The sequence below is a fragment of the Streptomyces sp. NPDC026538 genome (assembly GCF_055567535.1).
The window spans coordinates 624,749-736,254 of record NZ_JBVHQG010000004.1; the positions used below are offsets into that span (position 1 = coordinate 624,749).

Below are 111,506 nucleotides of genomic sequence, written 5' to 3' on the forward strand. Positions count from 1 at the left end.
GACGGAGGGGACCCGGGCGTCCGCGCTGTCGACCAGGCTGGTGGTGACGCTGACGATGTGTCCGCCGCCCTGGGCGAGCAGCTGCGGCAGGGCCCGCTGGGTGAGGTGGAAGAAACCGTCCATGTTGATGCCGGTCACGGCGGCGTAGTCGGCGGCCGTGTAGTCGGTGAAGGGCTTCGCGACGAAGATGCCGGCGTTGTTGACCACGGTGTCGATACGGCCGAACCGCTCGACGGCGGCGGCGACGACCCGCTCGGCGATCGCCGGGTCGGCGATGTCGCCCTGCACGGTCAGTACGTCGGCGTCGTCGGCGGGGGCGATGGTGCGCGAGGTGGCGACGACGGCGTGACCGAGCTTGCGGTAGCCCTCGACGAGGGCGGCGCCGATGCCCTGCGAGGAGCCGGTGACGATCGCGACCTTCTGGTTCTGCGTGCTCATGGTGACCTTCTTCGTAGTGGCTGACCGGTTACTAGCCGACCGGTCGACTATTTGGAAGGTAGTTCGGGCCCGTGGGGGGCGCCAGGATCGGTTTCCTCCCGTGTGGGAGGCGCAGCCTCCCAGCGCGGCTCAGCCGGGGAGCGCGTACGGATCGTCGGCGGGCAGCCAGGCGTCCGCGGCGTGGACACCGAGGTCACCGACGCCGTCGCACAGGGCGTCGACGGCCGCCAGCACCCCGCCGCGGTCCTCGCTCTCCCGCCAGACCAGCGACCAGGTCCAGTACACCTTCGGCGCGACGATCTCCCGGCGGACCAGGTCGGGCGGGAGCGGGACGGTCTGGCCCTTGGGCGAGTTGAGGACCGGGCGGGTGCAGCGGCGGACGTGGTCGAAGAAGGCGGGGCCGGTGACGGCACCGTCCGAGATGCGCACGGCACGGGCACCGACGGCCCGGGTCAGCTCCTCGGCGTACACGTTCCAGGAGGCCCACGAGGTGACGTCGTCGTCGATGAGGACGTCGGTGTCCCGGGCCGGCAGATCACCCGTGTCGGTACCCTTCGCGACCGCGTACAGCCGGTCGGCGCCGAGCAGCCGGGCCCGCAGCCCGAGCCGTTCGAGGTCCTCGGCGCGCACCCAGCACACGGCGAGGTCCAGACTGCCGTCGGCGACCCGGGCGGCCTGGGTGTGCGAGGGGGCGACCCAGGCGTCCACATGGACCCGGGCCACCGAGGCCGTCCGTGACATCAGGTCCGGGGGAAGCCAGTTGACGTAACCGAGCCGTACCGACTGCGAACCCGAAAGGCGGCCGGCCCGGCGCTGGAGGTCGTCGGCCCGCTCCAGCAGGGCCCGGGTGTGCGGCAGCAGGTCGGCGCCGGCCGCGGTGAGCGAGACCGAACGGCGGTCCCGGTCGAACAGCCGGACGCCCAGGTCCCGTTCGAGCGCCTTGATCTGCTGCGAGAGCGAGGGGCCCGCGATGAGCAGTCGTTCGGCGGCCCGGCCGAAGTTCAGCTCCTCGGCGACCGCGACGAAGTACCGCAGCTGACGCAGTTCCACGCGCGCCATGCTACGCGCGCTGGTAGGCCCCGCCTCCCAGCAGCGAGGCAGCCGGTCGTGGCACCGGCGCCGATGACGGGAGCACGATGAACCTCACCGAGAGCCGAAGGAGCACGTCGTGCGAGAGTTCCTGGTCGAGATCACCACCACCGTCCCCGAGGGCACGGGTCAGGAGGAGGTCGACCGGCGACGGGCCGCGGAGGCCGTCCGGGCGGCGGAACTGGCCGCGACCGGCCATCTGGCCCGGCTGTGGCGCCCCGTGGGCGAGTTGCGCAGCATCGGCGTCTGGCGCGCCGGCGACGAGGAGGAACTCCACGAGAAGGTGCTCGGCACGCTGCCGCTGCGCCCGTGGATGACGCTCACCGTCACCCCGCTGGAGTCCCACCCCAACGATCCGGGCCGGGTCGACGGCACCCGATGACCACCGCGTCCGCCTGGACCCACGTCGCCAGGGCCGGCGCCGCGCTCGCCGCGGGCATGGGCGTCGGCCGCTTCGTCTACACCCCGATCCTGCCCCTGATGCACGCACAGGCGGGCCTGTCCGCCGGTGCCGGGGCGAACCTGGCCACCGCCAACTACGTCGGCTATCTCGTGGGCGCCCTCGCCGGCACCCTGGTACCCGCGCTGGTCCGGTCGCGCGCCGTGCTGCGCGGCTCCCTCCTCCTGCTGACCGCCACGCTCGCCGCGATGCCCCTCACCCGCAGCACGGCGGTGTGGGAGGTGCTGCGGCTGCCGGCCGGGGCAGCGAGCGCCCTGGTCTTCGTCATCGCCACCGCTTCCCTGCTGCACCATCTGCGGGACCACCCGGCGCACCTGCCCGGCTGGGCCTTCGGCGGCGTGGGGGCCGGCATCGCGCTCTCCGGCCTGCTGGTGCTGGCCCTGCGGTCGGTCGCCGACTGGCGGGCCGCCTGGTGGGCCGCCGCCGCGCTCGCCGGGGTGCTGGCCGCGGCCTCGTGGAATCTGCGGCCCGAGGACGCGCCGCCCGTCCCGGTGTCCGGCAGCCGGACGACGGCCCGGACCCACCGCTGGTTCGGCGCCCTGTTCGTCAGCTACTTCCTGGAGGGCGTCGGCTACATCGTCGCCGGTACCTTCCTGGTCGCGGCGATCGGCCAGGGCTCCCCCGGCTGGGTCGGCAGCGGTGCGTGGGTGTTGGTGGGGCTGGCCGCCGTACCGTCCTCGGCGCTCTGGGCCCGGCTGGGACGCCGGTGGTCCCGACCCGGTCTGCTGCTCACCGCGCTCACCGTCCAGGCGGCCGGCATCGCCCTGCCCGCCGTCACGGGGAGCACGGCCGCCGCCCTCGGATCGGCGGTGCTGTTCGGCGCCACGTTCCTGGGCGTCAGCACCCTGGCGCTGGCCACCGGGGCACATCTGCGTTTCCCGCGCTCCGTCGCGCTGCTGACCGCCGGATACTCCGTCGGCCAGATCCTGGGCCCCCTGGTCGTCGCCCCGCTGCTGCACCACGGCTACCACCAGGCTCTGCTGCTGGCCGCCCTGGTGGTCCTCACCGCGGCCGCGGCCGCCGCCGCGCTGCGGATCGGCTTCCCGCACCACATGGGCGCGGACCACACAGCGCCGGTACGAGGGCGACGGCCGGCCGAGGCCACACACACCTGAGCCGCCGCCATGCCCCCACTGCCGCGCCGCTGCGGGGCCGCTGCGCCGCTGCGGGGCCCCTACCAGGCCTCCGTCCGGCTCCGGCGAGGCCACTGCAACCTCCGACCGCAACGCCTCCGTCGGGCTCCTGCGAGGCCTCAGCCAGGGACCGTGGCTCCTGCGAGCCCTTGCGAGGCCACTCCCGGAACTCCGTCAGGCCTCTGTCACGCCGAGCAGGGCCCGGCAGTTCTGCCACAGGGGGCTCAGCCGGTGGGTGTTGTTGTACAGCTTGGCGAACATCACCTGGCCCTCCAGCTGGGCCACCACCGCCCGCGCCGCCTCCCGGGTGTCGGCCACACCGACCTCGCCTCGCTCGCGGGCCTCGGCGATGACGGACTCCACCATGCCGACCTGCGCGTCGAAGATCTCCTGGAGACGCCCCCGGACCACCTCGGTCTGGTTGCTCAGCTCCAGGGTGAGGTTCCCGAACAGGCAGCCCGCCACCGTGCCACAGCCCTGCTGGACGGCGCGCTGACCGGCCTCCGTCTCCTCGAAAAGCCGCCGCAACCGCCGGAGCGGCTCCGCCTCACCGGTCAGGGCACGCGTCCACTCGCGTTTCTGGGCCGCCCAGTGCTCGTCGACGACGGCGAGCGCGAGGGCCTCCTTGGACTCGAAGAAGTAGTAGAAACTGCCCTTCGGCACCTCGGCCGCCTTGCAGATCTCGGCCACCCCGAGCGCCGAGTAGCCGCGCCCCTCGATCAGCGAGCGGGCGGCGTCGAGGATCTTTCGCTTGGCGTCACTCGTGCGTCCCATACCACCAGCGTACGAAAGTACTAGACCGGTCGGCTAGTGCGTGGACCGTTCCCGTCGTCACAGCAGCGGGAGCCCGTCCGCCTCGCGTCGCTCGATGCGGGCCACCAGCTCCGCCGCCGACGACTTGATGGTCTCCAGACCGGGCCGGCCCCAGGGCCGTGGCTCCACGTCGACCACGCACACCGTGCCGAGCACCGTCCCCGTGCCGTCGATGAGCGGGGCGCCCAGATAGGAGCGGATGCCGAACTCGTCCACGACCGGGTTGCCCGCGAACCGCGGGTAGTCGCAGACGTCCTCCAGGACCAGCGCCTTGCGCCGGACCACCACGTGCGGGCAGAACCCATGGTCGCGTGCCAGCTCACGGCCCAGCACCGGCGTCGTGCCGTCGGGCTTCACCACCGGCGGGGGCACGGCCGGCAGGTGCAGCCCCGCGAAGAACTGCCGGTTCTCGCCGATGAAGTTGACCATGGCGTACGGCGTCCCGGTGACCTCGGCGAGCCGGTCCGCGTAGGCGTCCAGCTCCGGGTCGGGGTGCTCGCCGAGGCCCAGTTGGCCGAGGCGCAGGGTACGTACCGGCGCCTCCTTGTCCTCCGGCGTGAGCAGCAGCCGACCGGCCGGGCGCGGCGGGTCATACCTCATGGACGGGCTCCGTCGCTGTGGACGAGGGTCATATATGGGCTCCGTGAGGGGTGTAGGGGAATCACATGTGGGCGCCATGGCTCGGCGCGGAGACCGGAGCGTGGGCGATGAGATGGCGGACGAGGGTGAGCAGGGTCTGGACGCCGGAGCTGGAGATACGGGCGTCGCAGCGGACGACCGGGACCTCCGGGTCGAGGTCGATGGCGGCACGCACTTCCTCGGGGTCGTAGCGGTAGGAGCCGTCGAACTCGTTGATGGCGACGATGAAGCCGAGACCGCGCTCCTCGAAGAAGTCGACGGCCGCGAAGCAGTCCTCGAGGCGGCGGGTGTCGGCGAGGATGACCGCGCCGAGCGCGCCCTCGGACAGCTCGTCCCACATGAACCAGAACCGCTCCTGCCCGGGCGTGCCGAACAGGTACAGCACATGTTCGGGGTCCAGGGTGATGCGGCCGAAGTCCATGGCCACGGTCGTCTCGACCTTGTTCTCGATGCCGTCGAGATTGTCGGTCGCGGCACTCACCGTGGTGAGGAGTTCCTCCGTGGACAGCGGCGCGATCTCGCTGACCGCGCCCACGAAGGTGGTCTTGCCGGCCCCGAACCCACCGGCCACCAGGATCTTCAGCGCGGTGGGGAAGGGGTCACAGCTGTCGTCGTAGTCCATCGAGCACTGCCTCCAGAAGAGACCGGTCAGTGGGGTTGTGGTGGAAGACGGGGGGCTTGGCGGTCAGCGCCCCGCAGTCGACGAGGTCGGAGAGCAGCACCTTGGTGACCACGGCGGGCAGTTTGAGGTGCGCGGCGATCTCGGCGACCGAGACGGGTGCGCGGCACAGGTCGAGGGCCTGTGCGTGCTCGGGGCCGAGGTAGCCGAGGGGGGTGGCCCCGGTGGCCATCACCTGCGACATCAGGTCGAAGGCGATGCTGGGCTCGGTGCGGCCGTTGCTGACCGTGAACGGGCGCACCAGGCGTCCGGCCGCGTCGTCCAGCCAAGGCCCGTCGCCGGCTGCCGCCACCCTCAAGGCCTCATCGCCGTGGGTTCGACAGCGTGCTGCCGGGGCGCGGTGACGAGGTACGGGCGGACGCTCTTGACCAGCATCGCCATCTCGTAGCCGAGGACGGCGGCATCGGCCTCGCGGCCGGCCAGTACGGCGAGGCAGGTGCCCGAGCCGGCGGTGGTGACGAACAGCAGCGTCGAGTCGAGTTCGACGACGACCTGTCGGACGTCCCCGCCGTCGCCGAAGCGGACGCCCGCGCTGCGGCCGAGCGAGTACAGGCCGGAGGCGAGCGCGGCCATGTGGTCGGCGCTGTCGGGGTCGAGTCCGTGGACGGACTTCACCAGCCCGTCGCAGGACAGCAGCACCGCGCTGGTGGTGTGGGGTACGCGCTGGACGAGGCCGCTCATCAGCCAGTCGAGGTCGGATACCTGGGCGGTCGGCGCATCGCTCGCCATGGTGGATCGACTCCTTGGGGTACGAAGGTCTACGGGAGCGGTGGGGGTAGGGGTGGGGGTGGAGACGGTGCTGGTCATCCGGCCGGTGCGCTCCCGTCGGGCCGGGCATGGAATTCGGAGGTGCGCACCGGGCGCAGGGCCGGGGAGTGCGACTGGGCTCGGGACACGGACGGAGGGTCGGTGGGGTCCCCTTGTGCCCGACTCGTGTGGGCCGCGGACGTGTAGTCCGGGGCCATGTGGTCTGGGGATGTGTGGGCCGGGCCCAGGTGGTTCGAGGCCGTATGCGCCGGGCCCAGGTGGTTCGAGGTCACGTGGGCTGGACCCGTGTGGTCGGAGCCCTGGTGGTCCGAGACCATTCGGTCCGGGCCCAAGTGGTCCACCGCCATGGGGTTCGACGCCACGGGATCCGACGCCCTGCGGTCCACGGCCGACCGGTCCGGGGCTGTGTAGTCGGGAGCCATGTACCCGGCCTCCCCGTGTGCCGACTCCCGGTGTGCCGACTCGGTATGGGCGGCCCCCATAGGTGTGGCCTCCATGTGCGTGACATCCATGTGCGTGCCGTCCGCATGTGTGGCGTGGGAGGCGCTGCTCGCCACGCCTCCGGCACCGTCGCCGGACGTCGTCACACCGGATCCGTTGTCGACGCCCCTGTCGGCGACGCCCATGTCAGTGACGCCCATACCGTTCAGCCCCGTATAGAAGGTCTCTCCCTGGGGCCCGCCCAGGGGCTCGGCGGTGGCCGGCGGTTCCGTCTGGGTGGCCTCCAGATGCTGCTGGGCCTCCGCGAGGCCGATGCCTCGTTGGAAGGCGGCCATCAGACCGGGGTCGTGTCCGGCCGGCGCCTCGTTGTCCTGGCGGGGTGCGGGGCCGCCGCGGAGCTGGGGGACGATGTGCTCCTGGGCGCGGCGGCGCGGCAGTTGGGGCTTGCCCATGGTGCCGCGCACGGCGCCGACGCGCGGGACGGGCGGCGCGCCGGCGTGCTCGGCGACCGCGGGCCGGTCCTCGGGGCGGATGCCCGGCAGCGCCTCGGCGGGGTTGGGCCGGGTCTCCTGGGTGCCGCGTACCGGCAGCGGTGCGGGTGGGCCCTCGGGCTGCGCGTGCCGACGCCGCCCGCCGGCCGTGGCCGGCCCCTGCTGCGGCGCGGGCCGTCGGTCCGGCGGCGCGCCGCCCGGGGCGGCCGGCCGGCCCCCGGGTCCGGCATTCGGTCCGGCGGTGCCGCCATGGACGCCCTCCGGTGTCCCGGTGACGTCGGACGGCCGCGTACCCCTGGCTCCCGGCGCACCTCCCCCGGCCCCCGCGTCGCGCGGCTGCGGTACCGCCCCGGGGGCGCCCGGTGCCGTACCCAGCAGGCCCTGCGGGACGACGAGGACGGCCTGGACACCGCCGTAGATGTTGGTCTGGAGGCGGACGTTGATGCCGTGGCGGCGGGCCAGCTGGGAGACGACGAAGAGGCCGATGCGGCCGTCGGCCAGCAGGCTGGCGACGTTGACCTGGTCGGGGTCGGCGAGCAGGGCGTTCATCTTGGACTGTTCGCCGACCGGCATGCCGAGTCCGCGGTCCTCGACCTCGACCGCGAGGCCGGAGGTGACGAGGTTGGCGCGGAGCAGCACCTGGGTGTGCGGGGCGGAGAACACCGTGGCGTTCTCGACGAGTTCGGCGAGGAGGTGGATGACGTCGGCGACGGCGTGCCCGCGCAGTTCGCCGTCGATCGGCGGGACGAGTTTGACCCGGGAATACTGCTCGACCTCGGCGATGGCGGAGCGCAGCACCTCGGTCATGGAGACGGGGTTGCTCCACTGCCGTCGGGAGACGGCGCCGCCGAGCACGGCGAGGTTCTCGGCGTGCCGTCGGATCCGGGTGGCCAGGTGGTCGACGTGGAAGAGGCCCTTGAGGAGGTCCGGGTCCTCGATCTCGTTCTCGAGTTCGTCGAGGATCGAGATCTCCCGGTGCACGAGGGACTGAAGCCGCCGCGCCAGGTTGACGAAGACCTCCAGTTTCTGTTCGCTGCCGGCCTGGCTGGAGAGCTGGGCCGCCTGTACGACGGCGGTGACGGCGCCGTCGTGCGCGCGGGACAGGTCGGCGGCGAGCAGCTCGAAGTCGTCGGCGTCCTCGGGTGGTCCACCGCGCGACTTGCGCGGGGGCGGGGTCTCGCCGCGGCGCAGCGCGTCGACGAGGGCCAGCAGGTCGGCCTCGCCGCGGGCGGCGTTGCGGCGCAGCATGCCGACGCGGTCGCCGACCGAGCGGGCGGCGCGGCCCGCGGCCACGACGGCGATCACGATGCCCGCGGCCGTCACCGAGACCGCTCCGGTCAGCACGGCCAGCAGGGTGAGGCTGGGCCGGGCCCCGGTGGAGCGGATGGTGAACAGGACGGCCGCGCAGCCGCTGAGCGCCACCGCGACCGGTGGCAGCACGGCAAGACGCATCAGCTGAGGCCGTATGTGGGTCTCGGGCAGCGCGGGAACGGGTCGGGCGACCGGACGTCCGTGCCGACCGCCCTCACGGCGGTCGGCGCGGGCGGCCGGTGCACGGAGGTGAGACATCTGCGTCCTCGTACTGGTCCGTCGGGCCTGAATTGCTCGCGCGGGCCGCGCGAGTTGGGCATGCGCCATCGCGGTGCCGGCCGAGGGGACCGCAAAAGAATTCGGCCCCGTGTCGCCCGACGGACACTCACAGTAGTCGCCAACGCATCATGTGCGGCGGGCAGTTGACAAAGTCCCCCGGAGATGGTCCTGCTCTGGTATGAGCCGTCGCACGAAAGACCGATAACCCCTCTCGGCGCCCCGTCCCGCAACCGCCAACGACCGATCCGACCTGCTCAAAAACGGTCAGACACAGAAGGCGAGGAGCGGAGCGACCGGCACACCACGCCCCTCGCCGGCCGTCGGTCCGCACCCCCTCGGCAGGCCCGGTGGAGCGACCGGCAGGGCGCCGCACCCTCGCCATCACCCCCCAGAACATCACCCACGGTGACCTCTCTCCCCTCGTCCGTCGTGCGCCCGCTCCCGCGGAGGGCCGTCGTGCCGGTCGGCATCCGTCACCGCGTCGGCCACGGCCCGCGTCCGGTCCGGGCGGCTCAGGACGTCCGCGCTGTCGACGAACTGGTCCACCGCGCCGACCGTCGGCAGCTCCCGTATGCCAGGGGACTTGATACGGGCGACGAGGGCCCGGGTGAAGCGGTCGGCGCGCAGCACCCGGAAGGGCCGGGAGTGGTACGGGCGGGTGGCCGGGTCGACCCGGTCGGTGAGCTCCAGCTCGTTGTGCAGATGGGCGACGATCTCGTACGCGTGCACCAGGTGCCGCTCCCGGGCGTGCCAGTCCGTGGCGGCGACGGCGGCGGTCAGCACGGGGGTGAGCCGAGGGGCCGCGGGGGTCCGGGCGAAGGCGCTGCCGAGCCACTTGCCGTAGGGCGGGTAGCGCCGGTCCATCAGCAGGCAGAGCCGCATGAGGTCGCGGACCAGACGGGCGGCCTCGACGGCGGAGCCGAGTTCGTCGCCGACCTCGCCGCAGCGTCCGACGAAGGCCTCCTCCTGGGCGATGCGCTGCCACTGGCAGGCGAGGACATGGAGCCAGAGGTCATGGGGATACCAGCCCAGGGCGGCCCGGGCCGGGGAGAGAGTGTGGAGTCCGTCGTGGAACACGGCGCCGGCGGTGGCCTCGGCGAGGAGCTGGGTGGGAGTGGCGAGCCAGTCCGCCGGGGTGACACCGGAGGCCGGGTCGAAGCCGAGGGCGGCACGGAACCAGGAGGAGACACCGGTCACTTCGACCCGGTGGTGCACCCGGCCGTCGGTGGCCCGCATGACCCGGATGTCGCGGTCCCCCGTGGCGGCGAAGTGGGTGGGCCAGCCGTGAAAGGTCTTGGGAAGGTGTTCGGCGAGCACATGTCTGATCCGCCCGCCATGGCGGGACACATCGTGGGGGTGCAGGAAGAGCTGGAGGCGCGGGCCCCACTCGTGGTCGGCGGAGCGTTCGGTGTCGTACCCGAGCACTTCGGAGCCCGGGCCGACCCGTGCCGCCGAGTGCGGAACGCCGGGGGCGGCCTCTTCCAGCAGCGAGCGCACGGCCTCCGTGTAGAAGCGCCGGGACAGCTCAAGTCCCGGTAAAAAAGCGGGGGTTGGCATATGTGCATGACTCATGCCCATGCCCCTGCCCAAGTTGTGCAGGGGCATGCACGCCGCTTTCACGTCACCGCCACACCGGCGGCGCCCTCACTTCACAAGATCGTCCGCGTCCGGCGCCACCGCTTCGCCGGCCAGGTCGAGGTCTCGCCGCCCGGCCTCGCTCCGCGGCGGGACGGCGCTGCGCCACGGCCCGGTGACCGGCGCCGACACCGAGCGCCACCACGGTTCGGCGGGGACCCTCACGGACGGCTCGAAGGGCTCGCCCGGACGCGGCAGCGCCACCGCCTGGGCCGCCACGTCGCCGGCGTCCTTCGTCCACTCCCCCGGCTCGGCCCAGGCGTGCGGGGCGAGGTTGAAGGTGCCCCAGTGGATCGGCAGCAGCACCCCGTGCGGGCCGCCGCCCTGCAGGTCGAGGTGGGCCCGCATGCCCTCCTCGGGCGTCATGTGTATGTCGGGCCAGAACTCGCTGTACGCACCGATCTGGATCATCGTCACGTCGAAGGGCCCGTGGTCGGCGCCGATGTCCTTGAAGCCGTCGAAGTAGCCGGTGTCACCACTGTGGTAGATCCGGTGCCGCTCGCCCGCGACGACCCAGGACGCCCAGAGGGTGTGCTGGGTGTTGCGCAGCCCACGGCCGCAGAAGTGGCGGGCCGGGGTGGCCGTCAGGGTGAGCCCGCCGACCTTGGTCTCCTCGTGCCAGTCCAGCTCGCGCAGCCGGTCGGGGGCGACGCCCCAGTGTTCGAGGTGGGCGCCGACCCCGAGCGGCACCGCGAAGAGGGTGTCCGTGCCGGCCAGCGCCTTGATGGTGGGCAGGTCGAGGTGGTCGTAGTGGTCGTGCGAGATGACCACCACGTCGACCGGGCCGAGTGCGGCCAGCGGCAGCGGCGCCGGGTGCAGCCGCTTGGGCCCGGCGAACGGGAACGGGGAGCAGCGCTCGCCCCAGACGGGGTCGAACAGGACGCGGTGCCCGTCGATCTCCGCGAGCACGCTGGAGTGCCCCATCCACGTCACCCGCAGCCCGCTCGCGGCGGGCTGGGCGAGGTCGGCGACGGTGGTGGCGTGCACCGGTACGGTGCCCCGGGGAGCGCGGCGGGCGCGCTGCTCCTTCTCGAAGTAGGTCTTCGCGAAGTCCAGCATCGAGCCCGAGGGGCGCATCCGGGTGGTACCGCCGGGGTTCTGGAAGACACCGTCCTTGAAGTGCGGTGAGCCCTGGATGCGGGCCATGCGCTCGCCGCTGGGGTCCACGCCGAAGGCAGCGGGCCGCAGCTCGCGGAGCCCGGAGCTCAGGGAACGCAAACGGGTCACGGTACCTCCAGTGGTGTGGCCGGGGTCCTCCATTATGGTCGGCCCCTCGGGTGGTCCGCGTTGACACCCTGCGGCCCAGCTCCGGATACTGACCCACTGTTCAGTAGCACCCTCTTTCACGAACCTCTCGGGAGCCACTATGGCCGCTCCACTGATGTCTCTCGTCTGGACCGACCACGTCACCGGCCGGCAGGGCTTCCTGGTCGTCGACCGGCTGGTGCGCGGCGTGGCCAGCGGCGGTCTGCGGATGCGGCCGGGCTGCACCCTGGAGGAGGTCACCGGGCTGGCGCGCGGCATGACGATGAAGGAGGCCCTGCACTACAACCCCGAGGGCCGCTACATTCCCCTGGGCGGCGCCAAGGGCGGCATCGACTGCGATCCGCAGGACCCGGGGGCGTACCCCCTGCTGGTCCGCTACCTGAGCGCCATGCGGCCGTACGTCGAGAGCTTCTGGACCACCGGCGAGGACCTCGGGCTGACCCAGGACCTGGTGGACCGGGCGGCCGCCGAGGCGGGGCTGGTCTCCTCGATCCAGGCCGTGTTTCCGCTGCTGGACGACGAGGCGGCGGCCCGGCGGCGGCTGGCGGACGCCTTTGCCATCGAGGTGGACGGGATCGGCCTCGACGAACTGGTCGGTGGCTGCGGGGTCGCCGAGTCGGCGCTGACGGCCCTGGACCGGGCCGGGGTGCCGTACCCCGGGACCCGGGTCGCGGTGCAGGGGCTGGGCACGATGGGCGGGGCCACGGCGCGTTTCCTGGCCCGCGCGGGGCTCACGGTGGTGGCCGTCGCCGACGTCAAGGGCACGATCGCCAACCCGGCGGGGTTGGACGTCGAGGCGCTGCTGCGCGCGCGGGACGCGTACGGCACCGTCGACCGCGTGGTGCTGCGCCCGGGCGATCTCGAACTGCCGGGCGACGCCTGGCTGTCCGCCGACGCGGAGGTGCTGGTGCCGGCGGCGGTGTCGTACGCCGTCGACGCTGCCAACGAGCACCTGGTCACCGCCCGCTGGATCGTGGAGGCGGCCAACATGCCCGTGCTGCCCGAGGCGGAGGAGCGGCTCGCGGCGCGCGGGGTGACCGTGCTGCCGGACGTGGTGGTCAACTCGGGTACCAACGCCTGGTGGTGGTGGACCCTGTTCGGCGACATCGGCCCGGACACGGACGAGGCGTTCGCCCACACCCGCCGCTCGATGCGGGCCCTGGTGGAGCTGATGCTGGATCGCGCGGAGTCCGACGGCACGACCCCGCGTGCCGCGGCTCACGCCCTGGTGAGCGACCGGCTGCCGGTGATCGCGGAACGGTTCGGCTGGTACCGGTGAGGGGGCGGGTGCTCAACGGCGCCCGAGCGGCAGAGCGAGGAGCAGCGCGAAGAGCGCGGTGAGGGTGGTGCCCTGCCAGCCGAAGGCGTCGAGCAGCGGGGCGGCGACGGCCGTGCCGAGGGCTCCGACGGTGAAGTACACCACCAGGTACACACTGCTGAGGCTGCCGGAACGGGCGGGGTCGAGGGCGATGACGCGGCTCTGGTTGGCGGCCTGGGCGGCGAAGCAGCCGGCGTCGAAGAGGGCGAGTCCGAGTGCGGTGACGAACGGGCTGTTCAGACCGGTGGCCAGTATGGCGGTTCCGGCCGCGGCGGCCGGCAGGGCGGCGCTGATCATGGCGCGTGGGCCGTACCGGTCGGTGAGGCGCCCGGTGAGCGGGAGCGCCGCGAAGCCGAGGAGTCCGGCCAGGCTGTACAGGCCGATGGCGGTGGGGCCGAGGGAGTGCGGCGGCTGGGCCAGGGCCAGGGTGAGGGCGATCCAGACGAGGTTGAAGGCGAAGTACCAGAGCGCTCCGGCGGCCACCGCGCGACGCAGCCGCGGGTGGTGCGGGAGCAGGGCCGGCAGTGCCGCGAGGGTGGCGCGGTAACCGGTGGGGGCGTGCGGCCGTCGCCGGGGCAGGCGGGTGGCGGCGGCGAGCGCGCCGAACAGGGCGAGGGCCGCGAAGACCAGGAGCATCCGCCGCCAGCCGAGCAGATCGGTGAGGGCGCCTCCCGCCAGCCGGCTGACCAGGATGCCGGCCGACATGCCCGCGGCCACGAGGGCGACGCCGGATCCGGCGCGGCCGGGCCGGGCGTGCCGGCCGGCGATGGTTCCGGCCTGGGCCGCCACGCTCGCGGCGGCGCCGACGAACAGGTACGCGGTCAGGAGCACGGCGGGACCGGGTGCGGCGGCGGCCAGGGCGAGGGCGGCGGCCAGGGCGGTGAGCTGTGCGGTGACCAGGCGGTTGGGGGCCAGGCGATCGGTGAGCGGGAGCAGCAGGGCGAAGCCGGTCATGCAGCCGGTGAGCGCGGCGGTCGGCACCAGGCCGATCGTGGCGAGCGGCACGTCCAGGTCGGCGGCGACCGCGGTGAGCGCGGGCTGGACGGCGTAGTTGTTCGCGATCGCCGTGCCGGCTATGGCGGCCAGCAGGAAGGTGCCCCCTCGGGAGAGGGGCGGGTTCACGGCTGTGTGTCGCGGGTGAGGACGACGGCGTAGCGGCACTCGGCGTCGCCGGTGTTGGCGAAGACGCGCTCGGCCGGCGGGCCGAGTTCGACGGTGTCGCCGGCGTCGAGTTCATGGACCGTGTCGCCGTCGTGGAAGGTCAGTCGGCCGTCGAGGACCCAGACGAGTTGTCGTACGAAGGCGAAGGCGGCCGCCGGATAGGGCACCCGGGCCCCGGCGGGCAGGCGGATCTCGGCGATCTCCGCCGGGAACCGCGGTCCGGTGATCTGGCGGCGCCGGTAGCCGGTGCCGGGGTCGCGCCACTCGGCCGCGGCGGCGCCGCGCCGCACTCCCGCGGTGTCGGCCGTGGTGTCCTGCGCGCCTTCGGCGAGGGCCAGCAGGGAGGCGACGCTCAGCTGGAACGCCGCGGACAGCTTGCCGAGGACGACGGCGGTGGGGCTGCTCTCGCCGCGTTCGATCCGGCTGATCATCGCCGGGGAGACACCGGAGGCGTCCGCGAGCTGCGCCAGGGTCCAGCGGCGGCGCTCCCGCTCGGTGCGGACACGGGCGGCGATCCCCGCCACCAGGGAGTCCGTCGGCGGATCTACTATGTTGGACATGAATCCAATATACGAGAGAGATGGGGAGGTGCGGATCCGCCCGGCCCGCCCCGCTGACGCGGAGGCCGTCCGCGCGATCCGCAACCACGCGGTCGAGCATTCGACGGCGCTGTGGACCGAGACCACGCAGGCCCCCGCCGAGGGTGCGGCCTGGCTGGCCGCCCATCTGGCGCGCGGCTCGGCGTTCGTGGCCGAAGTGGCGGGCGAGGTGGCCGGCTTCGCGGTGTACGGCCCGTGGCGCGAGCTGGACGGCTACCGGCACACGGTGGAGGACTCCGTCTACGTACGGGAGGACCGGCACGGGCTCGGCATCGGCTCGGCACTGCTGGGCGCGCTCATCGCCGCGGCGCGGGAGGCCGGCCACCACGTCATGATCGCCGGCATCGAGGCGGAGAACACCGCGTCGGTCCGGCTGCACCGGCGGTTCGGCTTCGAGCATGCCGGCACGGTCCGGGAGGTGGGCGTCAAGTTCGGCCGCCGGCTGGACCTCACGCTCATGCGGCTGCCGCTGGACCGGGACGGCAACACGCGCGGGGGTGCGACCGATTAGGGTGACCGCGTGGCGAGAGTGCGGTTGAGCGTGGCCGAGCGGCGGGAGGAACTGCTGCGGGCCGCCATCGAGCAGATCGAGGCGCGGGGTGTGGCGGCGGTACGGATCGCCGATGTCGCCTCGTCCCTCGGCGTGAGCAACGCGCTGGTGCTGTACCACTTCTCGACGAAGGAGAAGCTGGTCGCCGCTGCCTTCGCCTACGCCGCCGAGGACGACCTGGCGCATCTGCGCAAGCTGCTGGGCCGCCGCACGTCGGCGTCGCGCCGGCTGCGGACGGCGGTGCGCTGGTACGCCCCGACCGGGCAGGCCAAGGGCTGGCGGCTGTGGATCGAGGGCTGGGCGGTGGCGTTGCGCGAACCCGCCCTGCGAGAGGTCACCAAGGAGCTGGACCAGCAGTGGAAGGCGGCGCTCGCCGAGGTCATCGCCGAAGGGGTGGCCGCCGGTGAGTTCCGGTGCCCCGACCCCACGGCCTCGGCACTGCGGCTGACCGCCCTCCTCGACGGGCTCGCCGTCCAGCTCACCTCGTACCCGGGCGCCCTGTCGCGCTCCCGGGCGCAGGAGTGGGTCGACGAGGCGCTGGCGCGCGAACTGGGGCTGCCCGAGGAACAGTGAGGGGCGGCCCGCAAGGATGCCGCCCCTCACCCGCCCCCATGGCCTCAGGCCACGGAAGCGATCCGCATCCTGATGTCGTCCGGGGAGAGCGTCCCCTTGGCCGTCACGTGGTCGCCCGACGACTCGCCGCGCAGCCGCCGTCCGATCCACGGCACCAGGTACTCACGGGCCCAGTGCACGTCGTCGCGGCGGACCTCCAGGGTGCCGCGGGGCGGCAACGGCGGCCACGGCTGGTCCGGGTCGGCCGGCACCTCGACGCCGAGCGCCTGACCGGCCCGCAGCGCCACCCGCGTGTGCCCTTCGGGAGACAGGTGCAACCGGTCGCCGTCCCAGGCCCGCCGGTCCTGCACGGTCTTCAGGGACCACAGGTCGAGAACCGGGCAGCCGTACCGGTCGGCGACGGCCCGGACATGGCCGTTGTAGGTGGCGATCTTGCCGCGCAGATGCTTGAGGACGGGCACGCCCCGGGTGTCGAACCCGGTGGTCACCAGAACCGTGCCGACGGCCTCGGTCAGTTGGGCCACGGCCCGCTCGAACCGCTCGGCCACCTCGTCGGGGTCGGTGCCGGGGCGGATGATGTCGTTGCCGCCGGCGGAGAAGGAGACCAGGTCCGGGGCGAGTTCCAGGGCCTGCGGCACCTGGTCCGCCACGATCTGGTCGAGCAGTTTCCCGCGCACCGCGAGGTTGGTGTACTCGAAGTCGCCCTCGGGCCGCCGGTCCGACAGCAGTACCGCGAACCGGTCCGCCCAGCCGACGAACGCCCCGTCGGGGCCTGGGTCGCCCACGCCCTCGGTGAAGCTGTCCCCCACCGCCACGTACGACCCGATCACTGATGCATTGTCACTCTTCGAATCGTCTGCCACGTCGGACCATGATTCACCTTCGACTGTGACCTACGCGACCGTAATAAGGGGTTGACGAACGGTGACATAAGACACGCCTAAATACTCGACCAAGCCAGGAATAAGCCTCCGAACAGCGGCGTTGAAGCGTCGATCGCCCGAAGGCCGGACCCGGGGATCGGGGGTCCGGCCTTCGCAGTGCGTGTCAGATCGGTGGGGGTTCCGGGTCAGCCGACGGCGAGGCCCTTGGAGCGGAGGTAGCCGACCGGGTCGATGTCGGAGCCGTAGTCGGGGGTGGTCCGGATCTCGAAGTGGAGGTGCGGGCCGGTGACGTTGCCGGTGGCACCGGAGAGGCCGACCTGCTGGCCCGCGGTCACGGTCTGGCCGACCGAGACGGAGAGCGCGGACAGGTGGCCGTACTGCGCGTAGTAGCCGTCGGCGAGCCTGATGACGACCTGGTTGCCGTAGGCGCCGCCCCAGCCGGCCGTGACGACCGTGCCCGCGCCGACCGCCTTGACCGGGGTACCGGTCGGGACGACGAAGTCGACGCCGGTGTGGTAGCCGCTGGACCACATGCTGCCGGCCACGTGGTAGCCGGTGCCGACGGTGCCACCGGTCACCGGGAGGGCGAAACCGGAGGCGGTCGTCGTCGACGCGTCCGCGGACGAGGCCGCGTTCGAGGCCGCGTTCGAGGACGCGTTCGAGGACGACGACGAGGAGGGGGCGGAGGACTGCGCGTGGGACCGCGTCTGCGACGGGGAGGAGTCCGGGCTCGGGGTGTGCGTCGTCGCGGCGTGGCGGCCGCCGAGCGTGAGCCGGAGACCGGGGTGGATCAGCGAGGGGTTGTCGCCGACCGCCTGCCGGTTGTCGGCGTAGAGCCGGTGCCAGCCGCCGTCGAGGTGGTGATCCCGGGCGATCTTCGAAAGGTAGTCGCCGGGCACCACCGTGTAGACGCGGCGCGTGGAATTCGCGGTGCCGGAATCCTGGACGACGGTCTTCTCGACGGTCGGAAGCGACTGCGTGGTCTTTTCGGAAACGGGCTGCGAGGTGGCCGCGTGGGCGCCGGTGGCCCCCATGAGCGGCAGGGCCAGCGCGGCGCCACCGGTTCCGGCGACTGCCATCGAGCGGGTGAAACGCTGGGACTTGGGGCGGCGGTGCTTACCCTTCGCGGGCATGACGCATTCCTCTCCGGCGCCTGCGAGGTGAGCTGTCGGGTTCGGGCTGGAGCTGCCCGGCCACGCGGGAAGACGTGGCTACACCCCTAGCCGTCCCGGGAACCGGAACAGGCGGTATACCTGGTGGGTCCCCCGCTCCTGCCGGGCACGGGTGAGTGTGTGTGGGGACTCCGGGCGGCGGCAGGATTAGGCGTTCCGTCCGGATGCGTGGCGAACGTAAGCGAGTAGGACGCACGTAAACAAGCACCAAGTTCCGTCTGTCCGAGTTTCGCTTGATCCGTTACGGGAATTCCCGGTCACCCTCCGTGAATTCCGACCTTACGCGCTTTTCCAATTCTCCTGAAAGGCAGGGGAATTACGTGAACATGACGCGCGACGGACGGTCACGAATATGACGCTCCTCACGCACGTCACGCCACGTCCCCTTATTCCAGACCGAGTTGTAATGAAGGCACCAATTCGGACAGAAGGCTCAGATGCGACGCAGCCGGATAACCGTCGCATCCAGGTCACCGCGCAACTCCGTACGCAGCCCGTGGTGCAGCAGGACGGCACCGCGATGCACTTCGCCCGTTTCGCGGCATTCGTACGACGCGGCCGGGTCGAGCCCCCGCAGCCGCAGCGCCGGGATCGGCTCGCCGTAGCTCTGCGCCTGGAGCCAGGCGAGGACCACGGTCTCGTCGCCGAGCGTGTACTGCACCGCGCTGAGTCCGCCGGTCGGCGGCCGCAGCCGGAACTGGTCGCCGCGCTGCACCAGGGGCCGGATGTCCTTGTAGAGCTCCACCCAGCGGCCGGCCTCGGCCAGCTCGTCCTCGGTCCACCGCGAGAGGTCGCCGCCGACGCCGAGCGCCCCGGCCATGGAGCTGACGAAGCGGAACCGCAGGCTGCTGACCCGACCGTTGAGCTGGTGGTTCGGGCTGTCGGTGACCCAGGCGGACATCACCCGGGCCGGGTGGATCTGGCTGAAGCCGTGCTGGATGGCGAGCCGGTCCAGCGGGTCGGTGTTGTCGGAGGTCCACACCTCGTCGGTGCGGCTCATGATGCCGAGGTCGATCCGGCCGCCACCGCCGGAGCAGGACTCGATGGCGACGTTCGGGTGGGCCGCCCGGATCCGGTCGAGCAGGGCGTACAGCCCGCGCACGTGGTCGACCCACAGACGCTGCGGGTAGGGCTCACCGGGCCAGCCCGCGTCGGTGAAGCAGCGGTTGAAGTCCCACTTGACGTAGTCGATCGGGGCGCTGGACAGCAGGGTGTCGAGCTGCCGCCAGAGGTACTCCTGGACGTCCGCGCGGGCGAGGTTGAGGACGAGCTGATTGCGCAGTTCCGTCCGCTTTCTTCCCTGCTGGTACTGCACCCAGTCGGGGTGCGCGCGGTACAGGTCGCTGTCCGCGTTGACCATCTCGGGCTCGACCCAGATGCCGAACTGCATGCCCAGGGCGTGTACGTAGTCGGCGAGGGGCCCCAGGCCCTTGGGGAAGCGGTCCGGGTTGGGCGTCCAGTCGCCGAGGCCCGCGCGGTCGCTGGTGCGCTTGCCGAACCAGCCGTCGTCGACCACGAACAGCTCGACACCGATCGCGGCGGCCCGGCGGGCGAGGGTGGCCTGCTGCTCCTCGGAGATGTCGAAGGTGGTGGCCTCCCAGGAGTTGAACAGCACCGGCCGGTCCCGGTCGGCGTCCGGGATGACGTACGCCCGCTGGTAGGCGTGCCAGGCCCGGCTGGCCCCGCCGAAGCCGCCGTCGGTCCACAGGCCCGCGAAGACCGGGCTGGTGTACGACTCGCCCTCGGCCAGCATCAGCAGGCCCGAGTCGTCGTAGCCGGCGCCGCCGGTGATCTGCACGCGCGCGTCCGGGAGTTGGGCGACGGCGATCCGCCAGGAGCCGGACCAGCCGAGGGCGCAGCCCCAGACCTCGCCGCGCTCCTCGGTGGCGTCGGTGTCGAGGGCGACCCAGGGCAGGTGCTGGTGGCTGGTGTGGCCGCGGCGGCTGCCGATGACCTTCTCGCCGTAGGTGAGGGGCGCGCGGGTCAGGCGGGACTCGGCGGCCCAGCGGCCGTGCAGCTGGGAGAGGCGCCAGCCCTCGCGGTCGGGGAGCGTCCAGGCGGCCGGGTCGGCGCGCAGCAGCTCCAAAGACACGTCCCCCTGGTTGTCGACGGTCACCCAGCGCTCGACGACGTCGCCGCGCATCCGGTAGTGCAGGGTGATGAGGATCCCGTCGTCCCGGAAGCGCAGACGCAGCTCCTCGTCGGCCGCGTCGCCCTCCGTCTCGTACGCCTCGAAGGTCCACTCGGTGCCGCGGCGCTCCTCGGTGCGCACGGAGAGCGCGGGGCGGACGAAACGGGGACCGCCCTCGACGGGGTACTCCTCACGGCCGTCCAGCGGGGACTCGAACGGCCAGTAGCCGGGTAGCGCCCGGGTGCTGAGCTCCTCGGCGTCGGCGAGCCCGATCTTCGGGCCCCAGTGCAGGTGGAGCAGTTCGTCGCCCTCCGTGAGGTGCAGCGCGTAGCTGCTGCCTGGGCCCGACAGGAGCCAGGTACGACCGTTTTCGGCGATGTCCACCACGAGAAACCTCACACAGGTGCCAACAGATCCGCTCAAGCACCAACATCATCAAGGGCACGGGCCGTCGGAGGCAACGCCTGTGGACAACTCATTGCCCGTGGAAACCGATGTCGTATGGTCGATCCAGTGCCCGTCGACGAGCAGCGCCGACGGGTCCGACCGGGAGGAGCCCCCGTGACGCAGCAGGTCCCGTCGACCGAGCCCGAGCTGGCCGGTGTGCGCAACTTCCGTGACGTGGGCGGCCTGCCGACCGTGGACGGGCGCCGGGTCCGGCACGGTGTGCTGTTCCGCAGCGGGCATCTGGCGCACGCGACGGAGCAGGACGCGGAGTTCCTCACCTCCCTCGGCCTGCACACGATCTTCGACTTCCGCAACGCGGCCGACCAGAAGCTGGAGGGCCCGGACGTCGAGCTGCCCGGCGTTCGGAACGTGAACCTGCCGCTGACCGACCCGGCACACGGCGCCGAGTTCTGGACGATGGTCCGCGAGGGCGACATCGAGCAGCTCCGCGGCCTCCTGGGCGACGGCAAGGCGGCGAACCGGATGGTCAGCTCGTACCGCACGATCGTCAGGGACCGCACCGAGGAGCACTCGCGCGTCCTGCACGGGCTCGCCGAGGACAGCGTCCCGGCGCTGATGCACTGCGCGGCCGGCAAGGACCGGGCGGGCGTCTCCATAGCCGTGACGCTCCTGGCGGTGGGCGTGGAGCGGGACGCGATCCTCGCCGACTACCTGGAGTCCAACGCCAAGCACCGCCGCTACAGGGTGCGGCGCAGCGGCGGCGGGGACAGCGCGTACAGCCCCGAGGTGATGGAACTGCTGAGCCCGCTCTTCGAGGCCCGCGCGGAATATCTGACGGCTGCCTTCGAGAGCATCGAGAAGACGTGGGGTGACGTCGACACGTACCTGGAGCAGGGCCTGAAGCTCACCCCGGAGACCCGCGAGCGGCTGCGCGGGCGCCTGCTCGACTGAAGCCGGCCCAGGACGGGAGTGCTCAGCCCTTGCCGCCGACGGCGAACAGCAGGTAGAGGAACGCGGCGAAGACGTGCCCGACAGCGATGTAGATGATCAGCCGGACCCACAGGGCCCGGGGGAACTTCTCCTCCATGTTGCTCATGGCAGCTCTCCGGTGATCGGCCCCAGGCACAACGCGGCCAGGGGACTCTGCAGCAGGGTGTGGACGAACAGCAGCTCGACGCCGTCGTGGTCCTCGGCGGCGAGCCGGTGCGGGGTGAGCGAGTCGAAGTGGGCACTGTCACCGGGCGCGAGGACATGGGTGGTGTCACCGAGGCGCAGCCGGAGCCGCCCGTGCAGGACGTACAGCCACTCCTCGCCGGGATGCACCCGCACGATGTCGCCCTGGGAGCCGTACGGCACCCGGACGCGCAGCGCCTGCATGCCGCGGCCGGACGCCCCGGCCTGCCAGTACGTCCAGCCGCCCGCCCGCGTCGGCTCCATGTCCGCGGTCCGTACGATCGCGTCCTTGTCGGCGACCGTCTCGCCGAGCAGCTCGGAAACCGTCGTATCGTAGACACGAGCGAGGGTGAGCAGCATCGGCAGCGAGGGCTGCCGCTGCCCGGTCTCCAGCCGGGAGAGGTGGGCCGGCGACAGCCCGGCATCCCGGGCCGCGGCCTCCAGGGTGAGGCCGGCGCGGCGGCGCAGGGAGCGCAGTTGCGGGGCGACGGCGGGCAGGTCGTCGCCGGGACCGGCGGGAGGCGCCGGGTCTGAGGCGTTCATGTCTCCATTGAGCCCGGCTATTGCCTCAGCGGCAAATTTCTTGCCTCAGAGACAAAAAGGCGGAGGCCCCCCGCAGGAGGCCCCCGCCGGATGTCAGCGGTTGGCCACAGCCTGCTTGATGAGGGTCTTGCTGAAGTCCCACATCAGGCCGCCGCCGCTGTGCGCGTCGTCCATCACGTCCGTGAAGGCGGCCACGAAGCGGTCCACGTCCGTCTCGTCGACGATCAGCGGCGGGATGAGCTTGATGACCTCCAGATGGTCGCCGGAGACCTGGGTGAGGATCCGGTGCCGCTGCAGCAGCGGTACGACGACCATCTGCGCGAACAGGCCCTTGCGGGCGGCCTGGAGCATGGTCCAGCGGCTGCGGAGCTTGAGCGAGCTGGGCCTGCCGAACTCGATGCCGATCATCAGACCCCGGCCACGTACGTCGGCGAGCAGCTCGTACTTGTCGATCAGCTCGGTGAGCCGTGACCTGAGCTGCTCCCCCACGACCCGCGCGCCCGCGACGACCTGGTCGTTCTCCATGACGGAGAGGACGGCGAGTCCGGCCGCCATCGCCTGGGCGTTGGCGCCGAAGCTCGCCGAGTGGACCAGGACCCGGTCCATGGACGAGTAGACCTTCTTGAAGATCCAGTCCTTGCCGAGGGTCGCCCCCACCGGGACATAACCGCCGGACAGCGCCTTGGCCACGCACACCAGGTCCGGCTCGACACCGTCCTCGTGCTGGTAGGCATAGAAGTCGCCGGTACGGCCGAGGCCGGTCTGCACCTCGTCGGCGATCAGCAGCGCCTTGTGCTTGTGCAGCAGCTCCTGGGCGCCGCGCAGGTAGCCGGGCGGCGCCTCGTGCACGCCCTTGCCCTGGATCGGCTCGACGATCAGGGCGGCGACGTCGCCCTTCTTCAGCTCGCGTGCCAGGGCGTCGAGATCGCCGAGAGGTACGGCGGTGTCGGGCAGCAGCGGCGCGAAGCCGTCCCGGAAGCCGTCCTCGCCGTTGACCGACAGCGAGCCGGTGGTCAGGCCGTGGAAGGCGTGGTCGCAGTAGAGGACGCGGGGTCTGCCGGTGGCGAAGCGGGCGAACTTCAGCGCCGTCTCTACCGCCTCGGTGCCGCTGTTGCCGAAGAACACCCGGTCCAGGTGCGGGCTGTGGGCAAGGAGCCGCTCGGCGAGCAGCCCGGGCAGCGGCTGGCAGTCGAAGCGGGTGAGGTCGGCCAGCTGCGCGTCCAGGACGTCGTGCAGGGCCTTGCGGACGACGGGGTGGTGGCGGCCCAGGCCCATCACCCCGAACCCGGCGAGCATGTCCAGGTAGTCGTTGCCGTCCTCGTCCCAGAAATGGGCGCCCTCGGCCCGCTCGTAGACCTTGTCGAAGCCGATGGTGTGCAGCATGCGCGGCAACTGATGGTTCAGGTACCTGCTGTGCAGCTCGTACCGCTCACCGCCACGCTCGGCGAGCAGCGCACCGAGGTCGAACTCCTTGCTCATTCTTTCTCCTCGTAAGCGCCATCCATGACAGCGCCCTCGGCTGAGGCGCCCCGTAGGGGCGCGGGGAACTGCGCGACCAGCCCGGACGGCGCCGCACCCGCCACACGACCCCCTGCGGCACCCCCGTAGGAGCTCTCGGCCCCCCGCCCCGCAAGGCTCGCTCCGATCCGCCCCGCGATCTCCACCGGCGTCAGCCCGATGTCGGCCAGCACCTCCCCCCGCTTCGCATGCGCCAGGAACTGCTCCGGGATCCCGAACCGCCGTACCGGCACGTCCACTTCCGCGTCACCGAGCGCGAGCGCGACCGCCGCGCCGACGCCGGCCGCCCGGCTGTTGTCCTCGACGACGGCCACCAGCTCGTGCTGGGCCGCCAGGACCGGCAGCGCGGGGTCCACGGGCTTGACCCAACGGGGGTCCACGACCGTGCAGCCGATACCCCGGGCGGCCAGCAGCTCCGCGGCCTGGAGGCAGACCGGCGCCATCACACCGACCGCGACCAGCAGCACCTGGGCGTCCGTACCACGGTGCAGCACGTCCAGTCCGCCGATCCGGTCGACCGCGGGGATCTCCGGACCCACCGACTCCTTCGGGAACCGCACCAGCGTGGGCGCGTCGTCCACGGCGACCGCCTCCCGCAGCTGGAGGCGCAGCTGCTCGGCGTCGCGCGGGGCGGCGATCCGCAGGCCCGGGACCACCTGGAGCACGGACATGTCCCACATCCCGTTGTGGGAGGCACCGTCGACCCCTGTGACACCTGCCCGGTCCAGGACGAACGTCACCCCGCAGCGGTGCAGCGCCACGTCCATCAGCAACTGGTCGAAGGCACGGTTCAGGAACGTGGCGTAGACGGCGACGACAGGGTGCAGCCCGCCGGTCGCGAGACCCGCCGCCGAGACCGCCGCGTGCTGCTCGGCGATGCCCACGTCCCAGACCCGGTCGGGGAAACGCGCCGCGAACTTGCCGAGGCCGACCGGGTGCAGCATGGCCGCGGTGATCGCCACGACGTCGTCGCGCTCCTCGCCGATGCGCACGATCTCGTCGCCGAACACCGACGTCCAGGACGGCCCGTTGGACGGCGCGAGCGGCTCGCAGGTGAGCGGGTCCATCACGCCGACGGTGTGGAAGTGGTCCTCCTCGTGGGCGAGGGCGGGTTCGTACCCGCGCCCCTTCTCCGTGAGGCAGTGCACCAGCACCGGCCCGTGGAAGCGCTTCGCGCGTCTGAGCGCAGACTCGACCGCCCTGATGTCGTGGCCGTCGATCGGGCCGACATACTTGAGGCCCAGGTCCTCGAACATGCCCTGCGGGGCGAAGGCGTCCTTGAAGCCCTTCTTGGCACCGTGCAGGGACTCGTAGACGGTGTGGCCGACGACCGGGGTGCGCAGGAGTACGTCCTTGCCCCAGGCCAGCATCTTCTCGTAGCCGTCGGTCGTGCGCAGGGCGGCGAGATGGTTGGCGAGGCCGCCGATGGTGGGCGCGTACGACCGCTCGTTGTCGTTGACGACGATGATCAGCGGCCGGTCCTTGGCGGCCGCGATGTTGTTGAGCGCCTCCCAGGCCATCCCGCCGGTCAGCGCGCCGTCGCCGATCACCGCGACGACATGGCCCTTCTCCCCCTGCACCTGGCGGGCCTTGGCCAGGCCGTCGGCCCAGCCGAGCGCGGTGGAGGCGTGGCTGTTCTCGATGATGTCGTGCTCGGACTCCTCGCGCGAAGGGTACCCGGACAGGCCGCCCTTGCCGCGCAGCTTGGAGAAGTCCTGACGGCCGGTCAGCAGCTTGTGCACATAACTCTGGTGACCGGTGTCCCAGAGGATGCGGTCGGCCGGGGACTCGAAGACCCGGTGCAGTGCGACGGTCAGTTCCACGACGCCCAGGTTGGGGCCGAGGTGACCGCCGGTCCTGGCGACCGCGTGCACCAGGAACTCACGTATTTCTTCGGACAGTTCACCAAGCTCCGCCTCGGACAGCGCCTTCAGGTCGCGTGGTCCCCGGATGGTCTCCAGAATCGTCACGCTCGGCCCCCTCTCGGTCCGTGCTGTTCAGCTCACGGTGACGGCGGGTGTTCCGGACCCGGCGCCGTCCTGCTCCATCTGTTCGGCGATCTTCATCGCTTCCTCGATGAGGGTCTCCACGATCTTCGACTCGGGCACGGTCTTGATGACCTCGCCCTTGACGAAGATCTGGCCCTTGCCGTTGCCGGAGGCGACGCCCAGGTCGGCCTCCCGTGCCTCGCCCGGGCCGTTGACCACGCATCCCATGACGGCGACGCGCAAGGGAACTTCCATCCCCTCCAGCCCCGCCGTCACCTCGTCCGCCAGCTTGTAGACGTCGACCTGGGCGCGCCCGCAGGACGGGCAGGAGACGATCTCCAGGCGCCGCTGCTTGAGGTTCAGGGACTCCAGGATCTGGATGCCGACCTTGACCTCCTCGGCCGGCGGGGCGGACAGCGACACCCGGATGGTGTCGCCGATGCCCTGGGAGAGCAGCGCGCCGAAGGCGACCGCCGACTTGATCGTGCCCTGGAAGGCCGGCCCGGCCTCCGTGACGCCGAGGTGCAGCGGGTAGTCGCACTGGGCGGCCAGCTGCCGGTAGGCCTCGATCATCACGACCGGGTCGTTGTGCTTGACGGAGATCTTGATGTCCCGGAAGTCGTGCTCCTCGAAGAGCGAGGCCTCCCAGAGAGCGCTCTCGACAAGCGCTTCCGGGGTCGCCTTGCCGTACTTCTCGAGGAGCCGGCGGTCCAGCGAGCCGGCGTTGACCCCGATCCGGATCGGCGTGCCGTGATCCTTCGCGGCCCGCGCGATCTCCCGCACCTGGTCGTCGAACTTCTTGATGTTGCCGGGATTGACGCGGACGGCCGCGCAGCCGGCCTCGATCGCCGCGAACACGTACTTGGGCTGGAAGTGGATGTCCGCGATCACCGGGATCTGGGACTTCCTCGCGATGGTCGCCAGGGCGTCCGCGTCGTCCTGCGTGGGGCAGGCGACGCGGACGATCTGGCAGCCGGACGCGGTCAGCTCGGCGATCTGCTGGAGGGTGGCGCCGATGTCCGACGTACGGGTCGTGGTCATCGACTGCACCGACACCGGGGCACCGCCCCCGACGGCCACCGGTCCGACGTTGATCTGCCGCGACACACGCCGCTCGGCGACCGGCCGGGCCGGGACCTCGGGGAGGCCCAGGGAGATGGCGGTCATGCGGTCACTCCCGGTTTCCGGTGACCGTCTCGCGCATGGCGCGCAGCGACTCCTTCAGGGACCCCATGGTGGCGAGGACGGCGGTGGGCTCGTAGCCGCAGTGCGCCATGCAGTTGGCGCAGCGCGGGTCCTTGCCGCGGCCGTACTTGTCCCAGTCGGTCTCCTCGATGAGCTCGCGGTACGTCGGCACGTACCCGTCGCTCATCAGGTAGCAGGGGCGCTGCCAGCCGAAGAGCGAGTAGTTCGGGATCGCCCAGGCCGTGCACGGGAAGTCGACCTTGCCCTCCAGGAAGTCCAGGAAGAGCGGGGAGTGGTTGAGTCGCCACTTGCGCCGGTTGCCGCCCGCGAAGGCCTTCTTGAACAGCTCGCGGGTCTGTGCCACGCCGAGGAAGTGCTCCTGGTCGGGGGCCTTCTCGTAGGCGTAGGCGGGCGAGATCATCATCTCGTCGACCTTGAGGTCGTCGTTGAGGAAGTTGAGCACCTCGATGATGGTCTGCGGGGTGTCGGTGTTGAAGAAGGTCGAGTTGGTGGTCACCCGGAAGCCGCGCCGCTTGGCCTCCTTCATGGCCGCCACCGCCTCGTCGAACACGCCCTCCTTCGCCACGGATTCGTCGTGCCGCTCGCGCAGCCCGTCGATGTGCACCGCGAAGGCGAAGTAGGGAGAGGGGGTGAACTTGTCCATCTTCTTGCGCAGCAGCATGGCGTTGGTGCAGAGGAAGACGTACTTCTTCTTCGCCACCAACTGCCGCACGATCTCGTCGATCTGCGGGTGCATCAGGGGCTCGCCGCCTGCGATGGACACCATCGGCGCACCGGACTCCAACACCGCCCCGACGGCCTGGGCGACCGGCATGCGCTGCTTGAGCACGCCTGCCGGGTGCTGGATCTTGCCGCAGCCCTCGCACTTCAGGTTGCATGCGAAGAGGGGTTCCAGCTCCACGATCAGTGGGAACTTGTCCCGCTTGCGGAGCTTCTGTTCAGCCAAGTAAGTCGCGACCTTGATGGACTGGCGCAGCGGCATGGCCATCTGGCTCACCTCCGGGGGAGCAACAAAGAACGGTGCCATTCGAAGAAAGCAGGAAGAACGGATCGAAGAACGCGGAAAGCCGATATTCCACCGCGCACCGTGCCGATCCGGACGAGTTCATGTTCAGGAGCGTCCACGACCACCCTGACGGCCGCAACCGGGCGTTCGCCCGCGCGCACGGCGCTCAGGAGCGTGGCCGCCGACTCCATGTCGACCGCGATCGCGCCGGTCGCGAGCAGATCGGACCGTTCGTGACCGCGGACGACGTGATCGGAGCCGGTGACGGGGCCGGTGTGGACAGTGCGGCCGGGTACGGTCCGCACGAGTTCTTTCACGAGGAGTTCGGTGCCGACGCAGGGGACACTGCCGCGCGGGTCCCGGGTCTCCTCGGCGACGACCAGGTCCCCGGGGTGCATCCCGGGGGCCAGTCCCGCGCAGAAGCCGGTGGCCAGCACGGCGGCACCGGCGAGCGCCGGGTCGGTCAGGACCCGGGTGACGGACCGTTCCGCCGCCCTGGGGCCCATGCCGGTGCGCAGCACGGTGACCGGCCCGCCCGCGCCGCCACGTTCGCCGGCGCGCAGGGCCAAGTGCTCGATGCCGAGCGCGCAGGCGATCAGCAGCGGAGCCGGAGCGGGCGTGGTACTCATTCAGCTCCTCTCGGCCTCGGGCATGGGCTCGCCGTGGAGGTACCGGCCGAGCGCGGTGAGCGGGAAGACCTGCCGGTAGAGGTGGTAGTTGATGGAGAAGTCCCAGGGGAACCCGGTGCCGGTGAAGTAGGGCTCGTCCCAGGAGCCGTCCTCCTGCTGGGTCTCGGCGAGCCACCGCACGCCCCGCTCGACGGCCTTGGAGTCCTTCTCCCCGGCGGCGAGCAGCGCCATCAGCGCCCACGCCGTCTGGGAGGCGGTGGAGGCGCCGCGCCCGCTCCATTCGCCGGCGTACTTGTAGGAGCGCAGGTCCTCGCCCCAGCCGCCGTCCTCGTTCTGGACCTGCTCCAGCCAGGTCACCGCGCGTCTGATCGCCGGATGCGAGGCGGGCAGCCCGGCCGCGGTCAGCGCGGGCACCACGGAGCCGGTGCCGTACACGTAGTTGACACCCCAGCGCCCGAACCACGAGCCGTCCGGCTCCTGTTCGGCCAGCAGCCACTCGATGCCGCGCCGGGTGCGCGGGTCGTGGGCCATGCCCTCGAAGGCGAGCATCTCCACGACGTGCGCGGTGACGTCGGCCGAGGGCGGGTCGATGACCTCGCCGAAGTCGCAGAACGGCAGCCGGTTGGGGAACGGGCTGGTGTTGTCGACGTCGAAGGCGCCCCAGGCGCCGTTCTTCGACTGCATACCGAGGTTCCAGCGCACCCCGCGGCCGATGGCCTTCTCCATCCGCTCCGGGTCGTGGTGCTTGACCCGGCGCAGCGCGAGGACGACCTCGGCGGTGTCGTCGATGTCGGGGTAGTTGTCGTTGTGGAACTCGAACGCCCAGCCGCCCGGCGGGAGCTGGGGGCGCTTCACGGCCCAGTCGCCGGGCCGCACGATCTGCTCGCCGAGCATCCAGTCGGCGGCCTTGACCAGTTGCGGATGGTCGGCGGGCAGGCCCGCGTCGGCGAGGGCGATGGCGGCCAGACAGGTGTCCCAGACCGGGGACTGGCAGGCCTCGATCATCCGGGCGCCGTCCTCGCGCCACACGGCGTAACGATCCAGCGACTCCAGGCCGGCGCGCATCACGGGGTGTTCGAGGTCGTAGCCGAGCAGGTGCAGGGCGATCACCGAGTACACGGCCGGCGGCTGGATGCCGCCCCAGGCGCCGTCGTTCTCCTGGCGTTCGACGATCCAGCGGCCGGCCGAGTTCAGGGCGGAGCCGCGCAGCCGGCGCAGCGCGACCTTGCGGTAGCCGCGGACAACCTTGTCGAGCCGCTGGAAGACGCCCTCCCAACTGGCCACCGGGGCAAGGGGCTGCGGCGGGTTGGGGGTGGCCGGGTCGGTGTGGAGCTCGTCCAGCGGGAAGGGTGCGGGGCGTACCGGGCGTTTGGCGGAGACGACGGTGAGCGGCACGATGGTCTGCCGGGCCCACTGGCCGAAGTTGTAGATGCTGAGCGGGAACCACTTGGGGAAGTACAGGAGCTCCGGCGGGAGTTCGGGCAGGTCCTCCCACTTCCACCAGCCGAACAGGGCCAGCCAGATCCGGGTGAAGACCCGGGCGGCGGCGATCCCGCCGCGCTCGCGGATCCAGGCCGACGCCTTCGCCATGTGGGGCGCGTCGGGAGCGTCCCCGGCCAGCCGCAGGGCGACGTACGCCTCGATGGTGGTGGAGAGTTCGCCCGGGCCGCCGTAGAAGGTGGCCCAGGTGCCGTCCTCGCGCTGCTCGCCGCGGATGAAGAGCGCGGCGCCGGCCGTCGTGGACTCGTCCCGGATACCGAGGAACTGACGGAGCAGCAGGTCCTCGGCGTCCATGGTGACGTTGGTCTCCAGGTCACCTTTCCACCAGCCCTGCGCGTCCTGCCGGGCGAGCAGATGGTCGGTGGCACGCCTCGCGGCGCGTTCGGCGGCTTCTTGTACCCCGGCCGCCGCGGGGGTGGTGAGGTCGGTGCTGGCCGAGGCAGCGCGGGGCGGCAGGGTGGCCCCGGTGCTTCCGTCGGTCGTCGCTGTCATGGCTTCCCCTTCGTGCAGTCGTGCGAAATCGTTCTGCTGTGGGTCCGCCGTCGGCCGGTGCTGGTTGCGCGCTCGCACCGGCCGGCGACTACGCGAGGGCTATTCGACCGATAATGATCATCTCTTTCGTACGACGACGAAGTCCGCGAGCGCCGTGAACTGCGCCCGGACCAGGTCGGGCATGTCGACGGCGTGCAGGGCCTCGATGGCGATGGTGTGCTGACGACGCGCCTCTTCGGCGGTCCACTCACGGCCGCCGGCTTCCTCGATGAGGGCGGCGCGGGCGGCGAACTCCTCCTCGGAGAAGTTCTCGAAGTCACTGCTCTTGGCGTCGGCGGCGAGGATCTCGCCGAGCCGCTCGGAGGCGGGGCCGCCCGCCGCGAGCGCGGCGACCACCGGCAGGGACTTCTTGCGCTGGCGCAGGTCGCTCCAGGTCTGCTTACCGGTGGAGTCCGGGTCGCCCCAGATGCCGAGGAGGTCGTCGACGGCCTGGAAGGCGAGGCCGAGGTGGTAGCCGTACTTCTCCAGGGTGTCGGCGGTGCGGTCGTCGGCGCCGCCGAGCACCGCGCCGATGGAGCTGGAGGCGGCGAGCAGCGCGCCGGTCTTGTTGCCCTCCATCTCCAGGCACTCCTCGACGCTGACCCGGTCGCGGTGCTCGTAGGAGATGTCCTGTGCCTGGCCGTCGATCAGGGCGCGGGTGGCGGTGGTGAGCCGGCGGGTGGCGCGGCCGGCCTCGACGGTGCCGAGTTCCAGCAGCACCTCGTTGGCGAGGGCGAACAGGGCGTCGCCGACCAGGATGGCCTGGGCGGGGCCGTGCACCTTCCAGACGGTGTCACGGTGGCGGCGCTGTTCGTCGCCGTCCATCAGGTCGTCGTGCAGCAGCGAGAAGTTGTGGACGAGTTCGACGGCGACGGCACCGGGGATGCCGATCTCGGGGGCGGCGCCGGTGACCTCGGCGGAGAGCACGGCGAGCGCGGGCCGTACGGCCTTGCCGCCGTCGCCGTCGGCGGGGTTGCCCTCGGCGTCGATCCAGCCGAAGTGGTAGGCGGCCACGGTGTCCATGGGAGGTGCCAGGCGGTCGACGGCCGCCTTCAGTACCGGGTTGGCAAGGGTCCGGCCGCGCTCCAGGAGCGCGGTCACGTCCACCGCGTCGGCAGCCGTCTCGGCCGGGGGCACAGTGGGCACAGTTTCTCCTCTTGTTGCGGTACCGGGGGTGCGGGGGCCTGCCGCCTGCTGATCGAGCATCACGCTGCCTCCTCGAACTCGAAGAGGCGACGGGGGCGGGGCCGGCCCAGGGTGCGCAGCACGGCGTCGGCCGCGTTCACACCGCTGCGGACCGCACTCTCCATGGTCGCGGGCCACCCTGTGGCGGTCCACGCTCCGGCCAGATAGAGGCCGGGTGCCTTGGTGCGGGCGCCGGGCCGCAGCCGCCCGACGCCGGGGGTGGGGGCGAAGGTCGCGGTGCGCTCCCGGGTCACGAAGAAGTCCTTGACCGCGGCGCCGCGCGCGCCGGGCAACAGCCGTTCCAGCTCGGGCAGATAGCGCTCGCGCAGGACGGCCACCGGTGTGTCGATCTCGTCCTGGGCGGCCGACTGGGACAGTGCGAGGTACTGGCCCTCGCGCAGTCCGGAGGCGTGGGTGCGGTCGAACACCCACTGGACCGGGGTGCCCAGGGCCGCGAAGAACGGCTTGGTGAGGACCGTGCGGTCGTAGACCACATGGACGTTGAGGATCGGCGCGGTGCCGATCTCCAGCAGGTTCTCCGGGGCGTCGAGGGCACCCTCGGGCAGCAGGTCGTACGCCTCGCGCTGGGCCACGGCGAGCACCACGGTGTCGGCGGTGAGCGTCTCGCCGGGAACCTGAACGCTCCACGTCCCGTTCTCGTTAGTGGAGACGGAGGTGACGCGTGTACGGACCTCGGTGCGCACGCCCGCGGAGTCGAGCGCCTTGCGGGCCAGTCGGTCGTGCAGTTCGCCCAGCGGCACATGGGCCCAGCCGATGTCGGCCGCGCCCGGGTCGGACAGCAGACCGGTCTTGAACACCATCGCGGCGAGCGCCAGGGAGGCGTCCTGGGCCACCGCGTTGAGGGTGGCGACCCCCACCAGGTCCCACAGTGCCTCGATGGCCCGCGCAGACTGGCCTCGGGCAGCCAGCCAGCTGCCGAAGTCCTGTGCGTCGAGCGAGGGATCGCCGAGATCGAGTGCTCGGAGGGCGAGAGCGGCCTGGCCCACTCTGGCGCGCTCGGCGAGCGAGAGATGCGGGTAGGCGGCGAGGCTGCGTCCCAGATGCAGGGGTACCGGCAAGGGATCCCGGCGGAGTCTGCCGAGCCGGCGCCCCTCGGGTTTGGCGAGGTCGAGCACGGGCACGTCGAGCCGGTCCTGGAGCGGTGCCAGCGCCGCGCCCTCGATGCGGTCGAGGAACCAGCGGTAGGCGGTGCAGCAACGCAGGTACACATGCTGGCCGTTGTCGACGGTCAGGTCGCCGCGCTGGAAGGAGAAGGCGAGCCCGCCGAGGCGCGGCCTGCCCTCGAGCAGCGTCACGTGCACCCCGGCGTCGGCGAGTGCCAGCGCGGTCGTGACGCCGGCCAGCCCGCCGCCGATCACGACGGCGGTGCGCCCGGACGGGATGTCGTCGTGCGTCCGTTCGGATCGCGTGCCGTCGGTCATCGTGCAGCCTCCCCTGCCCGCCCGCCGTGCCGGTGGAACGGGGCAGGGCGGGCCGTCGCAGTCAGGGACGCCACGCCGCACCGGAGGGTTGCCTGCCGTTTTTCTCCGGTGGCGTCAGCCTGGCCCACGTTGTCCATCAGGCGCGCCTCCTGACGGTCCGGCGGGAGGTGTGGCGCCGGGTGTCGAGTCCGGACAGGCCGCGCACGGCGACGTACGCCTTCTCGCGTCCGGGCAGCGAGACCCGGCCGCGCAGCACCGCCTCCGGTTCCCGTTCGATGCGGTCGAGCAGCCGGCGGTAGATGCCGGCCATGGCGGCGACACAGGCGCCGCTGCGCCGGTCGAGCATGGGCAGCAGCCGGTAGCCCTCGGCGAACAGGGCACGGGCGCGCCGCACTTCGAAGTGCACCAGCCCCGCGAAGTCCGAGCCCTCCGGCGGGGTCGGCCCGTGGAACCCGGCGGCACAGCCGAACTTGGCGAGGTCGTCGACGGGCAGATAGGTACGGCCGTTCCCGGCGTCCTCGCGGATGTCCCGGAGGATGTTGGTGAGCTGGAGCGCGAGCCCGAGCGTGTCGGCATACTCCGGCGCGCGCTCGGCCCCGCGCGCCCCCGGGTCGGTGCCGAACACACCGAGCGAGAGCCGACCGATCGCGCCGGCCACACAGCGGCAGTAGACCTTGAGGTCGTCCCAGGTCTCGTAGGCCTCGCCGCGAACGTCCATCAGCACGCCGTCGATCAGCTCGTCCAGGCCGCCCAGCGGGATCGGGAAGGCCTGGGCGGCGTGTGCGAGGGCGACCGCGACCGGGTCAGTGTCGTCCTCGTCGACCGCGCCGTCCTGGACCCGGGCGAGCAGCGCCCGGGTGTCCTCCAGACGGGCCGCCTTCACGTCGTCGGCCAGCACGCCGTCGCCGATGTCGTCGACGCGCCGGGAGAAGGCGTAGAGCGCCGACATGGCGCGCCGCTTGGGCGCAGGCAGCAGCCTGATGCCGTAGGCGAAGTTCCGTGCCTGCTGTCCGGTGACGGTCTCGCAGTAGCTGTAGGCGGCGAGTACCGGTGCGGACACACGTGTGGGAGAGTCCACGGTCCGGATCACCCCTCTCCTCGCAGAGTCACGCCCACCTCACGCAGCAACCGGCCCTTGCCGGGCTTGGGCGGGCCGGGAAGTACGTCGTATTCGGCGGCGGCGATCGCTGCGATCGCCGCCCTTCCCCCCGCCACGAACCCCGCGAGCAGCAGCTTCAACCTGCCGTGGACGCTACCCACCAGGGGGGCGCCTTCATTCAGGAGATCGCGGGCGCGTTGTGCTTCGTATGCAACCAGTGCACGCACCGATGCGCCCGCGGTTTTCCTCGCGAGATCCGCCTCCTGGACATGAAAGCGCTTCATGTCCGCGGCGGGCAGATAAATCCGGTCGCGGCCGAGGTCCTCGGCCACGTCCTGGAGGTGTTCGACGATCTGGAGTGCGGTACAGATCGCGTCCGAGAGGCGGATCCGCTCGGGGGTCGAGGTACCGGTGACGGCGAGGACCAGGCGGCCGACGGGGTTGGCGGACAGCTCGCAGTAGGCGAGCAGGTCGTCGTAGGTCTCGTACCGCTTGACGAGCTGGTCCTGGCGGTTGGCGGCGATCAGCCCGAGGAACGGCTCGGGGGCAAGGTCGCGGCGGCCCACCGTGAGCTGGAGGCGGCGCAGCAGAGGGTGGTGCGGGGTGCCGTCGAAGACACGGCCCAGGTCGGCCTCGAAGGCGTCCAGGAGGACCAGGCGGTTTTCGGCCTCCTCCGGGGAGACTCCGAGCAGCCGGGCGTCGGCGCCGCCGGGGGCCAGGTCGCCGTCCCCGATGTCGTCGACGAGGCGGGCGAAGCCGTACACCGCCATCAGGTCGTCACGCCAGACCCTCGGCAGGAAGAACGGGGCCACCGGGAAGTTCTCGTCCGCGGCCTTGTCCAGAGTGCCGCGCTCGGCGTCTCCGGTGCGCGCCGGGGTGGTCGCCGTCACCGTTCGCTGCCCGGGGCCGGGACGGCGTGGCCTGCGTTGAGCTGGGGAGTTTCCGTAGCCATTGCCGTCACATCTCCCGTTCTACACTGCCGACCCAATACACACTATTTCGGACACGCCGCCCAGCAATCCGCAGGGCGGCCCGGCCGAGGGTGTCGCGCATTATCGCCCCACTTGCCGCTTTCCGGGACCGGTACAGCTTACGTTGTACAACGCATCGAGGTTCGTCGGGGTGTCCCGCAGATCACAACAACACACCGATTGGCGTCAAGATTCCTAAGGCGGCGCGGAGTTGACGTTTCCTTTGCAGACGCCGGGCCCCGCCGGAAAGGTTCCGGCGGGGCCCGGGGACTGCTGGGCTACTTGCCCGTGAACTTCTCGTACTCCTTGAGCACCTCTTCGGTCGGGCCGTCCATCCGCAGCTCACCGCGCTCCAGCCACAGAACCCGGTCGCAGGTGTCCCGGATCGACTTGTTGTTGTGACTGACGAGAAACACGGTGCCCGCGTGCTCGCGAAGTTCGCGGATCCGGTCCTCGGAGCGCTTGCGGAAGGCCGCGTCACCGGTGGCCAGCGCCTCGTCGATCATGAGGACGTCGTGGTCCTTGGCGGCGGCGATGGAGAACCGCAGCCGGGCCGCCATGCCGGAGGAGTAGGTCCGCATCGGCAGGGTGATGAAGTCGCCCTTCTCGTTGATGCCGGAGAAGTCGACGATCTCCTGGTAGCGCTCCCTGATCTGCTCACGGGACATGCCCATGGCGAGCCCGCCGAGGATGACGTTCCGCTCGCCGGTGAGGTCGTTCATCAGGGCCGCGTTGACGCCGAGCAGCGAGGGCTGCCCGTTGGTGTAGACCCGGCCCTTCTCGGCGGGCAGCAGACCGGCGATGGCGCGCAGCAGGGTGGACTTGCCGGAGCCGTTGGAGCCGATCAGGCCGATCGCCTCGCCCCGGTAGGCGACGAAGGACACCCCGCGCACCGCGTGCACCTTGCGGACGCCGCGGGCCGTGTCGTCGGAGCCGCGCTTGACGATGCGGCTCAGGGCGGCCGTCGCGCTGCCCTTGCCGGACTTGGCGCCGTTGACGCGGTAGACGATGTGTACGTCCTCCGCGATGACGGTGGGGATCCGCTCCCCCTGGTTCTGATCCGTGTCGTTCAGCTCAGCCACGGCCGTACCGCTCCTCCGCCTTCCAGAAGTACACGAACCCGCCGGCGAAGACGACCAGTGCCCAGGACAGGGCGACGGCCCAGACGTGCGGCGGGAGGTTCGAGGCGCCATAGCCGTCGATGAGGGCGAAGCGCATCAGGTCCATGTAGACGGTGGCGGGGTTCACCTGGAGGAGCGTGCGCGCCCACTCCGGCCGGCCCTCCATCATCTTGGTGATCGAGAACATCACACCGGACATGTACATCCAGGTACGCAGGACGAACGGCAGCAGCTGGGCCAGGTCCGGCGTCTTGGCGCCCAGCCGGGCCACGATCATGGCCAGGCCGGTGTTGAAGAGGAACAGCAGGGCCAGGATCGGGACGACCAGCACCCAGGACAGGCCCGGGCGGCTGCCGAACCCGACCACCACGGCGACCATGACGATCATCGAGAACAGCAGCTGCTGGAGCTGCTGGAGCGCGAAGGAGATCGGCAGCGAGGCGCGCGGGAAGTGCAGCGCTCGCACCAGGCCGAGGTTGCCGGAGATCGCCCGGACGCCCGTCATGATCGAACTCTGCGTGAACGTGAACGTGAAGACGCCGGTGACCAGGAACGGGATGTAGATGTCCTGGGACATCCCGCGGCTGGCGTGCAGGATGACGCCGAAGATGAAGTAGTACACGGCCGCGTTCAGCAGCGGCGTGGCCACCTGCCAGAGCTGGCCGAGCTTGGCCTGGCTGTACTGGGCGGTGAGCTTCGCCTGCGAGAAGGCGAGGACGAAGTGCCGGCGTCCCCAGAGCTGGCGTACGTACTCGACGAGCGAGGGACGTGCGCCGCTCACCGTGAGCCCGTACTTGGCGGCCAGCTGCGCCGCCGTGAGGCCCTCGTCGGGCGACGGCACCGCGCTCACCGCGATTCCGACGTCATGCGTTGTCTCACTCAAGGGTGGAAGCCTTCGTCCTCAGATTCGTCTTACGTTCGTCTTACGGAATTGTGCTACTGGAGGTGACACGTATCCGCCATGGGACACGTTGCCGGGATGTCCGCGCGCCGGGCACGCGGACACGCACCTTCGAGCTTCTCAGATCACCGGGGGTCGGCCCAGTCGCGTGAGCTTCCACACGGTCCGCCACCGCATGGGCCGACGGGGTCCGCACGGGGTGGTCCAGCCCTCCCGGAAGCCCGCGAACCAGGCGTGCAGGGCCGGGCGCGAGGGGCGGCGCACCAGGGTCAGCAGCATCCACACCCCGAGGTAGACGGGGACCAGGGGGGCGGGCAGGTTGCGGCGCGCCAGCCACACCCGGTTGCGGGCGACCATCCGGTGGTAGACCGCGTGCCGGGAGGGGGCGGTCGTGGGGTGGTACAGCACCATGTCGGAGCGGTAGTCGATCATCCAGCCGGCGTCCAGGGCCCGCCAGGCCAGGTCGGTCTCCTCATGGGCGTAGAAGAACTCGTCCGGCAGGCCGCCGACCTCGGCGAGGACCTGGGTGCGGACGGCGTTGGCGCCGCCGAGGAAGGTGGTGACGCGGGAGGAGCGCATCGGGTCGGAGGCGCGGAGCCTCGGCACGTGCCGGCGCTGGGTCTGCCCGGTGTCCGGGTCGGCGATCCGGAAGCTGACGATGCCGAGCCTCGGGTCGGCGGCGAAGGCCTGGCGGCACAGCTCGGCGGTGTCGTGTTCCGGGAGCAGTCCGTCGTCGTCCAGGAAAAGCAGTATGTCGACATCGCGACCGCTGGGGCCGAAGGCTTCTATGCCGACGTTGCGGCCGCCGGGGATCCCGAGGTTCTCGGGCAGCTCCATGGTGCGGACGCCGTCCGGGACCTCCGGGACGGGCGAGCCGTTGCCGACGACGACCACCTCGACCCGCTCGCCGTCCTGCTTGGCGACCGAGTCGAGCAGGGCGCGCAGTTCGTCGGGGCGGTTGCCCATGGTGATGACGACCGCGCCGACCTTCAGCCCGGCGCTCACCGCAGCCTGCTCGACGCGAGGACCGAGACCAGGTGCAGCAGGGTCTGCAGCAGCGCGATACCGGCGAGCACGGCGGTGCCCAGGCGGGTGAAGAAGAGGTCGCCGCGGACGTGGTCCACGATCGCGAGGACCAGGATCAGCAGCGAGGCCTCGATGCCGAGGATCAGCCGGTGGAACCGGAGCAGGGCGGCGGCCCGGCGGGCCAGCGCCATACCGGAGGACCGCATCTCGGCGGCGGTCTCCTTGACCACGGGCAGCCCGGCCTGGTGGCGGGCGACGCCGACCAGGTCGGTCTCGGCCTTGATCAGGATGGCGCCGAGCGCGGCCAGCGTGCCGAGGAAGGCCCACAGCCAGTCGATGCGGCCGCTGCCGAACAGGTCGGCGGCGCGCAGCCCGAGGCCGACCAGGACGGCGGCGTCGGTGAGGTAGGCACCGACCCGGTCCAGGTAGACCCCGCCCAGCGAGTACTGCTGCTTCCAGCGCGCGACCTCGCCGTCGACGCAGTCCAGCAGCAGGTACATCTGGACGCAGACGACGCCGAGCACGGCGCCCGTGATCCCCGGCACCAGCAGGGCCGGGGCCGCGAGCACACCGAAGACGGTCATCAGGTACGTGAGCTGGTTGGGCGTGACCCTGGTGTTCACCAGGTAGCGGTCCACCCGCAGGGACACCTCACGCATGTAGAGGCGCCCCATCCAGTGCTCACCGCTGCGCCGGTCCTTGACCCCAGCGGGGTGCACGACCGGACGGAGTTCAGCTACCGATGGCCTTGACATAGTCGACGTAGAAGTCCTTGATCTGGTGGGTCTTGAGGTCGAGGTGTTCGAGGATGGTGTAGCGGCCGGGCCGGGTCTCCGGGGCGAACTCGACGACCCGGACGAACTCGTCCACGGTGAAGCCGATCTCCTCCGGCAGCACCGGCAGTCCGTGCCGGCGCAGCACACCGGCCATGTACACGGACTCCTCGTGGGCTCCGCGCAGGTACATCGCGAAGGCCGCACCGAGCCCGCACTGCTCGCCATGGCTGGCGGCACGCCTCGGGAACAGCAGGTCGAAGGCGTGGTTGATCTCGTGGCAGGCGCCGGAGGACGGGCGGGAGTCGCCCGACACCGACATGGCGATGCCGCTGAGCACCAGCGCCTCGGCGAGGACCTGGAGGAAGTCGTTCTCGCCGATGCCGCCGGGGTGGCGCAGCACCGCCTGGCCGGACTGGCGGGCCATGGCGGCCGCCAGACCGTCGATCTTCTCGCCGTTGACGCGGTGGGACAGCTCCCAGTCCGCGATCGCCGAGATGTTGGAGACGGCGTCCCCGATGCCGGAGCGCACGAAGCGTGCCGGGGCCTCGCGGATGACATCGAGGTCGATGACGACCGCGATCGGGTTCGGCACGCCGTAGGAGCCGCGGCCCGCGTCGTTGTCGAGGGTCGCGACCGGTGAGCAGAGACCGTCGTGCGCGAGGTTCGTCGGCACGGCGACCAGCGGCAGGCCCACCCGGGCCGCCGCGAACTTCGCACAGTCGATGATCTTCCCGCCGCCTAGTCCGACGACCGCGTCGTAGCGGCCGGCCTTGATCTCGCCGGCCAGCCGGATCGCGTCGTCGAGGGTGCCGCCGCCGACCTCGTACCAGGTGGCTCCGGGCAGGCTCGGCGAGACGCGCTCGCGCAGCTTGGTGCCGGAGCCGCCGCTGACGGCGATGGCGAGCCGGCCGGAGTGCGAGATGCGCTCGTCGGCGAGCACGCCGGCCAGGTCGTCGAGGGCACCCGGGCGGATGTCGACGACGACCGGTGAGGGAATCAGCCTGGTCAGTACTGGCACGCGATCTCCCGTCCCTTGGCGAGATCGTCGTGGTTGTCGATCTCGACCCACCGGACGTCGCCGATGGGCGCCACGTCGATACGGAAGCCGCGGTTGACCAGCTCCTGGTAGCCGTGCTCGTAGAACTGCTGCGGGTCGCTCTCCCAGACCGTCTTCAGCGCGTCGGCGAGCTCGGGGGCCGCGTCGCCCTCGATGAGGGTGACGCCGATGTACTCGCCGCTGGCCTCGGCGGGGTCCATCAGCTTGGTGATCTTCGTCATGCCGTGGCCGGCGTCGACGACGACCTTCATCTCCTCGTCCGCGAGGGACTTCACGGTGTCCAGGGCGAGGATGATCCGCTTGCCGTCGCCGCGGGCGGCGAGCAGCGTCTTCTCGACGGAGACCGGGTGCACGGTGTCGCCGTTGGCGAGGATCACGCCGTCCTTGAGGGCGTCACGGCCGCACCACAGGGAGTAGGCGTTGTTCCACTCCTCGGCCTTGTCGTTGTCGATGAGGGTGAGCTTGAGGCCGTACTTCGCCTCCAGGGCCGCCTGGCGCTCGTACACGGCCTCCTTGCGGTAGCCGACGATGATCGCGACCTCGGTCAGGCCGATCTCGGCGAAGTTGCCGAGGGTCAGGTCGAGCACCGTGATCGAGTCCTCTATCCCGGCAGGCCCCACCGGCACCAGCGCCTTGGGCAGGCTGTCGGTGTAGGGGCGAAGACGCCGTCCGGCGCCGGCCGCCAGCACGAGGCCGATCATGCGGGTTCTCCTTCATCGTGTACGGCGGGCGCCCCTGCGGACGCCCAGAAGCGGATGCTCTCGACGAGCACCAGCCCGGCCACGGCCACGGCCAGGACCGTGAGCGCGACCTTGAACTGCGTGGCGGTGAGCACCGCGGCCACGACGGTGACCAGCAGTGTGCGCCCCTCCTGTCCCCCGATGGCGCGGACCAGCCAGGCCGGCGGCGCCCCGGCGTTGCCGCGGATGCGGTACACCGTGTCGTAGTGATGGTAGGCGACGGCGGCCACCAGGCCGAAAGCCGCGGGAAGGGTTCCGTTCACCCCGGATTTGCCTGCGAGGACGAGAACGGTGCCGTACTCGGCGGCCCGGAACAGGGGCGGGACCAGCCAGTCGAGGGCGCCCTTGAGCGGGCGGGCGAGGGCCTGGCCGGAGGCCAGCGCGTAGACGACGGCGCCGGCGACCGGCGCCCAGGTCACGCCTGAGAAGAGGGACACGGTGAGAACCGCCACTCCGGCGAGTGCCACCAGGAGCGGGGAGCCGAGCGGGGCGGGCAGCGCGCGGGACACGAATCCGGCGAGCGGGCCGTTGTCGGCCAGGTCGGCCAGCGCCTTCGCCGCCCGGTCGGTCCTCGTGGCCTTGCGGGTCAGCGAGCGCAGCACCCGCCCAGCCGTGGTGTACGTCGCCGCGAGGGCGCAGCCGACCAGCAGCACGTAGAAGGTGATCCGCGGGGTCGTCGCCGCGGTCAGGACGGCTATCAGGGCCCATCGTTCGCCGATGGGCAGGACTATCATCCGGCGCACCCAGACCGTCCAGCCGACGCTGTCGAGCCGGTCGGAGAGGGCCGCGGTGGGGCTGGTGTTGGCGGTGGCGTCGTGGTTCGCCTCGTTGAAGGAGAAGTCGACCACGTGCCGGCAGGTCTGCAGGATCATCGCGCCGAGGGCGAGGGCCCATACGTCGTCGCCGCCCCGGGCCGCGCCGAGCGCGAGGCCGGCGTAGTAGGCGTACTCCTTGGCCCGGTCGAAGGTGGCGTCCAGCCAGGCGCCGAGTGTGGAGTACTGCAGGGAGTAGCGGGCGAGCTGGCCGTCGGTGCAGTCCAGGACGAAGGAAGCGATCAGCAGCACACCCGCCGCGACGAACCCGGCGCGGGTGCCGGTGGCCGCGCAGCCCGCCGCGATCAGGGCGGTGAGCAGCGAGGCGGTGGTGACCTGGTTGGGGGTCAGTCCGCGCCGGGCGCACCAGCGGGCGAGGTAACGGGAGTACGGGCTGATGAAGAAGGTGGTGAAGAAGCCGTCACGGGACTTCACGGCCGACTTCAGGCGTACGGCCTCGTCGTCGACGGCGGCCACGGCCTGCCGTGCCTCGTTGCGGGCCTGCGGGTCGGCGGGGACGGCGGCGACCAGGCTGCCCAGCTCGGGGCGGTGCACGTCGGCGTCCAGGGCGGTCACGAGGCCGTCGACGGCCAGGTCGGTGCCGCCGGCGGCGGCCTCCCGGGCCAGCGCCCCGCTCAGCGCCTGACGGCCGGCCGGCTGGGCGGTGACGGCGCCGGGGATCGCGGCGAGCGGGAAGCGCGGGTCGGTGAGGCCGAGGCGCAGGGCGTGCAGATGGCCGACGAAACGGGCGTCGACGACGGCGACCCGCCGGTCGGCGGGCACGGCCGCGAGGAGGGCCGCGGTGTCGGCGCTGTCCGAGGCCGTGCGCACCTCGAAGCCGAGCGCCCGCAGATCGCTTTCCAACGACGATCCGGGGACCGGCTGGCCGGTGACGATGGCGGTCGGCAACCGAACTCACTCCCTGGGTGCCGGCGCGCGGGCGCCGGTCTACTGCGTGGTGGGGCGCGATGTGCCTGGTGGCCCCCGGGCGGCATTCGGCAGAGGCTATCCGATGGTGAGGACTGCTTGTTCACCGGCCGTTCACGGCGCGGACGACCCACTCTGCCCCGGCCTTTGCCGAGATCATCATCCGTGATCCGGGCCCCGGCCCACAAACCGCGCCGACAGAACGGGCATTGAGGACATGGCCTCCTGCGGCACGGGCGGGCGCCGACCGGCCACCCGGGATGGCCGCCCGCTCACGACGGGTAACTGAGGGTGCCCTGACCTGGGATTCGTTTCCGCAGGTCAGGGCACATGACAACGGTGTTCACTGCCGCGTTGCCCGATACCTCCCGCGCGTAGTTCACTGTGATCCCGGGCGGAACAGAGGAGGCGTATCTCATGGGGGCAGGGCACGACCACGGCCACACCCACACCCACGCGCCGGCCACCGGCACGGCCGCGGCGGCCTTTCGCGGGCGGCTTCGGGTGGCGCTCGCCATCACCCTCGGGGTCATGGTGGTCGAGATCGCCGGCGGTCTGCTGGCCGACTCGCTCGCGCTGATCGCGGACGCCGCCCACATGGCGACCGACGCGCTGGGCCTCGGCATGGCGCTGCTGGCGATCCACTTCGCCAACCGTCCGGCGAGCACCAACCGCACCTTCGGCTACGCCCGCGCCGAGATCCTGGCGGCCCTGGCCAACTGTCTGCTGCTGCTCGGTGTCGGCGGCTATGTGCTGTACGAGGCGGTCCAGCGGTTCGTGACGCCCGCGGACACGCACGGCGGCCAGATGATCGTGTTCGGGCTGATCGGCCTGGTCGCCAACATGATCTCGCTCACGCTCCTGGTGCGGGGCCAGCAGGAGAGCCTGAACGTACGCGGTGCCTTCCTGGAGGTGGCGGCCGACGCGCTGGGCTCGCTGGCGGTGCTGATCTCGGCGGTGGTGATCCTCACCACCGGCTGGCAGGCCGCCGACCCGGTCGCCTCGCTGGTCATCGGCCTGATGATCGTGCCGAGGACGGTGAAGCTGCTGCGCGAGACCCTGGACGTCCTGCTGGAGGCGGCGCCCAAGGACGTGGACATGGCGGAGGTGCGGTCGCACATCCTGGCGCTGGACGGCGTACTGGACGTCCACGATCTGCACGCCTGGACGATCACCTCGGGACTGCCGGTGCTGTCGGCGCACGTGGTGGTCCGCTCGGAGGTGCTGAACGCCATCGGCCACGAGAAGATGCTGCACGAACTGCAGGGCTGTCTCGGCCACCACTTCGACGTGGAGCACTGCACCTTCCAGCTGGAGCCGGGCGGCCACGCGGAGCACGAGGCCCGGCTCTGCCACTGACCGCGCCGCGGTCCGCCAGGCCGCCCGGCCGGCCACCGGAACCCGTCGGTCCGGGCTCCCCCGCCGTCCTTGTGTTCGACACCCCCGGACGGTTCCCCTTCGCACCCGTAGGGCACGATCAACTACCGGGTCCCTCTTCCGGCGTGCCCGTGCCGGGAAGTGCCGGGAGTGTCGGATTCGTACGGCAGACTTGGTGCGAAGACCGAGGCGAAGGATGGGTATGCCGATCACACCTGCCACCGCGACGCACAGCACGTCGGACGGCACAACGGACGCGATCTTGCTTGAACTCGTCGACGAGAAGGGTGTGACCATCGGGACCGCGGAGAAGCTGGCCGCGCATCAGCCACCCGGGCAGCTGCACCGGGCGTTCTCCGTCTTCCTCTTCGACGAACAGGGCAGACTCCTGCTCCAGCAGCGTGCGCTGGGCAAGTACCACTCCCCCGGCGTGTGGTCCAACACCTGCTGCGGCCACCCCTACCCCGGCGAGGCCCCCTTCACGGCGGCGGCCCGCCGCACCTTCGAGGAGCTGGGGGTGTCCCCCTCCCTGCTCGGCGAGGCGGGCACGGTCCGCTACAACCACCCGGACCCGGCCTCGGGACTGGTCGAGCAGGAGTTCAACCACCTGTTCGTCGGCATGGTGCAGGCGCCGCTCGCGCCGGACCCGGAGGAGGTCGGGGAGACCGCCTTCGTGACGGCCGCCGAGCTGACCGAGCGGCACGCCGGGGACCCCTTCTCCTCGTGGTTCATGACCGTGCTGGACGCGGCGCGTCCGGCGATCAGGGAGCTGACGGGCCCGTCCGCGGGTTGGTGAGAGGCCTCACGGCAGCGCCGCGGGTTTGAGCGGCAGGGCGGCCCAGATCACCTTGCCGCCGCTCGACGTGTGCTCCACGTCCACGACTCCGCCCGCCTCCCTGGCCACCTCCCGCACCAGCAGCAGCCCCCGGCCACCGGTCTGGGCGTGGTCGGCCTCCAGCGCGGTCGGGCGGTAGGGGTGGTTGTCCTCCACCGACACCCGCACCCATTCGGCACCGACGGCGACCTCGACGGCGAGCACCGGCGACAGCAGTGCCGCGTGCTTGACCGCGTTGGTGACCAGTTCGGAGACGATCAGCAACAGCCCGTGGACCAGGTCCTCCGAGACCGGGACACCCTGGCGCTGGAGCAGATCCCGTACGGCGCGCCGCGCCTGCGGGACCGAGGCGTCCACGGCGGCGGCGGTGAACCGCCAGACTCCTTCGTACGGCAGCGGATCCGGTGGCGGAGGACCGCCTCCCTCTGGACGCGGGTCGTGCCCACGCCCGTGGTTCTCCATGGTCCGGTCGCCACCCTCGCGCTCGATTGTCACCACACGACGAGTGTTGGTAACGACCCCCTCCGCTCCGGATGTCTGAACACAAGTCAGCAACTATCGAACGGTTCTGACCGTCGTCGTACGACAAGGTCGGTTGAGGGACTGCTCCTGTTCCACGAAAGCCGACTTCGCGCACTATTACGGTTGTACTGCAACCCCCGGGGCGGGGCCGCGTCGACCTGCGGCTCCGTCACGCCGATACCATCCCGCACCATGGAGCCCCACCTCTCCCACCAGGTCACCGACGCCGTGGCCACGGTGGTCATCCACAATCCGGTCAAACGCAACGCGATGACCGCGGCGATGTGGCGAGCCCTGCCGCCCCTCCTGGACGAGCTGTCGGCCGACCCCGGCGTCCGGGCCCTCGTGCTGACCGGTGCGGGCGGAACCTTCTGCGCGGGCGCCGACATCTCCACCCTCCAGGGCTCCCCGGCCGCGGCGCAGTCCCTCGCCGTCGCCGCCGAGGAGGCGCTCGCCGCCTTCCCCAAGCCGACCCTCGCCGCGGTCCGCGGCCACTGCGTCGGCGGCGGCTCACAGCTCGCCGCCGCCTGCGATCTGCGGTTCGCCGAGGAGGGCGCGTCGTTCGGCGTGACCCCGGCCAGGCTCGGGATCGTCTACCCGGCCTCCTCCACCCGTCGCCTGGTGTCCCTGGTCGGCCCCGCCGCCACCAAGTACCTGCTGTACTCCGGCGAGTTGATCGACACGGACCGGGCGCTGCGCACCGGCCTGGTCGACGAGGTGCTGCCCGAGGGCGCCCTGGCCAAGCGGGTGGCCGAGTTCACCCGGATCCTGGTGACGCGCTCCCAGCTGACGCAGGCGGCTGCGAAGGAGTTCGCGAACGGCCGTACCGACCGCGACGACCACTGGACGGAGCAGGCTCGCGGCAGCGGCGACACCGCGGAGGGCGTCGCCGCGTTCCTGGAGCGCCGTCAGCCACGCTTCACGTGGGCCGTTCCCGGCCGAGGATGAACCGGTTCGACGAGCGGAGCAGTTCGACGGCCTCGGCGGGTGCCTTTTGCGGGGAGCCCGCCTCGTAGGGCGGCTGCGGGTCGTACTCGATTTCGAGCTGCACGGCCTGCACGAACCTCGCCGTCGGGCGGGCAGGGCACTGGAGTCCGTACCGACCAGTCGGTAACGTGCTCGCCATGACCACTCCCGTCCTGGAGCCGCGCGCCGGCCGCCGCTGCCACACCCTGCTGAACTCCCTGCACGCGACCCACTTCTTCAGCCCCGAGCTGGCCGAGGAACTGGCCGCGCTCGGCGTGACCCACCCGCGGGCCGTCAACTTCGCGGTGCGGGCCGCCGCTTTGGGGCCGGTCGGACCCGGCACGGTGACGGCCACGTTCTACAACTACAAGTACGAACTGGTGGCCCGGCATGTCCCGGCCGTCTGGGAGACCGCGTCGCCCGGCGACGTCCTCGCCGCACGCGCGCGTGCCGTCGACGCCTCGATGCGGCGGCTGCTCGGCGCCGACGCGGTCGCCTCCGCCGGGATGGCCGAGGCCGCGCGGCTCGCGCTGCGCGCCACCGAGGCGTGCTCCCGCTCCGGCCGCCCGCTGTATGCGGCGCACGCGGATCTGCCGGTGCCCGAGGAACCCCACCTCGCCTACTGGTACGCGGCCACGCTGCTGCGCGAACACCGGGGTGACGGTCACCTCGCGGTGCTGCTCGCGGCCGGTCTGGACGGGCTGGAGGCGGTGGTGACCCACACCGCGACCGGCAAGGGCATGCACCCGAAGTGGGTGCTCGCCACACGTGGCTGGAACCAGGACGACTGGGACGCGGCGGTACGGCGGCTGCGGGAGCGCGGGCTGCTCGACACGGCGGGCGAGCTGACCGAGGCGGGAGTGGCTCTGCGGGCGGAGATCGAGACGGAGACGGACCGGCTGGACCGGGCGCCGTACGAGCATCTGGGGGCCGACGGTGTGGCCCGGCTGACCGAGCTGGCCAAGGGGTTCGCGGGGGCTGCTCTGGCCGCGGGCGCCTTTCCGGCGGATCTCGTCGGCAAGGGATGAGCCGAACTCCCTGCGGTGGATTCACGACACACGTCGGGCACCGGAAGTGCGACTTCGTGTCGCGGAACGGTGCCCTGCGGCCCGGTTGTCGGTGTCACCTGCCACAATTGCCGCGCAACCTCAGTGGAGAAGGCGGTACGGGATCGTGACGACACCCGGGTCCCTGGTTCCAGGGTCCATCGAAGGCAGGATCGCCGAGGAGCTCGGCGTACGGGAGCGGCAGGTCAAGGCTGCCGTGGAGCTGCTCGACGGCGGTTCGACGGTGCCCTTCATCGCCCGCTACCGCAAGGAAGCGACCGAGATGCTCGACGACGCGCAGCTACGCACGCTCGAGGAGCGGCTGCGCTACCTGCGGGAGCTGGAGGAGCGCCGGACGGCGATCCTCGAGTCGGTGCGCGAGCAGGGCAAGCTCACCGAGGAGCTGGAGGCGCAGATCCGGAGCGCCGAGACCAAGGCGCGGCTGGAGGACATCTACCTGCCGTACAAGCCGAAGCGGCGGACCAAGGCGCAGATCGCGCGGGAGGCCGGGCTGGAGCCGCTGGCCGAGGGGCTGCTCGGCGACCCGACGGTGGAACCGCTGTCGGCGGCCGCCGCGTTCGTGGACGCCGACAAGGGCGTCGCCGATCCGCAGGCGGCCCTGGAGGGCGCCCGCGCGATCCTCACCGAGCGGTTCTCGGAGGACGCCGACCTCATCGGTGAGCTGCGCGAGCGCATGTGGGTGCGCGGTCGGCTGTCCGCGAAGGTGCGGGACGGCAAGGAGGAGGCGGGCGCGAAGTTCGCCGACTACTTCGACTTCGCCGAGCCCTTCACCGAGCTGCCCTCGCACCGCATCCTGGCGATGCTGCGCGGTGAGAAGGAGGAGGTCCTCGACCTCGTCCTGGAACCGGAGGAGCCGACCGAGGGGCCGTCGTCGTACGAGGGCATCGTCGCCCACCGGTTCGGGATCGCCGACCGGGGGCGGCCGGCCGACAAGTGGCTGACCGACACGGTCCGCTGGGCCTGGCGCACCCGCCTCCTCGTCCACCTCGGCATCGATCTGCGGCTGCGGCTGCGCACGGCCGCCGAGGACGAGGCGGTCGACGTCTTCGCGGCGAACCTGCGCGACCTGCTGCTCGCCGCCCCGGCCGGCACCCGGGCGACCCTGGGCCTCGACCCCGGTTTCCGTACCGGTGTGAAGGTCGCCGTCGTCGACGCGACCGGCAAGGTCGTGGCCACCGACGTCATCTACCCGCACGTCCCGGCCAACAAGTGGGACGAGGCGATCGCCAAGCTCGCCCGTCTCGCCACCGAGCACACGGTCGAGCTGATCGCCATCGGCAACGGCACGGCCTCCCGCGAGACCGACAAGCTCGCCGGTGAGCTCATCACCAAGCACCCGGAGTTGAAGCTCACCAAGGTGATGGTGTCGGAGGCGGGCGCGTCCGTGTACTCGGCGTCCGCGTTCGCCTCCCAGGAGCTGCCCGACATGGACGTGTCGCTGCGCGGCGCCGTCTCCATCGCCCGCCGGCTCCAGGACCCGCTCGCCGAGCTGGTGAAGATCGACCCGAAGTCGATCGGCGTCGGCCAGTACCAGCACGACCTGTCCGAGGTGAAGCTCTCGCGCTCGCTGGACGCGGTGGTCGAGGACTGTGTGAACGGCGTGGGCGTCGACGTGAACACGGCGTCGGCCCCGCTGCTGTCCCGGGTCTCCGGCATCACCTCCGGGCTCGCCGAGAACATCGTGGCCCACCGGGACACCAACGGCCCGTTCACCTCCCGCGGCCAGCTGAAGAACGTGGCACGGCTCGGCCCGAAGGCGTACGAGCAGTGCGCGGGCTTCCTGCGCATCCGCGGCGGCGAGGACCCGCTGGACGCGTCGAGCGTCCACCCCGAGGCGTACCCCGTGGTCCGGCGCATGGTGAAGGAGTCGCACCAGGAGGTGGCCGCGCTCATCGGCAACACGGGCGTGCTGCGCTCGCTGCGGCCGGGCGACTTCGTGGACGAGAAGTTCGGTCTGCCGACCGTCACCGACATCCTCAAGGAACTGGAGAAGCCGGGGCGCGACCCGCGTCCCGCCTTCAAGACGGCCACGTTCAAGGAGGGCGTCGAGAAGATCTCCGACCTGTCCTCCGGAATGGTCCTGGAGGGGGTCGTCACGAACGTGGCGGCGTTCGGCGCGTTCATCGACGTCGGCGTCCACCAGGACGGTCTGGCGCATGTCTCCGCGCTGTCGAAGACCTTCGTCAAGGATCCGCGGGACGTGGTGAAGCCGGGCGACATCGTCAAGGTGAAGGTCCTCGACGTGGACGTCCCGCGCAAGCGGATCTCCCTGACGCTGCGGCTGGACGACGAGGCGGCGCCGCAGGGCGGCGGCGGCCGGCAGGGCGAGGGCGGCGAACGGCGCCAGCGCGGCGGGCGTCCGCCCCAGCAGCGGCAGCAGGGCGGCGGACGCGGCGGCCAGGGCCAGGGCGGCGGGCGCGGTGGCCAGGGGCAGGGCGGCGGTGTGCGGCAGGCCCCGGCGCCCGCCAACAGTGCGATGGCTGACGCGTTGCGCCGGGCGGGTCTGCTGGACGGTGGAAAGAAGGGGAAGCGCTGACCGTCCCTTCCGGGGGTCGTGGGGAGCTGCGGGTCCGTTGTGGCTGGTCGCGCCCGCGCGGCGGTAGCCGCATGTCGAACACGGACCCGCGCCCCAGGGGCGCGGGTCCTTTTCCCGTCACACGTAGCCGCGCCGCTGGACGAAGCCGAGGGCCAGGGCGCCCAGTGGGACGTTGAGCCAGAACGTGAGCAGCCGGTAGACCAGGACCGCCGAGGTGGCCGGGCCGGCCGGCACGCCGAGCGCGGTCAGGCCGGCGATGAGGCCGGCCTCGAGCGCGCCGAGCCCGCCGGGGACCGGGGCCGCGTTGGCGAGCAGGCGGGCCGCCATGTAGGCGGCGCCGAGCTGGACGAAGGGGAGGTCACCGCCGAGCGCGTGCAGGCTGAGGGCGAGTCCGACGACCTGGACGAGGGGCAGGCCGAGCATGCCGACGACGCCGAGGGCGAGTTTCGCGGGGTCGGCGGCGATCCCGGTCAGGGTCGACCCGGCCGCACGCAGGAACGGCCACACCTTCTCACGCAGGAAGCGGCGGCCCGGCGGGGTGAGGCCGAGCAGACCTCCGGCGGCCAGCACCCCGGCGATCACGGGCAGGGCGTACGACCCGGCGGGCAGGTCCAGGTGCACCCCGCCGTGGCGCTGTCCGGCGGCGGCGAAGAACACGGTGGCCACCACGACGTTGGAGACCGCGCCGGCCAGACTCTGCAACCCGACGGAGGCCGTCGCCGCGCCGGTCTCGATCCCCGTCTTCTGCAGGAAGCGCAGGTTCAGCGCCATGCCGCCGACATTGCCGGGGGTGATCCGGTTGAGGAAGGAGCTGGCGAACTGCACCTGGTACGTGGCCCGGAACGGCAGTCGCCCCGGGATGGTGCCCAGTTGCAGACAGGTCGAGAAGGCCTGGGAGACGAAGGTGACGGGAACGACCGCGAGCAGCCACCACCAGTTCGCGTCGCCCAGCGCGCGGAGCGCGGCCGGGGCGTTGGCGAGCTGCGGCAGCACGAGATGGAGCACCAGGAACGCGCCGGCCAGGCCCAGGACGTTCTGCCAGGTGAACCGGGCGAGCCGGGCCGGCTTGGCGGCCGGGGCGTCGCATGCCGTGCGCACCTCGGCGGCGAGGTCGTGCATCAGGTTCGGCCGGCCGCCGGGGCGCAGGTTCCGGCGCCGGCTGCCCGCGGCGGCCTCCCGGGCGCGCGCCTGGTCGTAGCGGGCCACCTCGCGGCGCGCGGGACCGATCAGGGCGAGTGGTTGCAGATACGGCAGCGCGCTCGCCAGCCGTTGCGGACCGAGGCCGGCCAGGGCGCACGCCGTGGCGCGGACCGGTCCGACGCGGACGGCGGTGGTGGCGAGCAGTTCCGCGAGATCGCCGCCCAGTGTCCCGGGCGACGCGTTCAGCTGCGCCCGGGCGAACGCGGTGAGCCGGGGCCTGCCGTCCGGTTCGACGAGGATGTGCTCGGGGCGCAACGCCCGGTGTGCCAGCCGGTGTTCCTGGATGCGGGCCACGGCTGCCCACACCTCGCCGAGCAGCGTGTCGGTGAGTTCCTCGGCGGGGAGCGCGGACAGCGGGCGGGCGTCCCGCCCGACCGTCACCACGACCGCCCCGCCGCCGGTCACCGGGTAGGCGATGACCGGTTCGGCGACCCGGGCGCCGGTGCGGGCGGCGAAGACCAGCATGAGCAGTTCGTGTTCGGCGGCGCCGAGCGGCGTCTGCTCGCCGGGATCGGCCGGGTGCCGCAGCAGGGTGCGTCGGGCGAGCCGGTGGAACAGGTCGCGGCCCCGGTCCTCGGCGGCGAGGGCGCGTACGGTCAGCCGCGCGCCCTCGACGGTCTCCGCGCCGTAGAGGAGGCCCTCACCGGGGAGTTGACGGTCCGCCGGAAGTTCGTGGAGGGCTGCCAGGGGGATCCCTGTACGCGGCCGCAGTCATCTGACCGATCAGGTCGCCTCGGGCGGCCCGGCGGTGCCGTTCATCCGGGCACGGTTCTCCGCGAGCAGTTCCTGGACGCGCCGTTCGACCTCCGCGGGGTCGACGCCGAGCGCGCGGCCCATGTGGATGGACCACACCTCCGAGCGGACGTTGGTCTCGAAGTCCAGGTCGGCGCGGACGTTCTCGCGGGCGGCCTGGCGGTTCTGGCTCACCATCACGAAGGTGGAGAGGAAGATCGCCTCCAGGCTGACGATCATGGTGAGCAGTCCGAAGGGGAACGGGTCCCAGATCGCGTCGTCGCCGAACACGCCCTCGTTGCACACGATCCAGACCGCGAACCAGAGCGCGTGCAGATAGACGAACGTCATGGTTCCGGCGAAGGCGGTGATGGCGTCCGCGATCCGGTCCTGGGTCCCGCGCATCCGTGCGACGACGTCCTGTTCGTGCACGATGCGGAGGGGCGGCCGTTTCGGCGATGTGGTCATGGGCTCTCCCTGCCTGGTGATCCACGTCGGATCGCAGCGTACGGGGAGGGGGCCGGGGGCGCGGTAGGGGGTGCCGGGTTCGGTCGGGCGGCGGGTGCGGGTGAGTGGGGGCTGGTCGCGCAGTTCCCCGCACCCCTTTGGAGCGCGGTCAGCTAGCGTTCCGTCACCTTGCCCGCCGAGACCTCCAGGCGGCGGGTCACGTGGACCGCGTCCAGCATGCGGCGGTCGTGGGTGACCAGGAGGAGGGTGCCCTCGTAGGTGTCGAGGGCCGACTCCAGTTGTTCGATGGCGGGCAGGTCGAGGTGGTTGGTCGGCTCGTCCAGGACGAGGAGGTTGACGCCCCGGCCCTGGAGCAGCGCCAGCGCCGCACGGGTCCGTTCCCCCGGCGACAAGGTGGCCGCGGAGCGCAGGACATGGTGCTGTTTGAGGCCGAACTTGGCCAGCAGGGTGCGGACTTCGACCGGCTCGGTGTCCGGGACGGCCGCGCAGAAGGCCTCCAGCAGGGCCTCGCTGCCGTGAAAGAGCTTGCGTGCCTGGTCGACCTCGCCGACCACGACTCCGGAGCCGAGCGCGGCGTGTCCCGCGTCCAGCGGCACCCGGCCCAGCAGGGCGCCGAGCAGCGTCGACTTGCCGGCCCCGTTCGCACCGGTCACCGCGACCCGGTCGGCCCAGTCGATCTGCAGGGACACCGGTCCGAACGTGAAGTCCCCGCGCCGTACTTCCGCGTCCCGCAGGGTGGCCACCACGGCACCGGAGCGCGGTGCGGCCGCGATCTCCATGCGCAGCTCCCACTCCTTGCGCGGCTCCTCGACCACATCCAGGCGTTCGATCATGCGCTGGGTCTGGCGGGCCTTGGCGGCCTGCTTCTCGCTGGCCTCGCTGCGGAACTTGCGGCCGATCTTGTCGTTGTCGTTGGACGCCTTGCGCCGGGCGTTCTTGACGCCCTTGTCCATCCAGGAGCGCTGCATCTGCGCACGGTCCTGGAGCGCGGCCTTCTTGTCGGCGTACTCGTCGTAGTCGTCGCGGGCGTGCCGGCGGGCCACCTCGCGTTCCTCCAGGTAGGCGTCGTAGCCGCCGCCGAAGAGGTTGATCCGCCCCTGGGCGAGATCGAGTTCGAGGACCTTGGTGACCGTGCGGGTCAGGAACTCGCGGTCGTGGCTGACGACGACCGTGCCGGCCCGCAGGCCGGTCACGAAGCGTTCGAGCCGTTCCAGGCCGTCCAGGTCGAGGTCGTTGGTCGGCTCGTCGAGCAGGAAGACGTCGTACCGGGAGAGGAGCAGGGAGGCGAGACCCGCGCGGGCCGCCTGGCCGCCGGAGAGGGAGGTCATCGGCTGATCGAGATCGACGGCCAGGCCCAGGGAGTCGGCGACCTCCTCGGCCCGCTCGTCCAGGTCCGCGCCGCCGAGGCCGAGCCAGCGCTCCAGGGAGGTGGCGTACGCGTCGTCGGCCCCCGGTGCCCCGTCGACCAGGGCCTGGGTGGCCTCGTCCATCACCCGCTGTGCCTCGGCGACGCCGGTACGGCGGGCGAGGAACGCGCGCACGGTCTCCCCCGGCCGGCGCTCCGGCTCCTGGGGCAGGTGACCGACGGCCGCGGTCGGCGGGGAGAGCCGCAGCTCGCCCTGCTCGGGGGTGATGAGCCCGGCGAGCAGCCGGAGCAGGGTGGATTTGCCCGCGCCGTTGGCACCGACCAGACCGATCACGTCCCCGGGCGCGACGACGAGGTCGAGCCTGGAGAAGAGGGAGCGGTCGCCGTGCCCGGCGGCGAGGTTCTTGGCGACGAGGGTGGCAGTCATCAGAAGGCCGATCCTAATGCGCCCGGGAGCACACCTTCAGCCCCGTTTCTCCGCCGGTCAGCGCGCCGCCGCCACCAGGACGCTCCCGGAGGTCCGGGCCACGACATAGGCCCCGTCCTTGGCCGCCTTGCCGTCGAGGGGGATGCGGTGGCTGCCGGGTTCCAGGACGCCGTCGAAGAGATCCTGGGCGCGCAGGCGGGAGAGCCGGTCCAGGCGGTACGCCGTGAGCCGGACCCGGCAGGGCGAGGTGACCTCGATGCCGGCCGTGCCGTCGGCGGCGACCAGGTGGCTCAGTCGGCGCTGTGGAAGCGGGCTGCGGTCGAGGGCGTGCTCGATCTGGGCGACGAGGAGGGGCACGATCGGGGCGAGCCCGTCGACGTAGGCGACCTCCACTCCGGCCCGGTCGAACGCCTTGCGTACGGCGGCCCGCTCGGTCTCGGCGACCGTCGGGCCGAAGGCCACGGCGCCGTAGCCGCGGAGCTCCTCGGCGGGGACGCCCTCGGCGTCGCGGGTGATGTCGGCGCCGATGCCGATGGTGCGCAGGGCGGCGGCCAGCTTGGCGAGGAGGGCCACGCGGGCGCCGATCAGCAGGACCCGGCGGCCCGGCGGGGGGCCGGAGTCCTCGAGGAGGGCGCCGAGGGCCTCCCGGTACTCGGGGCCGGGGAAGCGGAACGGGCCGATGCCGTGGTAGCCGTTGAGCTCCAGGTCGGCGTGTTCGTCGGTCTGCCAGGCGAAGTCCCGCCAGACGTAGTCGTCGCCGTCCCGCTCGATGACCGCGGTGACCGCGCCGCAGGCCAGGTCCTCGCACTCGGGGCAGCCGTAGATGACGTACCGCTCGCCGGGCAGCGGTGCGTCGGACTCCAGTAACAGGCTGCGGACCTGGGCGGTGAAGATCGCGGGCGGGACGTCGGAGGCGAGCGGGGAGACGGCGTCCAGGTCGGAGAGCTGGAACAGCAGCGGGGACCCGTCGACGACGAAGTCCACGAAGTCCCGGTGGACCTGGTAGCCGCCGTCGGCGCGGACACCGCCGGCGCGCATCGCCGGGGCCAGGCCGAAGGTCGCGTATGCGGCAGACATGCTGTGAGTATCCCCAGAGTGGGACGATCTGAGCGCGGCATGACATATTCCGCTAACGTCCGGGCATGGACCGTGAGCTGGGCGGGGAAGTGATCGTGGTCGGCGGCGGGGTCGTCGGGCTGACCACGGCGGTGGTGCTGGCCGAGAGCGGGCGCCGGGTGCGGGTCTGGGCGCGGGAGAGCGGCGAGCGTACGACCTCGGCGGTCGCGGGTGCGCTGTGGTGGCCGTACCGGATCGAGCCGGAGCGGCTGGTCGGCGACTGGGCGCTCGAATCCCTCGCCGTGTACGAGGAGTTGGCGGCGCGGCCGGAGCACACGGGCGTACGCCTGGTCGAGGGCGTACACGACGGGCTGCGGCTGGACGAGCTGGGCCCGTGGGCGGCCCGGGTGCCGGGGCTGGCCGACACGCCCGAAGGCCTCTCGGCGCTGTTGCCGTTGATCGACATGCCGGTCCATCTCGCGTGGCTGCGGGAGCGGTTGAACAAGGCGGGCGGGACGGTCGAGGAGCGGGGGGTGCGCGGGCTGGGCGAGGTGCCGGCGGCGGTCGTGGTGAACTGCTCGGGGCTCGGGGCTCGTTCGCTCGTCCCCGATCCGGCCGTGCGTCCGGTGCGTGGGCAGCTGGTCGTGGTGGAGAACCCGGGGATCAGCACCTGGTACACCTCCGTCGCCAAGACCGCAGGGGGGCCTGGAGGAAGGGCTGGAGGGGGTTCCGAGGGAGGTTCCGAGGGGGGTGTCTCCGCCTACTTCTTCCCACAGCCCGGCGGGCTGCTGCTCGGGGGCACCGCGGAGGACGACGCCTGGTCCCTGGAGCCGGATCCGGACATCGCGGCCGGGATCGTGGCGCGGTGTGCGGCGGTACGGCCGGAGATCGCCGGGGCCCGGGTGCTGGGGCACCGGGTGGGGCTGCGGCCGTACCGGGACGCGGTCCGGCTGGAACGTGAACTCCTCCCGGACGGGCGGGTGCTGGTGCACAACTACGGGCACGGCGGGGCCGGGGTCACGGTGGCCTGGGGGTGTGCCCGTGAGGCGGCCGGGCTGGTGGAGCCGGGCCCGGCCGCCTGAGCGGTCAGCCCGCGGGGACGCGCTGCACGGTGCGCGGGACGCGTACGCCGGTCAGGGCGCCCGCCTTGGGAGCGGTCCAGCGCGCGGAGGTCGCGCGGGCGAACGCGGCCGCTCCCCCCACGAGCGGGACCCTGGCCGAGGTGCGGGACAGGTCCACGGTGAGCGTCGGGGTGCTGGACGGCGGATCGATGAGGTCCTTGTCCGTGCCCGCGACGATCAGCGCCAGCCGGTGCCCCTTGGGTACGACGTGGTCGGTGGCCGCCAGGTCGAGGGTGATCGTGTACTTCCTGCCCGGGGTCAGCGGGACGCCCTTGCCGGGGTCTGCGTAGGTGCCGAGGTCGGCCCAGCCGCGGCTGAAGACCGTGTAGTCGACGGGCTTGGTCCTGGCCGCGGTCTTCAGGAAGCAGGCGCTGTCGCCGGCCGTGCTCTCGCCCCAGCAGGTGCGGTCGGTGAGGGTGGTGATGCCCTCGGCGGCGTCGGCGTAGTCCCGGATGGTGTCCGGGCCGAGGTCGACCAGGACGGCGGTCAGGTGGGCCGTCGAGGTGGTCGGGGTGGCGGTGACCGTGACCTTGGAGGACCCGGACAGCCGCAGGTCGTGCGTGAGCGGCGCGGTGAGGAAGCCGGCCTTGTCCGAGGTCGGGGTGGCGATCTGGGCCGCCCAGTCGGTCTCGGACTGCTTCGGGTCGTCGGTGAACGTCTCGGTGCCGGATTTCCGGCTCAGGCCGAGGGTGCCCACACCTGCCTGGGTGCCGGTGGCGGGGCGCAGGGTGGTGGCCGCGGTGCCGCGCGGCGGCCAGACGGCGGAGGTCACCCACTGGTCGGGGTGGCGTTCGACGTCGGCCATCGGCTCGCGATCGATGCCGTTGTCGTAGCCGAGGAGTTCATGGTCGAACCAGCGGTGCAGGGTGTCGACCCAGGCGCCGCGCCGGTAGTCGAAGGGGTCGACGTGCCCGGTCTGGGAGAGCCAGATCTTGCGCTCGACGCCGTTCTTGGCGAGCGCGTCCCACCACTGACCGAAGTTCTTGGTGCGGACGTTGAGGTCCTGCATGCCGTGCACGAGGAACACGCTGGCACGCACCTTGGCGGCATCCTTGACGTAGTTCCGCTCGGTCCACAGGCCGGTCCAGTCGCCGGTGCGCGGTGCGCCGTCGACCAGCTTCTGCTGTACGGCACCGCACCTGGCGTTGGCCGCGTCGCTCTCCACCGCGCCGGCCAGCCAGTCGGGCCCGGAGTCGTAGAGCGGGGCGCCCTGGGCGAAGTAGTAGTCGTACCAGGAGGAGATGGAGCTGATCGGGACGATCGTCTTGAGGCCCTTGACGCCGGTGGCGGCGACGCCGTTGGCGATGGTGCCGTCCCAGCTCTTGCCGATCATGCCCGTCCTGCCGTTGGTCCAGCCGGCCTTGACGGCGGTGGTGCCGGTGCGGCTGCTGTAGCCCTTGGCACGGCCGTTCAGCCAGTCGACGACGGCCTTCGCGGACTGGATGTCCGAGCGGCCGCCGACGTCGACACAGCCGTCGGAGCGGTTGGTACCGGCCAGATCGACGCCGACGACGGCGTAGCCGCGGGGCACGAAGAAGTTGTCGTAGAACAGCGGCATCTGGACGACGTCGCCGTTGGCGTCGTACGTCTTGAGCTGGCTCTCGTTGCCGCGTCCGCAGCAGGAATAGTACGGGCTGGCGTCCATGATGACCGGCACCTTGCGGCCCTGCGCGGCGGGTTCGGCGGGCCGGACGATGTCGGCGGCGACGCGGTCGGTCTTCCCGTCGCCGTCGGAGTCGAGGCCGGTGTCCACCCAGACGGCCTCGCGAATGGCGTGGGCGTAGGAGTAGACCGGTCGGCTCTCGCGCGGGGCCGCGCCGGCCGCCTGGGCCGCGACCGGGCTGAGGAAGGCGGCCGTCAGGGCTGCGACGGCCGCGATGACGAACGGTCTCCAGATCGTGAAGCGCGTGCGTTTCGGCATGCGGCGGACGCTACCCCGGTCAACTCCTGCACAGAAGAGGGCACCTGAGGGACCGGCAGGACTGATTGCGGCCGAATGGCGATCGTGTGACAGCAGGGGCCGTGGACAGGCCAGGGGTCACAGGGACTCAATAGGCTCCGAACAGTTCCGTGCTCCATCGACCTGGCGTTCCCGCCCGGGCGTGGCGGGCGCCTCGGCCCCCTACCGACCTGGAGTTCTCGTGCACCGCAGAATCATCGCGCCGGGCGCACTCGCGGCGGCCTCCCTGCTGCTGGCGATCCCGGCATCGGCCGCGAGCTACAGCCCCGGCGCGCCGGGCATCGGCGACCCCTACTACCCGTACTACGGCAACGGCGGTTACGACGTCTCCCACTACGATCTGCGTCTGCAGTACCAGCCGGCCACCGACGAGCTGGCCGGTACGGCGACGATCCTGGCACGGACCACGCAGGACCTGTCCAGCTTCGATCTGGACTTCCTCCTGGACGTGAGCGAGGTGCGGGTCAACGGCGCGAAGGCGGACTTCGCCACGTCCGGTCAGCACGAGCTGGTCGTCACCCCGAAGGCGCCGCTGGCGAAGGGCACGCAGGTCACCGTCGTCGTCCGCTACAGCGGAGTGCCGTCGACGAAGAGCGCGTACGGCTTCAGCACCTGGCACCGTACGCCCGACGGGGCGGTCGCGGCGGACGAGCCCGAGTCCGCCTGGTGGTGGTACCCGAGCAACGACCACCCGCTGGACAAGGCGACCTACGACGTCTCGGTCGCCGTCCCCGACGGCACCCAGGTCATCTCCAACGGCCTGCTCCAGTCGTCGACTTCACAGCGCGGCTGGACCCGGTACAACTGGCGGCAGAACAAGCCGCAGGCGACCTATCTGACCACGCTGGCCGTCGGGAGGTTCGACATCACGACGAGCACCTCCGAGGGCGGGGTGCCGGTCGTCAACGCCTACAGCAAGGACCTCGGCGACAACGACGGGGCGGCGCGGGCGAGCGTGGAGCGCACCGGGGAACTCGTCGACTGGCTCTCCGGCTACTTCGGGCCCTACCCCTTCAGTTCGACCGGCGGGTACGTGCCGAACACGACGACCGGGTACGCGCTGGAGACGCAGACCCGCGTGTACTACAGCCCCAAGCAGTTCGCGAACGGGTCCAACACCTCCGTGGTCGTGCACGAGCTGGCGCACCAGTGGTACGGCGACGACGTCTCGCTCAAGGGCTGGAAGGACATCTGGCTCAACGAGGGCTTCGCCCGCTACGCCCAGTGGCTGTGGTCCGAGCACGAGGGTGAGGGCACGACGCAGGAACTCGCCGACTACGTGTACGCCTCGCATCCGGCCGACGACGCTTTCTGGACGGTCAGGCCGGGGGATCCCGGCCCGGACGACCAGTTCGACATCGCCGTCTACGACCGCGGGGCACTGGCCGTGCAGGCGCTGCGGGACGCGGTCGGCGACGACGCGTTCTTCACGATCCTGAAGGGGTGGCCGAAGGAGCACGCGTACGGCAACGCCTCGGTCGCCGACTTCCGGGAGTACGCCGAGAAGGTGTCCGGGAAGTCGCTGTCGGCGTTGTTCGACGCGTGGTTGTTCGAGCCGACGAAGCCGGCGGGGCCCGCGGCGAAGGCCGTGGGGGCCGTTGCCCAGCCGAAGTCGTGGAAGAAGATCGAGGCTACGAACGACGTGCACTAGGCGGTTGACGGGTGCGATGGGGTGGGGGGCTGCGGGGTCGTCGTGGCTGGTCGCGCAGTTCCCCGCGCCCCTAAAAGGGCGCTTCCTCGCCGTAGGAGTACACGGTGACCGGGATGTGGCGGGCCACCAAGCGTTCCGCTATCAGCGGCTCGACGCGGGGCCACTTCCCGCCCGCCAGGCCGCAGCCGATGCGGGGCATGTGTACCGAGGCTCCGAGTCCGGTCGCCTCGTCGGCCAGCCTGGCCAGGGCCGTGTCGATCGCCTCGTAGCGGACCGGCACGCCCTTGCTGCCGGTTCTGGTTCCCCGCTGGCCGATCATGTTGGCCACCCAGAGGTACCGCTCGACGCGGACCAGTTGGATCGCGCCCAGGCCGAAGTCGTTCTTCGCGCGGTCGCGGTGCCAGGCGCGGTACGCCTTCTCCGGCTCCGGCCAGCGCCGTGAGAGCGCCAGGACGAAGCCCTTCCCCCAGCCCCCCAGGTCGTTGCAGACATGCGCGATCACCTTGACGCCCTTGCCCGACGGCGCGGTGGCGTCACCCCGGATGTAAGTGATCTCCGACATGACGCCACCGTAGGCGATGGCGCTGACAATGGCGCTGAGCTGCTACTTCGTGAGCTGAGACAGTTCCTTGTCGGCGGTCTGGAAGACCCTGCGGCGGACCCCGAACCAGCCCGCCACCAGCAGTGCGGCGATGACCGGGATGAGCAGGAGGGTCTTGCGGCCGACCTCCGGGTCCTTCCACATCATGCCGAGGCAGACCAGCAGGAAGGCGATCGTGGCGATCTCGGTGACGGGGCTGAAGCGCAGGCGGAACGAGGGGCGGTCGACCAGGCCGGCCTTGGCACGGCGGACGAAGATCAGGTGGCAGAGCATGATGATCACCCAGGTGCTGATGATGCCGAGGGAGGCGACGTTCAGCACGATCTCGAAGGCCTGGCTGGGCACCAGGTAGTTCAGGCCGACGCCGAGCACGCAGACCGCGCAGGTCAGCAGGATGCCGCCGTAGGGGACCTGGCTGCGGTTCATGCGGGCCGTGAACTTCGGGGCCGAGCCGGCCACCGCCATGGAGCGCAGGATGCGGCCGGTGGAGTACAGGCCGGAGTTGAGGGAGGACATCGCCGCGGTCAGGACCACCAGGTTCATGACGTCGCCGGCGCCCGAGACGCCGATCTTGGAGAGGACCGTCACGAAGGGGCTCTGGTCGGCCGAGTACACCGAGCCGGGCAGGAGCAGGGCGAGCAGGACGACCGAGCCGACGTAGAAGATGCCGACGCGCCACATGATCGAGTTCACCGCGCGCGGGACGACCTTCTCCGGCTCGGCGGTCTCGCCCGCCGCGACGCCGACCAGCTCCAGGGCCGCGTACGCGAAGATCACGCCCTGCATGACCAGCACGACCGGCATCAGGCCGTGCGGGAGGACACCGCCGTGGTCGCTGATGACGCTCAGGCCCGGGTTCCGGCCGTCGACCTTGTGCTGGGTGGCCAGCAGGAAGATGCCGATCAGCATGAAGCCGACCAGGGTCGCGACCTTGATGATCGCGAACCAGAACTCCATCTCGCCGAAGATCTTCACCGAGATGAGGTTCACCGCCAGGACCACGGCCAGGGCGATCAGCGCGAGCGTCCACTGCGGGATGCTGGTGAACATGCTCCAGTAGTGCGTGTACAGCGCGATGGCGGTGATGTCGGCGATTCCGGTCGTCGACCAGTTCAGGAAGTACATCCAGCCGGCGACGTAGGCGCCCTTCTCGCCGAGGAACTCACGCGCGTACGACACGAAGGATCCGGACGACGGCCGGTACAGGACCAGCTCGCCGAGGGCGCGGACGACGAAGAAGGCAAAGATTCCGCAGACCAGGTAGGCGAGAGCGAGCGCCGGGCCCGCGTTGTGGAGGCGTCCGCCGGCGCCGAGGAAGAGGCCGGTGCCGATCGCGCCGCCGACGGCGATCATGTTGACGTGGCGGGGCTTGAGATCCTTGCTGTAGCCGGCGTCACCCGCGTCCGCGGGCGTCTGGGGCGCGTCGGTCCGGGTGGCTACGGCCTGTGCCGTGTCCACGGCGTTCTTGCTCACAGGTGGGTCCACTCTCTGGTGCGCCCGAGCGGGTCGCGCTCGGGTGTCCGGACGTACTCGGTCCGCGCGAGCGGGTCGCGCTCGGGTGTCCGGACGTACTCGGTCCGCGCGCTCGGTGTGGGCACAGACCAAGGTGCCATCTTCCCCCGGCCACCTGGGCGTATGCGATGGCACAGATCACAGAGCGGCGCTTCTCACAAGATTGCGGTCATGATATTCAAATGAACATCCGGCGAACGGATGATCGCGTAGCCCGCGCACCTTCCGGTGTCACAGTGCCGCTGTGACAGCGATACTGCTCCGCATGACGACCGACACCGACGGCGAGTCCGAGCCGGCGCTCACGATCGACGAGCTGGCCGCCCGAGCCGGCACCACGGTCCGCACGGTCCGGTTCTACGGCACCAAGGGGCTGCTTCCGCCCCCGGTGATCGGTGCCCGCCGGGTGGGCCGGTACGGGCCCGAGCACCTGGCCCGGCTGGCGCTCATCGAGGAGCTTCAGCACCAGGGCATGACACTGGCGGCGATCGAGCGCTATCTGCACCGGTTGCCGCCCGGGCTGAGCCATCACGACCTGGCCATCCACCGGGCCGTGGTGGCCTCCTGGGCCCCGGACGCCGAGGAGACGGTGAGCGCCGGGGAGCTACGGCGGCGGGCCGGGCGCCGACTGGACGAGGGGGACGTCGAGCGGCTCGTCGCGATGGATGTCGTACGGCCCGACGGTGACGCCTACCGCATCGACCCGGGCCTGTTCCGGCTCGCCGTACAGCTCCTGGACGTACCGCTGTCCGAGAAGGCGATCCTGGCCGCGCGCACGGTGCTGGCCGAGCACTCGCGCGCGGCCGCCCACGCGCTGTCGCAGCTGTTCCGGGAGGAGGTGGCGGAGCGGACCGAGCAGGACGTGAAGTCCCTGTCCGCCGATATGCAGCCGCTGGTGGTGCAGGCGCTCCTGACGACGTTCCAGCGCTCGCTCAGGCAAGAGGTGCACCAGTGGCTCGCCGGCTCGGCGGAGGTCCCGCCCTCCTGAGGACGGGACCGGGCCGGACGCCGGGGGGCGTCCGGCCCGTGGTGTGCCGTCGAGCGGGGCGGACCGGTCAGCGGGCGTCGGTGAAGGTCTCCCCCTTGTCCGCCTTCGTCACGAGCAGTGCGGGCGGCGTGAACCGCTCGCCGTAGGTCTCGGCGAGTTCGCGCGCGCGGGCCACGAAGCCCCGCAGGCCGCCGTCGTAACCGTTGATGTACTGGAGGACACCGCCGGTCCAGCCCGGGAAGCCGATACCGAAGAGCGATCCGATGTTGGCGTCCGCGACCGAGGTCAGGACGCCCTCCTCCAGGAGGCGGACGGTGTCGAGGGCCTCGGAGAAGAGCATCCGCTCCTGCATGTCCCGGAACGGGATCTCCTGGCCCGGCCGCGTGAAGTGCTCGCGCAGGCCCGGCCAGAGCCCGGCACGCTTGCCGTCCTCGGCGTAGTCGTAGAAGCCGGCCCCGCCGCTGCGGCCGGGGCGGCCGAACTCGTCGACCATGCGGTCGATGACGGCCTCGGCGGGGTGCGCGGTCCAGGTGCCGCCGGCCTCCTCGACGGCCAGCTTCGACTCGCGGCGGATCTTCTGCGGCAGGGTGAGGGTCAGCTCGTCCATCAGGGAGAGCACCTTGGCCGGGTACCCGGCCTGGGCCGCGGCCTGCTCGACGGAGGCGGGCTCGATGCCCTCGCCGACCATGGCGACGCCCTCGTTGATGAAGTGGCCGATCACCCGGGAGGTGAAGAAGCCGCGCGAGTCGTTGACGACGATCGGCGTCTTGTTGATCTGCCGGACCAGGTCGAAGGCGCGCGCCAGGGCCTCGTCGCCGGTGCGCTCGCCCTTGATGATCTCGACGAGCGGCATCTTGTCGACGGGCGAGAAGAAGTGCAGGCCGATGAAGTCCTCCTGGCGCTCCACCCCCTCGGCGAGGGCGGTGATGGGGAGCGTGGAGGTGTTGGAGCAGAGCAGGGCGTCGGGCGCGACGACCGCCTCGATCTCCTGGAACACCTTGTGCTTGAGCGAGGTGTCCTCGAAGACGGCCTCGATGACGGCGTCGCAGCCGGCGAGGTCCTGCGGGTCCGCGGTGGGGGTGATGCGGGAAAGCAGCGCGTCCGCCTTCTCCTGGCTGGTACGGCCCTTGGCGACGGCCTTGGCGCACAGCTTCTCGGAGTAGGCCTTGCCCTTCCGCGCGGCCTCGGCGGAGACGTCCTTGAGGACGACGTCGATGCCCGCGCGGGCGCAGGAGTAGGCGATGCCGGCGCCCATCATGCCCGCGCCGAGGACGGCCACCTTCGTGACCTTGCGGGGCTCCACGCCCTTCGGCCGGTTGGCACCGGAGTTGACGGCCTGGAGGTCGAAGAAGAACGCCTGGATCATGTTCTTGGAGATCTGCCCGGCGGCCAGCTCCACGAAGTAACGGGCCTCGATGACCTGGGCGTTGTCGAAGTCGACCTGGCTGCCCTCGACGGCGGCGGCCAGGATGCGGCGCGGCGCCGGATAGGGGGCGTTGTTGGTCTGCTTGCGCAGGCTCGCCGGGAAGGCGGGCAGGTTGGCCGCGAACTTCGGGTTGGCGGGCGTGCCGCCGGGGATCCGGTAGCCCGGCGTGTCCCAGGGCTGCCGGGACTCGGGGTTGGCGTCGATGAAGGCGCGGGCCTTGGCCAGCAGTTCCTCCGGCGTCTTGGCCACCTCGTGGATCAGGCCGTTCTCCTGGGCCCGGCGGGCGTTGTACTGGGTGCCCTGGAGGAGGACCTTCAGCAGCGCGTCGGCGATGCCGAGCAGGCGCACGGTACGGACGACTCCGCCGCCGCCCGGGAGCAGGCCGAGGGTGACCTCGGGGCAGCCGATCTTGGTGCCGGGGGTGTCGAGGGCGACGCGGTGGTGGCAGGCCAGGGCGAGTTCGAAACCGCCGCCCAGGGCCGCGCCGTTGATCGCGGCGACGACGGGCTTGCCGAGGGTCTCGATACGGCGCAGGTTGCGCTTGATGGCGAGGCCGCCGTCGAAGAGGTCCTGGGCGGTCTCGGGGGTGACCCGGATGAGGTCGCGCAGGTCGCCGCCGGCGAAGAAGGTCTTCTTGGCGGAGGTGAAGACGATGCCCCGGATCGAGTCCTGCTCGGCCTCCAGGCGGTCGGCGACCGCGGCCAGGGACTCGACGAAGGCCGCGTTCATGGTGTTGGCGGACTGGTTGGGGTCGTCCAGGACCAGGGTGACGACGCCGGTGTCGTCCTTTTCCCAGCGGATGGTGGTGCTCTCGGTCATGTGAGGGTCTCCGTGAGGTCTCTTGGTTCCGCCGGGGTTTTCAGACGCGCTCGACGATCGTGGCGATGCCCATGCCGCCGCCCACACACAGGGTGGCGAGGCCGTAGCGCTTGTCCTGGCGCTCCAGTTCGTCGACGAGGGAGCCGAGGATCATCGCGCCGGTGGCGCCGAGCGGGTGGCCGAGCGCGATGGCGCCGCCGTTGACGTTGACCTTGTCCAGGGACAGGCCCATGTCCTTCACGAAGCGCAGCACGACCGCCGCGAACGCCTCGTTGATCTCCACCAGGTCGATGTCGTCGATGGTGAGGCCGGCCTTGGCGAGGGCCTTGCGGGTGGCGGGGGCCGGGCCGGTGAGCATGATGGTCGGCTCGGAGCCGGAGACGGCGGCCGCGATGATCCGGGCGCGCGGGGTGAGGCCGTAGCGCTCGCCGATCTCCTTCGAGCCGATGGCGACCAGGGAGGCGCCGTCGACGATGCCGGAGGAGTTGCCCGCGTGGTGGACGTGGTCGATCTGCTCGACCCAGTGGTACTTCTGCAGCGCGACCGCGTCGAAGCCGCCCAGTTCGCCGATGTCGGCGAAGGAGGGCTTGAGCTTGGCGAGGGAGTCGGCGGTGGTGCCGGGGCGCAGGTGCTCGTCGTGGTCGAGGACGACCAGGCCCGCGCGGTCCTTCACGGGGACCACGGAACGCTCGAAACGGCCCTCCTTCACGGCCGTCGCCGCCCGCTCCTGGGAGAGCGCCGCGTACTCGTCGACGTCCCGCCGGGAGAAGCCCTCGATGGTGGCGATCAGGTCGGCGCCGATGCCCTGCGGCACGAAGTTGGTGGCCAGGTTGGTCATCGGGTCGTTGAACCAGGCGCCGCCGTCGGAGGCCATCGGCACCCGGGACATGGACTCGACGCCGCCGGCGAGGACGAGGTCCTCGAAGCCCGAACGGACCTTGGCGGCGGCCATGTTCACGGCTTCCAGGCCCGAAGCGCAGAAGCGGTTCTCCTGCACGCCGGCCACCGTGTCGGGCAGTCCGGCGGCGATGGCGGCGATCCGCGCGATGTCGGAGCCCTGGTCGCCGACCGGGCCGACGACACCGAGGACGATGTCGTCGATCGCGGCCGGGTCCAGGCCCGGGAAGCGGTCCTGGATCTCGTGGATGAGGCCGACGACCAGGTCGATGGGCTTCGTGCCGTGCAGGGCGCCGTTCGCCTTGCCGCGACCGCGCGGGGTGCGGATCGCGTCGTACACATACGCTTCGGTGCTCACTGACAAGCCTTTCAACGAGGGTTTGGGGCGGTGGGGGTCAGAGCCAGCTCTTGACGGTCTCGACCAGGCGGGCCGGGTCCGGGCCGACAGGGGTGATGTCGAGGGTGGTCACGCCCGCCTCGCGGAAGGCGGCGACGCGGTCACGGACGTAGCCCTCCGGGCCGCACAGGGATATGAGCTCGCAGAACTCGTCCGGTACGGCGGCCGCCGCGTCCCGGTGGCGGCCGGCCAGGTACAGCTCCTGGATGAGCCGGGCCTCCTTCTCGTAGCCGTAGGCGACGGCGAGGTCGTTGTAGAAGTTCTTGCCCGGTGCGCCCATGCCGCCGACGTAGAGGGCGATCCTGGGGCGGGCCAGGTCGCGCGCGGCGGCGGCGTCCTCGCCGATGGCGAGCAGGCCGCCGGCGACGATCCCCAGCGGTCCGAGGGCCGGGTCGCGGCGGGCGGTGCCCTCCGCCAGCGGGGTTCCCCAGACGTCCTGTGCCTTCTCGGGGATGAACAGGGTGGGCAGCCAGCCGTCGGCGATCTCGGCGGTCATCCGGACGTTGGCGGGGCCCAGGGAGGCGACGTAGAGCGGGACCTCGGCGCGGACCGGCCTGGTGAGGATCTTCAGGGGCTTGCCGAGACCGCCGGGGCGGGGCATGTCGGTGATGCCGTGGTGGTCGATGGTCTCGCGGCGCAGGATCCGCCGGGTCAGTTCGATGGTCTCGCGGGTGCGCCCGAGGGGCTTGTCGTAGGCCTTGCCGTGCCAGCCCTCGACCACCTGCGGGCCGGAGGCGCCGAGCCCGATGATCGCCCGGCCGCCGGAGATCGCGTCGAGGCCGGCGGCCGTCTGGGCGATGAGGGCGGGGGTGCGGGAGTAGACGTTGAGGATCGCGGAGCCGATCTTCATCCGCTCGGTGCGGGCGGCCAGGTATCCCATGATGGTGGGCGAGTCGAAGCCGTAGGCCTCCGCGACCCAGACCGTGTCGAGGCCCGCCGACTCCAGCGCGGCCGCCTGGTCCGCCGCGGTGCGCGGGTCGCCCGCGTAGTCGAGGAAGGTCGAGAGCTCCATCAGGTGGTGTCCTTGTCGTCGTCGAGCAGGGCGGGCACGGCCCAGTCCCGGGCCACCTCGATGGTGTCCCCGCCCGGCCGGGCGGGGGCGGTGCGCACGGCCGTGGGGGTCACGGAGAAGCGGGGGGCGGGGGCCGGCTGGGTGATGCCGCCGTGGTCGGTGAAGGTGCCGCGGGCCGCCAGGTGGGGGTGGTGCGGGGCCTCGCGCAGGGAGAGCACGGGGGCCACACAGGCGTCGGAGCCTTCGAAGACGGCCGTCCACTCGTCCCGGGTACGGGCCTTGAAGCGGGCGGCGACGCGCTCGCGCAGCTCGCCCCAGCGGGTCCAGTCCTTACGGGCGTCGGCCAGGTCGTCCAGGCCGCCCAGCAGCCGGAGGAACTCGGCGTAGAACTGCGGCTCCAGGGCGCCGACCGCCATGTGTCCGCCGTCGGCGGTCTCGTAGGTGCCGTAGTAGGGGCAGCCGCCGTCCAGCAGGTTGGCGGCGCGCCGGTCCTGCCAGCCGCCGGCGGCCACCATGCCGTGGATCATCGCGGCGAGGTGCGCGGTGCCGTCCACGATGGCGGCGTCCACGACCTGGCCGGAACCGGTCGCGCGCGCGTGGTGCAGCGCGGCCAGGACGCCGACGACGAGGTAGAGGGAGCCGCCCGCGTAGTCGCCGAGCAGGTTGGCGGGGACCGCCGGGGGTTCGTCGGGGCGGCCGATCATGCCGAGGGTGCCGGTGAGGGCGATGTAGGCGATGTCGTGGCCCGCGCGGTGGGCCAGCGGCCCCTCCTGGCCCCAGCCGGTCATCCGGCCGTAGACCAGGCGGGGGTTGCGGGCGTGGCACTCTTCCGGGCCGACGCCGAGCCGCTCGGCGACTCCGGGCCGGTTGCCCTCGATCAGGACGTCGGCGCGCTCGGCGAGGTCGAGGACGCGGGCCGGTCCGTCCGGGGCCTTCAGGTCGACCAGCACCGAGCGCTTGTTGCGGTTGGTGACGTCGTACGCGGGGTCGATGGCGAGCCCGGGGCCGCCGGGCCGGTCGACGCGGACCACGTCGGCGCCCAGGTCGGCGAGGAGCATGGCGGCGAACGGGCCCGGTCCGATGCCTGCCAGCTCGACCACGCGCACGCCGGAGAGCGGGCCGTGTCCTGGCGTCCCTGCCGTGGTCATGCCGCCCCCAGTCATGTGACACAACTGATGTAACACCGATGATGCTAAGAACACGTTCCACTGGGCACAAGAGTGGACGAGCAAGCGCTTAGTCAAGATACCCGGTGGGGGTGCGTCCGCACTTCTCACGCTAGCCTCAGCCACCGACAACGGCGCGGGTTGCACGACCGAGAGGTGTCATGAGCAGGCTGAAGACAACGGACCGTCCCTACGACATCGTGCTCTTCGGGGCCACCGGCTTCGTCGGCGAGCTCACCGCCGACTACCTCGCCGCCCACGCACCCCTGGGCCTGCGGTGGGCGGTCGCGGCCCGTGACGAGCGCAAACTGGAGGCGCTGCGCGAGCGGCTGCCGGCCGACACGGAGGTCGGACTGCTGCGCGCCGACGTCGCCGAGCCCGCCACGATCCGCGCCCTCGCCGAGCACGCGCGCGTGGTGGCCACCACGGTCGGCCCGTACGGCCGTTACGGCGAGGACCTGGTGGCGGCCTGCGCGGACACCGGTGCGGACTATCTGGACCTGTGCGGGGAGCCCGAGTTCGTGGACCTGACGTACGTGCGGCACGACGCACGCGCGCAGGAGACCGGGGCCCGCCTGGTGCACGCCTGCGGCTTCGACTCGGTCCCGCACGACCTGGGCGCCTACTTCACGGTCCGTCAGCTGCCCGAGGGCGTGCCGCTGACCGTGGACGGCTTCGTGACCGCCGACGCGACCTTCTCCGGCGGCACCTTCGCCTCCGTCCTCGACCAGTTCGCGCGCCCCCGGCAGATGATCGCCGCCGCCCGGGACCGCGCCCGGTACGAGCCCCGGCTGATGAACCGCCGGGCGACCGCGCCCGCCGGCCCGCCGCGCTTCGCCAAGGAGATAGGCGCCTGGGCGCTGCCGCTGCCCACCATCGACGCCCAGATCGTGCGCCGTTCGGCGAAGGCCCTGGACCGCTACGGCCCGGACTTCCGCTACCGGCACTACGCGGCCGTCAGGCATCTTCCGGTGGCGCTCGGCGGGGTGGCGGCCGTGGGCGCGGTCGCCGCGGCCGCCCAGTTGCCGCCCGCCCGGCGCTGGCTGTCGGACCGGCTCAGGCCCGGGGAGGGGCCCAGCGCGGAGAAGCGGGCCCGCAGCTGGTTCACGGTCCGGTTCGTCGGCGAGGGCGGCGGACGGCGGGTCTTCACGGAGGTCTCGGGCGGCGATCCGGGCTACGGCGAGACGGCGAAGATGTTCGCCGAGGCCGCGCTCTCCCTCGCCTTCGACGACCTGCCGGCGACGGCCGGCCAGGTCACCACCGCGCAGGCGATGGGCGACGCGCTGACCGAACGGCTGCGCGCGGCCGGCATCGGCTTCCGGGTGGCCGCGACCCGCTAGCGGGCGCCGGCCCGGGTCAGGACTGCCAGACCAACACGGTGCAGACCATCCCCACGACCCAGGCGAACCCCGCCACCACAGCGAGGACGAGCGCCGCGTTGACGGCGCGCTCGACGGGCTGGGCGGGGTCGGCGACGGGCTTGGGAGTGCGGTGTGTCGTCATGCGGGCCAGCCTGCCCCGGGGACCGGGGCCGCCACATCCGTACGCGTACTCAGTACGGATACTCAGGCCCGGGCCTCCCGCAGTGCCCTGCGGCACAGCGCGTCCGCACGGCGGGTGGTCTCCGGCAGGCGGTACTCCGGGGTGAGCGCCAGCGTGTGGGCGCAGGCGTTGTCCAGGCTCACCCGGTGGCCGACGGAGACGAACACCGGCTTGACGCCGTCCCGGGTGCGCAGCGCGCGGCCGACCTCCTCGGCGCCGGCGAGGAGCGGTGCCCGGCTGCCGCGCGGGGCGTCCGGGTCGTCGTACGCGAAGGCGAACGGGTTCTTGGCGACGCCGACGGTGGGCAGGCCGGTGAGGACGCCGAGGTGGCTGGCGAGGCCGAAGCGGCGCGGGTGGGCGAGGCCGTAGCCGTCGCAGACGACCAGGCCCGGCGAACACGGCAGGGCGTCCAGCGCCGCCCGTAGGGTGGGGATCTCGCGGAAGGCGAGCAGGCCGGGCACGTACGGGAAGGAGACCCGGCCGACGGCGGTGGCCTCGGCCACCGGTTCCAGGGTCGCCGCGTCCAGCACGACGGCCGCCGCGGCGACCAGGTCCCGGTCGTCGTCGTAGGCCACGTCGACCCCCGTGACATGGCCCGCGCCGGGCGCCGGTCCCGGCTCGTCGAGAACCACCCGCCCCCGCAGCTCGTCCTGCACGGCCAGGGCCGCTTCCTCCGTCGCGGGCCAGCCCGCGGGTACGCGTACGGTCGTCATGGTGGCCACGAGCGTACGGCGCGCCACGCGCGCGTGCGGCGACGGGTCGGACCATGATCCGTCGGCGGTCCGCCAGGACCCGGCGCAGGACGCCGCCCACGCGCGCGTGCCGGCCGAAGCGAGACCCCGGCGTACGGCCCGGCTCACTCGCGCCGGGCGGGTCAGCTCTTCTTGGCGTCCAGAGCGCGTTGCAGTTGTGCCTTGTTCATGTCCGAGCGGCCCTCGATGCCGCGCTGTTTGGCCTCCTCGTAGAGCTGGTCGTAGGTCGGGCCCGCGGCGCCGCTGTGCGAGCGCTTGCCGCCGCGCCTGCCGGAGGACATGTCCTGGGTGGACGTACGGCTGGCGGTCTTGGACTCGCCGGAGCGGGCGCGTTCCTTGTTGACGGTCCGCGCGGCGATCTCCTCGGCGCGCTGTTCGCTCTCGCCCCGGTCGAGCGCGCTGTCCTTGATGTGCTCGTACTGACGTTCCCGCTTGGGGCTGGATCCGCGTGGCATGACCACTCCCTCCGTGTCCCTTCGTCGGTATTGCCGCCACCGGGTACCCGCGCGTCAGCGCTCCAGACGTGCCACCCGGCCCTGCTCACCGGCGGCCCAGCAGCTCAGGTCCGGGGTGCAGTCGACGGTGTCGTACGAGCCGGTGTCGACGGTCCGCCAGGTGCGGCCGCCGTCGGTGGTCAGGTCGGTGCCGGTGGGGCCGACGGCGAGGGCGGTGGTGCGGCTGTGCGGGAGCCAGGCCGCGCCGGAGCGGTACGCGGGCGGCGGGGTCGCCGCGGGCTGCCAGGTGCGGCCGCCGTCGCGGGTGACCGCGGCCGCCTGCGGGGAGGGCTGGTCGGGCCGGTAGTCGCCGCCGACCGCCAGGCCGTGGGTGCGGTCACGGAAGGCGAGGGCGAAGACGCCCTTGGCGGGATCGCCGGCCGGGACGGGCGTGTCGGTGGCGGTCCAGGTCAGTCCGCGGTCGGTGGAGTGCAGCACGCGCGCGTGCGTGCCGCCACCGGTGGCCAGCCAGGCGTCCTTCGGCCCGGAGGCGACCAGGCACTGGCCACTGGCGGCGAACCCGGCCTCGCCGTCCAGGGCGGCCGGCATCCCGGTGTCGGGCAGCACCCGCCAGGAGCGGCCGCCGTCGCCGGTGGCCAGGATGCGGAACCTCCCCTCCACCGGGTCGCTCATGGCGAGGCCGTGGCGGCGGTCGAAGAAGGTCATGCAGTCGTAGAAGGCGGCGGGGTCGGTGTTGCGGAAGGACTCGGTCCAGGTCGCCCCGCCGTCGTCGGTGCGGTAGACGCGGGACGCCTCGCCCTCGCCGATGGCCAGCACCACCGCGCGGCGCGCGTCGAACGCCTCGACGTCCCGGAACTGGAGGTCGCCCGCGCCCGGCGGAGAGACGTTCCGCCAGGTCGTCCCGCCGTCGGTGGTGCGCAGCACGGTGCCGGCCGTTCCGGCCAGCCACGCGGTGTGGCGGTCGACGGCGGCCAGACCGCGGAACCGCACGTCCGGTGTGCCGGTGTCCTTGAGCACCCAGTGCGGTGCCGGTGTCGCCGCCCGCGCGGAACCCGCGGTCAGCGCGGCCAGCGCCGCCGCGCACGCCACCCCCACCGCCACCGTTCGGCTCGTACGTCCCGTCCGTCCTGACCGCCGCGTGCTCCCCAAGCGCCTCATGGCGCGGGAAGTTAGCCCACTGTCCCGGTGCCGTCCAGAGGGCCCCGCCGTCCCATGGGCCAGGTAAGCCCCGGGTGTGAATGAAGCCGGTGACAGAGGTCACTCGCACTTCGCGTGCACGGATCGGCCACTTCCGTCGTCTCTTCCAGTGCCAGGTCTTATACGCCCGGAAATTCGTCGAGCCGTCACTAGGGAGCAAGGCCTTGTCCACTGTCATCGAGCAGCCCGTGGAGGCCCGACTGGTCGCCGCGTCGCCCCGCATGCCGAGCATTCCCGCCAGCCTCAGCTACGACAGCGAGGACCCCTTCGCCGTCCGTATGACGTTCCCGGCCCCGGCCACCCTGGAGGGCGTGGACGTCTGCTGGACGTTCTCCCGCGAACTGCTCGCGGCCGGCCTGCACGCCCCTGAGGGCGCGGGGGACGTCCGGGTGCGACCGTACGGCTACGACCGGACCGTCCTGGAGTTCCACGCCCCCGAGGGGACCGCCGTCATCCATGTGCGCACGGGCGAGATCGAGCGGTTCCTGGAGGCGACCGGTGACCTGGTGCCCACCGGCCTCGAACACCTCCGGCTGGACCTCGACCACGACCTGGCCGAACTGATGCGGGACGCCTGCTGAGCCACCCGGTGGCGTCGGCCGGCCGCCGCACGGGGTCGCGATTAATTGCGTTGACACCCCGTGTGGGGCCCTCCTAACTTGTACGACGGTTCTGTTGCCGTCGATAGGAGAAGGACGTTGCTCGTCTGAGGACTCGAGACACCGCGTCACACCCGTGAGGTGTGTCCGTGGCGTTCGACCTCGGCGTGCGAGCCGTCCCCCGGCACAGGCATCTCTCCCCTGGCCCCTCGGCTGCTGTCCCGCGGTGTCTCGACACGCGTCTGTCCCCGACACCGCAAGCAACCGCGAGGCGCCCATGTCTGCATCTGTCACCTGCACCTCCCTGTCCTTCTCCTGGCCCGACGGCTCCTGCGTCCTCGACGGCCTGGACGTCGCCGTAGGTCCCGGCCGGACCGGTCTCGTCGGCGTCAACGGATCAGGGAAATCCACCCTTCTCAAGCTCATCGCCGGTGAGCTCACCCCGTCCGACGGCACCGTGAAGGTGGCCGGCGACGTCGGTTACCTCCCGCAGAACGTCACCCTGGACACCGCGCTGCGCGTCGAGGAGGCGCTCGGCATCGCCGCCCGGCGGGCCGCGCTGCACGCCATCGAGGCGGGCGACGCGTCCGAGGCGCACTTCGAGACGCTCGGCGACGACTGGGACGTCGAGGAGCGCGCCCTGGTCACCCTCGGCGAGCTCGGACTCGGCCACATCGGACTCGACCGGACCGTCGGCGAGGTCTCCGGCGGCGAGTCGGTGCTGCTGCGACTGGCCGCGCTGCTCCTGGACCGGCCGGACGTACTGCTGCTCGACGAGCCCACCAACAACCTCGACCTGTACGCCCGCAAGCGGCTGTACGCGGCCGTCGCGTCCTGGCCGGGCCTGCTGATCGTGGTCAGCCACGACCGTGAACTCCTCGACCTGGTCGACCAGATCGCCGACCTGCACGCGGGGGAGGTCACCTGGTACGGCGGCAACTTCTCGGCGTACGAGGAGGCGCTCGCCGTCGAACAGGAGGCGGCCGAGCGCATGGTGCGGGTCGCCGAGGCCGATGTCCGCAAGCAGAAACGCGAACTGTCCGACGCCCAGGTCAAACTGGCCCGCCGCAAGCGGTACGGGCAGAAGATGTTCGAGCAGAAACGCGAGCCGAAGATCGTCATGGGGGCCCGCAAGCGGGCCGCTCAGGAGTCCGCGGGCAAGCACCGCATCATGCACGAGGAGCGGCTCAGCGAGGCGAAGGAGCGGCTGGACGAGGCGGTGGAAGCGGTACGGGACGACGACGAGATCCGCGTCGAACTGCCGTACACGGCCGTACCGCCGGGCCGGAACGTGCTGACGCTGGAGAATCTGGAGCTCGCGCACGGCTCGCGGGTGAAGGGGATCCTCGATCTGCGCGGGCCCGAGCGGATCGCGCTGATCGGGCGCAACGGCGCGGGCAAGACGACGCTGCTGCGCACGATCGCCGGGGAGCTGGAGCCGGTCGCGGGCGAGGCGCACGCGCATGTGCCGCTGCGTTTCCTGCCGCAGCGGCTGGACGTGCTCGACGGGGAGCTGACCGTGGCCGAGAACGTGGCCAGGTTCGCGCCGGGCGCCACCAACAACCGGATCCGGGCCCGGCTGGCCCGCTTCCTGTTCCGGGGCGCCCGCGCCGACCAGCGGGCGGCCACGCTCTCCGGCGGCGAACGCTTCCGGGCGGCGCTGGCCGCGCTGCTCCTGGCCGAGCCCGCCCCGCAGCTGCTGATGCTCGACGAGCCGACGAACAACCTCGACATGGCGAGCGTGCGGCAGCTCACCACGGCGCTGGAGTCGTACCAGGGGGCTCTGATCGTGGCCAGTCACGATCTTCCCTTCCTGGAGTCGATCGGGCTCACCCGCTGGCTGCTGATGGCGGACGGGGAGCTGACGGGCACCGCGCCGGAGGAGGTGGCGCGTCTCAGGAGGGGCACAGCCTGACAACGAGGGTTTTGTCGACACGGACCCGCCCTGCATGATGGCGGTCCGGCGCCCCCACAATGGGCGCCGGACCCGACCGCCGACCCCGGAGACCCGTCGTGCCCAGCAAGAAGGCCCTCATCCGCCGCCCCAGCCCGCGCCTCGCCGAAGGTCTGGTGACGCACATCGAGCGGGAGACGGTCGACGACGAGCTCGCCCTGAACCAGTGGGAGGAGTACGCGCAGACGCTGCGCGCGCACGGCTGGGAGACCGTCGAGGTCGATCCGGAGGACGACTGCCCCGACTCGGTCTTCGTCGAGGACACGGTCGTCATGTACAAGAACGTGGCACTGATCACCCGGCCCGGCGCGGAGTCCCGGCGTGCGGAGACCGCCGGGGTCGAGGAGGCGGTGGCCCGCCTCGGCTGCTCGGTGAACTGGATCTGGGAGCCGGGCACGCTGGAGGGCGGCGACGTCCTCAAGGTCGGCGACACCCTCTACGTCGGCCGGGGCGGGCGGACCAACGCGGCCGGGGTGCAGCAGTTGCGGGCGGTGTTCGAGCCGCTGGGCGCGCGGGTCGTCGCCGTACCGGTGAGCAAGGTGCTGCATCTGAAGTCGGCGGTGACCGCGCTTCCCGACGGAACGATTCTGGGGCACATCCCGAACGTGGACCGGCCCTCGCTCTTCCCGGGTTTCCTGGCGGTGCCCGAGGAGGCCGGCGCCCATGTGGTGCTGCTGGGCGGCGGCAAACTGCTGATGTCGGCGAGCGCCCCGAAGACGACGGAACTGCTGACCGACCTCGGCCACGACGTGGTCACGGTGGACATCTCCGAGTTCGAGAAACTCGAGGGATGTGTGACGTGCCTCTCGGTGCGACTGCGGGAGTTGTACGTCTGACCGGGTGATCGAGTCACCCCTCCAGCCCCGGGACCTGCGGGTCCCCGGGCGGTTTGGCATGTCCCGAATCGCCCTGGGCACGGCGCCTGATCAGGAGTCTTTACGGCGCGCTTAACCTACGGCTTCGTAACCTACGGGTTCGTAGCCTACGATCACGTAGGTTTCCCGGCACCGCTCGCCGGTTCTCTCCCGTTCACTCGCTCTTGTTCGGCGTCCCCCTGGAGTTCTCGTGACGATCACTTCTCCCCATCTCGGCAGCTCGACCGCCTGGACCGACGCGCGGCTGCTGTACGCCCTGGAGGAAGTGGTCGAGAAGGAGCTGAACCGCCATCTGAAGGTCGCCAAGGACTGGATGCCGCACGAGTACGTGCCGTGGTCGGACGCCCGTAACTTCCCCGGTTTCTTCGAGGACGGCGAGGCCTGGGGCAAGGAGCAGTCCAAGGTCACCGAGATCGGCCGGATCGCCCTGGTGGTGAACCTGCTCACCGAGGACAACCTGCCCAGCTACCACCACGAGATCGCCTCGCTGTTCGGCCGGGACGGCGCCTGGGGCACCTGGGTGCACCGCTGGACCGCCGAGGAGGGCCGGCACGGCATCGTGATGCGCGACTACCTGCTCGCCTCCCGCGCGGTCGACCCGGACAAGCTGGAGGCGTTCCGGATGTCGCACATGAGCGAGGGCTTCGAGTCGGACAACAGCCACTCGATGCTGCACTCGGTCGCCTATGTGGCCTTCCAGGAGCTCGCGACCCGCATCTCGCACCGCAACACCGGCCACCAGTCCGGCGACCCGGTCTGCGACCGCATGCTGGCCCGGATCGCGACGGACGAGAACCTGCACATGGTCTTCTACCGCAACCTGCTCAAGGCGGCCTTCGACCTCGCCCCGGACCTGACCATGCAGGCGGTGCGGGACGTCGTGGTCAACTTCCGGATGCCCGGCCACGGCATCCCCGGCTTCGAGCGGGCCGCCGCCCAGATGGCCATCGGCGAGGTCTACAACCTGCGCATCCACCACGACGACGTGATCCAGCCGGTGCTGCGCCACCTGAAGGTCCTGGAGATCGACGGCCTCGGCCCGGAGGGCCTGCGGGCGCAGGAGGAACTCGGCCTGTTCATGGGCGGGCTGGACGCGGAGGCCCTGAAGTTCGACGAGAAGCTGGCCGCGCGCAAGGCGCGGATGGCGGCGCGCGCCGGGGCGTGAACCCACGACGGAGGGGCGCGCGGATTTCCCGGCGCGCCCTGCCGGTGGCCTGAGCCGGCCCGGGCCGAACGGAGCCGAGGACGCGCCGCGCCCGCTCGTCCGCGACCACCTGGGTGACCACGAGGAGGCCTGGGCGGTCCTGGCCCAGCTGCTCAGCACCTTCCACGGCACGACCGAGGAACTGATCGTGACCGCCGGGGCCATCGCCTAGGACAGTCGCTGCGCCGCCGCCCGCTCCTTGTACCGGGCGGGATAGCGTTCGGTGAACTTCACCGCCCAGACCAGCAGGGCGATGGGGACGACCCAGTTGAAGCAGTCGCTCTGCCCGGGCAGTCGGATGGCGAGCCAGGTGGACAGGGCCATCAGCGCGAAGACCACGCCCCAGGCCGCCGTCAGCACCATGTTGACGTGGGTGAAGACGGGCGAGCCCCAGTACTCGCGCGGCACCGAGTGGCGGGCGTACTGCGCGGTGAAGGGGTCGGCCAGCAGGGAGCCGAGCGCCACGACGGCCACCACCGCGCTGGAGATGACCTGGGCGTACGTCTCCAGCCAGATCAGCTCGTGGCGGTCCAGGGCGAGGGCGAGGACGCAGAGCACCGCGAAGAACACGATGGCGACCATGTCCAGCAGGAAGAACCGGCCCCGGAGCATGTCCTTGCCGGACAGCACGACCGCGGCGACCAGTGCCGCCAGCGCCGCGTACTCCCAGGTGCTGGGGCTCGCGACGACGCCGAAGATGATCCACGGGGCGAAGGAGAGGAAGACGCTCCCGGTACCGGCGGGCTTCTCGGCCCGGGTCCGGACGGCCGGCCGCTGTTCCGTGTGTCCCATGGGAGCTCCTCCCATCGCCACCTGGCTCTCCTACCAGCGTGCCGCGCCGGCGGGCCGTCCGCATGCTCTCCGGTGTGCGCGCCGGCCCGGGGCCCCTGGCCTACGACGCGCTGCCGGGCCCCCGGCGGCCGGCGCGCTTCACGGCGGCGAAGGGCGCGCATCTGCACTGGGAGCCGCTGGGCCGCGCGGTCTTCGAACAGCGGGTCGTCGACCGGCTGGACGCCGTTCCAGGGGGCGGGGCGGCCGGTTTCGAACCGGCGTGTTCTGGTTCTGGAGGCCGGTGCGCCTGCCTCTGCGCTACGGCCCCGCTCTTGCGGCCGATCGGCGCCCTCGTCGCCGAGCGCGTCGGTGCCGAGCAGGAGATGCCGTACCGGGGTGGGGCCTTCGGCCAGGGCCTCGGCGATCAGGGCGGCGCCCGTCGCGCCGACGCCCTGCTTGCACAGGTCGAGACGGCCGTCCGGCAGCACGGTGCCGGCCGTGAAGTCCAGCCGCTCCCCGGCCGGGCGTCCGGCCCGCAACCAGTGCAGCAGCGGGGCGAGTTCGGCGGCCGGGCGCGGCACGACGTGCGGCACCCCGGCGAACGTCGGCTCCTCGCTCACCACGCGGCCTCCCGGTAGTCCTTCAGGAACACCCCGGACACCGGGTCGCCGGCCTCGCCGCGCACGATCGGGTCGTAGACGCGGGCCGCCCCGTCGACGATGTCGAGCGGGGTGCGGAAGCCCGCGTCCGCCATCCGGGCCTTCTTCGGGGCCGGGTTCTCGTCGGTGATCCAGCCGGTGTCCACCGCGCACATGTGGACGCCTCGCTCGGCGAGTTCGGCGGCGCTGGTGCGGGTGAGCATGTTGAGGGCGGCCTTGGCCATGTTGGTGTGCGGATGGCCCGCCATCTTGTTGCGGACGGCGAACCGGCCCTCGACCGCGGTCACGTTGACCACGTACCGGCGCGGGTTGGGCGAGGCCAGCAGCAGTGGCAGCAGCCGGTCGCAGAGCAGGGCCGGGGCAAGGGCGTTGACCAGCTGGGTCTCCAGGACCTCGGCCGGGTCCAGTTCGCCGAGCCGGGCCGACCAGGAGTTCTCCGGCGAGGGGTCGGGCAGCAACCCGGCCTCGTCGGCCTCCCGGAGGGCGAGGGTGGTCATGGTCGGGCATTTTCCGGGGCGGCCGTGGGTCAGCGGGAGGCGCGCCGGAGTTCCAGTCGCTCCTTCTCGGACAGGCCGCCCCAGACGCCGAAGCGTTCGTCGTTGTCCAGCGCGTACTCCAGGCAGGCCGAACGCATCTCGCACATACCGCAGATGCGCTTCGCCTCGCGCACCGAGCTGCCGGGCTCGGGGAAGAAGAAGTCCGCTCCGGTCTGCGCGCACAGCGCCTGCGCATGCCAGACCGGGACGGGCGTGCGGGGTGGGATGGTGGTGTCGAAGTGCATGGCCAGGATCGTGCCGTGCGGCGAAAAACGTTCGATCAACGCCCGCTCAACGAGGGCGCGACGGACCACAGCAGCCTCGATCATGCGCGACGGCGCCACGCCTGCGCACGGCGGCGCGCGCAACGGAATCAAAACCCCGCGAGTGCGTCAAGTGACCCACGGTAACCGGATTCCGGTGGGCGCGCTCCGGCAGCAATTGTCAGTGGGCGGTGGAAGACTCGGCTCTGCAATGCACGGGACCCTTCCGAGGAGGGCGAAGATGCTCACCACCCAGTTCGTCAACGGCGCTCCCAACTGGATCGACCTCGGCACCCCCGAGATCGACGGCGCCGTCTCCTTCTACAACGGGCTCTTCGGCTGGCAGTTCCAGTCGGCGGGTCCGGACGCCGGCGGTTACGGATTCTTCCAGCTGGACGGCAGGACCGTCGCCGGCGGTATGCAGACCAGTCCCGAACAGGGCCCGCCGAGTTGGACCGTGTACTTCCAGAGCGAGGACGCGCAGGCCACCGCCAAGGCAGCCGAGCAGGCGCACGGCCGGGTGCTCGCCCAGCCGATGGACGTGATGGGCCGGGGCCACCTGGCTATCCTCGCCGACCAGGCGGGGGTGCCCTTCGGTATCTGGCAGCCCGGGCTGACCAAGGGCGTGGAGGTGGCGGGCGATCCGGGTTCGCTGTGCTGGGTCGAGCTGTACACCCCGGACATCGCGGCGGCCGCCGCCTTCTACTACAAGGTGCTCGGTCTGGAAACCTCCGGAGTGCCCTTCCCCGGCGGCACCTACACCTGCCTCAACCCGGCGAACGGCGACGACGACTCCATGTTCGGCGGGGTGGTCCCGCTGGCCGAGGACCCTGCCGAGGCCCAGATCGGCGCGTACTGGCTGCCGTACTTCGAGGTCGAGGACCCGGACGCGGTGGTGGAGAAGGCGCAGCAGACCGGTGGCAAGGTGCGGATGCCGGCGACCACGTTGGAGGGTGTGGGCCGGATGGCCAAGCTGTCCGACCCGTACGGCGCCCGGTTCGCGGTGATCAAGGGCGAGCAGCAGGGCTGAGGCGGAGACCGCCTATGCGGTGGCACGCCGTACCAGTGTCGTGGGCAGGATGACGCTGGTCGGCGCGCCCGTCGCCGGGTTCCCCCGGGTCAGGGAGGCCAGCAGGAGCCGGGCCATCAACCGGCCCATCTCCTCGATGTCCTGACGGACCGTGGTCAGTGACGGCTCGGTCTGTTCGGTGACGGGCAGCACGTCGTCGAAGCCGATCACGGCCACGTCCTCGGGCACCCGGTGGCCGCGCTCGCGCAGGACGCGCAGGGCGCCGAGTGCGGTGAGGTCGTTGGCCGCGAACACGGCGTCGACATCCGGGCAGCGGTCGAGGAGTTCGCCCATGGCGCGCTCGCCGCCGGACGGGGTGAAGTCGCTGGGCACGACCAGCCGGGGATCGGCCTCCCCCATGGCGTCCATGACGTCCCGATAGCCCTGGAGGCGGTCGGCGGCCGACGTCTGGTCCAGGGGCCCGGTGATGTGGGCGATCCGGGTCCGGCCGAGGCCGGCGAGATGGCGTACGGCGTCCTGGGCGCCGCCCCGGTTGTCGCAGTCGACGTACACGGCGCTGTTGGTGCCGTCGCTCCAGCCGGGACGGCCGCCGAACACCGTGGGGACGCCGGCACCCTCGATCAGCCCGGGCAGCGGGTCGTCGAGGTGGAGCGAGAAGACGAGCGCGCCGTCGACATGGCCGCCGGCGAGATAGCGGGCCACCCGTGCGTGGTCGTCCCGCCCCTCGGTGAGCAGCAGCACGAGCTGGTTGTCGTGGGCGGTCAACTCCTTGCTGATGCCGCGCAGTTGGAGAGCGAAGAACGGGTCGGTGAAGATCCGGGTCTCGGGTTCGGCGATGACGACGGCGATCGCGTCGTGCCGTTTGGTGACCAGGCTGCGGGCCGCCTGGTTGGGGACGTAACCGAGTTCCTCGACCGCTTTCCGGACCCGTTCGACGAGGGGTTCGCGCACCCCGTCCCCGCCGTTGACCACCCGTGACACGGTGGCCCGGGACACCCCGGCCCGCGCGGCCACCGCCTCCAGTGTGGGGCGCGACACTGCCTCGGACACCTCGGCCCTCCTCATCGGCGGCTGACGATCAGCATAGCCCCGGACGGGCGGGCGGACGGGAGCGCCGCCGGGGCGTGACAGCCCGCCGGGGCACCGGGATCCGAACCCAAGTGCCGTCGTCAGGAGGACTGTTCGGGCCGGGCGCGGCTCGGCTGGACGCGTTTGGGCTCGCCCGGCATCTTCGGGTACTCGGGCGGATACGGCAGGTCGCCCAGACCGTGCTCGTGTTCGTCGCGGCGGGCGAGTTCGAGGAGCGCGTCCAGGGAGTAGGCGTGGTCGTCCATGTCGGCGTGCACATCGCCGACTTCGGCGAAGCGTTCCGGCATCGTGACGAGGTCGAAGTCGCCCGGCTGCACGTCGTCGACCTCCTCCCAGCGCAGGGGTGCGGAGACCGGGGCGTTCGGACGGGGCCGCAGGGAGTAGGCGGAGGCGATGGTGCGGTCCCGGGCGGTCTGGTTGTAGTCGACGAAGATGCGCTCGCCGCGCTCCTCCTTCCACCACTTGATCGTCACCTGCTCCGGCATCCGGCGCTCCAGCTCACGGCCCAGGGCGATCGCCGCGCGCCGCACCTGGGTGAAGGTCCAGCGGGGTTCGATGGGCACGAAGACATGCAGCCCTCGGCCGCCGGAGGTCTTGGGCCAGCCGCGCAGCCCGCCGAACTCGTCGAGGACGGCCCGCAGTTCGTGGGCGGCGCGGACGGCGTCGGCGAAGTCGGTGCCGGGCTGCGGATCGAGGTCGATGCGCAGTTCGTCGGGGCTGTCCACGTCGGCGCGGCGCACCGGCCAGGGGTGGAAGGTGAGGGTGCCGTACTGGGCGGCCCACACCACGGCGGCCTCCTCCGTGGGGCACATCTCGTCGGCGGTGCGGCCGCTGGGGAAGGTGATGTGGGCGGTGGGGATCCAGTCGGGCATGCCCTTGGGCGCGCGCTTCTGGTAGAACCACTCGCCCTCGACGCCGTCGGGGTAGCGCTGGAGAGTGGTGGGGCGGTCGCGCAGGGCCCGCAGGATGCCGGGGGCCACGGCCGCGTAGTAGCGGGCGACGTCCAGCTTGGTGAAACCGCGCTCCGGGAAGAACACCTTGCCGGGGCTGGACAGCCGTACGGTCCGGCCGGCCACCTCCAGTTCCACCGCATCACCCATGCGGCCACGGTAGGCGCACCACCCGCCCCGCGCATATCGGCCGGCACCGACCCGTACACACCGGCCAGCACCGACCCGCACACACCGGCCGGCACCGATCCGCGCGGATCGGCCGGAACCGGGGCACGCGCATCCGCCGGGTCAGGGCAGGCACAGCATCGGCTAGGCGCGGGGCACGGACCAGGTGACGGCGGGCCTGCGCCGGACGTCGTAGACGATCCGGTCGGGACGGCTGCCCTTGCCCATGCCGAACGTGATCTTCCCGCGCAGGCAGCTGCCCGGTCGCACGGTGCCCGCCGAGACGGGATAGGTCGGGGCCGGTACGCCGTATCCCCTGAGCCCGAGCGGCTTGACCTCGGTGCCGTCCTTGAGCCGGAGGGTCCAAGGGGACTGCGCGACGATGACGTTGGTGCTGTCGGCGTCGGCGCACGTCTTCACCTCCAGCACGGCCCACTCGGGGTCGGGGAAGTCGGCGAGGTTGGTGGGGAGGTGCACGCCCTTGACGGGCTGGGTGTAACTGACGGCGGTCGTCGTGGCGCTGATGTGACTGCCGTCGCCGTCGATGTCCTTCCAGTGCCGGCCGGAGCCGAGCGTGAGGGCCTTGGCGGCGGCCGACGCGCGGGGCGCCGCGGCGCCGGCCGGGTCGGCGCCGCTGCCGGTGCAGGCCGTCGCGGTTGCGGCCAGCAGCAGGACAGCGGTGACGGCCGTGCGGATACGCATGAATGTTCCCCCGTGGAGCGTGTGTACCGAATGAGCATCATGCTGCCTGTGCGGGCGTTGTGCGGACACCGTGTCCAGGTTGTGATCAACAAGTGCCGTTCCCAGGCGTGCACGTGACGAGCGGAGCCCGGGGTCCGCTCGTAGAGTCGTGGGCATGGATCTGCCGGTGATGCCACCCGTGAAGCCGATGCTCGCCAAGTCGGTGGCGTCGATCCCGCCGGACATGCAGTACGAGGCGAAGTGGGACGGCTTTCGCGCGATCGTGTTCCGCGACGGCGCCGAGGTGGAGCTCGGCAGCCGTACCGGGAAGCCGTTGACCAGGTACTTTCCCGAGCTGGTGGCGGCGCTGACCGAGCGGGTGCCCGAGCGGTGCGTGCTGGACGGGGAGATCGTGATCGCGCGGGAGGGCCGGCTGGACTTCGACGCGCTGTCCGAGCGGATCCATCCGGCGGACTCCCGGGTGCGCACCCTGGCGGAGCGGACGCCCGCCTCCTTCGTCGCCTTCGACCTGCTGGCGCTGGCCGACGAGTCCCTGCTGGACGTTCCGCTGACCGACCGCCGCGCCCTGCTCACCACGGCGCTGGCCGGGGTCACCCCGCCCGTGCACCTGGCGCCGGCGACGACCGATGTGGACGTGGCCCGGCAGTGGTTCGAACAGTACGAGGGCGCCGGCCTCGACGGAGTCATCGCCAAGCCGCTCGCCCTGCGCTATCTCCAGGACCAGCGCGCCATGTTCAAGGTGAAGCACGAGCGGACCGCCGACGTCGTGGTGGCGGGCTACCGCCTGCACAAGAGCGGCCCGGTGGTCGGCTCGCTGCTGCTGGGCCTGTACGACGACCGGGGCGCCCTCCAGCATGTGGGCGTCTCGGCCGCGTTCCCGATGAAGCGGCGGGCCGAGCTGATCGGGGAACTGGCGCCGCTGCGCATGGACGACGTCTCCGGGCACCCCTGGGCGGCCTGGGCGGAGGAGGCCGCCCACGAGTCGGCCCGGCTGCCCGGCGCGCCGAGCCGCTGGTCGGGCAAGAAGGACCTGTCCTGGGTGCCGCTGCGGCCCGAGCGGGTGGCCGAGGTGGCGTACGACCACATGGAGAACGGCGCCCGCTTCCGCCACACGGCCCGCTTCCGCCGCTGGCGCCCGGACCGCACACCGGACAGCTGCACCTACGCCCAGCTGGAGGAACCGGTGCGGTACGACCTCTCGGAGATCCTGGGGTCGTAGCCCGAACACCTCTTCCCCGAGCGGGTCACCCGGCGGTGCGTGATCGGTTTCGACCGGGTATGGCCACCGGTGAACCGATGAGCACACAATCAAGGGGACGAACGGGGTGGCAACGGTGGGCATGCGACACAGGGCGCCGAGGCGCCGGACCGCGCTGACGGCCGCACTGGCCGCGGCCGTGCTGACGGCCTCCCTCACGGCCGGCTGCACCCGGCACGGCACCTCGGACGACGGCCGGGCGCCGCACGGCAGCGGGGCTCCGGACGGGCAGCACACCGCCGGCACCGGCTCCGTACTGGCCGTGAAGATCGACAACGTCGCCGCGGCCCGCCCGCAGACCGGACTGGACTCGGCGGACGTGGTGTACGCGGAGCAGGTGGAGGGCGGCCTCAGCCGGCTGATGGCGGTGTACGCCACCAAGCTCCCCGAGGTCATCGGCCCGGTGCGCAGCGCTCGCGAGTCCGATCTGGAACTGCTGCGCCAGTTCGACCGGCCGACGCTCGCCTTCTCCGGTGCCCAGCGCAAGCTGCTCCCGCTGATCGACCGGGCACCGCTGCGGCCGAAGACCCCCGAAGCGGCGTCCGACGCCTACTACCGCGGCAGCGACAAGCCGGCCCCGCACAACCTGTATCTGCGCCCGTCGAAGCTGTTGGCCGGCGGCGCACCCGGCGAGGCGGCGCTCACCACCGGCTTCCGCTACGGCCCGGCCCCGGCCGGCGGCACGGCCACCGCCACCCGCGCCGTGCGTTATCCGGCGGCCCGCTTCACCTTCACCTGGTCCGCCGCCGAGAAGCGCTGGCTGGTGTCGATGGACGGCACCCCGGCCCGGACCACGGCCGGAAAACGGGTGGCGGCCGCGACGGTCGTGGTGCAACACGTGCGGGTACGCACGTCCGCGTTTCACGACGTGCTCGGCAACTACACGCCGTTCACCGAGACGGTGGGGACGGGGAAGGCCGAAGTGCTGCGGGACGGGCGTTCGTTCGAGACCACCTGGACACGGCGGGAGGCCGGCGACGGTACGACGTTCACCGGGGCGGACGGCAATCCGGTGGACTTCGCCGAGGGGCAGGTCTGGGTGGTGTTCGCGAAGTCCTAGGCCTGCGGGACGAGGGGCTCCGCGGGATTGCGCAGCCCCTCCGCCGCGTCCGAGACCCGGCGGATCAGATCGAAGAACTGGGTCTGCTCCTCGGCCGAGAGGGGGGCCAGGAACACCTGGTTCATCCGGGCTGTGCGCACGGTGAGCTTGCGGTGGGTGCGCAGCCCGTCGTCGGTGAGGCGCAGCAGAGAGCGGCGGCCGTCCTGCGGGTCGCGCACCTTGTCGACCAGGCCACGCCGCCCGAGCCGGCTGATGACCTCGGCGATGGTCGACCGGTCCAGGCCCACCCGCTCCCCCACCGTGCGCTGGTCCAGCCCCGGCTCGGCGACGAGCGTGTTCAGGACGGCGAACTGCGGCGAGGTGATCTCCTCCGAGACCATCGTGTTCCACAGCAGGTAGTGGGCCTGCTGAAGCCGCCGGGCCAGGTGCCCGGGGTGAGTGGTGAGGTCCACCGCGGCCATGTGCACCCCCAAGATCAGATTTGGTTGGTGCACTGAACGATACTCGTAGCCACCACATCCTGTCTGTACACCCGTCTGCCATTACCCGAGGCCTTGACGGGCGGCGACGCCAGTGGCAGCGTGAAAGAGGTCTCGCTGAAATACTCAGTGCCCTGACTAATTCCTTGATCAAGATGGGCTTCACGGATGGACGAGGTGGTCGCCACGGCTGGGGGATGCGGTGGCCGATGGATCGATACAGCCCCGCGCCGCTGAGGACAGGGCGCTTCACTCAAGGACTTCTCATGACTCTCACCCAAGCTGACATCGACGTCGAAATCGCCGCCGAACACTCCGCCTACGAGAAGCGGGTGGCCGAGGGCGGTCCCGTCGAGCATCACCCCCGCCGGGACTACGCCCCCTACCGGTCCTCCGTTCTCCGGCATCCGAAACAGCCCCTGGTCGCCATCGACACCAGCAGGGATCCGGAGCTGGTGGAGCTGCACTCCCCCGCGTTCGGGGAGCGGGACATCACCGGGATAGACAATGATCTGACCCGCCAGCACACCGGTGAGCCCGTCGGTGAGCGGATCACCGTCTCCGGGCGGCTGCTGGACCGGGACGGCCGGCCGATCCGGGGCCAGCTGATCGAGGTCTGGCAGGCCAACGCGGCGGGACGCTACGCCCACCAGCGCGAGCAGCACGATGCCCCACTCGACCCGAACTTCACGGGTGTCGGTCGTACGATCACCGACGCCGACGGCGGCTACCGCTTCACCACCGTCCAGCCCGGCCCCTACCCCTGGCGCAACCACCTCAACGCGTGGCGTCCGGCGCACATCCACTTCTCGATGTTCGGCACGGCGTTCACCCAGCGGCTCATCACGCAGATGTACTTTCCGAGCGACCCGCTGTTCCCGTACGACCCGATCATCCAGTCGGTGACGGACGACGCGGCCCGGCAGCGCCTGGTCGCGACCTACGACCACAGCCTGTCCGTGCCGGAGTTCTCGATGGGCTACCACTGGGACATCGTGCTGGACGGCCCGCACGCCACCTGGCTCGAAGAAGGGCGCTGAGCTGCCATGACGAAGACCGACACAAGTAGCCCGGAGCAGGTGCTGCCCACCCCGTCGCACACGGTCGGACCGTTCTACGGCTACGCGCTGCCGTTCCGCGGCGGCGAGGACATCGCCCCCCTCGGCCACCCGGACACGATCACGGTCCACGGGTACATCCTCGACGGCGAGGGCAACCCGCTGCCCGACGCGTTCGTGGAGCTGTGGGGTGCGGACCCCGAAGGGAACGTCTCCACCACCGACGGTTCGCTTCGCCGCGACCCGGCGACCGGTGACCACCTCGGCCGCAACGGCGTGGAGTTCACCGGCTGGGGGCGGATGCAGACGGATGCCGACGGGCACTGGTACGCGCGGACGCTGCGGCCGGGTGCCCGCGGCGACAGCGCGCCCTACCTCAGCGTGTGCGTCTTCGCCCGCGGGCTGCTGATGCACCTGTTCACCCGGATCTATCTGCCGGGCGACGACACCGCGCTCGGCGCCGACCCGCTGCTCACCAGGGTGGGCGAGCGACGCGACACACTGATCGCGGGCGACGAGGGCCGGGGGACCTACCGTTTCGACATCCGCCTTCAGGGCGAGGGCGAGACGGTCTTCCTGGAGTTCCGGTGACGACAGCGGGTCACGGCGGCGGTGACGTCGGGCTGCTCGGTCCCGGGTGGGCCGGGTCCGCCGCCGCGTCCGCCACCGGGGACAGCGCCTGGCTGCGGGCGCTCCTCGACGCGGAGGCGGCCCTCACCCGCGCCCAGGCCGCCCTGGGGCTGGCCCCGGCCGAGGCCGCGGCGGCCGTGACGGAGGCGGCCGGCGCCGACCGCTTCGACGTCGGCTCGCTCGCGGAGCGCGCCCGTGCCGGCGGCAACCCGGTCATCCCGCTGGTCGCCGATCTGACGAAGGCGGTCGGCACGGAGTACGGGCCCTATGTGCACCGGGGCGCCACCAGCCAGGACATCATGGACACGGCGACGATGCTGATCGCCGCCCGCACCCTGGAGCTGGTCCTCGCCGACCTCGGGCGTACCGAGCAGGCGCTGGCCCGGACGGCCGCCGAGCACCGTGACACGCCGATGCCGGGCCGTACGCTCACTCAGCACGCCGTACCGACGACCTTCGGGCTGAAGGCGGCTGGCTGGCGTTCGCTGGTCCTGGACGCCCGGGACCGCATGGTGCGGGTCCAGGAGTCACTGCCCGTGCAACTCGGCGGCGCGGCAGGCACGTTGGCGGCCTTCGGAGCATACGGCGCGGAAGCCGTCGAAGAGCTTCCCGCGGCGTACGCAAGTGAACTCCGGCTCGCCGTCCCGCTGTTGCCGTGGCACACGCTGCGTACGCCGGTCGCCGACCTCGCCGGGTGTCTCGCCGTCACGGCCGGCGCGCTGGGCAAGGTCGCCGTGGATGTGCTGACGCTGTCCCGTACCGAGATCGGTGAGCTCTCCGAGGGCAGCGGGGGCGGTTCGTCGGCGATGCCGCACAAGGCGAACCCCGTGCGGTCCACGCTCGTCGCGGCCGCCGCCCGGCGGGCCCCGCAGCTCGCGGCCGTCCTGTACGGCTCCCTGGTCGCGGAGGACGAGCGGCCGGCCGGTGCCTGGCACGCCGAGTGGGAGCCGTTGCGGGATCTGCTGCGCGCCGTCGGGGGTGCGGCCCGGGACACCGCGGAGCTGACGGAGGGGCTGCGCGTGCACCCGGAGGCGATGCGCCGGAACCTGGATCTCACCCGTGGGCTGATCGTCTCCGAGCGGCTGTCCGCCGCGCTGGCCCCCGTGCTCGGCCGGGCCCGCGCGAAGGAGCTGCTCACCGAACTCGCCCGCCGTACCCACACCGAGCAGCGCCCGCTGCGTGAACTCCTCGCCGAGGAGCCCGGGCTGAAGGACATCGACCTCGACGACCTGACCGACCCGGCCCGCTACACCGGCTCCGCCGGCGCCCTCACCGACCGTGCACTGGAGCGACGTTGACCGAGAACCTCCTCAACCACCGTGTCGAAGGCGCCACTTCCGCTCCCCCGCTGCTGCTCGGACCGTCGCTCGGCACCTCGTACGCGCTGTGGGACGCGGTGGCGCCCGAACTGTCCACCGGCCACCGGGTGGTGCGCTGGGACCTGCCGGGGCACGGCGGTTCGGCACCCGGTCTGGTCAAGGCGGGAGCGACCGTCGGTGACCTCGCCGGCCTGGTGCTGACGCTCGCCGACTCGCTCGGCGTCGAGCGGTTCGCGTATGCCGGGGTGTCGCTGGGCGGCGCGGTCGGCCTGCACCTGGCCGTCCACCACCCGGACCGGCTGGAGAGCCTCGCCGTGATCTGCTCCTCCGCCCACTTCAACGGGTCCGGGCCCTGGGAGGAACGGGCCGAGCGGGTACGCCGGGAGGGCGTGGAGTGGCTCGCGGAGAACGCGGGCAGCCGCTGGTTCACGCCCGGCTTCACCGTGCCGCGCCTCGTCGAGGACCAGCGGACGGTGGACCCGGAGGCGTACGCCGCCTGCTGCGACGCGCTGGCCGCCTTCGACCTGCGGGACCGGCTCGGCGAGATCGCCGTACGGACCCTGCTGATCGCGGGCCGTCGGGATCCGGCGACCCCGCCGCCGCATCTGCGGGAGATCGCGGACGCGGTCGCGGCGTCCACGCTGGTCGAGCTGCCGGGCGCCTCGCACCTGGCACCCGCGCAGTGTCCCGAGGCCGTCCTCACCGCGCTCCGCTCGCACCTCGACGGCGGCGCCAAGCGGGGCATGGCGGTGCGCCGGGAGGTGCTGGGCGACGCCCACGTCGACCGGGCGCAGGCCCGCCAGACGCCGTTCACGGCCCGCTTCCAGGACTTCATCTCGCGCTACGCCTGGGGCGAGATCTGGACCGACCCGACCCTCTCCCGGCGCGAACGCAGCATGATCACCCTCACCGCGCTGGTCGCGCACGGCCACTACGACGAGCTGGCCATGCATGTGCGGGCCGCCCGGCGCAACGGGCTCACCCCGGAGGAGATCGGCGCGGTACTGCTGCAGACGGCCGTGTACTGCGGGGTCCCGGCGGCGAACTCGGCGTTCGCGGCGGCCCAGCGGGTGCTGGCGGAGGAACCGGCGGAGGGGGACGAAGGGTGACCCTGGCAGTCGTAGCCCCAGCAGTATCAAGCAACCGGCGGTGGCGCCTGCCTACGCTGGAGGCATGTCCACCATTCTGATCACCGGTGCCACCTCCGGGCTCGGCCGGTACGTCGCCTTCGAGCTGGTCCGCTCCGGCCATGTCGTCCTCGCGCATGGCCGGGATCCGGGCCGTACCGATGCACTGGTCCAGGAGCTGCGCACCGAGGGCGACGCGGAGGGCTTCGTCGCGGACCTGGCCTCGCTGGCACAGGTCCGCGAGCTGGGCGCGCGGGTCGCCGAGGCGCGTCCCGACCTGGACGTGCTGATCAACAACGCGGGCGTCGGCGCCGGTACGCCCGGCGCCGGGCGCGAGCTGAGCGCCGACGGCCATGAACTGCGGCTGGCCGTCAACTACCTGGCCCCGGTGGCCCTGACCCACGTCCTGCTGCCGGTCCTGCGCGCCCGCACCCCGGCCCGGATCGTCAACGTGGGCTCGGCAGGCCAGGAGCCTTTGGACTTCGACGACCCCGAGTTCACCCGCGGCTACCAGGGCTTCGCGGCCTACTGCCGGGCCAAGTTCGCCCTGGCGGCCCACACCTTCACCCTGGCGGAGGAGCTGGCGGGCACGGGGGTCTCGGTGAACGTCCTGCACCCCGCGACTTTCATGGACACGGCGATGGTGCGGGAGGGCGGGGTGACGCCGTGGAACACGGTGGCGGACGGCGCCCCCGGAGTACTCGCGCTCGCGACCCAGGACGTGGGGACGGGCGGCTACTTCGACGGCACGAGCACGGCGCGGGCGCACGAGGCCACGTACGACCGGGAGGTGCGAAAGCGCCTCTCAGCGGTGACCGACCAACTCCTGTCCCTGTAGCGCCCCTTCTTTCAGGAGCGCGGGGCTGTGTCGAAACGCGGCTGCCGCCATGTGGGCGCGAGGGACCAGGCACTCCCCGCACCCGTCAACGCAACCCCCGCCCCGTATCCAGAACCTCCCGCGCCTGAGCGACCAACCCGTCCGCGCCGCACGACCGGGCCAACGCCAGCCCCCGGTTCAGCTCGGCCACCGACCGCGCGGCGATCCCGTACTCCACCCGCGCCGCCGCGTGCTCGTACTGACACGGTGACGCCTCCAGATAGGCCACCGCCTGCGAGGCGAGCCGCACCTGCCGCTGCCCGGTCTCCAGCGCGGCAGCGCACCTCAGGGCCTCACCGATCGCCGTGTCCGTGCCGAACCGCTCGGCCTGCCGCCGTGCGTCCGCCGTCAATTGTGCCGCCCGCGCCGGGTCCTCACCCGCGAGGGCCCGGGCGAGGTCGAGCGCCCAGGGCACCACCACCGGATTGAAGTGACCGCGTGCGGCGGCCGCCTTCTCGGCGGCCTCCAGTTCGTTGACGGCCTCCTTCGTCCGGCCGACGGCCAGCAGCAGCCGGCCGCGTACGGACCGCGGGTCCGGCATCACGATCGTGGAGGGGTACGGCGGTGCGAAACCGTACTGCTCGGCCGTCTCCCAGGCTTGCTGGACATGGCCACGGGCGAGCAGCGTGTCGACCAGGTTGCAGGTGGCGGTCCAGTACAGCGGCAGTCTGCGGCCGACCCGCTCGGCGATCCGCAAGGACTCCCGCAGGGATATCTCCGCGTCCCGCAGCCGGCCGCGCCTGCGGTGCCCGAGGCCCACGTAGGCGTGGGCGAGGGCGAGGTGGCCGCCGCTCCAGCCGGCGGACTCGTAGGCGCGCAGGGCCTCGTTGTAGAGGCTCTCCGCGCGGTCGAGGCGGTCGGTGTAGACGTAGGCGTTGGCGAGCATCAGCAGCAGCTCGATGCCCCACTCGGTGTCGGTCCAGCCGAGGCCGGGAGCGAGCCGGCCGTTGACGAGGGCGCGGTCGCACAGCTCCACGACCTCTTCGGCCCTCTCCCCCTGGATGAGAAGGTCGAAGCCGCGCAGCATCAGCAGGGCACGCTCGGAGTTGTCCCGGCCGGTGCAGGTGTCGGCGAGCTCGCCGAGGCGTTCGGAGCGGCGTGGGGAGACCGCCTCGCCGGCGATGCCCTCCCACATGAACTGGACGGCCTGGAGCCGGAGTCTGGCGGGGCCCTCCTCGTGCCGGGCGGCCTCCGCCTCGACCGTGCGGACGGCCTCCTCCAGCTGGTCGTTGTGGAGGAGGGCCTGGGAGAGGCGGAAGACGGCGTCGACGCGTTCGGCGCCGCCGAGGCCGGGCATGCCGAGCGCGCTCCGCAGATGGCCGATGGTGACCGCGGGCTTGGTGAGCAGGGTGGCGCAGCCCAGTTCGTAGAGCACACGCGCGTGGACCTCGGGTACGGGCGGTTCCAGCAGGGCGCGTTCGAGGCAGCGGCGGGCCGCGTCCGGGGCGCCGACGGCGAGGTGTTCCTTGGCCGCGTCCCGCAGCTGCTGGACGAGTTCCTCGTCGTCGTCCGGATGCACCTTCAGCAGATGGCGGGAAGCCTCGGCGATGCCCCGGCCGTCGTCGATGACGATCTGTGCGGCGATGCCGTGCATGGCGGTGCACATCGCCGGCGGGATGGAGTTGTAGACGGCGCTGGCGATCAGCGGATGGACGAACTCCAGGTCGCCGGTGTGGGAGCGGGAGCCGGCCGGGTCGGGTGCGGTGAGGATACGGGCGCTGCGCAGCAGTTCGGCGCAGCGCTCGGCGTCCTCCACGCTCATGGTGGCGAGCTGGGCGACCAGGTCGACGGAGATGCCGGTACCGAGGATGGCGGCGGCCCAGGCGAACCGGGTGGCGTCGATGCCGAGGCCTTCGAGGCGGGTGACGAGTCCGCCGCCGCGGGCCGACCGGTTGATCGCGCGCAGTTCGCCGGCCCGGGCCTCGACGGGTTCGACCTCGCTGTCCTGGACCTTGGCGAGGAGCTCGACGGTCTCGTAGGGGTTGCCGCCGGTGACGGCCCAGACCTCGCGGCAGAACGGGGCGTCGGCGTGCGCGCCGAGGGTGGCGAGGGTCAGTCCGGCGGTGGCGTCCGGGGTGAGGGCGCTGAGGTTGTGCACGGGGTTCACGGCCGCGGCGGCCACGATGTCGAGGTAGCGGGCGCTGTCGCCGCTGACCTCGCCGGGGCGGTGGGCGACCAGGACGAGCACGGGCAGGTCGTCGAGGCGCTCCACGAAGGCGGCGAGCCAGGCCAGGGTCTCCTGGTCGGCCCAGTGCGCGTCGTCGATCAGCAGCACCAGCGGCCAGTCGCGTTTGGCCAGCCGGCGGACGGCGGCGACCAGGCCGTCGCAGACGCCCTGCGGGTCGGCCTGGCGCTCGCCCGGTTCGGTTATGCCAAGGGCGGGGCCGGCGATGTCGTACCAGTCGCCGAGGTACTCCCGGGCCTCGTCGGGGTGCAGGGAGACCAGGGCCGGCTGGAGCAGCTGCCGTACCACGTTGAAGGGAACGCTGCGCAGGGTCTCGCCGCCGCGGGTGGACCAGACGGTGCAGCCGCGGCGCTGGGCGATCCGGCGGGTCTCGGCCAGCAGCGCGGTCTTGCCGAGTCCGGCCTCGCCGCGCAGGACCAGCAGGTTCCCCGAGGTGGACCCGTCGGCGCAGAGGAAGTCGAGCGCCTCGGTGATGGCGGTGATCTCCGCGTCGCGCTCCCAGAGGGGAGCAGAGGAGCCCTCGGGGGGTAGTTCCTCCGTCATCCCGTTACCTCCACAAGTCGCCCGAACGACGTACAGACCACGAGCGTAGCCGTCCTGTTGGCTGTCCGGAGGCGGGTCCGGGCAGCAGTTGCCGTGACGGGTGACAGCGGGTGCGGCGGGACGACGCGTGACGGCCCCGACCTGCCACTGTCGAGCGAACGGACCGTCAACAGGCGTGGAAATGAAGCTGAGTTTCGAAGATCGGGCAGTACGGGAACGGAATCGTCCCCTGCGGGCGCTGGCGGCGGGCTCGGTGGGCAACTTCATCGAGTGGTACGAGTTCGGTGTCTACGGCTATTTCGCGACCGTTGTCGCCGAGCGGTTCTTCACCCCGGCGGGCGGCAGCGCGGCCGAGGGGCTGGTGCGCACCTATGCCTCGTTCGGGCTGGCGTTCTTCTTCCGTCCGCTGGGCGCGGCCCTGTTCGGCCGACTGGCCGACCGGCTCGGCCGGCGGCCGGTGCTGATTCTCGTGGTCGCGCTGATGACGGGTGCCACCGCGCTCATCGGCCTGCTGCCCACGTATGCGCAGGCCGGTGCGCTCGCGCCCTGGTTGCTGACGCTCCTGAGGGCCGTTCAGGGACTTTCCGCGGGAGGGGAGTTCGGTGGCGCGGTGGCGATGCTGACGGAGTTCGCGCCGCCTGGGCGGCGGGGGCTGTACGGGGCGTGGCAGTCGTTCACCGTGGCGCTTGGGCTGCTGGGCGGGGCGGGCCTGGCGGCCGGGCTCGCCTCGGTTCTGACGGAAGATCAGCTCCATTCATGGGGCTGGCGGTTGCCGTTCCTGCTGGCGCTGCCGCTGGGCGCGCTGGCGCTGTGGCTGCGGGTGGGGCTGGACGAGACGCCGGAGTTCGGGGAGCCGGAGGTGCGGGCGGCGCGGGTGTCGGCCGGGGCGGTCGCGCTGGCCGTCGGGCGGGTGATGGGCTGGTCGGCGGCCGGGTACACCTTCCTGGTCGTGCTGCCGTCGTACCTCCAGACCGCGCTGCACACCGGCTTCCGTGCGGCGCTGCTGGCGACCGTGCTGGCGAACCTGGGTTTCGCGGCGGCGATCCTCCCGGCGGGGCTGCTCAGCGACCGGGTGGGGCGGCGGCCGGTGATGCTGACGGGCGCCGGTCTCGTGGTCGTGCTGGCCCTGCCGCTGCTCGACCTCCTCCAGGACGGCGGGGTGCCCGCCGGGGTGAAGGGCGCGGCCCTGTGCGGTGCCGGCGCGGTGGTGGGGCTGATGGCCGGGCCGGGGCCCGCGCTGCTGGCCGAGATGTTCCCGGCGCGCGCCCGCTGCACGGGGCTGGGACTCGCCTACGCCCTGTCCAATGCCGTCTTCTCGGGCTGTGCGGGCCTCATCATCACGGAGGCGGTCGAGCGCACCGGGAACCTGGCCGTTCCCGGCTACTACGCGGCGGCGACCTGCGCGGTCAGCGTGCTCGCGCTGGCGAGGTCACGGGAGACGAAGGCGGGCTGAGCGGTGCTGGTGATCGGTCTGATGTCCGGGACGTCGTACGACGCGGTCGACGCGGCGGCCGCCGAGCTGCGCCTGGCCGGTGACACGCTGCTGCTGAAGCCGCTGGGGCTGGTGAGCACGCCCTACGACGAGGAGTTGCGCGAGGCCCTCGCGGGCGCGCTGCCGCCGGCGGCCGTGCCGCTGGCGCGGGTGTGTCTGCTGGACACCCGGATCGGGCAGGCGTTCGCGGCGGCGGCCTGCCGGGCGAATCGTGAACTGTGCGGCGGACGGGCCGAGTTGGTGGCCTCGCACGGGCAGACCGTCTACCACTGGGTGGACGGCGGCCGGGTGCACGGAACACTGCAGCTCGGGCAGCCGGCCTGGATCGCGGAGGCGACGGGGCTGCCGGTGGTCGCCGACTTCCGGCCGCGGGACGTGGCCGCCGGTGGCCAGGGCGCGCCCCTGGTGAGCCTGGTCGACCTGCTGTGGCTGCGCGGCCGGCCGGGCACGCCGGTGGCGCTGAACATCGGGGGGATCGCCAACCTCACCGCGCCGGACGGCACGGCCTTCGACACCGGGCCGGGGTGCGCGCTGATGGACGCCGCGGCCCGGGAGTTCACCGGCGGGCGGCTGACGTACGACGTGGACGGGGCGCTGGCGGCGCGCGGCCGGCCGCATCGCCCCCTGCTGGACCGGCTGCTGGCGGACCCGTACTACGCGCTGCCCGCGCCCAAGACGACCGGCAAGGAGTTGTTCCACGCCGGGTACTGGCGGGCACCACAGGACCTGGCTGCCGAGGACGCGCTGGCGACGCTCACCGAGCTGACGGCCCGGACGGTGGCGGACGCGGTACGCGGCGTGGGAGCCACGGAGGTGATCGCCTCGGGCGGCGGCACCCGCAACCCGGTGCTGATGCGGCTGCTCCGCGCCCTGCTCCCGAAGACCCCCGTCCGCGCCTCGGACGAACTCGGGCTGCCCTCGGCGGCGAAGGAGGCGTACGCCTTCGCGGTCCTCGGTTTCCTCACCGCACACGGCCTGCCGGGCACCGCCCCGACCGCCACCGGCGCCCGCCACCCGAGCGTCCTGGGCTCCCTGACCCCGGGTCGGCACGGCCTGCGGCTGCCACCGCAGGCCCCGAACCCGCCGGTACGGCTGCGGATCGAGTGAGGTGCGACGGCCTGTCGCGGCGGGTCGGCCGCGGCTCACGGAATCCGAGGGCTCGGTACGGCGGCTCCGCCGCGGGACGAACGGAATCCTACGGCTCCTACGCGGCTCGGCTGCGGGTCGAGCGGAGTGCCTGGGGTCGGTTCATCCGAAAGTCGCCGGATCCTCTCATCCGACTTTCACCGACGCCTCATACGGTGGGGGCATGACGCAGGTGACTCCCCCCGGGTGGTACCCCGACCCCGGGCAGACAAGTGACGGTCCGGCCGCTGAGCGCTGGTGGGACGGCAAGGCGTGGACGGAGCAGACCCGCCCCGCCGGGTCGGGTGCCGACTGGGGTCCCCCGCCGCAATCGCCGGCCGCGGGGCCCTACCAGGCCTACCCGGCCTATCCGGGTCATCCGGGGTATCCGGCGCCGCCGGCCACCGGGAAGCGCGGGCTGCGCACCGGGGTGGCCGTCGGTGTCGCCGTGGCGGTCCTCGCCGCCATCGGGGTGGGCGCGTGGGCGCTCACCGGCAACGGCAGTGACAACGGCGGCGGCCAGGCCTCGCAGCAGGGCTCCGGCGGCCAGAGCGGCGGTTCCGGCCAGGGCGGCCCCGAGGGGCAGAACGGCGGGCAGGGCTTCCCCTTCGGCGGGTCGGGTGGTTCGGGGTCCGGCGGCGGCTCGGGCTCGGGCGGTTCCGACGGCGGCGCGTCGCCGTCGCCCGGCCAGTCCGAGGCTCCGAAGGTCCAGGGCGGCGGAACGGTGTCGGACTCCATCAACGCCATCGGCATCCCGGTGCCGAAGGGCTGGACCGGGCAGGCGATCAACGTCGGCGCCCAGATCACGTCCGACGACTCCTACAAATGCCCCGGCGACACCTCCCAGACCTGCACCGCCGGCGGCGCCTACTCGGCGCCCGCGCTGGTGCTGGGCACCAAGGGCGACACCGCCGAGGAGGTCGCCAAGGCGGACATCTCGGCCAACGCCACGGAGTCCTACGGCGGCAAGACCTACGGCTCGATCACCTCTCACGAGGTGCTGGCCTCCAAGGCCGTCACCGTGGCCGGGCAGAAGGGTTATCTGGTCCGCTGGAAGGCGGTGACCAGCAAGGGCGCCGATGGTTATGTCGAGTCGCTGGCCTTCCCGTCACCCTCCAACGCCCAGCAGATCGTGGTGGTCCGGTTCGGTGTCGACGTCGGTCAGAGCCAGTCCGTGATCGACACCATCACCAAGGGCATCAAGGTGTCCTCCGGCGGCGGCGACGGCCAGACCGTCTGACCCGCCCCGCCCCACAACGCCGATCGGCCGGGTGGAGCGCCCCTCCGCTCAAAGGGGAGCCCCACCCGGCCGGGGGGTGCGCGCCGCCCCCGTCCCCACGGTGCGGCGCGAGCAGGTCACCGTCCAGTCATCCCGTGGACGGCGGCCTGGGTCTAGGTCAGTCCGAGTGCGGGCAGCGCCACGGCCTCCACGAAACGGACGAGATAGTCGGCGTCGGCGTACTCGCCGGTGAGCACGGGCCGTACCCGCAGAACGCCGAACATCATGGCGGGCACGTAGTCCAGCGCGGGGTGGCCCTCGGGCACCTCGCCGCGCTCGACACCGCGGAGCAGGATCTCCTGGAGCGCGGCGATCTCGGGTTCGACGAGCGCCTCGCGCAGCGCCTGCGCCAGTTCCTCGTCCGAGTGCATCGCGTGCCCCAGCGCCTGGAGCAGCTTGGTGTCCTTGCGGGTCCAGGCGCCCGCGGCCCGCGCGACCTCGCGCAGGTCCTCGGCGAGTGACCCGGTGTCGACGCCGCCGAAGCGTACCTCGCGGCTGGCCCGCAGCGCGGCCGCGACGAACTGCGGCTTGGTCTTCCACTGCCGGTAGAGCGTGGACTTGCTGCACCGGGTGCTGGAGGCGACCCCTTCCATGGTCACGGAGTCGTAGCCGCATTCGCGGATCTGTTCGAGCACGGCATCGAAGAACTCCCGCTCACGCTCCGGCGTGATTTTGGAGCGGCGCGAGGCGGCGACCGTCTCCGGTCCGTCCGCGGCCTGCGACGTCATGTGCCCTGCTCCTCACTCGCGCATCACTTACGGATCACCTGGTCCCCGCCCCCCGTTCGGTCCGGGCGGAAACCTACAACCAGTGTGGCCTACGTCTATCGATACGCCACTGTACCGGTACACGGCCGTATCGGTACAGTGGCGTATCGGTACAGCCGCGTATCGGTACGCTGTCGTATCGATGAGTATCGGTGAGTTCGGGCCACCGCCCGGACTCGGCACAGCACCACCGTCAGTGAGGGGGCCTGGGATGAGATCCCAGTCCGAGTCGGCAGCAGCGGAGCCGGGGGAGATAGCCCGGCCACCGCTGGTCCGTGAGCTCCTGCTAGTCGCAGGGCTCTTCCTCGTCTACAAGTCCGGGCGGCAGCTGGCCACCGGCCACACCGCCGAGGCACTGCACAACGCCCACCGGATCTGGGACCTGGAACGGACGCTGCATCTGCCCTCGGAGATCGACGTGCAGTCCGCACTGCTGCACGGCGACACCCTCGTCCACCTGGCCAACACCTACTACGCCACGGTTCATTTCCCGGCCACGCTGGCCTTTCTGGTCTGGCTCTACGTGAAGCGGCCCGCGCACTACGTCTGGGCCCGCCGGGTCCTCGCCGTGGTCACCGCCGCCGCCCTGGTGCTCCCGTTCACGTTCCCGCTGGCACCGCCGCGGATGCTGGCCGCCACCGGCCTCGTCGACACGGGCCGGGTGTACGGACCCTCCGTCTACGGGCCGCCGGCCAGCGACCACCTCTCCAACCAGTTCGCGGCGATGCCCTCGCTGCACTTCGGCTGGGCCCTGATGGTGGCGATCGGCCTGATCGCCGCGACCCGCTCCCGGTGGCGTCTGCTGTGGCTGCTGCACCCGGCGATCACCCTGCTGGTGATCGTGGGCACCGCGAACCACTACTGGCTGGACGCGATCGTCGCCACCGCGATGCTCGGCACCGCCCTGGCCCTGATCCGCCCCCAGACTTCGTCCGGGGGGACCCCCACCTCGCTTCGCTCGCCGCACCGCACGGCCACCACGGCCGGACGGAGGACCCGCGGGTCCGTGTCCGAGGAGCCCGCGCTGGTAGGGGCGGGCCGATGAGCACCGCGACCCTGATCGCCGTCCTCCTCTCCCTGGTCTCGGCCGTCGCCTACGCGGCCGCCGCCGTCGCCCAGGAACGGCTCGCGTCGAAGACCGCCGGCGCCGGTCTGGTACGACTGCTCGGCTCCGGTGCCTGGTGGGCGGCGGTCGGCCTCAACGCGGGCGCCGCGCTCCTGCACGTCGTGGCTCTCAAGTACGGCCCGCTCACCCTCGTCCAGCCGCTGGGCGCGCTCACCCTGGTCGCGGCCGTGCCGATGGGGGCGCGGGTGGCCGGGCGCCGGGTCAGCGCGACGGAGTGGCGGGGCACGGCCCTGACTCTGCTGGGCCTCGGCGCCCTGCTGGTCACAGCCTCCGGCCCCGCACCCCATCGGGTGCTGAGCCTCACCGAAGCCCTCGCGGTGGCCGGTACGACCGCCGCCCTGATCGGCGCCCTGTCCCGCCCCGGCACCCGCCCGGGCCTCCGGCACGCCACCGCGTCCGGCTTCGCCTCGGGCGTCGCCTCGGCCCTCACCCAGACGGTGACGGTGGCGGCGACGGACCGCTCCGGCCCGGTGCTGAGCGTCCAGGTGATCGTGGTGGCGCTCCTGGTGGCCGCGTTCGCGGTGGGCGGCCTGCTGCTCTCCCAGACGGCCTACCGTGGCGGCCTGGGTGCCCCCCTCGCGGTGGTCACCCTGTCCAACCCGATGGCGGCGGCGGTCATCGGCCTGACCCTGCTGGGGCAGGGCCTGCAGGGCGGTGCGGCGGGCATCCTGCTCGCCCTGGCGGGCGCGGGGCTCGCCTCCTGGGGCGTGGTCCTGCTGACCCGGGTGACCCCGGCGACGCGGGTGGTCGAACTCGAACCGGACGAGGAACACCCGGTGGCCGCGGTGCTGGCCCTGGAGGAGGCGAGAGTGGCGGCGGAGCAGGCGCTGCTCCCCCGACAGAAGCCGGAGACCGAGCACCTCACGGCACTCTGAACAACGCCCGGACCCAAGCGCCCGTCAGGGGCGCGGGGAACGGCGCGACCAGCCACAGCACACCCGCAGCCGCCCGACGACCGTTCCAGCCCCCACAGGCCGCGTCAATCGGCCCTAGGCCGCAGACGACCCTCAGCCCAGTCCCCGAGAGTCCTGCTTCAGCGCCGTGTCCACGGTCAGCGCCGTCGCCACCACCAGGCTCCGCAGCGGCTCCGGCAACTGGTGGTGGATCTGCAGCACGTAGTTGTCGGCGGTCGTGAACATCGTCTTGGCAAGCCCCTCCCACGTCTTCGTGATCCGGGCCACCTCCGTGTCGGCGTGGTCGACGATCGCGAAGTTCCACGCGCGCCAGTTCTCCGCCTTGATCGCGCCGACCTTCTGGTCACCCACCATCATCGCGAAGTTGATCTTCCCGATCATGTTCTGCTGGACGATCTCACCGACCTGCGACCCGTCCGGGCGGGTCACGATCACCCGGGACTTGAAGATCTTCGCGGGCCGGGTCAGCACCAGCTGCGGCTGCCCGGACGCGTCGCGGATCTCCAGTCGGTGGGTCATGTACTGGTCGAGGCTGGAGACGAAGCGCAGGATCTTCTTCAGCGCGCTCTGGCCGACCTCGGCCACCGAGCCTATTTCCCGGCCGTGCTGGTCCATGACCTTGTACTCGTTGGCCAGCTCGATCAGCTTGGCCTTCTGGTTCACCACCAGGACCGGCTCGGTGAAGAGTGTCTGGGACGCACCGTGCGGATCGCGGTACGAGTCTGCGGGAGTGTTCGATTGCGTGGTCACCGGGGCACACTATCCCGATGTGACCGGTACCTGATCAGTTCCGCACGATGCGTCCCTCAGCCCCTTGTCACACGGTGCTGATCGCCGGGTCGCTGACCCCGGGCCGCCCGTTCTCCACATGCCCCGCGAACCGCCGCACAAAGGCCGCGTCGCCCTCGGAGGTGACCGTCAGGTCGTACCACTGGTCACTGTGGTTGAGGTGGGCGATGTGCTTGACGGTGGCCCCGGCGCGCACCGTGAACGTGCGGCCCCGGCCGCCGTACCCGTCCGCCACCTTCAGCTTCACCGTAGCGCTGCCCTTGTTGGTGAAGGTCAGCTCGATGTCGTCGCCGTGCGGCCGGGCGGTGACCTCGGGTCCCGCCACCTTGCCGGGTCCCTGGAAGCCGCGCAGGAAGCCGTTCGGGCCGTGCACGGTCAGGTCGTACGAGCCGCCCGAGTACACCGAGTTCCAGGTGTCGGAGACGGACTTGCCGGCCTCGGTGGTGTAGCTCCAGGGTCCGTCGGTGCGGTTGTTGGAGGTGACCAGGAAGGCGGCGCCGGCCTGCGCGCCCGAGGCGAAGGTCAGCGTGAGCTTGCCGGCCGCCGCGTCCAGCGAACCGTCCACCAGCGGGGCGTACTTGAGCGGCCGGGTGGGCCGCGAGCCGCGCTCCTGCTTGGGCAGCGCCGGGTTCGCGGGCGGGGTGGGCACGTAGTCGGGGTGGCGGTTGTTGTCCGGCGGCCGGTAGCCGTCGGTCGAGGGCAGCGCGACCGGCTTGGTGTCCTTGCGGGAGAAGTCGAACGCGGCGGTCAGGTCGCCGCTGACGGCGCGCCGCCAGGGCGAGATGTTCGGCTCGTGGACGCCGAAGCGGTTCTCCATGAACCGGATGACCGAGGTGTGGTCGAGCGTCTCGGAGCAGACGTAACCGCCCTTGCTCCACGGGGAGACGACGATCATCGGCACCCGCTGACCGAGGCCGTAGGCGCCGGCGGCGTGGCTCGCGTCGCCCTTGAAGAGGTCCAGGGCCGGGTCGACCGTGGACTTGCCCTGGGCGGCGGAGGCCGGCGGGAACGGCGGGACCACGTGGTCGAAGAAGCCGTCGTTCTCGTCGTACGTGATGAACAGGGCCGTCTTGGCCCACACCTCCGGGTCGGCGGTGAGCGCGTCGAGGACCTGGGAGATGTACCAGGCACCGTAGTTCGCGGGCCAGTTGGGGTGCTCGGTGAAGGCCTCGGGGGCCACCACCCAGGAGATCTGCGGCAGCTTGCCGGTCTTGACGTCGGCCTTCAGCCGGTCGAAGAAGCCCTCTCCCTTGGTGGCGTCGGTGCCGGTGCGGGCCTTGTCGTACAGCGGGTCGCCGGGCTGGGCGTTCTGGTACTGCTTGAAGTAGAGCAGCGAGTTGTCGCCGTAGTTGCCCCGGTAGGCGTCCTGGATCCAGCCCCAGCCGCCGGCCGCGTCCAGGCCGTCGCCGACGTCCTGGTAGATCTTCCAGGAGACACCCGCCTTCTCCAGGCGCTCGGGGTACGTCGTCCAGGAGTAGCCGGCCTCGTCGTTGCCGAGGACCGGGCCGCCGCCCTGGCCGTCGTTGCCCGTGTACCCCGTCCACAGGTAGTAGCGGTTCGGGTCGGTGGAGCCCATGAACGAGCAGTGGTAGGCGTCGCAGATGGTGAAGGCGTCGGCGAGCGCGTAGTGGAACGGTATGTCGTCCCGGTTCAGGTACGCCATGGTCGTGGAGCCCTTGGCCGGCACCCACTTGTCGTACTTGCCGTTGTTGACGGCGGTGTGCGTGTCGGCCCAGCCGTGCGGGAGGTCCTGGATGAAGGCGAGGCCCAGGTCGTCGGCGTCCGGGTGGAACGGCAGGATGTCCTTGGTGCCGTTCGACTGGCGCCACACCGACTTGTTGTCCTGGGTGACCGGGCGCGGGTCGCCGAAACCGCGGACGCCTCTGAGGGTGCCGAAGTAGTGGTCGAACGAACGGTTCTCCTGCATCAGGACGACGATGTGCTCGACGTCCTCGATGGAACCGGTGCGGTGGTTCGCGGGCAGCGCGGCGGCCCGCTGGATGCTGCTGGACAGCGCGGTGAACGCCGTGGTGGCGCCTGCGAGTTGGAGGAAACGGCGCCGGTTTACTTCGGTCATGGGTGTGCGACCTCTCATCCTGGCGTACGGGATGGCCGGAACAGGGCGGATTGTGCGCGGCTGCGAGTGTTCCAAGGGCATCGAACGTCAGGGAAGGGTCCGGTGGCGCGGATGTGAATCTCGGCGGTACGGGAGGTAGGTAGTCGGTAAGGAGGCGGGACCGGCCACGGCCCGGGACGGCCGTGGCCGGCGTGCCGCCTCAGCTGATGAAGGAGCCCGGGGCGCAGGCGCTGGACGCCACCCACACGTGGGACATGATGTTGTCGTTCATGTTCGCGCCGTTGGTGAAGGTGTCGCGGGTGAGGTTGTCCACGTACAGCTCGCCCGGCTTGAGGCAGCCGTACGCGGAGGACGGGTAGTTGGTCAGGTAGTAGAAGGCGACGACGTCCTTGCCGCCGACGAAGCCGCTGTTCATCACGGAGGAGGCGGCGTTGACGTCGCTGCCCTGGAAGGGACCGGCCGCGTCGCCCCAGTCGGGGTCGTTGCCCGGGGTGACGCCGAGCAGCTCGCCCTGGCAGTCCCCGTCTCGCCAGGCCCGCACGTTGCCGTCCCGGCCCGGCCACTTCGCGTTGCAGCCGGAGACCGCGTGGGCATTCGCCGGCACGGCGAGGCCGAGGGCCGCGAGGCCCAGGGTGGCGATGGCGAGGGTCAGTTTGCGCATGACGGATTCCGTTCTGCCTCGTCGTCGGAGGCGGTGGGTGTGGGTGAGGGCCGCGGCGGGGTGCCGCGGAGTTGGTGGGGCGCCCGGCGGTGTCGGGCGCGGGTGGGGACCGGCCCCGTCTGCCGGGTCAGGCGCGGGCGGGCACGAGCCGCTCGGCGCGTGCCAGCGCCCGCAGCCGCAGCTGCCGGTAGGCGTCCAGCTGGGCGCCGTACTTCCCGTTCAGCTGGGCCAGGTAGTGGGCCTCCCGGTCCTGGCCGACGGACTTGAGGGAGACCTGGCGGGCACAGGTGGCGTCGGCGACCGCGATCCGGGTCTCGGCGGCGAAGCCCCGGGCCTCCTCGGCCCGGCTCCGGACGGCGGGGTGCTCCCGGGTGGCCTGCCGCGCCGCGTCCGGGTCCGGGTAGGGGTGGCCGGCCCGCTTCATGCAGCTCGCCCAGTCCCGCACGGCGGCGGTGAACCGCCGGTCGTGCAGCAACTTGCCGACGTACAGCGGGCGCAGGTTGCTCGCGGTGGTGTCCAGCCGGAACCAGGTGGCCGCGTCGCCGTACAGCGTGTGCTCGGCCGCCGCGTCGCAGCCGCCGGACTGCTTGCTGACCGAGCCGCCGCCGGGGACCGCGGTACGCAGCAGCTCCGTCTTTCGTCCGCCGTCCAGCGCGGTGTCGTAGGCGGCCCTGCGGTCGGCCGAAAGGCCCTTGCGGTAGGCGATGTTGGGGTTGTGCAGCCGGGCGCGGTCCTCCTTGGCGGCGATCCGGCTGCCGTAGCCGTAGGTCCGGGCCCAGCGGACGTCGTCCTGGACGTAGCCGAGCGGCCGGCTCTCCGCCAGGGACAGGGAGCTGTCGGACCAGTAGCGGAAGCCGTGCCGGGCCATGCACTGGGTGATCAGGCGTTGTTCGGCGTCCGAGACCCGGAGGTCCTCGGCGTAGGTCAGCTCGCGCGCCTCGGCCGCGGCGACCGGTGCCGGGCCGCCGCCGGACTCCTGGGAGCAGCCGGTGAGGGCGAGCACGGCCACGGTGGCGACGGCGCTCAGGTACGCGACCTTGCGACGGAGGGCGGGGCGCTTCATCGGGCAACTCCCTGGGCTGCGGCGAACGGCTCGGTGCTTTCGGGCCGTTGACGGTGCCGGCGGGGCGTTCGTATGACATGCGACCGCGAGGAATTTCCGGCGCGACGGATTTCGTGGCCGATCCGGGGGCGCGGTCATACGAGAGCCGCCCGCCGACCGTCTGACGCACAGGGACCGCTGTGGCCAGCCACAGAAACCAGCCAACTGCGCCGATCGGGAGCCCTCTCCCCCGAGCCTTGTCGGCCCCGCCCCTGTTCGGCGTACCGGGCGTCGCGGAGGGCTCCGTACCACCGATCCGACAGCACGGATCCGGTCACGACGGCCCGGTCTTCGCCCTGCTCGGACGGCGCCCGCCGATATCGTTGTCGGCATCCGCCAGGAGCGATCGGGGACCGATGTTCGAAGTACGTCTGCTCGGCCCGGTGGAGGTCTGGGAAGGGGGCCGGCGGGCCCCGCTCGGCGGTTCCAGACCCCTGGCCGTCCTCGCCGCACTCGTCGTGCACCTGGGCGAGGTGATCTCCACCGAGCGCCTGGTGGACTTCGTCTGGGACGAGGAGGCGCCGGCCACCGCGGGCGCCCTGGTCGCGACCCATGTCTCCGCGGTACGCCGGGCGCTGTCCCGGGTCGGCAGCGCCGAGGTGATCCGCACCCGGCCCCCGGGCTATGTCGCCGACCTCGCCGCCGACCGGGTCGACGCCCGCCGTTTCGAGGACCTGCTGGCGGCCGGGCGGACCGCGGGGCGTCCGGAGGAGGCCGCCGAGGCGCTGGCCGAGGCGCTGGCGCTGTGGCGGGGCCAGGAGGCGCTGGAAGGCCTCGGCCAGTCGTTCGCCCGGATCGAGGCGGCCCGGCTCGGGGAGCTGCGGCTGGTGGCCCAGGAGGAGTCCTTCGGGCTGGCGCTGGAGCTGGGCCGCGCGGACGGCGCGATCGCGCCGCTGCTCGCCCATGTGGCCGCGCATCCGCTGCGGGAGCGGCCGCGCGGCCAGCTGATGACCGCCCTGTTCCGCACCGGCCGGGTCTCCGACGCGCTGCGCGTCTTCCAGGAGGGCCGTACGGTCCTCCGTGACGAGCTGGGCATCGACCCGGGCCCGCAGCTGCGCGCCGTTCACCAGGCCGTACTGAGCGGCGACACGGGCGTGTTGGGTACCGGAGCGCCGGCCCGCACGGTGCCCGCCTCTCGGAGTGCCGAGCCGGCGCCCTCCCATCTCCCGCCCGACATCGCCGACTTCGTCGGCCGCGGCGAACAGGTCGAGTGGGCCACCGAGCTGCTGCGGAGCGTCGGCGACCCCGGCCGGACCGCGCCACCGATCGGGGTGATCTCCGGACGCTCCGGCATGGGCAAGACCGCCCTCGCCGTGCACGTCGGCCACCGCACCGCCGAACTCTTCCCCGACGGCCGCCTGTTCGTGGACCTGAGGGCCGCCGACACCACCCCGCTTGAGCCCGCCGACGCCCTCGCCCGGCTGCTGCGCGCGATGGGGGTGGACCCGGACACGGTGTCCTCCGGCGTCGAGGAGCTCACCGGCCTGTACCGCACCCACATCGGGCACCGGCGGATGCTGATCGTCCTGGACAACGCGGCCGGTGAGGCGGACGTCCGGCCACTATTGCCGCCCGGCCCCGGCTCCGCGGTGCTGATCACCAGCCGCCGCCGACTGGTGGCCCTGGAGGGCGCCGCCCATCTGGACCTCGCCGTCCCGGACGAGGGCGAGGCCCTCGACCTGTTCCGCCGGGTGGCCGGCGAGGGACGGACGGGGGCGGAGCCGGAGCGGGCCGCCGAGATCGTCGCCCTGTGCGGACGCCTGCCGCTCGCGGTGCGCATCGCCGGGGCCCGGCTGGCCGCCCGCCCGCACTGGGCGCCCGCCCGGCTCGCCGGACGGCTGCGCGACGAACAGCGCCGGCTCAGCGAACTCAGCGCCGGGGACCTGGAGTTACGCACCAGCCTGGAACTCGGCTACGCCGACCTCGCGCCGCAGGAGCGCCGGGCTCTGCGCCGCCTGGCCCTGCTGGACCTGCCGGACTTCGCGGCCTGGATCGCCGCGCCGCTGCTCGGCATCGGGACCGAGGAGGCCGAGGAGGCCGTCGAGCGGCTGGTGGACTGCCACTTCATCGATGTGATCGGCGTGGACGGCACCGGCCTGGCCCGCTACCGCATCCATGACCTCGCGCGCGAACACGCCCGCGAGCGCTGTCTCTCCGAGGAGAGCGCCGAGGAGCGCGCCGGCGCGGTGCTGCGCCTGGTCGGCTGCTGGCTGGACCTGGCCCGGAAGGCGGCCGCCCGCGGTCCCGGCGGTGCGGTACGGCACTTCCCGGAGCCGGCCGCCGTACGCCCGCTCGACCCGGAGACCGAGGAGGCGCTGCTCGCCCGGCCCGCGGCCTGGTTCGCCGCCGAGCAGGCCGGGCTGCTGGCCGCCGTGACGCACTGCGCCGACCACGGCATGGCGCGCGCCGCCCGGGATCTCGCCGGGGCGCTGATAGCGAGTTCGGCGGCGCTGTACAACCAGTTCGACGCGTGGTCCCGCTCGCACACCGCGGCGATGGCGGCGGTGCGCCGCGGCGGAGACGTCGAGGGCGAGGCCTGGCTGCTGGCCGGGCTCGGCCAACTCCGTTACGAACAGGACCGGTTCGAGGAGTCGTACGCCTACTTCGCGGACGCGCTGCGGCTGTTCGAGGAGCGCTCGGCCGAGGGATCGGCGGTGGCACTGGCCGGGATGGGCACCGTCCGCCGCGAACAGGCCCGTTACGCCGAGGCGTTGGAACTGCTGGAGACCGCGCTGGAGCGCTACGGCGACGACGGCGACGTGGGTCCCCGGGCACGGGTGCTGTACGGCATCGGGTACGTGCACCGCGAGCAGGGCCGCGGCACCCCGGCCCGGGAGGCGCTGACCCGCGCCCTCGACCTCTACCGGGCCGCCGCGGACCTGCACGGCGAGGGACTCACCCTGCGCTCACTGGCGCTGTGCGACCGGGCCGACGGCCGGTACCCGGAGGCCGAACGGCTGCTGCACGACGCTTTGCGGATCTTCACGGACCTGCACGACACCTTCGGCGCGATGTACACCGAACAGTCCCTGGCCAAGGTGGAGTTGCGCACCGGCCGTACGGAGGAGGCGCGGCGGCGGCTGGTGCGCTGCCTGGCGGTGGCCCGGGAGCGGCAGGACCGGTTCGGCGAGGCTTTGGTGCTGCGCACGCTCGGGGAGGTGCGGCTGGCGGCCGGGGACACCGACGGCGCCCGGGAGCCGCTGGAGCGGGCGGCGGCCCTATGGGCGGAGCTGGGGCTGTCGCTGTGGCGGGCGCGGACGGTCTGGGACCTGGCCGAGGTGTGGGCGGCGGACGGCGACCCGGAGACCGCGCGGGCGGCCCGGGCCGAGGCGCTGGCGGTGTTCCGGTCGGTGGGCGGACGGGAGGCCCGGGAGCGCGGGGACGACGAGCCGTCGTGACCGGATCGGGGCTGTAGAAGCCCTGGTGACACGCTTGCAGGGAACCTGCAGGGCAATTGCAGGGGCACCGGGCACTGTTGTCTGCGTGACGGACATCATCACGCTCTCCGACTCCCGGGTCGCGGCGGTCGTCGAGCAGGACTGCGGTGAACCGCTGGTCGATCTGCGCGGGACTCCCGGCCTGCTGGTCGACTCCCGCCAGGCCGACACGGACGGCAGTTACGCGCACCTGCGCTCCGGGGCGCTCGGCCGGCTCCTGGACGCGCAGTCGCTGCTGCCCCCCGGGATCAGGTTCCTGGTGGTGGAGGGTTACCGGCCGCCCGATCTGCAGCGCCGCTACTTCGAGCAGTACGCGGCGACGCTGCGCGCGGCCCATCCCGACGCCCTGCCGGACCGGATCCGCGAGCTGGCCAGCGCCTACATCTCCCCGCCGGAGGTGGCTCCCCATGTCAGCGGCGGGGCGGTGGACCTGACCCTGTGCACCGCGGACGGCACCGAGCTGCCGCTGGGCACGGTGGTCAACGCCACCCCGGAGGAGAGTGCGGGCGCCTGCCGTACCGGGGCCGCGAACATCGGCGCCGAGGCGCGTGCCAACCGGACGCTGATGGCACGGGCACTGGGCACGGCCGGCTTCGTCAACTACCCCACGGAGTGGTGGCACTGGTCCTACGGCGACCGGTACTGGGCCCTGCTGAGCGGCGCGCCGGCCGCCCGCTACGGACCCGCCGCCAGCTCCGTCCGGGCCGTCTGACCAGCGGACCGAACCTTCTCCTCTCACGCACCACGAAGACCACGAAGCACACGAACGACGGGGGACGACCATGGAAGGCCACGGCGGCACATGTACGCAGGCCCCGCGCAAAGCCGTACCGAGCCCGCGCGAAGCCGTGCGGGGAGCGGACGAGGTGGGTCAAGTACCCATGAGTCCAAAGGACTTCGACGCCTCCTTCACCGCCGACATGCCCAGACTGCGCAGACGGCTGCTGGCTCTGACCGGCAATCCGCACGACGCCGACGACCTGTTGCAGGAGACCTATCTGCGGCTGTCCCGGCGGGCCCGCGCCCGGAACCTGACGCACCAGCAGCATCCGTACGCCTACACCTGCACGGTCGCGCTGAACCTGTTGCGCGACTCCTGGCTGCACCCCTCCCGCCGTGAGCGCACCACCGACCGGCTGCCCGAGGCGGGCTGGGACGGCGGGCTCGCCTCGTACGAGGCCTCGGCCACCGCCCTCGCGCTGCTGAGCGTGCTCTCGCCGAAGGAGGCGGCCGCGGTGATCCTCGTCGATCTGGAGGGTCTCACCCACGACACGGCCGGGGAACGGCTCGGCGCCCATCGTGGCACCGTCCAGCGCAACCGGATGCGGGCGCTGGCCAAGATGCGTGCCGCGCTGGCCGGTTGAGCACCGGGGGCCGCGTCCCGACGGGGGTGGGACGCGGCCCGGCAGGTCACCGGACCCCCGTACACCTCCGTACACGGCTCCACGTCGACTAAGGATGTACACCTTGAGACTCGCCGAACTCACCACGCCGGGCCGGTCGACCGCCGCCGCGGCCGCGATCGCACTGATCGCCTTCCTCCCCGCCACCGCCCACGCGGCCGCCCCGCGCGCCGCCCAGGACGCGACCTGCGGGGTGCTGGTCTCCGGCGCCTCGGCCACCGCGCAGGCCGCGGTCGGCGCGGCCTGCTCGCAGATCGGTGTCTGGTACAGCTGGGGCGGCGGGCACGGCGCCACCCCCGGGGCCACGTACGGCTACTACGACGGCTCCGACCCCGACAGCCTGCACGACAACGAGCGCAAGGGTTTCGACTGTTCGGGCCTGATGCGGTACGCCTACTACCGGGCGACCGGCCGCGACCTGCTCAACGGCACCGCCGACGACCAGTACCACAGCTCGCAGGCCACGGCCCGCTTCTCGGCCTCCCAGGGCACCGCTCCCCTGGTCCCCGGTGACCTGATGTTCTGGGGCAGCGGGCACATCCACCACGTCGCCATGTACCTGGGCGCCGGGCAGATGGTCGAGGCGTACGAGTCCGGCACCCACATCCGGGTCGCCCCGGTGCGCACGGGCGGCGACTACGCCGGCGCGATCCGCATCAACCCGTCGGGCACGCCGGTGCCACCGCCGGCCAACGGCGGTACGACGTTCGAGACCTGGGGCACGGGGGTGCGCACGCACTCCACGCCGAGCGTGCGCTCCTCCGTCGTGGACACCTTCGCCGGGCCGACCCAGGTCTCGGTGCAGTGCCAGGAGCACGCGGAGACGGTGACCGCCGAGGGCTACACCAACGACATCTGGTCCAAGCTGGCCGACGGCGCGTGGATGACCAACATCTACATCAAGGGCCCGGCCGAGCTGCCCGGCATCCCGGACTGCGGCGGCGACAGCGCGCCGCCGCCGAGCGGGGGCAGCACGGCGTTCCAGACCTGGGGCACGGGCGTGCGCACGCACAGCGAGCCCCATGTGAACGCCGGCGTCGTCGACTACTTCCCGCAGCCCACCACGGTCAACGTGGTCTGCCAGTCCCACGCCCAGACGGTCACGGCCGAGGGCTACACCAACGACGCCTGGTCCAAGCTGACCAACGGCGCGTGGATGACCAACATCTACATCAAGGGCCCGGCGTGGCTGCCGGGGGTTGCCACCTGCTGACCCGAGCCCGGCTGCGGGGCGCCCGACGAGTCGGGCGCCCCGTCCGTGTCTCTAATCACTTTGTTGAGCATGAACGGCCGCCCGCTCCGCGAGTCTGCGCAGCGCCAGCTCGCCCCAGCGCAGGTTCTCCCGCTCGAAGGACATCCCGCGCAGCAGGGTGAGGTACGGGCCGATGCGCTCGGCCTCCGCGAAGTAGGCCTCCTCCGAGCGCCCGGCGAGCAGGCGCCGCCGGATCCGTTCGTAGCGGGCCAGTTTGGCGGTGGCCCAGTCCATTCGCTCGGCGACGGCGGCGCGGACCGCCTGGATGTCGCCGGCGTCCGCGCACTGCACCTTGACCAGCAGTTCGTC

102 protein-coding genes, 2 pseudogenes and 1 riboswitch (2 of these 105 running past the window's edge) are annotated in these 111,506 nt (G+C 71.9%); of the genes and pseudogenes, 37 read left to right on the forward strand and 67 right to left on the reverse strand.

Features of this window, described 5'->3' with window-relative positions; all coding sequences use genetic code 11:
- Both ACZ4N4_RS19815 and ACZ4N4_RS19820 read right to left on the reverse strand, forming a co-directional pair.
- Positions 1–438, reverse strand: partial view of an SDR family NAD(P)-dependent oxidoreductase gene (locus ACZ4N4_RS19815; protein WP_467590351.1) — the 5' portion only. It extends 276 nt beyond the left edge of the window; the window shows 438 of its 714 coding nt (coding positions 1–438); its start codon is at positions 436–438; the stop codon falls past the left edge of the window.
- 129 nt (positions 439–567) lie between these two features.
- The gene (locus ACZ4N4_RS19820; RefSeq protein WP_467590354.1) at positions 568–1,497 is read right to left on the reverse strand and encodes a LysR family transcriptional regulator; all 930 of its coding nucleotides are present in this window, start codon (positions 1,495–1,497) and stop codon (positions 568–570) included.
- A gap of 109 nt (positions 1,498–1,606) precedes the next feature.
- On the opposite strand from ACZ4N4_RS19820, the gene ACZ4N4_RS19825 reads away from it, so the two are divergent.
- A complete protein-coding gene (locus ACZ4N4_RS19825) occupies positions 1,607–1,909 on the forward strand; it encodes a muconolactone Delta-isomerase family protein (RefSeq protein ID WP_467590357.1) in 303 nt (100 codons plus the stop codon).
- Positions 1,906–3,102, forward strand: a complete 1,197-nt coding sequence (locus tag ACZ4N4_RS19830; protein WP_467590359.1) for a YbfB/YjiJ family MFS transporter — start codon at positions 1,906–1,908, stop codon at positions 3,100–3,102. The genes ACZ4N4_RS19825 and ACZ4N4_RS19830 overlap by 4 nt, the downstream gene beginning before the upstream one ends.
- 192 nt (positions 3,103–3,294) lie before the next feature.
- Here the strand turns inward: ACZ4N4_RS19830 and ACZ4N4_RS19835 are convergent, their stop codons facing one another.
- The 8 genes from ACZ4N4_RS19835 to ACZ4N4_RS19870 form a co-directional block, all read right to left on the reverse strand.
- Positions 3,295–3,894, reverse strand: a complete 600-nt coding sequence (locus tag ACZ4N4_RS19835) for a TetR/AcrR family transcriptional regulator (RefSeq protein WP_453567827.1) — start codon at positions 3,892–3,894, stop codon at positions 3,295–3,297.
- Positions 3,895–3,951: 57 nt separating this feature from the next.
- Positions 3,952–4,533 carry a GAF domain-containing protein gene (locus ACZ4N4_RS19840; RefSeq protein ID WP_467590362.1) on the reverse strand — a complete coding sequence of 194 codons (582 nt, stop codon included), beginning with the start codon at positions 4,531–4,533 and terminating at the stop codon, positions 3,952–3,954.
- Between the two features lie 61 nt (positions 4,534–4,594).
- Complete coding sequence (locus tag ACZ4N4_RS19845) at positions 4,595–5,194, reverse strand: GTP-binding protein (protein ID WP_351705628.1); 600 nt, start codon at positions 5,192–5,194, stop codon at positions 4,595–4,597.
- Complete coding sequence (locus ACZ4N4_RS19850) at positions 5,172–5,543, reverse strand: DUF742 domain-containing protein (protein WP_351705625.1); 372 nt, start codon at positions 5,541–5,543, stop codon at positions 5,172–5,174. The genes ACZ4N4_RS19845 and ACZ4N4_RS19850 overlap by 23 nt, the downstream gene beginning before the upstream one ends.
- 2 nt (positions 5,544–5,545) lie before the next feature.
- On the reverse strand, positions 5,546–5,980 hold the full coding sequence (locus ACZ4N4_RS19855) for a roadblock/LC7 domain-containing protein (protein ID WP_046728213.1): 435 nt from the start codon (positions 5,978–5,980) through the stop codon (positions 5,546–5,548).
- A 74-nt stretch (positions 5,981–6,054) separates the two neighbouring features.
- Positions 6,055–8,520 carry an ATP-binding protein gene (locus ACZ4N4_RS19860; protein WP_467590366.1) on the reverse strand — a complete coding sequence of 822 codons (2,466 nt, stop codon included), beginning with the start codon at positions 8,518–8,520 and terminating at the stop codon, positions 6,055–6,057.
- A gap of 417 nt (positions 8,521–8,937) precedes the next feature.
- Positions 8,938–10,098 carry a DUF4037 domain-containing protein gene (locus ACZ4N4_RS19865; protein ID WP_467590369.1) on the reverse strand — a complete coding sequence of 387 codons (1,161 nt, stop codon included), beginning with the start codon at positions 10,096–10,098 and terminating at the stop codon, positions 8,938–8,940.
- Positions 10,099–10,185: 87 nt separating this feature from the next.
- The gene (locus tag ACZ4N4_RS19870; RefSeq protein WP_467590371.1) at positions 10,186–11,436 is read right to left on the reverse strand and encodes an MBL fold metallo-hydrolase; all 1,251 of its coding nucleotides are present in this window, start codon (positions 11,434–11,436) and stop codon (positions 10,186–10,188) included.
- Between the two features lie 106 nt (positions 11,437–11,542).
- Between ACZ4N4_RS19870 and ACZ4N4_RS19875 the strand changes: the two genes are divergently transcribed.
- A complete protein-coding gene (locus ACZ4N4_RS19875; protein WP_453567818.1) occupies positions 11,543–12,721 on the forward strand; it encodes a glutamate dehydrogenase in 1,179 nt (392 codons plus the stop codon).
- Positions 12,722–12,733: 12 nt separating this feature from the next.
- Here the strand turns inward: ACZ4N4_RS19875 and ACZ4N4_RS19880 are convergent, their stop codons facing one another.
- Positions 12,734–13,882 carry an MFS transporter gene (locus ACZ4N4_RS19880; RefSeq protein WP_467590374.1) on the reverse strand — a complete coding sequence of 383 codons (1,149 nt, stop codon included), beginning with the start codon at positions 13,880–13,882 and terminating at the stop codon, positions 12,734–12,736.
- Positions 13,879–14,481, reverse strand: a complete 603-nt coding sequence (locus ACZ4N4_RS19885) for a helix-turn-helix domain-containing protein (RefSeq protein ID WP_467590378.1) — start codon at positions 14,479–14,481, stop codon at positions 13,879–13,881. The genes ACZ4N4_RS19880 and ACZ4N4_RS19885 overlap by 4 nt, the downstream gene beginning before the upstream one ends.
- On the opposite strand from ACZ4N4_RS19885, the gene ACZ4N4_RS19890 reads away from it, so the two are divergent.
- Together ACZ4N4_RS19890 and ACZ4N4_RS19895 are read left to right on the forward strand one after the other, a co-directional pair.
- Complete coding sequence (locus ACZ4N4_RS19890; protein ID WP_453567814.1) at positions 14,480–15,031, forward strand: GNAT family N-acetyltransferase; 552 nt, start codon at positions 14,480–14,482, stop codon at positions 15,029–15,031. The two genes, ACZ4N4_RS19885 and ACZ4N4_RS19890, sit on opposite strands and share 2 nt — an antisense overlap.
- A gap of 9 nt (positions 15,032–15,040) precedes the next feature.
- Complete coding sequence (locus ACZ4N4_RS19895) at positions 15,041–15,643, forward strand: TetR/AcrR family transcriptional regulator (RefSeq protein ID WP_453567812.1); 603 nt, start codon at positions 15,041–15,043, stop codon at positions 15,641–15,643.
- Positions 15,644–15,687: 44 nt separating this feature from the next.
- Here ACZ4N4_RS19895 and ACZ4N4_RS19900 read toward each other — a convergent pair whose 3' ends face one another.
- The 3 genes from ACZ4N4_RS19900 to ACZ4N4_RS19910 all read right to left on the reverse strand — a co-directional run bounded on the left by ACZ4N4_RS19900 (position 15,688) and on the right by ACZ4N4_RS19910 (position 20,217).
- A complete protein-coding gene (locus ACZ4N4_RS19900) occupies positions 15,688–16,473 on the reverse strand; it encodes an SGNH/GDSL hydrolase family protein (RefSeq protein WP_453567810.1) in 786 nt (261 codons plus the stop codon).
- A gap of 239 nt (positions 16,474–16,712) precedes the next feature.
- A complete protein-coding gene (locus tag ACZ4N4_RS19905; protein ID WP_467590383.1) occupies positions 16,713–17,660 on the reverse strand; it encodes a M23 family metallopeptidase in 948 nt (315 codons plus the stop codon).
- A gap of 4 nt (positions 17,661–17,664) precedes the next feature.
- A riboswitch (cyclic di-AMP (ydaO/yuaA leader) is annotated at positions 17,665–17,824 on the reverse strand.
- A 308-nt stretch (positions 17,825–18,132) separates the two neighbouring features.
- Complete coding sequence (locus ACZ4N4_RS19910) at positions 18,133–20,217, reverse strand: alpha-galactosidase (protein ID WP_467590661.1); 2,085 nt, start codon at positions 20,215–20,217, stop codon at positions 18,133–18,135.
- A gap of 174 nt (positions 20,218–20,391) precedes the next feature.
- Here ACZ4N4_RS19910 and ACZ4N4_RS19915 point away from each other — a divergent pair, with 174 nt between their 5' ends.
- Complete coding sequence (locus tag ACZ4N4_RS19915; RefSeq protein ID WP_453567807.1) at positions 20,392–21,189, forward strand: tyrosine-protein phosphatase; 798 nt, start codon at positions 20,392–20,394, stop codon at positions 21,187–21,189.
- A gap of 22 nt (positions 21,190–21,211) precedes the next feature.
- On the opposite strand, the gene ACZ4N4_RS19920 is transcribed toward ACZ4N4_RS19915, so the two are convergent.
- The 20 genes from ACZ4N4_RS19920 to ACZ4N4_RS20015 all read right to left on the reverse strand — a co-directional run bounded on the left by ACZ4N4_RS19920 (position 21,212) and on the right by ACZ4N4_RS20015 (position 42,371).
- Positions 21,212–21,334 (reverse strand): DUF6126 family protein, encoded by a 123-nt coding sequence (locus tag ACZ4N4_RS19920; protein ID WP_362167358.1) that lies wholly within the window; start codon positions 21,332–21,334, stop codon positions 21,212–21,214.
- On the reverse strand, positions 21,331–21,954 hold the full coding sequence (locus ACZ4N4_RS19925; protein ID WP_467590387.1) for a helix-turn-helix domain-containing protein: 624 nt from the start codon (positions 21,952–21,954) through the stop codon (positions 21,331–21,333). The genes ACZ4N4_RS19920 and ACZ4N4_RS19925 overlap by 4 nt, the downstream gene beginning before the upstream one ends.
- A gap of 93 nt (positions 21,955–22,047) precedes the next feature.
- Entirely contained in the window at positions 22,048–23,433 is a 1,386-nt protein-coding gene (locus tag ACZ4N4_RS19930) for an aspartate aminotransferase family protein (protein WP_453567803.1), read from the reverse strand.
- A complete protein-coding gene (gene dxs, locus ACZ4N4_RS19935; protein WP_467590390.1) occupies positions 23,430–25,442 on the reverse strand; it encodes a 1-deoxy-D-xylulose-5-phosphate synthase in 2,013 nt (670 codons plus the stop codon). Before dxs ends, ACZ4N4_RS19930 begins: the two co-directional genes overlap by 4 nt.
- Before the next feature lie 27 nt (positions 25,443–25,469).
- Entirely contained in the window at positions 25,470–26,627 is a 1,158-nt protein-coding gene (ispG, locus tag ACZ4N4_RS19940; RefSeq protein WP_467590393.1) for a flavodoxin-dependent (E)-4-hydroxy-3-methylbut-2-enyl-diphosphate synthase, read from the reverse strand.
- 4 nt (positions 26,628–26,631) lie between these two features.
- Positions 26,632–27,654, reverse strand: coding sequence for an adenosyl-hopene transferase HpnH (gene hpnH / locus ACZ4N4_RS19945; protein WP_453378286.1), 1,023 nt, complete (start codon positions 27,652–27,654; stop codon positions 26,632–26,634).
- A gap of 5 nt (positions 27,655–27,659) precedes the next feature.
- On the reverse strand, positions 27,660–28,301 hold the full coding sequence (locus tag ACZ4N4_RS19950) for a 5'-methylthioadenosine/S-adenosylhomocysteine nucleosidase family protein (protein ID WP_467590396.1): 642 nt from the start codon (positions 28,299–28,301) through the stop codon (positions 27,660–27,662).
- Complete coding sequence (gene shc / locus ACZ4N4_RS19955; protein WP_453567793.1) at positions 28,302–30,293, reverse strand: squalene--hopene cyclase; 1,992 nt, start codon at positions 30,291–30,293, stop codon at positions 28,302–28,304. It abuts the gene before it with no gap.
- Between the two features lie 117 nt (positions 30,294–30,410).
- On the reverse strand, positions 30,411–31,538 hold the full coding sequence (locus ACZ4N4_RS19960) for a polyprenyl synthetase family protein (protein ID WP_467590399.1): 1,128 nt from the start codon (positions 31,536–31,538) through the stop codon (positions 30,411–30,413).
- Positions 31,538–32,959 carry a hydroxysqualene dehydroxylase HpnE gene (hpnE, locus tag ACZ4N4_RS19965; protein ID WP_467590402.1) on the reverse strand — a complete coding sequence of 474 codons (1,422 nt, stop codon included), beginning with the start codon at positions 32,957–32,959 and terminating at the stop codon, positions 31,538–31,540. The genes ACZ4N4_RS19960 and hpnE overlap by 1 nt, the downstream gene beginning before the upstream one ends.
- Positions 32,956–33,096, reverse strand: coding sequence for a DUF6380 family protein (locus ACZ4N4_RS19970; RefSeq protein WP_453567785.1), 141 nt, complete (start codon positions 33,094–33,096; stop codon positions 32,956–32,958). The genes hpnE and ACZ4N4_RS19970 overlap by 4 nt, the downstream gene beginning before the upstream one ends.
- Positions 33,096–34,049 carry a presqualene diphosphate synthase HpnD gene (gene hpnD, locus ACZ4N4_RS19975; protein WP_467590406.1) on the reverse strand — a complete coding sequence of 318 codons (954 nt, stop codon included), beginning with the start codon at positions 34,047–34,049 and terminating at the stop codon, positions 33,096–33,098. The genes ACZ4N4_RS19970 and hpnD overlap by 1 nt, the downstream gene beginning before the upstream one ends.
- Complete coding sequence (hpnC, locus tag ACZ4N4_RS19980) at positions 34,046–34,948, reverse strand: squalene synthase HpnC (RefSeq protein ID WP_467590408.1); 903 nt, start codon at positions 34,946–34,948, stop codon at positions 34,046–34,048. The genes hpnD and hpnC overlap by 4 nt, the downstream gene beginning before the upstream one ends.
- 359 nt (positions 34,949–35,307) lie before the next feature.
- Positions 35,308–36,111, reverse strand: coding sequence for an ABC transporter ATP-binding protein (locus tag ACZ4N4_RS19985; RefSeq protein ID WP_453567777.1), 804 nt, complete (start codon positions 36,109–36,111; stop codon positions 35,308–35,310).
- Positions 36,104–37,033, reverse strand: a complete 930-nt coding sequence (locus ACZ4N4_RS19990) for an ABC transporter permease (protein ID WP_453567775.1) — start codon at positions 37,031–37,033, stop codon at positions 36,104–36,106. Before ACZ4N4_RS19990 ends, ACZ4N4_RS19985 begins: the two co-directional genes overlap by 8 nt.
- A 138-nt stretch (positions 37,034–37,171) precedes the next feature.
- The gene (locus tag ACZ4N4_RS19995) at positions 37,172–38,056 is read right to left on the reverse strand and encodes a glycosyltransferase family 2 protein (RefSeq protein WP_453567773.1); all 885 of its coding nucleotides are present in this window, start codon (positions 38,054–38,056) and stop codon (positions 37,172–37,174) included.
- A complete protein-coding gene (locus ACZ4N4_RS20000) occupies positions 38,053–38,796 on the reverse strand; it encodes a CDP-alcohol phosphatidyltransferase family protein (protein WP_467590412.1) in 744 nt (247 codons plus the stop codon). The genes ACZ4N4_RS19995 and ACZ4N4_RS20000 overlap by 4 nt, the downstream gene beginning before the upstream one ends.
- Before the next feature lie 13 nt (positions 38,797–38,809).
- Positions 38,810–39,871 (reverse strand): iron-containing alcohol dehydrogenase family protein, encoded by a 1,062-nt coding sequence (locus ACZ4N4_RS20005; protein WP_467590415.1) that lies wholly within the window; start codon positions 39,869–39,871, stop codon positions 38,810–38,812.
- Complete coding sequence (locus tag ACZ4N4_RS20010) at positions 39,859–40,611, reverse strand: phosphocholine cytidylyltransferase family protein (RefSeq protein WP_467590418.1); 753 nt, start codon at positions 40,609–40,611, stop codon at positions 39,859–39,861. Before ACZ4N4_RS20010 ends, ACZ4N4_RS20005 begins: the two co-directional genes overlap by 13 nt.
- Positions 40,608–42,371: a DUF5941 domain-containing protein gene (locus tag ACZ4N4_RS20015; RefSeq protein WP_467590421.1), complete on the reverse strand. Its 1,764-nt coding sequence runs from the start codon at positions 42,369–42,371 to the stop codon at positions 40,608–40,610. The genes ACZ4N4_RS20010 and ACZ4N4_RS20015 overlap by 4 nt, the downstream gene beginning before the upstream one ends.
- A 435-nt stretch (positions 42,372–42,806) precedes the next feature.
- On the opposite strand from ACZ4N4_RS20015, the gene ACZ4N4_RS20020 reads away from it, so the two are divergent.
- Positions 42,807–43,748: a cation diffusion facilitator family transporter gene (locus ACZ4N4_RS20020; RefSeq protein WP_453567767.1), complete on the forward strand. Its 942-nt coding sequence runs from the start codon at positions 42,807–42,809 to the stop codon at positions 43,746–43,748.
- 220 nt (positions 43,749–43,968) lie between these two features.
- The gene (gene idi, locus ACZ4N4_RS20025) at positions 43,969–44,562 is read left to right on the forward strand and encodes an isopentenyl-diphosphate Delta-isomerase (RefSeq protein ID WP_453567766.1); all 594 of its coding nucleotides are present in this window, start codon (positions 43,969–43,971) and stop codon (positions 44,560–44,562) included.
- A 6-nt stretch (positions 44,563–44,568) separates the two neighbouring features.
- On the opposite strand, the gene ACZ4N4_RS20030 is transcribed toward idi, so the two are convergent.
- Complete coding sequence (locus ACZ4N4_RS20030; RefSeq protein ID WP_453568112.1) at positions 44,569–45,063, reverse strand: ATP-binding protein; 495 nt, start codon at positions 45,061–45,063, stop codon at positions 44,569–44,571.
- 252 nt (positions 45,064–45,315) lie between these two features.
- Here ACZ4N4_RS20030 and ACZ4N4_RS20035 point away from each other — a divergent pair, with 252 nt between their 5' ends.
- Complete coding sequence (locus ACZ4N4_RS20035) at positions 45,316–46,071, forward strand: enoyl-CoA hydratase/isomerase family protein (RefSeq protein WP_467590425.1); 756 nt, start codon at positions 45,316–45,318, stop codon at positions 46,069–46,071.
- On the opposite strand, the pseudogene ACZ4N4_RS20040 reads toward ACZ4N4_RS20035, so the two are convergent.
- Positions 46,043–46,180 (reverse strand): annotated as a pseudogene (locus ACZ4N4_RS20040) (DJ-1/PfpI family protein); the annotation flags it as partial. The gene ACZ4N4_RS20035 and the pseudogene ACZ4N4_RS20040 overlap by 29 nt on opposite strands.
- A 67-nt stretch (positions 46,181–46,247) precedes the next feature.
- Here ACZ4N4_RS20040 and ACZ4N4_RS20045 point away from each other — a divergent pair.
- Together ACZ4N4_RS20045 and ACZ4N4_RS20050 are read left to right on the forward strand one after the other, a co-directional pair.
- Positions 46,248–47,117 (forward strand): SCO6745 family protein, encoded by an 870-nt coding sequence (locus tag ACZ4N4_RS20045; RefSeq protein WP_467590428.1) that lies wholly within the window; start codon positions 46,248–46,250, stop codon positions 47,115–47,117.
- A 145-nt stretch (positions 47,118–47,262) separates the two neighbouring features.
- Complete coding sequence (locus ACZ4N4_RS20050; RefSeq protein WP_467590431.1) at positions 47,263–49,692, forward strand: Tex family protein; 2,430 nt, start codon at positions 47,263–47,265, stop codon at positions 49,690–49,692.
- A gap of 117 nt (positions 49,693–49,809) precedes the next feature.
- Here the strand turns inward: ACZ4N4_RS20050 and ACZ4N4_RS20055 are convergent, their stop codons facing one another.
- The 4 genes from ACZ4N4_RS20055 to ACZ4N4_RS20070 form a co-directional block, all read right to left on the reverse strand.
- Positions 49,810–51,357 carry a lysylphosphatidylglycerol synthase transmembrane domain-containing protein gene (locus ACZ4N4_RS20055; RefSeq protein WP_467590434.1) on the reverse strand — a complete coding sequence of 516 codons (1,548 nt, stop codon included), beginning with the start codon at positions 51,355–51,357 and terminating at the stop codon, positions 49,810–49,812.
- A 258-nt stretch (positions 51,358–51,615) separates the two neighbouring features.
- A complete protein-coding gene (locus ACZ4N4_RS20060; RefSeq protein ID WP_453567756.1) occupies positions 51,616–52,092 on the reverse strand; it encodes a DUF1003 domain-containing protein in 477 nt (158 codons plus the stop codon).
- Between the two features lie 152 nt (positions 52,093–52,244).
- Entirely contained in the window at positions 52,245–53,885 is a 1,641-nt protein-coding gene (locus ACZ4N4_RS20065) for an ABC-F family ATP-binding cassette domain-containing protein (RefSeq protein WP_467590436.1), read from the reverse strand.
- Between the two features lie 57 nt (positions 53,886–53,942).
- Entirely contained in the window at positions 53,943–54,962 is a 1,020-nt protein-coding gene (locus ACZ4N4_RS20070) for an oxidoreductase (protein ID WP_467590440.1), read from the reverse strand.
- Positions 54,963–55,027: 65 nt separating this feature from the next.
- Between ACZ4N4_RS20070 and ACZ4N4_RS20075 the strand changes: the two genes are divergently transcribed.
- Entirely contained in the window at positions 55,028–56,023 is a 996-nt protein-coding gene (locus tag ACZ4N4_RS20075; protein WP_467590443.1) for an FAD-dependent oxidoreductase, read from the forward strand.
- Positions 56,024–56,027: 4 nt separating this feature from the next.
- Here the strand turns inward: ACZ4N4_RS20075 and ACZ4N4_RS20080 are convergent, their stop codons facing one another.
- Positions 56,028–57,983, reverse strand: a complete 1,956-nt coding sequence (locus tag ACZ4N4_RS20080) for a Xaa-Pro dipeptidyl-peptidase (RefSeq protein ID WP_467590446.1) — start codon at positions 57,981–57,983, stop codon at positions 56,028–56,030.
- 220 nt (positions 57,984–58,203) lie between these two features.
- Between ACZ4N4_RS20080 and ACZ4N4_RS20085 the strand changes: the two genes are divergently transcribed.
- A complete protein-coding gene (locus ACZ4N4_RS20085) occupies positions 58,204–59,673 on the forward strand; it encodes a M1 family metallopeptidase (protein ID WP_467590449.1) in 1,470 nt (489 codons plus the stop codon).
- 70 nt (positions 59,674–59,743) lie between these two features.
- Here ACZ4N4_RS20085 and ACZ4N4_RS20090 read toward each other — a convergent pair whose 3' ends face one another.
- Genes ACZ4N4_RS20090 through ACZ4N4_RS20100 form a run of 3 tightly spaced genes read right to left on the reverse strand, consistent with a single transcriptional unit; the run spans position 59,744 to position 61,887 of the window.
- Entirely contained in the window at positions 59,744–60,235 is a 492-nt protein-coding gene (locus ACZ4N4_RS20090) for a macro domain-containing protein (RefSeq protein ID WP_467590452.1), read from the reverse strand.
- Between the two features lie 42 nt (positions 60,236–60,277).
- Positions 60,278–61,747, reverse strand: a complete 1,470-nt coding sequence (locus ACZ4N4_RS20095) for an amino acid permease (RefSeq protein WP_467590455.1) — start codon at positions 61,745–61,747, stop codon at positions 60,278–60,280.
- Positions 61,744–61,887, reverse strand: a complete 144-nt coding sequence (locus tag ACZ4N4_RS20100; protein WP_467590458.1) for a hypothetical protein — start codon at positions 61,885–61,887, stop codon at positions 61,744–61,746. Before ACZ4N4_RS20100 ends, ACZ4N4_RS20095 begins: the two co-directional genes overlap by 4 nt.
- A gap of 164 nt (positions 61,888–62,051) precedes the next feature.
- Here ACZ4N4_RS20100 and ACZ4N4_RS20105 point away from each other — a divergent pair, with 164 nt between their 5' ends.
- Positions 62,052–62,774, forward strand: coding sequence for a MerR family transcriptional regulator (locus ACZ4N4_RS20105; RefSeq protein WP_453567743.1), 723 nt, complete (start codon positions 62,052–62,054; stop codon positions 62,772–62,774).
- Positions 62,775–62,841: 67 nt separating this feature from the next.
- On the opposite strand, the gene ACZ4N4_RS20110 is transcribed toward ACZ4N4_RS20105, so the two are convergent.
- The 4 genes from ACZ4N4_RS20110 to ACZ4N4_RS20125 are packed head-to-tail and all read right to left on the reverse strand — an operon-like array spanning position 62,842 to position 68,473.
- Entirely contained in the window at positions 62,842–65,019 is a 2,178-nt protein-coding gene (locus tag ACZ4N4_RS20110; RefSeq protein ID WP_467590462.1) for a 3-hydroxyacyl-CoA dehydrogenase NAD-binding domain-containing protein, read from the reverse strand.
- 40 nt (positions 65,020–65,059) lie between these two features.
- Positions 65,060–66,274: an acetyl-CoA C-acetyltransferase gene (locus tag ACZ4N4_RS20115; RefSeq protein ID WP_450757596.1), complete on the reverse strand. Its 1,215-nt coding sequence runs from the start codon at positions 66,272–66,274 to the stop codon at positions 65,060–65,062.
- 37 nt (positions 66,275–66,311) lie between these two features.
- Entirely contained in the window at positions 66,312–67,325 is a 1,014-nt protein-coding gene (locus tag ACZ4N4_RS20120) for an LLM class F420-dependent oxidoreductase (protein WP_467590465.1), read from the reverse strand.
- The gene (locus ACZ4N4_RS20125; RefSeq protein ID WP_453567737.1) at positions 67,325–68,473 is read right to left on the reverse strand and encodes a CaiB/BaiF CoA transferase family protein; all 1,149 of its coding nucleotides are present in this window, start codon (positions 68,471–68,473) and stop codon (positions 67,325–67,327) included. The genes ACZ4N4_RS20120 and ACZ4N4_RS20125 overlap by 1 nt, the downstream gene beginning before the upstream one ends.
- Positions 68,474–68,652: 179 nt before the next feature.
- Between ACZ4N4_RS20125 and ACZ4N4_RS20130 the strand changes: the two genes are divergently transcribed.
- On the forward strand, positions 68,653–69,831 hold the full coding sequence (locus ACZ4N4_RS20130) for a saccharopine dehydrogenase family protein (RefSeq protein WP_467590468.1): 1,179 nt from the start codon (positions 68,653–68,655) through the stop codon (positions 69,829–69,831).
- Positions 69,832–69,847: 16 nt separating this feature from the next.
- Here ACZ4N4_RS20130 and mmpA read toward each other — a convergent pair whose 3' ends face one another.
- The 4 genes from mmpA to ACZ4N4_RS20150 form a co-directional block, all read right to left on the reverse strand.
- The gene (gene mmpA, locus ACZ4N4_RS20135; RefSeq protein ID WP_467590471.1) at positions 69,848–69,994 is read right to left on the reverse strand and encodes a morphogenic membrane protein MmpA; all 147 of its coding nucleotides are present in this window, start codon (positions 69,992–69,994) and stop codon (positions 69,848–69,850) included.
- A 62-nt stretch (positions 69,995–70,056) separates the two neighbouring features.
- Positions 70,057–70,746 (reverse strand): endonuclease V, encoded by a 690-nt coding sequence (locus ACZ4N4_RS20140; protein WP_467590474.1) that lies wholly within the window; start codon positions 70,744–70,746, stop codon positions 70,057–70,059.
- A gap of 161 nt (positions 70,747–70,907) precedes the next feature.
- On the reverse strand, positions 70,908–71,240 hold the full coding sequence (locus ACZ4N4_RS20145; protein ID WP_453567731.1) for a plasmid stabilization protein: 333 nt from the start codon (positions 71,238–71,240) through the stop codon (positions 70,908–70,910).
- A gap of 54 nt (positions 71,241–71,294) precedes the next feature.
- The gene (locus ACZ4N4_RS20150; protein WP_467590477.1) at positions 71,295–72,398 is read right to left on the reverse strand and encodes a WD40/YVTN/BNR-like repeat-containing protein; all 1,104 of its coding nucleotides are present in this window, start codon (positions 72,396–72,398) and stop codon (positions 71,295–71,297) included.
- Between the two features lie 203 nt (positions 72,399–72,601).
- Between ACZ4N4_RS20150 and ssgD the strand changes: the two genes are divergently transcribed.
- From ssgD to ACZ4N4_RS20170, 4 genes are all read left to right on the forward strand, one after another.
- Positions 72,602–73,018 (forward strand): spore wall synthesis regulator SsgD, encoded by a 417-nt coding sequence (gene ssgD, locus ACZ4N4_RS20155; protein ID WP_453567727.1) that lies wholly within the window; start codon positions 72,602–72,604, stop codon positions 73,016–73,018.
- Positions 73,019–73,313: 295 nt separating this feature from the next.
- A complete protein-coding gene (locus ACZ4N4_RS20160) occupies positions 73,314–74,951 on the forward strand; it encodes an ABC-F family ATP-binding cassette domain-containing protein (protein ID WP_467590481.1) in 1,638 nt (545 codons plus the stop codon).
- Positions 74,952–75,049: 98 nt separating this feature from the next.
- Positions 75,050–75,826 (forward strand): dimethylargininase, encoded by a 777-nt coding sequence (ddaH, locus tag ACZ4N4_RS20165; protein WP_467590484.1) that lies wholly within the window; start codon positions 75,050–75,052, stop codon positions 75,824–75,826.
- Between the two features lie 229 nt (positions 75,827–76,055).
- Complete coding sequence (locus tag ACZ4N4_RS20170) at positions 76,056–77,030, forward strand: acyl-ACP desaturase (RefSeq protein WP_453567722.1); 975 nt, start codon at positions 76,056–76,058, stop codon at positions 77,028–77,030.
- Positions 77,031–77,237: 207 nt separating this feature from the next.
- Here the strand turns inward: ACZ4N4_RS20170 and ACZ4N4_RS20175 are convergent, their stop codons facing one another.
- Positions 77,238–77,861, reverse strand: coding sequence for a hypothetical protein (locus tag ACZ4N4_RS20175; protein ID WP_467590487.1), 624 nt, complete (start codon positions 77,859–77,861; stop codon positions 77,238–77,240).
- Between the two features lie 38 nt (positions 77,862–77,899).
- Here ACZ4N4_RS20175 and ACZ4N4_RS20180 point away from each other — a divergent pair, with 38 nt between their 5' ends.
- Positions 77,900–78,478 carry a hypothetical protein gene (locus ACZ4N4_RS20180; RefSeq protein ID WP_467590490.1) on the forward strand — a complete coding sequence of 193 codons (579 nt, stop codon included), beginning with the start codon at positions 77,900–77,902 and terminating at the stop codon, positions 78,476–78,478.
- On the opposite strand, the pseudogene ACZ4N4_RS20185 reads toward ACZ4N4_RS20180, so the two are convergent.
- Together ACZ4N4_RS20185 and ACZ4N4_RS20190 are read right to left on the reverse strand one after the other, a co-directional pair.
- Positions 78,457–78,984, reverse strand: a pseudogene (locus tag ACZ4N4_RS20185) (SDR family oxidoreductase); the annotation flags it as partial. The gene ACZ4N4_RS20180 and the pseudogene ACZ4N4_RS20185 sit on opposite strands and share 22 nt — an antisense overlap.
- A 41-nt stretch (positions 78,985–79,025) precedes the next feature.
- The gene (locus ACZ4N4_RS20190) at positions 79,026–79,280 is read right to left on the reverse strand and encodes a WhiB family transcriptional regulator (RefSeq protein ID WP_351705417.1); all 255 of its coding nucleotides are present in this window, start codon (positions 79,278–79,280) and stop codon (positions 79,026–79,028) included.
- Positions 79,281–79,539: 259 nt separating this feature from the next.
- Here ACZ4N4_RS20190 and ACZ4N4_RS20195 point away from each other — a divergent pair, with 259 nt between their 5' ends.
- On the forward strand, positions 79,540–80,328 hold the full coding sequence (locus tag ACZ4N4_RS20195) for a VOC family protein (RefSeq protein WP_453567716.1): 789 nt from the start codon (positions 79,540–79,542) through the stop codon (positions 80,326–80,328).
- A gap of 12 nt (positions 80,329–80,340) precedes the next feature.
- On the opposite strand, the gene ACZ4N4_RS20200 is transcribed toward ACZ4N4_RS20195, so the two are convergent.
- The 3 genes from ACZ4N4_RS20200 to ACZ4N4_RS20210 form a co-directional block, all read right to left on the reverse strand.
- Positions 80,341–81,378 carry a LacI family DNA-binding transcriptional regulator gene (locus tag ACZ4N4_RS20200; RefSeq protein ID WP_467590495.1) on the reverse strand — a complete coding sequence of 346 codons (1,038 nt, stop codon included), beginning with the start codon at positions 81,376–81,378 and terminating at the stop codon, positions 80,341–80,343.
- Positions 81,379–81,497: 119 nt separating this feature from the next.
- On the reverse strand, positions 81,498–82,517 hold the full coding sequence (ligD, locus tag ACZ4N4_RS20205; protein ID WP_467590498.1) for a non-homologous end-joining DNA ligase: 1,020 nt from the start codon (positions 82,515–82,517) through the stop codon (positions 81,498–81,500).
- Between the two features lie 162 nt (positions 82,518–82,679).
- Complete coding sequence (locus ACZ4N4_RS20210) at positions 82,680–83,237, reverse strand: hypothetical protein (RefSeq protein ID WP_453567711.1); 558 nt, start codon at positions 83,235–83,237, stop codon at positions 82,680–82,682.
- Between the two features lie 154 nt (positions 83,238–83,391).
- On the opposite strand from ACZ4N4_RS20210, the gene ACZ4N4_RS20215 reads away from it, so the two are divergent.
- Both ACZ4N4_RS20215 and ACZ4N4_RS20220 read left to right on the forward strand, forming a co-directional pair.
- Positions 83,392–84,456, forward strand: coding sequence for an ATP-dependent DNA ligase (locus ACZ4N4_RS20215; protein WP_467590500.1), 1,065 nt, complete (start codon positions 83,392–83,394; stop codon positions 84,454–84,456).
- Positions 84,457–84,577: 121 nt separating this feature from the next.
- Positions 84,578–85,555 carry a DUF3048 domain-containing protein gene (locus ACZ4N4_RS20220; protein ID WP_467590503.1) on the forward strand — a complete coding sequence of 326 codons (978 nt, stop codon included), beginning with the start codon at positions 84,578–84,580 and terminating at the stop codon, positions 85,553–85,555.
- Here the strand turns inward: ACZ4N4_RS20220 and ACZ4N4_RS20225 are convergent.
- Positions 85,552–86,016: a MarR family winged helix-turn-helix transcriptional regulator gene (locus ACZ4N4_RS20225; protein ID WP_453567705.1), complete on the reverse strand. Its 465-nt coding sequence runs from the start codon at positions 86,014–86,016 to the stop codon at positions 85,552–85,554. The genes ACZ4N4_RS20220 and ACZ4N4_RS20225 overlap by 4 nt on opposite strands.
- Positions 86,017–86,300: 284 nt before the next feature.
- Between ACZ4N4_RS20225 and pcaH the strand changes: the two genes are divergently transcribed.
- The 5 genes from pcaH (at position 86,301) to ACZ4N4_RS20250 (ending at position 91,006) form a co-directional block, all read left to right on the forward strand.
- On the forward strand, positions 86,301–87,074 hold the full coding sequence (gene pcaH / locus ACZ4N4_RS20230) for a protocatechuate 3,4-dioxygenase subunit beta (protein ID WP_467590508.1): 774 nt from the start codon (positions 86,301–86,303) through the stop codon (positions 87,072–87,074).
- Positions 87,075–87,080: 6 nt separating this feature from the next.
- Positions 87,081–87,683 carry a protocatechuate 3,4-dioxygenase subunit alpha gene (gene pcaG / locus ACZ4N4_RS20235; RefSeq protein WP_453567703.1) on the forward strand — a complete coding sequence of 201 codons (603 nt, stop codon included), beginning with the start codon at positions 87,081–87,083 and terminating at the stop codon, positions 87,681–87,683.
- On the forward strand, positions 87,680–89,020 hold the full coding sequence (gene pcaB, locus ACZ4N4_RS20240; protein WP_467590511.1) for a 3-carboxy-cis,cis-muconate cycloisomerase: 1,341 nt from the start codon (positions 87,680–87,682) through the stop codon (positions 89,018–89,020). The genes pcaG and pcaB overlap by 4 nt, the downstream gene beginning before the upstream one ends.
- Positions 89,017–90,150: a bifunctional 3-oxoadipate enol-lactonase/4-carboxymuconolactone decarboxylase PcaDC gene (gene pcaDC, locus ACZ4N4_RS20245; RefSeq protein WP_453567699.1), complete on the forward strand. Its 1,134-nt coding sequence runs from the start codon at positions 89,017–89,019 to the stop codon at positions 90,148–90,150. The genes pcaB and pcaDC overlap by 4 nt, the downstream gene beginning before the upstream one ends.
- Before the next feature lie 64 nt (positions 90,151–90,214).
- Positions 90,215–91,006 carry an SDR family NAD(P)-dependent oxidoreductase gene (locus ACZ4N4_RS20250; RefSeq protein WP_453567697.1) on the forward strand — a complete coding sequence of 264 codons (792 nt, stop codon included), beginning with the start codon at positions 90,215–90,217 and terminating at the stop codon, positions 91,004–91,006.
- A gap of 85 nt (positions 91,007–91,091) precedes the next feature.
- Here the strand turns inward: ACZ4N4_RS20250 and ACZ4N4_RS20255 are convergent, their stop codons facing one another.
- Entirely contained in the window at positions 91,092–93,773 is a 2,682-nt protein-coding gene (locus ACZ4N4_RS20255) for an ATP-binding protein (protein WP_467590516.1), read from the reverse strand.
- 181 nt (positions 93,774–93,954) lie between these two features.
- Here ACZ4N4_RS20255 and ACZ4N4_RS20260 point away from each other — a divergent pair, with 181 nt between their 5' ends.
- The 3 genes from ACZ4N4_RS20260 to ACZ4N4_RS20270 all read left to right on the forward strand — a co-directional run bounded on the left by ACZ4N4_RS20260 (position 93,955) and on the right by ACZ4N4_RS20270 (position 97,630).
- Entirely contained in the window at positions 93,955–95,226 is a 1,272-nt protein-coding gene (locus ACZ4N4_RS20260) for an MFS transporter (protein WP_467590519.1), read from the forward strand.
- A 3-nt stretch (positions 95,227–95,229) separates the two neighbouring features.
- Positions 95,230–96,372 carry an anhydro-N-acetylmuramic acid kinase gene (locus ACZ4N4_RS20265; RefSeq protein WP_467590521.1) on the forward strand — a complete coding sequence of 381 codons (1,143 nt, stop codon included), beginning with the start codon at positions 95,230–95,232 and terminating at the stop codon, positions 96,370–96,372.
- Between the two features lie 202 nt (positions 96,373–96,574).
- A complete protein-coding gene (locus tag ACZ4N4_RS20270) occupies positions 96,575–97,630 on the forward strand; it encodes a DUF2510 domain-containing protein (RefSeq protein ID WP_467590524.1) in 1,056 nt (351 codons plus the stop codon).
- A gap of 152 nt (positions 97,631–97,782) precedes the next feature.
- Here the strand turns inward: ACZ4N4_RS20270 and ACZ4N4_RS20275 are convergent, their stop codons facing one another.
- Positions 97,783–98,397 carry a TetR/AcrR family transcriptional regulator gene (locus tag ACZ4N4_RS20275; RefSeq protein ID WP_453567688.1) on the reverse strand — a complete coding sequence of 205 codons (615 nt, stop codon included), beginning with the start codon at positions 98,395–98,397 and terminating at the stop codon, positions 97,783–97,785.
- A 250-nt stretch (positions 98,398–98,647) separates the two neighbouring features.
- On the opposite strand from ACZ4N4_RS20275, the gene ACZ4N4_RS20280 reads away from it, so the two are divergent.
- The gene (locus tag ACZ4N4_RS20280) at positions 98,648–99,481 is read left to right on the forward strand and encodes a phosphatase PAP2 family protein (protein WP_467590527.1); all 834 of its coding nucleotides are present in this window, start codon (positions 98,648–98,650) and stop codon (positions 99,479–99,481) included.
- The gene (locus ACZ4N4_RS20285; protein ID WP_450757526.1) at positions 99,478–100,437 is read left to right on the forward strand and encodes a DMT family protein; all 960 of its coding nucleotides are present in this window, start codon (positions 99,478–99,480) and stop codon (positions 100,435–100,437) included. The genes ACZ4N4_RS20280 and ACZ4N4_RS20285 overlap by 4 nt, the downstream gene beginning before the upstream one ends.
- A 132-nt stretch (positions 100,438–100,569) precedes the next feature.
- On the opposite strand, the gene ACZ4N4_RS20290 is transcribed toward ACZ4N4_RS20285, so the two are convergent.
- The 4 genes from ACZ4N4_RS20290 to ACZ4N4_RS20305 form a co-directional block, all read right to left on the reverse strand.
- Positions 100,570–101,226: an LURP-one-related/scramblase family protein gene (locus ACZ4N4_RS20290; RefSeq protein ID WP_467590531.1), complete on the reverse strand. Its 657-nt coding sequence runs from the start codon at positions 101,224–101,226 to the stop codon at positions 100,570–100,572.
- 67 nt (positions 101,227–101,293) lie between these two features.
- Positions 101,294–103,342, reverse strand: a complete 2,049-nt coding sequence (locus ACZ4N4_RS20295; RefSeq protein WP_453567682.1) for a phosphocholine-specific phospholipase C — start codon at positions 103,340–103,342, stop codon at positions 101,294–101,296.
- 199 nt (positions 103,343–103,541) lie between these two features.
- Complete coding sequence (locus ACZ4N4_RS20300; RefSeq protein WP_453567680.1) at positions 103,542–104,003, reverse strand: hypothetical protein; 462 nt, start codon at positions 104,001–104,003, stop codon at positions 103,542–103,544.
- Positions 104,004–104,130: 127 nt separating this feature from the next.
- Complete coding sequence (locus tag ACZ4N4_RS20305) at positions 104,131–105,066, reverse strand: hypothetical protein (protein WP_467590535.1); 936 nt, start codon at positions 105,064–105,066, stop codon at positions 104,131–104,133.
- Positions 105,067–105,461: 395 nt separating this feature from the next.
- Between ACZ4N4_RS20305 and ACZ4N4_RS20310 the strand changes: the two genes are divergently transcribed.
- From ACZ4N4_RS20310 to ACZ4N4_RS20325, 4 genes are all read left to right on the forward strand, one after another.
- Positions 105,462–108,503 carry an AfsR/SARP family transcriptional regulator gene (locus ACZ4N4_RS20310; RefSeq protein WP_467590538.1) on the forward strand — a complete coding sequence of 1,014 codons (3,042 nt, stop codon included), beginning with the start codon at positions 105,462–105,464 and terminating at the stop codon, positions 108,501–108,503.
- A gap of 85 nt (positions 108,504–108,588) precedes the next feature.
- Entirely contained in the window at positions 108,589–109,254 is a 666-nt protein-coding gene (locus ACZ4N4_RS20315; protein WP_467590541.1) for a M15 family metallopeptidase, read from the forward strand.
- A 169-nt stretch (positions 109,255–109,423) separates the two neighbouring features.
- Positions 109,424–109,906, forward strand: coding sequence for an RNA polymerase sigma factor (locus tag ACZ4N4_RS20320; protein WP_467590543.1), 483 nt, complete (start codon positions 109,424–109,426; stop codon positions 109,904–109,906).
- 103 nt (positions 109,907–110,009) lie between these two features.
- The gene (locus tag ACZ4N4_RS20325; RefSeq protein WP_467590546.1) at positions 110,010–111,158 is read left to right on the forward strand and encodes a C40 family peptidase; all 1,149 of its coding nucleotides are present in this window, start codon (positions 110,010–110,012) and stop codon (positions 111,156–111,158) included.
- A 51-nt stretch (positions 111,159–111,209) separates the two neighbouring features.
- Here ACZ4N4_RS20325 and ACZ4N4_RS20330 read toward each other — a convergent pair whose 3' ends face one another.
- Positions 111,210–111,506, reverse strand: partial view of a PadR family transcriptional regulator gene (locus tag ACZ4N4_RS20330; protein ID WP_467590549.1) — the 3' portion only. The gene runs 282 nt beyond the window's last position; only the last 297 of its 579 coding nucleotides appear in the window; the start codon falls outside the window, past its right edge; the stop codon is at positions 111,210–111,212.

What these genes read in the sequence shown, in the direction of transcription:
- hpnH (WP_453378286.1), bottom strand. Translation starts at nt 27,654, where the DNA reads ATGGCCATGCCGCTGCGCCAGTCCATCAAGGTCGCGACTTACTTGGCT.
- ACZ4N4_RS20065 (WP_467590436.1), bottom strand. Translation starts at nt 53,885, where the DNA reads ATGACTGCCACCCTCGTCGCCAAGAACCTCGCCGCCGGGCACGGCGAC.
- ACZ4N4_RS20090 (WP_467590452.1), bottom strand. Translation starts at nt 60,235, where the DNA reads ATGTCGGAGATCACTTACATCCGGGGTGACGCCACCGCGCCGTCGGGC.
- ACZ4N4_RS20080 (WP_467590446.1), bottom strand. Translation starts at nt 57,983, where the DNA reads ATGCCGAAACGCACGCGCTTCACGATCTGGAGACCGTTCGTCATCGCG.
- ACZ4N4_RS20210 (WP_453567711.1), bottom strand. Translation starts at nt 83,237, where the DNA reads ATGCGTATCCGCACGGCCGTCACCGCTGTCCTGCTGCTGGCCGCAACC.
- ACZ4N4_RS20045 (WP_467590428.1), top strand. Translation starts at nt 46,248, where the DNA reads ATGACCACTCCCGTCCTGGAGCCGCGCGCCGGCCGCCGCTGCCACACC.
- ACZ4N4_RS20295 (WP_453567682.1), bottom strand. Translation starts at nt 103,342, where the DNA reads ATGACCGAAGTAAACCGGCGCCGTTTCCTCCAACTCGCAGGCGCCACC.
- ACZ4N4_RS20320 (WP_467590543.1), top strand. Translation starts at nt 109,424, where the DNA reads ATGAGTCCAAAGGACTTCGACGCCTCCTTCACCGCCGACATGCCCAGA.
- ACZ4N4_RS20125 (WP_453567737.1), bottom strand. Translation starts at nt 68,473, where the DNA reads ATGACCACGGCAGGGACGCCAGGACACGGCCCGCTCTCCGGCGTGCGC.
- ACZ4N4_RS20130 (WP_467590468.1), top strand. Translation starts at nt 68,653, where the DNA reads ATGAGCAGGCTGAAGACAACGGACCGTCCCTACGACATCGTGCTCTTC.
- ACZ4N4_RS20020 (WP_453567767.1), top strand. Translation starts at nt 42,807, where the DNA reads ATGGGGGCAGGGCACGACCACGGCCACACCCACACCCACGCGCCGGCC.
- ACZ4N4_RS19860 (WP_467590366.1), bottom strand. Translation starts at nt 8,520, where the DNA reads ATGTCTCACCTCCGTGCACCGGCCGCCCGCGCCGACCGCCGTGAGGGC.
- ACZ4N4_RS19865 (WP_467590369.1), bottom strand. Translation starts at nt 10,098, where the DNA reads ATGCCAACCCCCGCTTTTTTACCGGGACTTGAGCTGTCCCGGCGCTTC.
- ACZ4N4_RS19905 (WP_467590383.1), bottom strand. Translation starts at nt 17,660, where the DNA reads ATGCCCGCGAAGGGTAAGCACCGCCGCCCCAAGTCCCAGCGTTTCACC.
- ACZ4N4_RS20220 (WP_467590503.1), top strand. Translation starts at nt 84,578, where the DNA reads ATGCGACACAGGGCGCCGAGGCGCCGGACCGCGCTGACGGCCGCACTG.
- ACZ4N4_RS19885 (WP_467590378.1), bottom strand. Translation starts at nt 14,481, where the DNA reads ATGTCCAACATAGTAGATCCGCCGACGGACTCCCTGGTGGCGGGGATC.
- ACZ4N4_RS20035 (WP_467590425.1), top strand. Translation starts at nt 45,316, where the DNA reads ATGGAGCCCCACCTCTCCCACCAGGTCACCGACGCCGTGGCCACGGTG.
- pcaH (WP_467590508.1), top strand. Translation starts at nt 86,301, where the DNA reads ATGACTCTCACCCAAGCTGACATCGACGTCGAAATCGCCGCCGAACAC.
- ACZ4N4_RS20055 (WP_467590434.1), bottom strand. Translation starts at nt 51,357, where the DNA reads ATGCTGGTCTTCGCCGCCCGCACCGGCGCCCGGGTCGCCGAACCGGTC.
- ACZ4N4_RS20280 (WP_467590527.1), top strand. Translation starts at nt 98,648, where the DNA reads ATGAGATCCCAGTCCGAGTCGGCAGCAGCGGAGCCGGGGGAGATAGCC.
- ACZ4N4_RS20255 (WP_467590516.1), bottom strand. Translation starts at nt 93,773, where the DNA reads ATGACGGAGGAACTACCCCCCGAGGGCTCCTCTGCTCCCCTCTGGGAG.
- ACZ4N4_RS19855 (WP_046728213.1), bottom strand. Translation starts at nt 5,980, where the DNA reads ATGGCGAGCGATGCGCCGACCGCCCAGGTATCCGACCTCGACTGGCTG.
- ACZ4N4_RS20300 (WP_453567680.1), bottom strand. Translation starts at nt 104,003, where the DNA reads ATGCGCAAACTGACCCTCGCCATCGCCACCCTGGGCCTCGCGGCCCTC.
- ACZ4N4_RS20105 (WP_453567743.1), top strand. Translation starts at nt 62,052, where the DNA reads ATGACGACCGACACCGACGGCGAGTCCGAGCCGGCGCTCACGATCGAC.
- ACZ4N4_RS19925 (WP_467590387.1), bottom strand. Translation starts at nt 21,954, where the DNA reads ATGAACGCCTCAGACCCGGCGCCTCCCGCCGGTCCCGGCGACGACCTG.
- ACZ4N4_RS19840 (WP_467590362.1), bottom strand. Translation starts at nt 4,533, where the DNA reads ATGAGGTATGACCCGCCGCGCCCGGCCGGTCGGCTGCTGCTCACGCCG.
- ACZ4N4_RS20195 (WP_453567716.1), top strand. Translation starts at nt 79,540, where the DNA reads ATGCTCACCACCCAGTTCGTCAACGGCGCTCCCAACTGGATCGACCTC.
- ACZ4N4_RS19970 (WP_453567785.1), bottom strand. Translation starts at nt 33,096, where the DNA reads ATGGACAACGTGGGCCAGGCTGACGCCACCGGAGAAAAACGGCAGGCA.
- idi (WP_453567766.1), top strand. Translation starts at nt 43,969, where the DNA reads ATGCCGATCACACCTGCCACCGCGACGCACAGCACGTCGGACGGCACA.
- shc (WP_453567793.1), bottom strand. Translation starts at nt 30,293, where the DNA reads ATGACAGCGACGACCGACGGAAGCACCGGGGCCACCCTGCCGCCCCGC.
- ACZ4N4_RS20010 (WP_467590418.1), bottom strand. Translation starts at nt 40,611, where the DNA reads ATGATCGGCCTCGTGCTGGCGGCCGGCGCCGGACGGCGTCTTCGCCCC.
- ACZ4N4_RS20150 (WP_467590477.1), bottom strand. Translation starts at nt 72,398, where the DNA reads ATGAGGCGCTTGGGGAGCACGCGGCGGTCAGGACGGACGGGACGTACG.
- ACZ4N4_RS20260 (WP_467590519.1), top strand. Translation starts at nt 93,955, where the DNA reads ATGAAGCTGAGTTTCGAAGATCGGGCAGTACGGGAACGGAATCGTCCC.
- ACZ4N4_RS20070 (WP_467590440.1), bottom strand. Translation starts at nt 54,962, where the DNA reads ATGTCTGCCGCATACGCGACCTTCGGCCTGGCCCCGGCGATGCGCGCC.
- ACZ4N4_RS20060 (WP_453567756.1), bottom strand. Translation starts at nt 52,092, where the DNA reads ATGACCACATCGCCGAAACGGCCGCCCCTCCGCATCGTGCACGAACAG.
- ACZ4N4_RS19960 (WP_467590399.1), bottom strand. Translation starts at nt 31,538, where the DNA reads ATGCTCGATCAGCAGGCGGCAGGCCCCCGCACCCCCGGTACCGCAACA.
- ACZ4N4_RS20140 (WP_467590474.1), bottom strand. Translation starts at nt 70,746, where the DNA reads ATGACGACCGTACGCGTACCCGCGGGCTGGCCCGCGACGGAGGAAGCG.
- ACZ4N4_RS20305 (WP_467590535.1), bottom strand. Translation starts at nt 105,066, where the DNA reads ATGAAGCGCCCCGCCCTCCGTCGCAAGGTCGCGTACCTGAGCGCCGTC.
- ligD (WP_467590498.1), bottom strand. Translation starts at nt 82,517, where the DNA reads ATGGGTGATGCGGTGGAACTGGAGGTGGCCGGCCGGACCGTACGGCTG.
- ACZ4N4_RS19875 (WP_453567818.1), top strand. Translation starts at nt 11,543, where the DNA reads ATGGCCGCTCCACTGATGTCTCTCGTCTGGACCGACCACGTCACCGGC.
- ACZ4N4_RS20215 (WP_467590500.1), top strand. Translation starts at nt 83,392, where the DNA reads ATGGATCTGCCGGTGATGCCACCCGTGAAGCCGATGCTCGCCAAGTCG.
- ACZ4N4_RS19820 (WP_467590354.1), bottom strand. Translation starts at nt 1,497, where the DNA reads ATGGCGCGCGTGGAACTGCGTCAGCTGCGGTACTTCGTCGCGGTCGCC.
- ACZ4N4_RS20190 (WP_351705417.1), bottom strand. Translation starts at nt 79,280, where the DNA reads ATGCACTTCGACACCACCATCCCACCCCGCACGCCCGTCCCGGTCTGG.
- ACZ4N4_RS19830 (WP_467590359.1), top strand. Translation starts at nt 1,906, where the DNA reads ATGACCACCGCGTCCGCCTGGACCCACGTCGCCAGGGCCGGCGCCGCG.
- ACZ4N4_RS20120 (WP_467590465.1), bottom strand. Translation starts at nt 67,325, where the DNA reads ATGGAGCTCTCGACCTTCCTCGACTACGCGGGCGACCCGCGCACCGCG.
- ACZ4N4_RS19845 (WP_351705628.1), bottom strand. Translation starts at nt 5,194, where the DNA reads ATGGACTACGACGACAGCTGTGACCCCTTCCCCACCGCGCTGAAGATC.
- ACZ4N4_RS20250 (WP_453567697.1), top strand. Translation starts at nt 90,215, where the DNA reads ATGTCCACCATTCTGATCACCGGTGCCACCTCCGGGCTCGGCCGGTAC.
- pcaG (WP_453567703.1), top strand. Translation starts at nt 87,081, where the DNA reads ATGACGAAGACCGACACAAGTAGCCCGGAGCAGGTGCTGCCCACCCCG.
- ACZ4N4_RS19870 (WP_467590371.1), bottom strand. Translation starts at nt 11,436, where the DNA reads ATGGAGGACCCCGGCCACACCACTGGAGGTACCGTGACCCGTTTGCGT.
- ACZ4N4_RS20160 (WP_467590481.1), top strand. Translation starts at nt 73,314, where the DNA reads ATGTCTGCATCTGTCACCTGCACCTCCCTGTCCTTCTCCTGGCCCGAC.
- ACZ4N4_RS20225 (WP_453567705.1), bottom strand. Translation starts at nt 86,016, where the DNA reads ATGGCCGCGGTGGACCTCACCACTCACCCCGGGCACCTGGCCCGGCGG.
- ACZ4N4_RS19835 (WP_453567827.1), bottom strand. Translation starts at nt 3,894, where the DNA reads ATGGGACGCACGAGTGACGCCAAGCGAAAGATCCTCGACGCCGCCCGC.
- ACZ4N4_RS20145 (WP_453567731.1), bottom strand. Translation starts at nt 71,240, where the DNA reads ATGCCACGCGGATCCAGCCCCAAGCGGGAACGTCAGTACGAGCACATC.
- hpnE (WP_467590402.1), bottom strand. Translation starts at nt 32,959, where the DNA reads ATGACCGACGGCACGCGATCCGAACGGACGCACGACGACATCCCGTCC.
- ACZ4N4_RS20100 (WP_467590458.1), bottom strand. Translation starts at nt 61,887, where the DNA reads ATGGCACCTTGGTCTGTGCCCACACCGAGCGCGCGGACCGAGTACGTC.
- ACZ4N4_RS20270 (WP_467590524.1), top strand. Translation starts at nt 96,575, where the DNA reads ATGACGCAGGTGACTCCCCCCGGGTGGTACCCCGACCCCGGGCAGACA.
- ACZ4N4_RS20310 (WP_467590538.1), top strand. Translation starts at nt 105,462, where the DNA reads ATGTTCGAAGTACGTCTGCTCGGCCCGGTGGAGGTCTGGGAAGGGGGC.
- ACZ4N4_RS19920 (WP_362167358.1), bottom strand. Translation starts at nt 21,334, where the DNA reads ATGAGCAACATGGAGGAGAAGTTCCCCCGGGCCCTGTGGGTCCGGCTG.
- ACZ4N4_RS20030 (WP_453568112.1), bottom strand. Translation starts at nt 45,063, where the DNA reads ATGGAGAACCACGGGCGTGGGCACGACCCGCGTCCAGAGGGAGGCGGT.
- ispG (WP_467590393.1), bottom strand. Translation starts at nt 26,627, where the DNA reads ATGACCGCCATCTCCCTGGGCCTCCCCGAGGTCCCGGCCCGGCCGGTC.
- ACZ4N4_RS20285 (WP_450757526.1), top strand. Translation starts at nt 99,478, where the DNA reads ATGAGCACCGCGACCCTGATCGCCGTCCTCCTCTCCCTGGTCTCGGCC.
- ACZ4N4_RS20175 (WP_467590487.1), bottom strand. Translation starts at nt 77,861, where the DNA reads ATGGGACACACGGAACAGCGGCCGGCCGTCCGGACCCGGGCCGAGAAG.
- ACZ4N4_RS20075 (WP_467590443.1), top strand. Translation starts at nt 55,028, where the DNA reads ATGGACCGTGAGCTGGGCGGGGAAGTGATCGTGGTCGGCGGCGGGGTC.
- ACZ4N4_RS20110 (WP_467590462.1), bottom strand. Translation starts at nt 65,019, where the DNA reads ATGACCGAGAGCACCACCATCCGCTGGGAAAAGGACGACACCGGCGTC.
- mmpA (WP_467590471.1), bottom strand. Translation starts at nt 69,994, where the DNA reads ATGACGACACACCGCACTCCCAAGCCCGTCGCCGACCCCGCCCAGCCC.
- ACZ4N4_RS20275 (WP_453567688.1), bottom strand. Translation starts at nt 98,397, where the DNA reads ATGACGTCGCAGGCCGCGGACGGACCGGAGACGGTCGCCGCCTCGCGC.
- ACZ4N4_RS19930 (WP_453567803.1), bottom strand. Translation starts at nt 23,433, where the DNA reads ATGAGCAAGGAGTTCGACCTCGGTGCGCTGCTCGCCGAGCGTGGCGGT.
- ACZ4N4_RS19950 (WP_467590396.1), bottom strand. Translation starts at nt 28,301, where the DNA reads ATGAGTACCACGCCCGCTCCGGCTCCGCTGCTGATCGCCTGCGCGCTC.
- ACZ4N4_RS19890 (WP_453567814.1), top strand. Translation starts at nt 14,480, where the DNA reads ATGAATCCAATATACGAGAGAGATGGGGAGGTGCGGATCCGCCCGGCC.